This is a genomic window from Aquimarina macrocephali, from assembly GCF_051627225.1.
Classification (GTDB): Bacteria; Bacteroidota; Bacteroidia; order Flavobacteriales; family Flavobacteriaceae; genus Aquimarina; species Aquimarina macrocephali.
Genome location: NZ_CP151795.1, coordinates 3,172,370 through 3,287,712, shown reverse-complemented (window position 1 = coordinate 3,287,712; position 115,343 = coordinate 3,172,370). Strand labels below are relative to the sequence as shown.

At 34.5% G+C, this 115,343-nt stretch carries 96 protein-coding genes and 1 tRNA gene; 54 read left to right on the top strand and 43 right to left on the bottom strand.

Going from position 1 to position 115,343, the window contains the following annotated elements; translation table 11 throughout:
- Positions 1 to 100: 100 nt before the first annotated feature.
- Positions 101 to 889, bottom strand: a complete 789-nt coding sequence (locus AAFU52_RS14155; RefSeq protein ID WP_035090557.1) for a hypothetical protein — start codon at positions 887 to 889, stop codon at positions 101 to 103.
- A 102-nt stretch (positions 890 to 991) separates the two neighbouring features.
- Between AAFU52_RS14155 and pepE the strand changes: the two genes are divergently transcribed.
- Positions 992 to 1,699 carry a dipeptidase PepE gene (gene pepE, locus AAFU52_RS14150; protein WP_438422368.1) on the top strand — a complete coding sequence of 236 codons (708 nt, stop codon included), beginning with the start codon at positions 992 to 994 and terminating at the stop codon, positions 1,697 to 1,699.
- A 10-nt stretch (positions 1,700 to 1,709) separates the two neighbouring features.
- Positions 1,710 to 2,624, top strand: coding sequence for a glutaminase (locus AAFU52_RS14145; protein ID WP_024769001.1), 915 nt, complete (start codon positions 1,710 to 1,712; stop codon positions 2,622 to 2,624).
- A 119-nt stretch (positions 2,625 to 2,743) separates the two neighbouring features.
- Here the strand turns inward: AAFU52_RS14145 and AAFU52_RS14140 are convergent, their stop codons facing one another.
- From AAFU52_RS14140 to AAFU52_RS14110, 7 genes are read right to left on the bottom strand one after another with little or no spacing between them, the layout of a single operon-like run.
- Positions 2,744 to 4,969: a tetratricopeptide repeat protein gene (locus AAFU52_RS14140; RefSeq protein WP_438422367.1), complete on the bottom strand. Its 2,226-nt coding sequence runs from the start codon at positions 4,967 to 4,969 to the stop codon at positions 2,744 to 2,746.
- Entirely contained in the window at positions 4,966 to 6,105 is a 1,140-nt protein-coding gene (gene rffA / locus AAFU52_RS14135; RefSeq protein WP_438422366.1) for a dTDP-4-amino-4,6-dideoxygalactose transaminase, read from the bottom strand. Before rffA ends, AAFU52_RS14140 begins: the two co-directional genes overlap by 4 nt.
- A 21-nt stretch (positions 6,106 to 6,126) precedes the next feature.
- Complete coding sequence (locus AAFU52_RS14130) at positions 6,127 to 7,875, bottom strand: hypothetical protein (RefSeq protein WP_438422365.1); 1,749 nt, start codon at positions 7,873 to 7,875, stop codon at positions 6,127 to 6,129.
- A 28-nt stretch (positions 7,876 to 7,903) separates the two neighbouring features.
- Positions 7,904 to 8,563: an acetyltransferase gene (locus AAFU52_RS14125; RefSeq protein ID WP_438422364.1), complete on the bottom strand. Its 660-nt coding sequence runs from the start codon at positions 8,561 to 8,563 to the stop codon at positions 7,904 to 7,906.
- 7 nt (positions 8,564 to 8,570) lie between these two features.
- Positions 8,571 to 9,185, bottom strand: coding sequence for a class I SAM-dependent methyltransferase (locus AAFU52_RS14120; protein WP_438422363.1), 615 nt, complete (start codon positions 9,183 to 9,185; stop codon positions 8,571 to 8,573).
- Entirely contained in the window at positions 9,166 to 10,095 is a 930-nt protein-coding gene (locus AAFU52_RS14115) for a glycosyltransferase family 2 protein (RefSeq protein WP_438422362.1), read from the bottom strand. Before AAFU52_RS14115 ends, AAFU52_RS14120 begins: the two co-directional genes overlap by 20 nt.
- A complete protein-coding gene (locus AAFU52_RS14110; RefSeq protein ID WP_438422361.1) occupies positions 10,092 to 10,787 on the bottom strand; it encodes a WbqC family protein in 696 nt (231 codons plus the stop codon). The genes AAFU52_RS14115 and AAFU52_RS14110 overlap by 4 nt, the downstream gene beginning before the upstream one ends.
- Positions 10,788 to 11,220: 433 nt before the next feature.
- Between AAFU52_RS14110 and AAFU52_RS14105 the strand changes: the two genes are divergently transcribed.
- Together AAFU52_RS14105 and AAFU52_RS14100 are read left to right on the top strand one after the other, a co-directional pair.
- Positions 11,221 to 13,188: a hypothetical protein gene (locus AAFU52_RS14105; protein ID WP_438422360.1), complete on the top strand. Its 1,968-nt coding sequence runs from the start codon at positions 11,221 to 11,223 to the stop codon at positions 13,186 to 13,188.
- 18 nt (positions 13,189 to 13,206) lie between these two features.
- Entirely contained in the window at positions 13,207 to 14,307 is a 1,101-nt protein-coding gene (locus AAFU52_RS14100; RefSeq protein WP_438422359.1) for a glycosyltransferase family 2 protein, read from the top strand.
- A 2-nt stretch (positions 14,308 to 14,309) separates the two neighbouring features.
- Here AAFU52_RS14100 and AAFU52_RS14095 read toward each other — a convergent pair whose 3' ends face one another.
- Positions 14,310 to 15,194: a lysylphosphatidylglycerol synthase transmembrane domain-containing protein gene (locus tag AAFU52_RS14095; protein ID WP_438422358.1), complete on the bottom strand. Its 885-nt coding sequence runs from the start codon at positions 15,192 to 15,194 to the stop codon at positions 14,310 to 14,312.
- A 150-nt stretch (positions 15,195 to 15,344) separates the two neighbouring features.
- Positions 15,345 to 15,417: transfer RNA gene (locus AAFU52_RS14090), tRNA-Gly, on the bottom strand.
- Positions 15,418 to 16,100: 683 nt separating this feature from the next.
- Between AAFU52_RS14090 and AAFU52_RS14085 the strand changes: the two genes are divergently transcribed.
- The 7 genes from AAFU52_RS14085 to AAFU52_RS14055 all read left to right on the top strand — a co-directional run bounded on the left by AAFU52_RS14085 (position 16,101) and on the right by AAFU52_RS14055 (position 30,879).
- On the top strand, positions 16,101 to 16,394 hold the full coding sequence (locus AAFU52_RS14085; RefSeq protein WP_438422357.1) for a hypothetical protein: 294 nt from the start codon (positions 16,101 to 16,103) through the stop codon (positions 16,392 to 16,394).
- 3 nt (positions 16,395 to 16,397) lie between these two features.
- Positions 16,398 to 22,778 (top strand): hypothetical protein, encoded by a 6,381-nt coding sequence (locus AAFU52_RS14080; RefSeq protein ID WP_438422356.1) that lies wholly within the window; start codon positions 16,398 to 16,400, stop codon positions 22,776 to 22,778.
- 104 nt (positions 22,779 to 22,882) lie between these two features.
- Entirely contained in the window at positions 22,883 to 23,194 is a 312-nt protein-coding gene (locus AAFU52_RS14075) for a hypothetical protein (RefSeq protein ID WP_438422355.1), read from the top strand.
- 82 nt (positions 23,195 to 23,276) lie between these two features.
- Positions 23,277 to 23,930 (top strand): hypothetical protein, encoded by a 654-nt coding sequence (locus AAFU52_RS14070; RefSeq protein WP_438422354.1) that lies wholly within the window; start codon positions 23,277 to 23,279, stop codon positions 23,928 to 23,930.
- A gap of 21 nt (positions 23,931 to 23,951) precedes the next feature.
- Positions 23,952 to 27,584: a beta strand repeat-containing protein gene (locus AAFU52_RS14065; RefSeq protein WP_438422353.1), complete on the top strand. Its 3,633-nt coding sequence runs from the start codon at positions 23,952 to 23,954 to the stop codon at positions 27,582 to 27,584.
- 523 nt (positions 27,585 to 28,107) lie between these two features.
- Positions 28,108 to 29,253, top strand: coding sequence for a gliding motility-associated C-terminal domain-containing protein (locus AAFU52_RS14060; protein WP_024772777.1), 1,146 nt, complete (start codon positions 28,108 to 28,110; stop codon positions 29,251 to 29,253).
- A gap of 180 nt (positions 29,254 to 29,433) precedes the next feature.
- A complete protein-coding gene (locus AAFU52_RS14055) occupies positions 29,434 to 30,879 on the top strand; it encodes a hypothetical protein (protein ID WP_438422352.1) in 1,446 nt (481 codons plus the stop codon).
- Between the two features lie 7 nt (positions 30,880 to 30,886).
- On the opposite strand, the gene AAFU52_RS14050 is transcribed toward AAFU52_RS14055, so the two are convergent.
- Complete coding sequence (locus AAFU52_RS14050) at positions 30,887 to 31,312, bottom strand: GNAT family N-acetyltransferase (protein ID WP_438422351.1); 426 nt, start codon at positions 31,310 to 31,312, stop codon at positions 30,887 to 30,889.
- 154 nt (positions 31,313 to 31,466) lie between these two features.
- On the opposite strand from AAFU52_RS14050, the gene AAFU52_RS14045 reads away from it, so the two are divergent.
- From AAFU52_RS14045 to AAFU52_RS14030, 4 genes are all read left to right on the top strand, one after another.
- The gene (locus tag AAFU52_RS14045) at positions 31,467 to 32,015 is read left to right on the top strand and encodes a ClpP family protease (RefSeq protein WP_024772780.1); all 549 of its coding nucleotides are present in this window, start codon (positions 31,467 to 31,469) and stop codon (positions 32,013 to 32,015) included.
- Positions 31,999 to 32,781: a M15 family metallopeptidase gene (locus AAFU52_RS14040; RefSeq protein ID WP_438422350.1), complete on the top strand. Its 783-nt coding sequence runs from the start codon at positions 31,999 to 32,001 to the stop codon at positions 32,779 to 32,781. The genes AAFU52_RS14045 and AAFU52_RS14040 overlap by 17 nt, the downstream gene beginning before the upstream one ends.
- 199 nt (positions 32,782 to 32,980) lie before the next feature.
- Positions 32,981 to 33,454, top strand: coding sequence for a CAP domain-containing protein (locus tag AAFU52_RS14035; protein WP_024772782.1), 474 nt, complete (start codon positions 32,981 to 32,983; stop codon positions 33,452 to 33,454).
- A gap of 161 nt (positions 33,455 to 33,615) precedes the next feature.
- A complete protein-coding gene (locus tag AAFU52_RS14030) occupies positions 33,616 to 34,386 on the top strand; it encodes a M48 family metalloprotease (protein WP_024772783.1) in 771 nt (256 codons plus the stop codon).
- 43 nt (positions 34,387 to 34,429) lie between these two features.
- Here AAFU52_RS14030 and AAFU52_RS14025 read toward each other — a convergent pair whose 3' ends face one another.
- Positions 34,430 to 34,810, bottom strand: coding sequence for an ankyrin repeat domain-containing protein (locus AAFU52_RS14025; protein WP_024772784.1), 381 nt, complete (start codon positions 34,808 to 34,810; stop codon positions 34,430 to 34,432).
- Between the two features lie 213 nt (positions 34,811 to 35,023).
- The gene (locus AAFU52_RS14020; protein WP_024772785.1) at positions 35,024 to 35,407 is read right to left on the bottom strand and encodes an ankyrin repeat domain-containing protein; all 384 of its coding nucleotides are present in this window, start codon (positions 35,405 to 35,407) and stop codon (positions 35,024 to 35,026) included.
- 312 nt (positions 35,408 to 35,719) lie between these two features.
- On the opposite strand from AAFU52_RS14020, the gene gpmI reads away from it, so the two are divergent.
- From gpmI to AAFU52_RS14005, 3 genes are all read left to right on the top strand, one after another.
- Positions 35,720 to 37,237 (top strand): 2,3-bisphosphoglycerate-independent phosphoglycerate mutase, encoded by a 1,518-nt coding sequence (gene gpmI / locus AAFU52_RS14015; protein ID WP_438422349.1) that lies wholly within the window; start codon positions 35,720 to 35,722, stop codon positions 37,235 to 37,237.
- Positions 37,238 to 37,471: 234 nt separating this feature from the next.
- Positions 37,472 to 38,038 carry an RNA polymerase sigma factor gene (locus AAFU52_RS14010; protein ID WP_438422348.1) on the top strand — a complete coding sequence of 189 codons (567 nt, stop codon included), beginning with the start codon at positions 37,472 to 37,474 and terminating at the stop codon, positions 38,036 to 38,038.
- Between the two features lie 25 nt (positions 38,039 to 38,063).
- Positions 38,064 to 39,158 carry a FecR family protein gene (locus AAFU52_RS14005; RefSeq protein ID WP_438422347.1) on the top strand — a complete coding sequence of 365 codons (1,095 nt, stop codon included), beginning with the start codon at positions 38,064 to 38,066 and terminating at the stop codon, positions 39,156 to 39,158.
- A 366-nt stretch (positions 39,159 to 39,524) separates the two neighbouring features.
- On the opposite strand, the gene AAFU52_RS14000 is transcribed toward AAFU52_RS14005, so the two are convergent.
- A complete protein-coding gene (locus tag AAFU52_RS14000) occupies positions 39,525 to 40,376 on the bottom strand; it encodes a hypothetical protein (protein ID WP_438422346.1) in 852 nt (283 codons plus the stop codon).
- Positions 40,377 to 40,668: 292 nt separating this feature from the next.
- Here AAFU52_RS14000 and AAFU52_RS13995 point away from each other — a divergent pair, with 292 nt between their 5' ends.
- The 3 genes from AAFU52_RS13995 to AAFU52_RS13985 all read left to right on the top strand — a co-directional run bounded on the left by AAFU52_RS13995 (position 40,669) and on the right by AAFU52_RS13985 (position 42,879).
- Positions 40,669 to 41,130, top strand: coding sequence for a RidA family protein (locus tag AAFU52_RS13995; RefSeq protein WP_438422345.1), 462 nt, complete (start codon positions 40,669 to 40,671; stop codon positions 41,128 to 41,130).
- 115 nt (positions 41,131 to 41,245) lie between these two features.
- Positions 41,246 to 42,064, top strand: a complete 819-nt coding sequence (map, locus tag AAFU52_RS13990; protein ID WP_024772791.1) for a type I methionyl aminopeptidase — start codon at positions 41,246 to 41,248, stop codon at positions 42,062 to 42,064.
- 47 nt (positions 42,065 to 42,111) lie between these two features.
- Positions 42,112 to 42,879 (top strand): class I SAM-dependent methyltransferase, encoded by a 768-nt coding sequence (locus AAFU52_RS13985; protein WP_438422344.1) that lies wholly within the window; start codon positions 42,112 to 42,114, stop codon positions 42,877 to 42,879.
- A gap of 3 nt (positions 42,880 to 42,882) precedes the next feature.
- On the opposite strand, the gene AAFU52_RS13980 is transcribed toward AAFU52_RS13985, so the two are convergent.
- Together AAFU52_RS13980 and AAFU52_RS13975 are read right to left on the bottom strand one after the other, a co-directional pair.
- Positions 42,883 to 43,878: an FAD:protein FMN transferase gene (locus AAFU52_RS13980; protein WP_438422343.1), complete on the bottom strand. Its 996-nt coding sequence runs from the start codon at positions 43,876 to 43,878 to the stop codon at positions 42,883 to 42,885.
- 4 nt (positions 43,879 to 43,882) lie between these two features.
- Positions 43,883 to 44,260, bottom strand: coding sequence for a Na(+)-translocating NADH-quinone reductase subunit F (locus AAFU52_RS13975; protein WP_438422342.1), 378 nt, complete (start codon positions 44,258 to 44,260; stop codon positions 43,883 to 43,885).
- Between the two features lie 242 nt (positions 44,261 to 44,502).
- On the opposite strand from AAFU52_RS13975, the gene AAFU52_RS13970 reads away from it, so the two are divergent.
- From AAFU52_RS13970 to AAFU52_RS13960, 3 genes are read left to right on the top strand one after another with little or no spacing between them, the layout of a single operon-like run.
- Positions 44,503 to 44,997, top strand: a complete 495-nt coding sequence (locus AAFU52_RS13970) for a hypothetical protein (RefSeq protein WP_438422341.1) — start codon at positions 44,503 to 44,505, stop codon at positions 44,995 to 44,997.
- A 1-nt stretch (position 44,998) separates the two neighbouring features.
- Positions 44,999 to 46,726 (top strand): tetratricopeptide repeat-containing sensor histidine kinase, encoded by a 1,728-nt coding sequence (locus AAFU52_RS13965; RefSeq protein ID WP_438422340.1) that lies wholly within the window; start codon positions 44,999 to 45,001, stop codon positions 46,724 to 46,726.
- A gap of 2 nt (positions 46,727 to 46,728) precedes the next feature.
- Complete coding sequence (locus AAFU52_RS13960) at positions 46,729 to 47,472, top strand: LytR/AlgR family response regulator transcription factor (RefSeq protein ID WP_438422339.1); 744 nt, start codon at positions 46,729 to 46,731, stop codon at positions 47,470 to 47,472.
- A 425-nt stretch (positions 47,473 to 47,897) separates the two neighbouring features.
- On the opposite strand, the gene AAFU52_RS13955 is transcribed toward AAFU52_RS13960, so the two are convergent.
- From AAFU52_RS13955 to AAFU52_RS13920, 8 genes are all read right to left on the bottom strand, one after another.
- The gene (locus AAFU52_RS13955) at positions 47,898 to 48,776 is read right to left on the bottom strand and encodes a DUF4846 domain-containing protein (RefSeq protein ID WP_438422338.1); all 879 of its coding nucleotides are present in this window, start codon (positions 48,774 to 48,776) and stop codon (positions 47,898 to 47,900) included.
- Positions 48,777 to 48,792: 16 nt separating this feature from the next.
- The gene (locus AAFU52_RS13950) at positions 48,793 to 49,503 is read right to left on the bottom strand and encodes an NADase-type glycan-binding domain-containing protein (RefSeq protein WP_438422337.1); all 711 of its coding nucleotides are present in this window, start codon (positions 49,501 to 49,503) and stop codon (positions 48,793 to 48,795) included.
- A gap of 128 nt (positions 49,504 to 49,631) precedes the next feature.
- A complete protein-coding gene (gene nqrF, locus AAFU52_RS13945) occupies positions 49,632 to 50,939 on the bottom strand; it encodes an NADH:ubiquinone reductase (Na(+)-transporting) subunit F (RefSeq protein ID WP_438422336.1) in 1,308 nt (435 codons plus the stop codon).
- Position 50,940: 1 nt separating this feature from the next.
- Complete coding sequence (gene nqrE, locus AAFU52_RS13940; protein WP_024772804.1) at positions 50,941 to 51,654, bottom strand: NADH:ubiquinone reductase (Na(+)-transporting) subunit E; 714 nt, start codon at positions 51,652 to 51,654, stop codon at positions 50,941 to 50,943.
- A gap of 11 nt (positions 51,655 to 51,665) precedes the next feature.
- On the bottom strand, positions 51,666 to 52,358 hold the full coding sequence (locus tag AAFU52_RS13935) for an NADH:ubiquinone reductase (Na(+)-transporting) subunit D (protein ID WP_051473916.1): 693 nt from the start codon (positions 52,356 to 52,358) through the stop codon (positions 51,666 to 51,668).
- A 3-nt stretch (positions 52,359 to 52,361) separates the two neighbouring features.
- Positions 52,362 to 53,117 carry a Na(+)-translocating NADH-quinone reductase subunit C gene (locus AAFU52_RS13930; RefSeq protein ID WP_106793136.1) on the bottom strand — a complete coding sequence of 252 codons (756 nt, stop codon included), beginning with the start codon at positions 53,115 to 53,117 and terminating at the stop codon, positions 52,362 to 52,364.
- Between the two features lie 2 nt (positions 53,118 to 53,119).
- Entirely contained in the window at positions 53,120 to 54,346 is a 1,227-nt protein-coding gene (locus AAFU52_RS13925) for an NADH:ubiquinone reductase (Na(+)-transporting) subunit B (RefSeq protein WP_438422335.1), read from the bottom strand.
- Between the two features lie 4 nt (positions 54,347 to 54,350).
- Complete coding sequence (locus tag AAFU52_RS13920) at positions 54,351 to 55,706, bottom strand: Na(+)-translocating NADH-quinone reductase subunit A (RefSeq protein WP_438422334.1); 1,356 nt, start codon at positions 55,704 to 55,706, stop codon at positions 54,351 to 54,353.
- A 187-nt stretch (positions 55,707 to 55,893) separates the two neighbouring features.
- Here AAFU52_RS13920 and AAFU52_RS13915 point away from each other — a divergent pair, with 187 nt between their 5' ends.
- The 4 genes from AAFU52_RS13915 to apaG all read left to right on the top strand — a co-directional run bounded on the left by AAFU52_RS13915 (position 55,894) and on the right by apaG (position 63,138).
- Positions 55,894 to 57,165 carry a type IX secretion system plug protein domain-containing protein gene (locus AAFU52_RS13915; protein ID WP_438422333.1) on the top strand — a complete coding sequence of 424 codons (1,272 nt, stop codon included), beginning with the start codon at positions 55,894 to 55,896 and terminating at the stop codon, positions 57,163 to 57,165.
- A 353-nt stretch (positions 57,166 to 57,518) separates the two neighbouring features.
- Complete coding sequence (locus tag AAFU52_RS13910; protein WP_438422332.1) at positions 57,519 to 61,406, top strand: PQQ-dependent sugar dehydrogenase; 3,888 nt, start codon at positions 57,519 to 57,521, stop codon at positions 61,404 to 61,406.
- Between the two features lie 189 nt (positions 61,407 to 61,595).
- Positions 61,596 to 62,750, top strand: a complete 1,155-nt coding sequence (locus AAFU52_RS13905; RefSeq protein ID WP_024772811.1) for a DUF3667 domain-containing protein — start codon at positions 61,596 to 61,598, stop codon at positions 62,748 to 62,750.
- 1 nt (position 62,751) lies between these two features.
- Positions 62,752 to 63,138: a Co2+/Mg2+ efflux protein ApaG gene (apaG, locus tag AAFU52_RS13900; protein WP_024772812.1), complete on the top strand. Its 387-nt coding sequence runs from the start codon at positions 62,752 to 62,754 to the stop codon at positions 63,136 to 63,138.
- Here the strand turns inward: apaG and AAFU52_RS13895 are convergent.
- Positions 63,131 to 64,123, bottom strand: coding sequence for a DUF6695 family protein (locus tag AAFU52_RS13895; protein ID WP_024772813.1), 993 nt, complete (start codon positions 64,121 to 64,123; stop codon positions 63,131 to 63,133). The genes apaG and AAFU52_RS13895 overlap by 8 nt on opposite strands.
- Before the next feature lie 25 nt (positions 64,124 to 64,148).
- Positions 64,149 to 64,865, bottom strand: coding sequence for an NRDE family protein (locus AAFU52_RS13890; protein ID WP_438422331.1), 717 nt, complete (start codon positions 64,863 to 64,865; stop codon positions 64,149 to 64,151).
- Between the two features lie 312 nt (positions 64,866 to 65,177).
- Here AAFU52_RS13890 and pruA point away from each other — a divergent pair, with 312 nt between their 5' ends.
- The 3 genes from pruA (at position 65,178) to AAFU52_RS13875 (ending at position 68,543) form a co-directional block, all read left to right on the top strand.
- Complete coding sequence (gene pruA, locus AAFU52_RS13885; protein WP_024772815.1) at positions 65,178 to 66,806, top strand: L-glutamate gamma-semialdehyde dehydrogenase; 1,629 nt, start codon at positions 65,178 to 65,180, stop codon at positions 66,804 to 66,806.
- Between the two features lie 104 nt (positions 66,807 to 66,910).
- Positions 66,911 to 68,020 (top strand): FAD-dependent monooxygenase, encoded by a 1,110-nt coding sequence (locus tag AAFU52_RS13880; RefSeq protein ID WP_438422330.1) that lies wholly within the window; start codon positions 66,911 to 66,913, stop codon positions 68,018 to 68,020.
- A 55-nt stretch (positions 68,021 to 68,075) separates the two neighbouring features.
- Positions 68,076 to 68,543, top strand: coding sequence for a GNAT family N-acetyltransferase (locus AAFU52_RS13875; protein ID WP_438422329.1), 468 nt, complete (start codon positions 68,076 to 68,078; stop codon positions 68,541 to 68,543).
- 129 nt (positions 68,544 to 68,672) lie between these two features.
- Here the strand turns inward: AAFU52_RS13875 and AAFU52_RS13870 are convergent, their stop codons facing one another.
- The 8 genes from AAFU52_RS13870 to AAFU52_RS13835 all read right to left on the bottom strand — a co-directional run bounded on the left by AAFU52_RS13870 (position 68,673) and on the right by AAFU52_RS13835 (position 78,673).
- The gene (locus AAFU52_RS13870) at positions 68,673 to 68,819 is read right to left on the bottom strand and encodes a hypothetical protein (protein WP_161635341.1); all 147 of its coding nucleotides are present in this window, start codon (positions 68,817 to 68,819) and stop codon (positions 68,673 to 68,675) included.
- A 65-nt stretch (positions 68,820 to 68,884) separates the two neighbouring features.
- Positions 68,885 to 69,298 carry a DUF7878 domain-containing protein gene (locus tag AAFU52_RS13865; RefSeq protein WP_024772819.1) on the bottom strand — a complete coding sequence of 138 codons (414 nt, stop codon included), beginning with the start codon at positions 69,296 to 69,298 and terminating at the stop codon, positions 68,885 to 68,887.
- Between the two features lie 11 nt (positions 69,299 to 69,309).
- The gene (locus tag AAFU52_RS13860) at positions 69,310 to 69,681 is read right to left on the bottom strand and encodes a hypothetical protein (RefSeq protein ID WP_438422328.1); all 372 of its coding nucleotides are present in this window, start codon (positions 69,679 to 69,681) and stop codon (positions 69,310 to 69,312) included.
- 125 nt (positions 69,682 to 69,806) lie between these two features.
- Complete coding sequence (locus AAFU52_RS13855) at positions 69,807 to 70,076, bottom strand: CPCC family cysteine-rich protein (protein ID WP_024772821.1); 270 nt, start codon at positions 70,074 to 70,076, stop codon at positions 69,807 to 69,809.
- Entirely contained in the window at positions 70,066 to 76,374 is a 6,309-nt protein-coding gene (locus tag AAFU52_RS13850; protein ID WP_438422327.1) for an FG-GAP-like repeat-containing protein, read from the bottom strand. Before AAFU52_RS13850 ends, AAFU52_RS13855 begins: the two co-directional genes overlap by 11 nt.
- Positions 76,375 to 76,437: 63 nt before the next feature.
- A complete protein-coding gene (locus AAFU52_RS13845; protein ID WP_438422326.1) occupies positions 76,438 to 76,896 on the bottom strand; it encodes a T9SS type A sorting domain-containing protein in 459 nt (152 codons plus the stop codon).
- 894 nt (positions 76,897 to 77,790) lie between these two features.
- Positions 77,791 to 77,973, bottom strand: a complete 183-nt coding sequence (locus tag AAFU52_RS13840) for a hypothetical protein (protein ID WP_152538666.1) — start codon at positions 77,971 to 77,973, stop codon at positions 77,791 to 77,793.
- Positions 77,974 to 78,322: 349 nt separating this feature from the next.
- Complete coding sequence (locus AAFU52_RS13835; RefSeq protein WP_438422325.1) at positions 78,323 to 78,673, bottom strand: winged helix-turn-helix transcriptional regulator; 351 nt, start codon at positions 78,671 to 78,673, stop codon at positions 78,323 to 78,325.
- A gap of 137 nt (positions 78,674 to 78,810) precedes the next feature.
- Between AAFU52_RS13835 and AAFU52_RS13830 the strand changes: the two genes are divergently transcribed.
- Complete coding sequence (locus AAFU52_RS13830; RefSeq protein ID WP_438422324.1) at positions 78,811 to 79,884, top strand: alkene reductase; 1,074 nt, start codon at positions 78,811 to 78,813, stop codon at positions 79,882 to 79,884.
- A gap of 59 nt (positions 79,885 to 79,943) precedes the next feature.
- On the opposite strand, the gene rsmG is transcribed toward AAFU52_RS13830, so the two are convergent.
- Entirely contained in the window at positions 79,944 to 80,573 is a 630-nt protein-coding gene (gene rsmG / locus AAFU52_RS13825) for a 16S rRNA (guanine(527)-N(7))-methyltransferase RsmG (protein ID WP_024772572.1), read from the bottom strand.
- Positions 80,574 to 80,711: 138 nt separating this feature from the next.
- Here rsmG and AAFU52_RS13820 point away from each other — a divergent pair, with 138 nt between their 5' ends.
- From AAFU52_RS13820 to AAFU52_RS13810, 3 genes are all read left to right on the top strand, one after another.
- Positions 80,712 to 81,812: a fatty acid desaturase family protein gene (locus tag AAFU52_RS13820; protein ID WP_024772571.1), complete on the top strand. Its 1,101-nt coding sequence runs from the start codon at positions 80,712 to 80,714 to the stop codon at positions 81,810 to 81,812.
- A gap of 40 nt (positions 81,813 to 81,852) precedes the next feature.
- Positions 81,853 to 83,040: a pyridoxal phosphate-dependent aminotransferase gene (locus tag AAFU52_RS13815; protein WP_024772570.1), complete on the top strand. Its 1,188-nt coding sequence runs from the start codon at positions 81,853 to 81,855 to the stop codon at positions 83,038 to 83,040.
- A 225-nt stretch (positions 83,041 to 83,265) separates the two neighbouring features.
- A complete protein-coding gene (locus AAFU52_RS13810) occupies positions 83,266 to 83,553 on the top strand; it encodes a hypothetical protein (protein ID WP_024772569.1) in 288 nt (95 codons plus the stop codon).
- 6 nt (positions 83,554 to 83,559) lie between these two features.
- On the opposite strand, the gene AAFU52_RS13805 is transcribed toward AAFU52_RS13810, so the two are convergent.
- Together AAFU52_RS13805 and trkA are read right to left on the bottom strand one after the other, a co-directional pair.
- Positions 83,560 to 85,056 (bottom strand): TrkH family potassium uptake protein, encoded by a 1,497-nt coding sequence (locus tag AAFU52_RS13805; protein ID WP_024772568.1) that lies wholly within the window; start codon positions 85,054 to 85,056, stop codon positions 83,560 to 83,562.
- 1 nt (position 85,057) lies between these two features.
- Positions 85,058 to 86,407 carry a Trk system potassium transporter TrkA gene (trkA, locus tag AAFU52_RS13800; RefSeq protein WP_024772567.1) on the bottom strand — a complete coding sequence of 450 codons (1,350 nt, stop codon included), beginning with the start codon at positions 86,405 to 86,407 and terminating at the stop codon, positions 85,058 to 85,060.
- Between the two features lie 311 nt (positions 86,408 to 86,718).
- Between trkA and ubiE the strand changes: the two genes are divergently transcribed.
- Together ubiE and AAFU52_RS13790 are read left to right on the top strand one after the other, a co-directional pair.
- Positions 86,719 to 87,450 (top strand): bifunctional demethylmenaquinone methyltransferase/2-methoxy-6-polyprenyl-1,4-benzoquinol methylase UbiE, encoded by a 732-nt coding sequence (ubiE, locus tag AAFU52_RS13795; protein ID WP_438422323.1) that lies wholly within the window; start codon positions 86,719 to 86,721, stop codon positions 87,448 to 87,450.
- A gap of 51 nt (positions 87,451 to 87,501) precedes the next feature.
- Complete coding sequence (locus AAFU52_RS13790) at positions 87,502 to 88,209, top strand: porin family protein (RefSeq protein ID WP_438422322.1); 708 nt, start codon at positions 87,502 to 87,504, stop codon at positions 88,207 to 88,209.
- Between the two features lie 10 nt (positions 88,210 to 88,219).
- On the opposite strand, the gene AAFU52_RS13785 is transcribed toward AAFU52_RS13790, so the two are convergent.
- Positions 88,220 to 88,951: a TrmH family RNA methyltransferase gene (locus AAFU52_RS13785; RefSeq protein WP_438422321.1), complete on the bottom strand. Its 732-nt coding sequence runs from the start codon at positions 88,949 to 88,951 to the stop codon at positions 88,220 to 88,222.
- Positions 88,952 to 89,088: 137 nt separating this feature from the next.
- Between AAFU52_RS13785 and AAFU52_RS13780 the strand changes: the two genes are divergently transcribed.
- The 3 genes from AAFU52_RS13780 to accD all read left to right on the top strand — a co-directional run bounded on the left by AAFU52_RS13780 (position 89,089) and on the right by accD (position 93,748).
- A complete protein-coding gene (locus AAFU52_RS13780; protein WP_438422320.1) occupies positions 89,089 to 91,569 on the top strand; it encodes a BamA/TamA family outer membrane protein in 2,481 nt (826 codons plus the stop codon).
- A gap of 185 nt (positions 91,570 to 91,754) precedes the next feature.
- A complete protein-coding gene (fbaA, locus tag AAFU52_RS13775; protein WP_438422319.1) occupies positions 91,755 to 92,822 on the top strand; it encodes a class II fructose-bisphosphate aldolase in 1,068 nt (355 codons plus the stop codon).
- 68 nt (positions 92,823 to 92,890) lie between these two features.
- Positions 92,891 to 93,748 carry an acetyl-CoA carboxylase, carboxyltransferase subunit beta gene (gene accD / locus AAFU52_RS13770; RefSeq protein ID WP_024772561.1) on the top strand — a complete coding sequence of 286 codons (858 nt, stop codon included), beginning with the start codon at positions 92,891 to 92,893 and terminating at the stop codon, positions 93,746 to 93,748.
- A gap of 86 nt (positions 93,749 to 93,834) precedes the next feature.
- Here accD and AAFU52_RS13765 read toward each other — a convergent pair whose 3' ends face one another.
- Positions 93,835 to 94,662 carry a hypothetical protein gene (locus tag AAFU52_RS13765; protein ID WP_438422318.1) on the bottom strand — a complete coding sequence of 276 codons (828 nt, stop codon included), beginning with the start codon at positions 94,660 to 94,662 and terminating at the stop codon, positions 93,835 to 93,837.
- Positions 94,663 to 94,827: 165 nt separating this feature from the next.
- Between AAFU52_RS13765 and rpsO the strand changes: the two genes are divergently transcribed.
- The 11 genes from rpsO (at position 94,828) to AAFU52_RS13710 (ending at position 107,836) form a co-directional block, all read left to right on the top strand.
- Complete coding sequence (gene rpsO, locus AAFU52_RS13760) at positions 94,828 to 95,097, top strand: 30S ribosomal protein S15 (protein WP_024772559.1); 270 nt, start codon at positions 94,828 to 94,830, stop codon at positions 95,095 to 95,097.
- Between the two features lie 216 nt (positions 95,098 to 95,313).
- Positions 95,314 to 97,500 carry a polyribonucleotide nucleotidyltransferase gene (locus AAFU52_RS13755; protein ID WP_438422317.1) on the top strand — a complete coding sequence of 729 codons (2,187 nt, stop codon included), beginning with the start codon at positions 95,314 to 95,316 and terminating at the stop codon, positions 97,498 to 97,500.
- Between the two features lie 195 nt (positions 97,501 to 97,695).
- Complete coding sequence (locus tag AAFU52_RS13750) at positions 97,696 to 98,754, top strand: hypothetical protein (protein ID WP_024772557.1); 1,059 nt, start codon at positions 97,696 to 97,698, stop codon at positions 98,752 to 98,754.
- A gap of 224 nt (positions 98,755 to 98,978) precedes the next feature.
- Positions 98,979 to 99,533 (top strand): RNA polymerase sigma factor, encoded by a 555-nt coding sequence (locus AAFU52_RS13745; RefSeq protein WP_024772556.1) that lies wholly within the window; start codon positions 98,979 to 98,981, stop codon positions 99,531 to 99,533.
- On the top strand, positions 99,526 to 101,010 hold the full coding sequence (locus AAFU52_RS13740; RefSeq protein WP_438422316.1) for a hypothetical protein: 1,485 nt from the start codon (positions 99,526 to 99,528) through the stop codon (positions 101,008 to 101,010). The genes AAFU52_RS13745 and AAFU52_RS13740 overlap by 8 nt, the downstream gene beginning before the upstream one ends.
- A gap of 255 nt (positions 101,011 to 101,265) precedes the next feature.
- A complete protein-coding gene (locus AAFU52_RS13735) occupies positions 101,266 to 102,129 on the top strand; it encodes a sigma-70 family RNA polymerase sigma factor (protein ID WP_024772554.1) in 864 nt (287 codons plus the stop codon).
- 252 nt (positions 102,130 to 102,381) lie between these two features.
- A complete protein-coding gene (locus tag AAFU52_RS13730; protein ID WP_051473886.1) occupies positions 102,382 to 102,789 on the top strand; it encodes a BLUF domain-containing protein in 408 nt (135 codons plus the stop codon).
- A gap of 265 nt (positions 102,790 to 103,054) precedes the next feature.
- Positions 103,055 to 103,717 (top strand): ribulose-phosphate 3-epimerase, encoded by a 663-nt coding sequence (gene rpe / locus AAFU52_RS13725; protein WP_438422315.1) that lies wholly within the window; start codon positions 103,055 to 103,057, stop codon positions 103,715 to 103,717.
- A gap of 10 nt (positions 103,718 to 103,727) precedes the next feature.
- Complete coding sequence (locus tag AAFU52_RS13720; protein ID WP_438422314.1) at positions 103,728 to 104,858, top strand: helix-turn-helix domain-containing protein; 1,131 nt, start codon at positions 103,728 to 103,730, stop codon at positions 104,856 to 104,858.
- A 95-nt stretch (positions 104,859 to 104,953) separates the two neighbouring features.
- Complete coding sequence (locus AAFU52_RS13715) at positions 104,954 to 106,723, top strand: FG-GAP-like repeat-containing protein (protein WP_438422313.1); 1,770 nt, start codon at positions 104,954 to 104,956, stop codon at positions 106,721 to 106,723.
- Between the two features lie 150 nt (positions 106,724 to 106,873).
- Entirely contained in the window at positions 106,874 to 107,836 is a 963-nt protein-coding gene (locus AAFU52_RS13710) for a YpdA family putative bacillithiol disulfide reductase (protein WP_438422312.1), read from the top strand.
- Between the two features lie 51 nt (positions 107,837 to 107,887).
- Here AAFU52_RS13710 and AAFU52_RS13705 read toward each other — a convergent pair whose 3' ends face one another.
- The 3 genes from AAFU52_RS13705 to AAFU52_RS13695 form a co-directional block, all read right to left on the bottom strand.
- A complete protein-coding gene (locus AAFU52_RS13705; RefSeq protein WP_438422311.1) occupies positions 107,888 to 108,589 on the bottom strand; it encodes a Bax inhibitor-1/YccA family protein in 702 nt (233 codons plus the stop codon).
- Positions 108,590 to 108,657: 68 nt separating this feature from the next.
- Positions 108,658 to 109,524, bottom strand: coding sequence for a zinc-dependent peptidase (locus tag AAFU52_RS13700; protein WP_024772548.1), 867 nt, complete (start codon positions 109,522 to 109,524; stop codon positions 108,658 to 108,660).
- A gap of 573 nt (positions 109,525 to 110,097) precedes the next feature.
- On the bottom strand, positions 110,098 to 111,042 hold the full coding sequence (locus tag AAFU52_RS13695) for a tryptophan 2,3-dioxygenase family protein (protein WP_024772547.1): 945 nt from the start codon (positions 111,040 to 111,042) through the stop codon (positions 110,098 to 110,100).
- Between the two features lie 629 nt (positions 111,043 to 111,671).
- Here AAFU52_RS13695 and AAFU52_RS13690 point away from each other — a divergent pair.
- From AAFU52_RS13690 to AAFU52_RS13680, 3 genes are read left to right on the top strand one after another with little or no spacing between them, the layout of a single operon-like run.
- Positions 111,672 to 113,975, top strand: a complete 2,304-nt coding sequence (locus tag AAFU52_RS13690; RefSeq protein ID WP_438422310.1) for a hypothetical protein — start codon at positions 111,672 to 111,674, stop codon at positions 113,973 to 113,975.
- A gap of 3 nt (positions 113,976 to 113,978) precedes the next feature.
- Entirely contained in the window at positions 113,979 to 114,257 is a 279-nt protein-coding gene (locus AAFU52_RS13685) for a DUF1360 domain-containing protein (protein WP_024772545.1), read from the top strand.
- Between the two features lie 16 nt (positions 114,258 to 114,273).
- Entirely contained in the window at positions 114,274 to 114,531 is a 258-nt protein-coding gene (locus tag AAFU52_RS13680) for a hypothetical protein (RefSeq protein ID WP_438422309.1), read from the top strand.
- Between the two features lie 176 nt (positions 114,532 to 114,707).
- Here the strand turns inward: AAFU52_RS13680 and AAFU52_RS13675 are convergent, their stop codons facing one another.
- Entirely contained in the window at positions 114,708 to 115,331 is a 624-nt protein-coding gene (locus tag AAFU52_RS13675; RefSeq protein ID WP_438422308.1) for a class I SAM-dependent methyltransferase, read from the bottom strand.
- Between the last annotated feature and the right edge of the window lie 12 nt (positions 115,332 to 115,343).

Genomic DNA, 115,343 nt, shown 5'->3' with positions numbered 1-115,343 from the left:
TAAATATCATCAGGAATGATCTTCGTTATCCCATATAAAGATCTTCTCTACCAAAGACGATATAACTACAATAAAATTACAAAAGCCTATTTAGCCTCACCTATTTCTTATGATAAAGCTTACTTTGATATGCTAAAAATTGCAAAAGATCCAGTTCCTTTCCTGATTCAAAGTACTTTGTGTTTAAGCCATTTTCTTCAGCAAAAAAGATAAAATCATTAATTTGATCTATTTCTACTGCCAGATAATCTTTAAAAAACTCATCATTATATAAATCTCTAACCTTAACATCAATATCAGAAGAGTGTTTTTTCTTTTTAGAGGTTTTCTTAGTATTATAAACCAACTTAAAAAGGTTAACAAAATTTAACCCATTAATCATTCTATCTTCTAAGAACACTTTATTTTCTAACGGAGATAACTCATCTGGTCTAAAATCATAATCGGTATCATTAATTCTCGAAGACGTCTCTTCTGCTACATCTCCTATCCCACTTTGACTAAATCCTATTTTTTTTACATCTACAGATACATTTCCTACTAAGTCATAAGGGGTTACCACAACTTCTTCTAATTGGTTTACAGATTCGTTAAGAAAAACGTTTAATCTTTTAGTATCTACAATCCCTTTATCTACCAGTATCACAAAATTCTGATATTGCATAGCTACAACTTCTATCCGGTCATTAATTCCAGCGCCTATTTTAAATTTTCCATCTTTGGTCGTAATTGTACCTTTATTGGTACTGCGATTATAAACTACTACACCTTCTACATCATCTCCAATGGGCGCACTAATTTTTCCATTGATCATAACTCTTGAGGTAATTTGGGCAATAGAGGTACTAATTATAAAACAAACAAAAAGAACAGATAACTTTATCTTCATAACAAACGAGGTTAATTTATTTTTTAAGATACTACATTTTTTTATTTTCACAGAAGATTTCTAGATAAGAAAACGTTAAACTACTTTTATAAAAAAAATCTAATGACAAACTGTATAATTGCAAGTACATCTACACTTCACGGAAGTGAAGCTTTGGCATATTTACAAGACACCTTACTAGACTTATACTCAGGTATTGAGGAAATTCTTTTTATACCATATGCTCGTCCGGGAGGAATTTCTCATGATGAATATACTATCGGCATTAATAATATTTTTAAAAAAATAAATAAGAGAATAGTTAGCATACACATGTTCCCTAATCCTAAAGAAGCTATAAAAAATGCTAAAGGTATCTATACCGGAGGCGGAAATACATTTCTATTGGTCGATCAATTATACCGAAATGGAGTTATAGAACCATTAAAAGAAGCTGTTCTTTCTGGAGTACCTTATTTGGGAACAAGTGCAGGAAGTAATATTTGTGGTCTTAATATGAAAACTACAAATGATATGCCTATTGTTTACCCTCCAAACTTTGCTACATTGGGTATCGTACCATTTAATATTAATCCACATTATCTTGACCCTGACCTTAATTCGACACATAAAGGAGAAACCCGAGAAACTCGAATCAAAGAGTTTCATAATTTAAACCCACAACCTGTAGTGGGCATACGAGAAGGAAGTTGGCTGAAAGTCTATAACAATAAAATAACTCTGGAAGGTAGCTTAAGCGCTAGAATTTTTGAAAAAGGTAAAGAGCCCTACGAAATAGAAACAGGCAGCTCATTATCTGGATTAAACTAATAATCATACTGTGGATTACCAACAAATACTTAACGAAATAAGATCTGAGCTATCGTCTATATCTTATACAGGAAAAGTAGCTTCATACATTCCTGAATTAGCAAAAATTAAACCTGATAAATTTGGGATGCATCTGCATTGCATTAATTCTGGTCATTATAACTTTGGAGATCATAATGAACGATTTTCTATTCAAAGTATATCAAAAGTATTTGCTTTAACTATGGCCATGTCATTATTAGATGATGAATTATTTAAACGTGTGGATGTCGAGCCTTCTGGAGATCCGTTTAATTCTTTAGTGCAATTAGAATATGAAAATGGGGTTCCCAGGAACCCATTCATTAATGCAGGCGCTCTTGTGATATGTGATGTTTTAATATCGTTATTAAAGGATCCAAAAAAAGATTTTCTCAATTTTATACATAAGATCACAGGCAATGCTGATATTGATATCAATCCAAAAGTTTTTCAATCCGAAAAAAAACATAGTTACCGTAATGCAGCAGTATTAAATCTAATGAAATCTTTTGGCAATATTAAAAATGATATCGAAACCGTCCTTGATTTCTATATCTACCAGTGTTCTATAGAAATGTCTTGTAAAGAGCTATCTACTGCATTTATGATATACGCCAACGGCGGAAAACGATTATTCGACAATGAACAAATCTTATCATCCAGAAAGGTTAAACGTATTAATGCGATAATGCAGACTTGTGGTTTTTATGATGAAGCCGGTGAGTTTAGTTATAGAGTAGGTTTACCTGGAAAAAGTGGTGTTGGCGGAGGAATTGTAGCAGTACACCCCGGGCAGTATACTGTAACGGTATGGAGTCCCCCATTAAACCCCAAAGGAAACTCAGAACTGGGGATGCATACCTTAGAACGATTAACTACCCTAACCGGGTTATCTATTTTTTAATAGTATAATCTTCTAATGGTAAGGCTCACTGGTAAATTAAATTTTAAATAAATACAAAATTTCAGATAAAAAATGTAGTATAAAAAAACATTCTTTTTTTACTTCTAATCTTTAAAAAACTATGGGTTTAATTTACTTTCTGCCCATTTTAAATTATTCTTTGCTAATTGATAATCAGGATTTATTTCTAAAGCTTTGTTACAAGCTTCTTTTGCTTTTTCATAATTACCTAAGGCAATATATGATGAACATATATTATTATATGCTACTACACTATTAGGTTCTGCTTCTAACAATTCTTTACTAACTTCTATACACTTCTCGAAATACCCCAATTTGTAATAATTATAGCTAAGATTAAGGTATTCTTCTGGAGTTAGTTTTCGATTTTCTCTTCTATCAATACCTTTAAAAGATACACTAAGATTATTTTTAGTTAAAGACGTATGAGGTTTAATCATCAAAGATTTTTCACAGGATATTTTAGCTTCATCATACATTAATAAATTATTATATGCAGAACATAGATTATTATAAGCGATATTATTATTAGGATCTAAAGAAATAACCTTTTTTGAAGCTTCAATACTTTTAAAATAATCTTTCTTTTTATAGTACAGCAAGCTTAATTCTATATATCCGTTTACCGAAGGTGCTTTAGCCACTTTTTGTTCTACTTCTAATAGATGTTTACCTACTTTATACGGGTTTTTTATTATATAGCAGATTGGTGCATCATCAATTTCAATTTCATGCACTGTGTTTTCGGGAGACCAATTTGCACTTTTTACATCTTTATTATACTTGCCTTCTGCCAACATAACTATAGAATAATCCCAATCTGGAGAATCTCGTTTTACTAATGCATATTTTAAATTTGGACTTTTATCGAGATGGTAAGTTACTTTAGTTTGACTTCCATAATACATTCGTACCCGAGGAGGATTATTTTTATCTCCAACATTTTTTTCTAGCCAGTCTAATGCAGGTTTAATTGCTACACCATAATAATCTATCTCATAATTTCCATACGCTCCTCCTACGCCACCAATAATTGGACTAAAATATAATGCTTGCATTGGGTGATATTGTATCATAAACCGTAATGGTTGCAATAACAACAAGAAAAGAATTCCATAGATTGCTAGCTTTACATTTTTTATTTTTATCAATTGAATTAATCTACTCCATGATAATGCACTTAGTACAACGATGGGTAGTACTGAAAACATAAATTGCCTTGAACCATCATGACTATTGGGCTTACCAAAAATAACTAGTAACATCGGGAATACAGTAGTAAACAACACTATAGATATATATAGTATATTCTTATTGGTATTCTTATAATAAAGTAAGGGTATCAGAAAAAAACCAATAAATGCATGTAATGGCATTGTAATAATAAACAAGTTTTTAATTGCAAAATACCAAGGCACATTAAAACTGCTCTGCCAATTCCCTTCAAATATTTGTAAGTTTTCAAAACCTCTAAACTCGCTCGTTTTAAATAACATTTCAAAAGGAACTTTTATAGGGTTGGTTTGTGCATATGGCCAAAAAATACTCACGGCCAAATACGCAAGCACACATACTCCAACAGATTTACCAGCTAATAGCAAAGTATCTTTTACTATAATTTTTTTGAAATTTGATTTATAATTCTCAAGTAACCACCATAGTAAAACTGCCAATAAAACATACCCAATAACAATTAGACCAATTATTCTAATATTAATTAGAATGGAGATATTGAGGATTAATAAAAAAGATCTTTTAATAGATATTCTAGGAAGTTCTTTTAATAACTTGACAATATGAAACAGAGAAAACATATAAAATGCAGCAGCAGGAATGTCTTTTGGATTATTCATCGAATATCCAAACATTACAGGAGTTAACACTACAAATAATAATGTAAACAACCCGACTTTCCAGCCTCCTAGCTCTTTTCCTAATAAACCGCAAAACAAAAAGAGTAAAAAACCAAAAATAGAATTTAAAAAATTTTTAAATTCATATACTCCTATAAAGCTAAAAAATTGATGTAAAAAATTTGACAATAAATCAAAAAAGCCTCCAAAACCATTCATTCCATGGTACTCTCCATCAATATTTTTGTTGACATCATAATAATTTCCTTGATCATTAATTGGGCTTAAAGTTGCAATTTCATCTATTCCTTTAAAGTAATTAAGAATTCGAGTTCCATGATCTTGATGAATTTTAGTATCTTCTAAAGGCCCATAATCTTGACTCAAAAAAGCCATCGTGTAACCTATTAAAACTGCAACTACAATAAATCCATTACGATAAATGCTTTTTGGAACAAAATTCAATTTCATAGAGATTGGTTTTTTTGAAAAAAACTTTTTATCAAATTAATAATTTTGTTTTGATCTTCCATATGTAAATCATAAAACAATGGCAATCTTAATAATTGATTTGCAAAAGTATCGCAATTCTTAAGTTCTACATTTGTGTTTTTTTCGATATAGAAAGGGCTTTTATGAAGTGACACATAATGAAAAACAGAAAAAACATCATTATCCTTTAAAAACGATATTAATTGACTTCTTTCTTCTATGTTTTTACAAACTAAATAAAAGAGATGGCCATTTGAAGTAGCATAACTAGGGATTTCAGGTAATTTTAATAAACCTTCACTCTCAAGCTGTTTTAAACCATTATAATAATTATTCCATAAAACCTTTCGTCTAGATTGAATTTTTTGCAGGTTTTCTAATTGTGCAAACAAAAAAGCAGCAGTAACATCTGAAGGTAAAAAAGAAGAACCTACATCAACCCAAGAATATTTATCTACTTCTCCTCTAAAAAAAGCTGAGCGATTCGTGCCTTTTTCCCAAATAATCTCTGCTCTCTTATCGAAGCGCTCATCATTAATAACCAACATCCCTCCTTCTCCTGAAATTATATTTTTGGTTTCATGAAAAGAAAACGTAGCTAAATGACCAATACTCCCCAAAGGCTTATCTTTATAATATGAATCTATAGCCTGCGCTGCATCTTCTATTACAAATAAATTATTTTTTTTTGCAAAATCCATAATCGAATCCATATCACAAGCAACTCCTGCATAATGAACAACTACAATAGCTTTCGTTTTAGGAGTAATTAGCTTTTTCAAAGAATTAGCATCTATATTTGGATTATTAGTATAACTATCTGCAAAAACAATTTTGGCACCACGTAAAACAAAAGCATTAGCAGTAGACACAAATGTATAGGAAGGCATAATTACCTCATCACCAGGTTTAATATCAATCAAAATTGCAGCCATCTCCAAAGCATCAGTACAAGAAGAGGTTAGCAAACAATTCCTAAAACCAACCGTTTTTTTAAAAAAATTATGACATTTTTGAGTGTAATATCCATTACCTGAGATTTTACCTCGATTCACTGCATCCTTAATATAATACAATTCATCACCAGTCATGTAAGGTTTATTAAAAGGTATCATAGCATCTTGTCCTATTATTAATTATTTAGCATTAGAGTTCCAAAAAAGCTGTGGTGTTTTATTTTCCCATATTAACACACCTGCTTTCTCCCAAGGAGAGTCTATATTTTTATGCAATAAATCTCTTTCCCACTTAAAAGATACTTTAATTCTTTTTTTTACAATTTCAAACTCTTGCTTTTGCGTCAAATCAATAGCATTACGATATGACCAAAAGGAAGTATAATCTACAAAACCTTTTTTCAAAGAATATGCATTCTCTTTAATATTAGGTGCATTTACAACCCACATCCAATTTACATATGTACCTCCTTTCAAATAATCTCCTGGCATGCCTTTTTCATCTAAAATAGGTAAAAAACTATCTTTGTATTTCAAACCATATACTTGATGATATCCTCTAAAATGATTATCCATAAATACTGGATGTTTACATATTCCAAAATATTTCACTAAAGATTTATCTACAAAATGTGTAACACTACTAGAGCCAAAAAAACTATAATGCACTTGCACTTGTGAAATAATTGACAAGAAAAAAAATGATACCAGTATACCATTTCTTATTCTGTTTCTGTTGTAACTACGTGGATTATCATCTTGAATAAATTTTAATAATTCTATTTTATTGACAACAGAATTTGAATTCGTGTCAAAAGTATTTTTATATAAATTTATTTTATTAAGAAGTAATACGGGATAACACATAGGAGAAGCTTTTACGATTTTCTCAAGTAGATTTTTCCCTGTATAACTTACATTATTTACATCTACCCCATATGTTTTTCCTTTTCCTATTTCTGAAGATTCGCTTGTTGATTCCTTATCATAAACATGATTGACAAATTTTATACGATTAAGAATATCTAAGCTTTGAATTATCAATTTCAATTTATGAGAGGGTAAATTAGAATCATCATAATAAATAACAAGGCTTTCTTTTTTAGACGTTATTTTCCTCCAAATTCTATCCCACCATGAAACCGGAACCATAAGAAAATAAATAGAAATACAACCAAAAGCAAAATAAGGTATTGGATATTCTATATATATTCCTAGATGCAAACCAAGGCCAATAATCAATAATGGTATTCTAAATTTTTTATTCCAAAAAATAAAAACAAACAGAAACTCAAATACTATTGTCAAATGAGATAGAAACTTGATCAAGAATTCTTGGTTAAGTATCCATTGAGTATCTGCAATAGAAACGTGAGGAAGTGAAGACGGTAACCACATCCCTAACCCCCCAAGCCACATTGGAGATTGCATCTTATAGAAGATAACAGAATCAAGATAAACTATTCCTAGTCCCATAAAAACAGGTAGTAAATAATTGATTTTTGACACTTTAGAAGGAACGTATATTAAACCTTGATTTAAATATTTTAATTTCTTGAGTACTATATCGATCGATAAAAATCTACTTATAGGTAAAAATATAAGTAGGAAATTGATTCCTATATACACATAAAACATATGATAGGAATAATTAGTCATACTAGAAATAAATATCAGCGTAAACAAATAATTAATGATTGTTACTGTTCTTGTATATAACCCAATAATCATAAAAACAAGAACTGTCATCCATAACAACATCAACAACTTGGTATCAGGAAAATGAACATCGATATATGGCAATCTATCAAAATAAAGCTGACGATGATTAAATATTTCGATGATTTCAAACAAAAAATTAAGACAGTATGCTATTCTAAAAATAGCCAAACCTTTTGCAGAAATTTTTTTAGTAAATATAGCAGCCATACTGCACAATTTTAATTATTAAAATGGTTTATATTTGAGTTTCTATACTATCAACACGTAATAAGTCTGTTCCCTTGGTAGAATATACGCCATTTTTTATAGTATTCTTTTTAATCACTGCTCCACATCCGATAATACAATGTTCTTCAATTGTTACGTGATCCCTGATTGTAGCATTTATTCCTATAAAACAATTATTCTTAATTGTTATTTTTCCTGAAACAGCAACCGACGGTGCTAAAAAACAATGATCTCCAATTGTAGAATGGTGAGCGACTACAGTTCCAGACCACAAAACGGTATTAACACCTATTTTGGCACCAGGTTCTATTACACAACCATCAAAAATAAAACTATTTTCTCCTACCATTTTTGAATCCCAAATATTTGCTCTTGGACTAATATATGTAACAAAATTATAGCCTAGATCTTTTGCCTCAAGATACAAACGTTCTCTTACCGTATTCACTTTATTTGGCCCGATTGCAATTAATAATTCGTGTGTTTGAGCTGGAAAAAAATTGGTTATCTCTTCAAAATCAACAACTGGTAGATCACAAAATTTATTTACAGTTTTAAATTTTTTCTCTACAGAAAAGGCAATAACTTTATTATAATTATCTCTTTTTAAATATTGATATGCCATTTCGGCATAATCACCAGTTCCAACAATAACAACAGACTTCATAAAGCGATTATTTATGTATCACAAGCGTTAATTCATAAAGATCATAAGAATGGTCAATAATAAAATTTCTTGTCATTTTTTCAACTATAAAAGAGGTTAACTTACTTAAATCGGGATAATACAATCGATCATATTCATAATCTACATGAGGTGTCATTAGATTTAAAATAACTTTCTTATTACTAATCTTAAACATATTTTCGATTGATTCAAAAACATAGATTTCCCAATCGTTCGTTTTTGAATCTAGTTTTGCATTATATGTACCAGAAGCTATAACATAATCAAAATTTTCGGAAACGTTTTCAACATTTGTTAGTTGAGCTTTATCATTACCATAAATACTATTAACCTGATCAATCATATCAGGAACTATATCAATTCCTTTATATATAAAATCAAGTTCTTTTTTTTTACAATACTCCAAATATCCACCACCGCCACATCCGACATCAAGAACAGAAGGCTTATTAAAAAAATCTATATATCTATTAATTATTTCAAATCTCAAATTCTGAGTCTCCTCATTTTTCCAATCCATTCCTTTAGCTCCAAATCCATATTCTTCTACTTGCTTTTGATAGTAATCAACTATTTTCTTTTCATTTGGTATTGGTTTCATCGTAAATTTTTTTAATAATGGTTAACGGCCGTTGTTTAGTTTCTTCAAAAATTTTAGACAAATAAATTCCTAATATACCAACACTTAAAATAATTAGACCACTCAAAAACCAAATAGACAAGATGAGAGATGTCCAACCACCTAAGTAATCCTTATAAAATAAATTGGATATTAAATAATACATGGTAAACACAAAGGATGAAAAACTAATAATTAAACCCAGATAAAAGACATAAATCAACAAATTTTTAGTCGAAGAAGTAATTGCATTAACTAATAATGCAAGTTTCCTTCTGGTACTGTAAGTTGATGTTCCTTTTCCAAGTTTTTTGACTTCAACAGGCAACTGGGTATATCCAACTAGTGCAAAAACGCCTCCAAGAAATAACTCTCTCTCAGAAAAATTCTTTAAGGCTTCTATATATTGTTTATTCATTAATCTAGCCATCAAAATGTTTTCCTCAATAGGTACATCTGCAAGGTTATTGAATATTTTATAAAATATCTTTCCTGTTATTCGTTCTACAAACCCACCTTTTCTGGTTTTTTGTACTCCGAATACCACATCAACATTTTGTTCACTCATTTCTTTATAAAAAATGGTAAGTAGCTCTGGTTCTTCTTCTAAATCAGAATCTAGCAAAAACACATAATCTCCAGTAGCATACCTTAATCCTGTCATTACAGCTTTATGATGTCCAAAATTTCTGGACAACTCTATAAGTTTAACTTTTGAATCAGAATTTCTAATTTCTAAAACCTCTAGATTAGAATGATCAGGAGAACCATCATTTACAAATACAATCTCATAATCTTCTGTAAGTTTCTGTGCAACTTTTTGTACTCTTTCATAAAACTCTTTAACAAAGCGTTCAGATTTATACAGAGTGGTGACGATTGATAACTTCATGAATTAAAACTTTTCAAAAATGAATTTGCATTTTCACCTTCATTAAAAATTAAGTCCAAAACACTTACTCCATGTTCAAAAGGAGTTGACGTTTGATTATATTCTTTGTAACCAGAATAATCTATCCATTCTATCTCTATCGAGTTTTCATGAAAAAGAGCATCTTTAATATAAGTCTTTGCTGTGGGACCTGAAACATAAGTTTTTGCTTCTAATTTTATACAAGCGTCGATTAACCTTTCATTAGCATCTCCAACAAGAGAAAGTTCTGTACTACTAATTATAGGGGTCTTAATATTTAAAATATCACAAATTTCATGAATAAACTTCTTGTTGATTTCACTAAGCAATAAAGTATCTATTTCTAAATATAATTTTTCAAACCGCTCTCTGTATTTTCTAAAAAAGGGAGCTTTCCCGTATACGGCCTGTAAGGTTTTCCAATGCTTTACATTCCATTTGGGTAAAAAAACTTTGGTTTCATCAACTCTCTGATCAAGATTATTTTGTTTAACAGGAATAGTAATCCATTCTAACCCTTTATTAGTTTTTAAAATATTTCGATTCCGCCAATCATTTTTTGTGTATTGAACTTCATCATATAACACAAATACATCAACCATATTGATCATGTCAAAATACCCTTTCCAGGGAATATAATTTGATTGAGATATTGCTATTTTTTTTTTCAAATATTATAATTTAAATACTATACATATATTGTTTTTTCGAAGAATTTAATGCAGGAAAATTTGGCTTACAAGAATTTTTATCATTAGTATATTTCTTTCAAAACCAACTCTTTTTCTTAGCGCATTAAAAAGGTAAAACAAGTTATTCATTATTTAACGTCCAAATATAATACTATTAATTTTCTATCACTACATTCATAATTATAGATTACAAAAATGAAAGTATTACTTCTCTTTAACACATTAATAACAAAACATTTACATTTCTTTAATTTTTAAATTTTCGAAAAATTTATTTCTCCAATAACAAAAACAATATAAAACTATTATATTTAGTCATAATTCCTTAATTTAAATTAGTAATAATTAATTCTGAATTAAGGAATTATGACTAAAATAATTGTACCCTAATTTCATATAATCCAATAGGTATATGTTTAGAAATTTTACTTCAAAAAGCTTTGAGTTTAAATCTTTAGTCATCATACTATTTGTTACTCTACTAGTATACTTAAATCATTTTGACAATCCATTTTTTTTTGATGATTATCATACAATTACCGAAAATGAATCTATCCGAAGTTTAGACAACTGGACGAGTTTTTTCTCAAATGCCGATACTTTTAGTTCTCTTCCCGCCAATAGATCATACAGACCTGTAATTACATTGATGAATGCTATTGACTATTCATTGGCAAATGGATTAAACTCTAAATATTATCATTATCACATCTTTTTTTGGTTTTTGGTTCTAATTATTTTAATGTTTCGATTAACTAAACATATTTACGAAAAATCCATAGAAAAATATCAATGGATTGTAGTCACAGCGCTTTTTGCAACCGCTTGGTTTGCACTCCATGCTGCCAATGCAGAAACTATTAATTATATCTGTGCTCGCTCTGATTCTTTTTCCTCTTTATGTACCGTAGCCTCTTTACTTTTATACATTTATCCTTTTGGAAAAAAATGGCACTTATATTTAATTCCTATGGTTATTGGTATCTGGACAAAACAAACCGGAGTTATGGTTTTTCCAATACTATTCGTCTATATTATCCTTTTCGAAAATCATTCATTACTTACTGATTTCAAAACAGATACTAAACAGAAAATAATTGAGGTATTTAAAAAAATTGCTCCAACCGCTATTATCACTACTTCTCTTTTTGTTTTCAACCAATATTACTTAACTCCAGAGTCAACAGACTCTACTAATTATTTGGTAACAAGATTTGAATATATTAGCACCCAATGCTATGTAATCATGCATTATCTAGGTAATTTTATTCTTCCAATTAACCTTAGTGCAGATCCCGATATCACTATTATAAAACCTTGGTACAATTTCAAAATACTTTTAGGGGTATTGATCATTTTAGGAATGTTATTTTTAATGGTAAAAACTGCTTTCAAAAAAGAACTAAGACCAATTGCTTTTGGTCTTTTCTGGTTTTTTATTGCCTTATTACCAACTTCCTTAAACCCTCTATTTCAGACTGCAAATGATCACCGTATGTTCTTTCCCTTTATAGGTCTCTTTATTGCTGTTCCATGGGGAATATTAATTATTCTAAAAAAGTATAATGTATTTGAAAAAGGTAAAAAATATACTATCGGCATTGCAATTGCACTATCGATAATCCTTATCGGTCATGGATATGGTACATTTCAAAGGAGTGAAATATGGAATTCTGAAGAATCACTATGGTTAGATGTTACAAAGAAAAGTCCAAAAAATGGAAGAGGGCAAATGAATTATGGTCTAACTCAAATGGAAAAAGGTAAATTTGATGTCGCGCTAAAATATTTTAACAAAGCAGACAAATTAATCCCCAAGTATTATATTTTGTACATCAATTTAGGTATTGCATATGGAGCAAAAAAAGAGCATTCTACAGCAGAACATTATTTTAAATCTGCAATACAGTTAAATAATAGCTCTCCAGCTCCAGAATTTTATTATGCACGATATCTTTCTGAACAAAAAAAGTACAATGAAGCTGAGATATATTTAAAAAAAGCATTGGTTAAAAGTCCAAATCATATTCTATCTAAGGAATTATTAAAACAAATCTCAAATAAGGTTGTAACCTCTGAAAAAGAGATAAAACCCTTATTAGAAAAAATAAAAACAAATCCCGATATTAAATCTTATATTAATCTAAGTCTTATATATTATAGAGACGGAAAATATAAATTGGTAATTTCAACTTGCAAAGAATTATTAAAAATAGACCCTAATAATACTCTTGCCTATAACAACATATGTTCGGCTTATAATCAAATGGAGCAATGGGAACTTGGTGCTGAAGCCTGTAGAAAAGCACTGGAGATCAATCCTGATTATGAATTAGCAAAGAACAACTTAAAATGGGCAACAGACAACATTAACAATTAATTAAAAAAACAATAAATAATGCTTAATAATAAAACAATAGGTGTAGTAATCCCTTGTTACAATGAAGCTACTCAAATAACAATGGTTCTTGACAGTATGCCAGACTTTGTTGACCGTATTATTATTGTGGATGATGTATCCAAAGACCAAACAGTAGAGGTTGTTATTAAATATTTAAAAAATAATACTTCAGCTTTAAAACTAACCTCTAATCTTCAAAAAGAAATAGTTCCAACCATATATAATAGAGCTGATATCGAGGTGCATCAAAAAAACATAGAAGAATTAAAAAGATTTCCTCCTATTGAAATTTTAAATAAAAATCCGGAGGAAGAAAAAATTATTGTTATTAAGCACCTAAAAAACGGAGGAGTTGGAGCAGCTGTTGCCACAGGGTACAAGTGGTGCAAAGATCATGATATTGACTGTGCTGTAGTAATGAATGGTGATGGTCAAATGGACCCAAATGAACTTGAATCTATTTGCAATCCTGTCGTAAAAGAAGAAATTGATTATGTAAAAGGAAATCGATTAATCCACAAAAGTGCCTGGGTTATTATTCCAAGAGTTCGTTTTTTAGGAAATTCTGTACTAAGTATACTTACCAAAGTGGTTTCAGGGTATTGGGGGATATCTGATACTCAAAGCGGATATACAGCTATGTCAAATCACGCTTTAAATTCAATTCCATTATATAATATTTATAAAAGATATGGAATGCCTAATGATGTATTAGTAAAACTCAATATCGCTTTCTGCACAATTCGTGAAGTAAAAATAAAACCTGTTTATGGTGTTGGTGAACAATCAAAATTGAATGTTATTAAAGTTTCTTTTCCTATATTATTCTTATTAATTCGCTGCTTCTTTAAACGATTGCATACCAAATATTTGATTAGAAGTTTCCATCCACTATTTTTATTGTATTGGATCTCATTTATTATTGGAATAATCAATATGTATTTCCTATATCATTTATTAGTAAACTTTTTCATCCCAGATTCTAAAACTCCAACTGATTATCTTATAATTTTCATTTTCTTAACCATTTCAGGATTTCAATCTTTACTATTTGCAATGTGGATGGATATACAAGATAATGAAAGGTTATCTCAATAAACCTATTCTAAGTCTCTTAATTGACTTAATTGAATAGGTGAAAGATAAAACCAAATGGCTCCGGGAATAAAAGATACAAGCTGTAATAAAAATATAATAAGTGATAATGCGATAGCATCTTGAGAAGGAAGACCATATAACTGAAAAATTATGACTAACGAAGTTTCACGAACTCCTATTCCTAAAACAGTAATAGGAAGCAATGTTAGTAATCCTAAAATGAAGACTCCTAAAAACAAACCTATATGATTAATAGGTATACTCATACTCCAGGCTATATAATTAAAAACACCATATATCAATACCATACTAAAACAAGTAATACTTAGAGCCGATAAAACTCCTTTAACACCAAGGGTGTGAGAATTAAAAGCTTCCCACCATGGTTTAATATATTTTTTAATTTTCTTTCGAAACACAAAAAGGACAAAAAGCAACACTACTAATACTATACCCAATAGTAATGCAGACGAATAATTAGAAGAAGGTTTTAAAATCTTAAAATTAATTTGATAATAAAAAAGAGCTATTAAACTAAAAAAAACCAAGCAAATCAAATCAAAAATGCGATCCATAATAAGACTGGACCATCCAACCTTCTGATTAGGTAACTGATCCTTTATGTAAAACAACCTGCCAAAATCGCCTAATTTCCCAGGAGTAATATTCGCAAGAAAAAGACCAATAAAAAAAATCTTAAGTGCCTGGTAGCTATGTAATGGTATCCCAAAAGAATTGGAAATGATTTTCCATCTTACACTTTTCAGATAAAAAGCAATCCAAAAAATAACTATCGCTACTAACAAATGCGCAATAGAAACTTTTTTTATAGACTCTAATGTATCTTCCCATCCCACCTTATATATCAAAAGGCAAAACAGAATCACACCCAAAAATTTTATCCAAAAACTAAACTTCTTCAAAATATTATATCCATATAGCACAAAACAGTAGCGCAGAATCTTTCTAAAAATATAAAATTCTTAAAAACTATTTATTAAATAAAAAAGGTTTCATCATTACTGATGAAACCTTAGAGCGGGAGACCAGGTTCGAACTGGCGACATTCAGCTTGGAAGGCTGACGCTCTACCAACTGAGCTACTCCCGCCTTTCGCGGCGACAAATGTATTAGATTTCTTCTAAACTAAAAAACAAATAAATATTTTTTTTATGATAATTTCACGTTAAAATTTAACAAAAGCCAGTTGTAAATATTTTTTTGTGTGTATTTTAGCGATAAAAATTGTTTTTTATCGAAAAAATCATATATTTGCCTAATTGATAACATTTTAAGATATTATCAATTTATATTTATGCCAAAAAAAAACAAAAGCTGTTTTAACCATATATAGGTTATGGTTAAAACGTAATTTATTTAAGCTTTAATTGTAAATAAAACGTAAAATATGAAGATAAAATTACCCCTCATAATCTTATTTTTATCTTTAGCAACTGCTCAGGCTCAGGTCAAAGTTGGTGATAACCCCAATCAAATAGATTCTTTTTCTATTTTAGAATTGGAAAGTACTAATAAGACATTCGTTCTCTCTAGAGTTACTACAACTCAAATGAATGCAATGACTCCTTTAAATGGAGGATTAGTCTATAATACAACTGTCAATTGCGTCTTTCAATATAACAATAATAGCTGGTCAAGTCTATGTACCGGCAATGATGATCAACAACTATCCTTTAATCCCACGACAAACATTTTAAGTTTGGAAGATGGAGGATCTGTTGATTTATCTTCTCTAATATCCGCAGGTCCCGTAGGACCGACTGGAGCAACTGGTGCACAAGGAACAACAGGTGCCACTGGAGCAACCGGAGCGCAAGGAACTACAGGTGCTACTGGAGCAACCGGAGCACAAGGACCGACAGGTGCCACTGGAGCAACTGGAGCACAAGGAACAACGGGTGCCACTGGAGCAACCGGAGCACAAGGAACTACAGGTGCCACTGGAGCAACCGGAGCGCAAGGAACAACAGGTGCTACCGGAGCGCAAGGAACAACAGGTGCCACTGGAGCAACCGGAGCGCAAGGAACAACAGGTGCCACTGGAGCAACCGGAGCACAAGGAATAACAGGTGCCACTGGAGCAACTGGAGCGCAAGGAACAACGGGTGCCACTGGAGCAACCGGAGCACAAGGAACAACAGGTGCTACTGGAGCAACCGGAGCACAAGGAACTACAGGTGCCACTGGAGCAACTGGTGCACAAGGAACAACGGGTGCCACTGGAGCAACCGGAGCACAAGGACCGACAGGTGCTACTGGAGCAACTGGTGCACAAGGAACAACGGGTGCCACTGGAGCAACCGGAGCACAAGGAACTACAGGTGCTACTGGAGCAACTGGTGCGCAAGGAACAACAGGTGCCACTGGAGCAACCGGAGCACAAGGAACAACAGGTGCCACTGGAGCAACCGGAGCACAAGGAACTACAGGTGCTACTGGAGCAACTGGTGCGCAAGGACCGACAGGTGCTACTGGTGCAACCGGAGCACAAGGAACTACAGGTGCTACTGGAGCAACTGGTGCGCAAGGACCGACAGGTGCTACTGGTGCAACCGGAGCACAAGGAACAACGGGTGCCACTGGAGCAACCGGAGCACAAGGACCGACAGGTGCTACTGGAGCAACTGGTGCACAAGGAACAACGGGTGCCACTGGAGCCACTGGAGCACAAGGAACAACAGGTGCCACTGGAGCAACTGGAGCGCAAGGAACAACGGGTGCCACTGGAGCAACCGGAGCACAAGGAACTACAGGTGCTACTGGAGCAACGGGTGCCACTGGAGCAACCGGAGCACAAGGAACAACGGGTGCCACTGGAGCAACCGGAGCACAAGGAACAACAGGTGCCACTGGAGCAACCGGAGCGCAAGGAACAACAGGTGCTACTGGAGCAACTGGTGCACAAGGAACTACAGGTGCAACCGGAGCACAAGGAACAACAGGTGCTACTGGAGCAACCGGAGCACAAGGACCGACAGGTGCTACTGGAGCAACCGGAGCACAAGGAACAACAGGTGTTACTGGAGCAACTGGAGCGCAAGGAACAACAGGTGCTACTGGAGCAACTGGAGCGCAAGGACCTACTGGTAACACAGGAGCACAAGGAACAACAGGTGCTACTGGAGCAACTGGAGCACAAGGAACAACGGGTGCCACTGGAGCAACCGGAGCACAAGGAACAACAGGTGCCACTGGAGCAACTGGAGCGCAAGGAACAACGGGTGCCACTGGAGCAACCGGAGCACAAGGAACTACAGGTGCTACTGGAGCAACTGGTGCACAAGGAACAACGGGTGCCACTGGAGCAACCGGAGCACAAGGAACAACGGGTGCCACTGGAGCAACCGGAGCACAAGGAACAACAGGTGCCACTGGAGCAACCGGAGCACAAGGAACAACGGGTGCCACTGGAGCAACCGGAGCACAAGGAACAACAGGTGCCACTGGTGCAACCGGAGCGCAAGGAACAACAGGTGCTACTGGAGCAACTGGTGCACAAGGAACTACGGGTGCCACTGGAGCAACCGGAGCACAAGGAACAACGGGTGCCACTGGAGCAACCGGAGCACAAGGAACAACAGGTGCCACTGGAGCAACCGGAGCACAAGGAACAACGGGTGCCACTGGAGCAACTGGTGCACAAGGAACAACGGGTGCCACTGGAGCAACCGGAGCACAAGGAACAACGGGTGCCACTGGAGCAACTGGTGCACAAGGAACAACGGGTGCCACTGGTGCAACCGGAGCGCAAGGAACAACAGGTGCTACTGGAGCCACTGGAGCACAAGGAACTACGGGTGCCACTGGAGCAACTGGAGCAACCGGAGCACAAGGACCGACAGGTGCTACTGGAGCAACTGGTGCACAAGGAACAACGGGTGCCACTGGAGCAACCGGAGCACAAGGAACAACGGGTGCCACTGGAGCAACCGGAGCACAAGGAACAACGGGTGCTACTGGAGCAACCGGAGCACAAGGAACAACAGGTGCCACTGGAGCAACTGGAGCGCAAGGAACAACAGGTGCTACTGGTGCAACCGGAGCGCAAGGACCAACAGGTGCGACTGGAGCAACCGGAGCGCAAGGAACAACAGGTGCTACTGGAGCAACCGGAGCACAAGGACCGACAGGTGCTACTGGAGCAACTGGTGCACAAGGAACAACGGGTGCCACTGGAGCAACCGGAGCACAAGGAACTACAGGTGCTACTGGAGCAACTGGTGCGCAAGGAACAACAGGTGCCACTGGAGCAACCGGAGCGCAAGGAACAACAGGTGCTACTGGAGCAACCGGAGCACAAGGAACAACAGGTGCTACTGGAGCAACTGGAGCACAAGGAACAACAGGTGCTACTGGAGCAACCGGAGCGCAAGGAACAACAGGTGCTACTGGAGCAACCGGAGCACAAGGAACAACAGGTGCCACTGGAGCAACTGGTGCACAAGGAACTACAGGTGCCACTGGAGCAACTGGTGCACAAGGAACTACGGGTGCCACTGGAGCAACCGGAGCACAAGGACCGACAGGTGCTACTGGAGCAACTGGTGCACAAGGAACAACAGGTGCCACTGGAGCAACCGGAGCACAAGGAACAACAGGTGCCACTGGAGCAACTGGTGCACAAGGAACTACAGGTGCTACTGGAGCAACCGGAGCACAAGGAACAACGGGTGCCACTGGAGCAACCGGAGCACAAGGAACAACGGGTGCCACTGGAGCAACCGGAGCACAAGGAACAACGGGTGCCACTGGAGCAACCGGAGCACAAGGAACAACGGGTGCCACTGGAGCAACCGGAGCACAAGGAACAACAGGTGCCACTGGAGCCACTGGAGCACAAGGAACAACAGGTGCTACTGGTGCAACCGGAGCGCAAGGACCAACAGGTGCGACTGGAGCAACCGGAGCGCAAGGAACAACAGGTGCGACTGGAGCAACCGGAGCACAAGGACCGACAGGTGCTACTGGAGCAACTGGTGCACAAGGAACAACGGGTGCCACTGGAGCAACCGGAGCACAAGGAACTACAGGTGCTACTGGAGCAACTGGTGCGCAAGGAACAACAGGTGCCACTGGAGCAACCGGAGCGCAAGGAACAACAGGTGCTACTGGAGCAACCGGAGCACAAGGAACAACAGGTGCTACTGGAGCAACTGGAGCACAAGGAACAACAGGTGCTACTGGAGCAACCGGAGCGCAAGGAACAACAGGTGCTACTGGAGCAACCGGAGCACAAGGACCGACAGGTGCCACTGGAGCAACCGGAGCACAAGGAACTACAGGTGCTACTGGAGCAACTGGTGCGCAAGGACCGACAGGTGCTACTGGTGCAACCGGAGCACAAGGAACTACAGGTGCTACTGGTGCAACCGGAGCACAAGGAACTACAGGTGCTACTGGTGCAACCGGAGCACAAGGAACAACAGGTGCTACTGGTGCAACCGGAGCACAAGGAACTACGGGTGCCACTGGAGCAACCGGAGCGCAAGGACCGACAGGTGCTACTGGAGCAACTGGTGCGCAAGGACCGACAGGTGCTACTGGTGCAACCGGAGCACAAGGAACTACAGGTGCTACTGGTGCAACCGGAGCACAAGGAACTACAGGTGCTACTGGTGCAACCGGAGCACAAGGAACAACAGGTGCTACTGGTGCAACCGGAGCACAAGGAACTACGGGTGCCACTGGAGCAACCGGAGCGCAAGGACCGACAGGTGCTACTGGTGCAACCGGAGCACAAGGAACTACAGGTGCCACTGGAGCAACCGGAGCACAAGGAACAACAGGTGCCACTGGAGCCACTGGAGCACAAGGAACAACAGGTGCTACTGGTGCAACCGGAGCACAAGGAACAACAGGTGCCACTGGAGCCACTGGAGTACAAGGAACAACAGGTGCTACTGGTGCAACCGGAGCGCAAGGAACAACAGGTGCGACTGGAGCAACCGGAGCGCAAGGAACAACAGGTGCTACTGGAGCAACCGGAGCACAAGGACCGACAGGTGCTACTGGAGCAACTGGTGCACAAGGAACAACGGGTGCCACTGGAGCAACCGGAGCACAAGGAACTACAGGTGCTACTGGAGCAACTGGTGCGCAAGGAACAACAGGTGCCACTGGAGCAACCGGAGCGCAAGGAACAACAGGTGCTACTGGAGCAACCGGAGCACAAGGAACAACAGGTGCTACTGGAGCAACTGGAGCACAAGGAACAACAGGTGCTACTGGAGCAACCGGAGCGCAAGGAACAACAGGTGCTACTGGAGCAACCGGAGCACAAGGAACAACAGGTGCCACTGGAGCAACCGGAGCACAAGGAACTACAGGTGCTACTGGAGCAACTGGTGCACAAGGAACAACGGGTGCCACTGGAGCAACTGGTGCACAAGGAACTACAGGTGCTACTGGTGCAACCGGAGCACAAGGAACTACAGGTGCTACTGGTGCAACCGGAGCACAAGGAACAACAGGTGCTACTGGAGCAACCGGAGCACAAGGAACTACGGGTGCCACTGGAGCAACTGGTGCGCAAGGACCGACAGGTGCTACTGGTGCAACCGGAGCACAAGGAACTACAGGTGCCACTGGAGCAACCGGAGCACAAGGAACAACAGGTGCCACTGGAGCAACCGGAGCACAAGGAACAACAGGTGCCACTGGAGCAACTGGTGCACAAGGAACAACGGGTGCCACTGGAGCAACCGGAGCACAAGGAACAACAGGTGCCACTGGAGCACAAGGAACAACAGGTGCTACTGGTGCAACCGGAGCGCAAGGACCAACAGGTGCGACTGGAGCAACCGGAGCACAAGGAACTACAGGTGCCACTGGAGCAACCGGAGCGCAAGGAACAACGGGTGCCACTGGAGCAACTGGAGCGCAAGGAACAACGGGTGCCACTGGAGCAACCGGAGCACAAGGAACAACAGGTGCCACTGGAGCAACTGGAGCACAAGGAACAACGGGTGCCACTGGAGCACAAGGAACAACAGGTGCCACTGGAGCAACTGGAGCGCAAGGAACAACGGGTGCCACTGGAGCCACTGGAGCACAAGGAACAACAGGTGCGACTGGAGCAACCGGAGCACAAGGACCGACAGGTGCGACTGGAGCAACCGGAGCGCAAGGAACAACAGGTGCCACTGGAGCAACTGGAGCGCAAGGAACAACGGGTGCCACTGGAGCAACCGGAGCACAAGGAACAACAGGTGCCACTGGAGCAACTGGAGCGCAAGGAACAACGGGTGCCACTGGAGCCACTGGAGCACAAGGAACAACAGGTGCCACTGGAGCACAAGGAACAACAGGTGCTACTGGAGCAACTGGTGCACAAGGAACAACAGGTGCCACCGGAGCAACTGGAGCGCAAGGAACAACGGGTGCCACTGGAGCAACTGGTGCACAAGGACCGACAGGTGCTACTGGAGCAACTGGTGCACAAGGAACAACAGGTGCCACTGGAGCAACCGGAGCACAAGGAACTACAGGTGCTACTGGAGCAACTGGTGCACAAGGAACAACGGGTGCCACTGGAGCAACCGGAGCACAAGGAACAACAGGTGCCACTGGAGCAACTGGAGCGCAAGGAACAACGGGTGCCACTGGAGCCACTGGAGCACAAGGAACAACAGGTGCCACTGGAGCACAAGGAACAACAGGTGCTACTGGAGCAACTGGTGCACAAGGAACAACAGGTGCCACCGGAGCAACTGGAGCGCAAGGAACAACGGGTGCCACTGGAGCAACTGGTGCACAAGGACCGACAGGTGCTACTGGAGCAACTGGTGCACAAGGAACAACAGGTGCCACTGGAGCAACCGGAGCACAAGGAACTACAGGTGCTACTGGAGCAACTGGTGCACAAGGAACAACGGGTGCCACTGGAGCAACTGGTGCACAAGGAACAACAGGTGCCACTGGAGCCACTGGAGCACAAGGAACAACAGGTGCCACTGGAGCAACTGGAGCGCAAGGAACAACGGGAGCCACTGGAGCCACTGGAGCACAAGGAACAACAGGTGCGACTGGAGCAACCGGAGCACAAGGACCGACAGGTGCGACTGGAGCAACCGGAGCACAAGGACCGACAGGTGCGACTGGAGCAACCGGAGCGCAAGGAACAACAGGTGCCACTGGAGCAACTGGAGCGCAAGGAACAACGGGTGCCACTGGAGCAACCGGAGCACAAGGAACAACAGGTGCCACTGGAGCAACTGGAGCGCAAGGAACAACGGGTGCCACTGGAGCCACTGGAGCACAAGGAACAACAGGTGCCACCGGAGCAACTGGAGCGCAAGGAACAACGGGTGCCACTGGAGCAACTGGTGCACAAGGACCGACAGGTGCTACTGGAGCAACTGGTGCACAAGGACCTACTGGAGCACAAGGTGATCCTGCAACAGATGATCAAACACTTTCTACCGATGGAACCCCAGGTAATATCTCTATAAGCGGTGGAAATACAATTAATCTAAGTGTAGTAAGTACAGATGCTAATAATGAAATCACAGCAGGAACTGATGGTGGTGCATTCTTTATCAGCCCAGTAAAAGCGATGGGGAAAGTCGCAGGTAATGGTACCGCTGCTAAAATATTGAATGCAACTGTTTCTAGGATAAATGAAGGTGATTATCAAATAACATTTACAAGTCCAATGCCAGATGATGACTATATCATTCAATTAGCAATTGTGGATTGTGGAGGTGATTGCCCAGGTAATACCGGAGCAAACTATGATGATCCTGGTATCACATATTATAGTCAAACTACAGCTGGATTTAGAGTTAATATTGGAGACAGCGATAATGGAACTAATCAAAAAGATGATATAGATTTAGAATTCATGTTTACTGTACTTGATTTTTAACTTAATTACTTTACTCATCTTTTAAGGAACTAGATTAGATATCTAAAAAATTAAGGTAAGGAAAAGCGTAATACTATTAAAAATGAAAAAAACACTACCCCTCATATCTTTATCATTTATCCTATCTGTTGGCATGTATGCTCAGATTGGCACAGGTGACGCAAATGCATTAATGGGATTACCTGCCGCTACTGATTTAGCTGAAATAAATGCTATTATTGGTCCTACAATTGGTTCTGTAGTTTTTAATTTAGATGATCAGGAAATTTATCGATTTACTAGCACAGGGTGGCAAAGAAGTACCGATGATCAATTAGATTCTGAAGTAAACCTAGCAACTCCTATTGATGTTGATGAAAGTGGTGAAACTACTCCAACTCTTGAAACTAATGTACAACAAGTAATACAAGCTATTGCCCCCATTACATCAGGAGCTGCAAGAGTATTTTACCCACCATCAATTGAAGTTCCTGTAGCAACGAATGGTACATTTACATTAAATCTTTATACCCAATATACTGCTCAGTTTTCTTCTCCTACTGCAACTAGTCCTTCAGCACCAGATATACCTGTATATGCTGCAAACGAATTACATTACTATGTAACTTTTGCTGACCCAACAGTTTTTAACACTGGTACTATGAGTATAGATGCAAATGGAGTTTTAACTTATACTGTTATTGGTCAGCCGGCAGATTATAATTCATTGATCAATGTAGTATTTGTTGTTAAATAAATCAACATAATCAAAGCCTTAATGAAAAAACATCTACATATCAGATTACTTATCATACTTTGTATGTTAGTATTTGGTAATTTTATTTCTTACTCTCAAGCACTGATAGAAATTGAAGTTAATTGGGTAGCATGGTCATCTGAAAACAGAGTTACTTTTAGAGACCCTTCAAATACTACAATAGCTCCTACAATCTGTAATCCTGGTGATTGTTTTACAGGTTTTTCAAATACCGCTTATAACAATATTGGTACTCCGCAAGCTTATGCCAGTGTTCCATATGGAACTGGGTATACATTACTATTAGAAGATACTTTTGGTGATGGTTGGAATGGATTTGGTAGTTATGTACGAGTCTATCAAGATGGAGTTTTAATTCTAGAGTCGTTTCCAAATTTTTTCACAAATACAACGCTTACATTTAATGTCGTTCAACCACCAGCAGAACTAAGTATTACTGATATTTTTGTTAATGAAAATGCAGGAACAGCAACTTTTCAAGTTACGCAAATCGGGGCAACTACTGGTCCTTTTTCTGTAGATTATACGACAACTGATAATACTGCAATTGCAGGGTTGGATTATACCACTACTTCATCTACCCTTAATTTCTCTGGTACTACAGGAGAAATTATTAATGTGGTTGTTCCTATTATAGATAATTCTTACGCTGAAGTTAACGAAACTTTTAATTTGATACTCTCTAACCCCAGTGACCCAACTGTTATTTTAGATAATGCCATAGCAACTATCATTGACGATCCTGGTGATACTCCCATACAGGCAAATGTACCACTAACACTTTTTGATGAGTTTAATGGGTATTATGATTATGCCGTTACCGGAGATTCGTTTAGAAACAGTACTGTTAATGAATGTAGTATTATTGGTGCTACCACCGGAACAACATTAACTACTACTATACCGGTTGGTGCTACAATTGAAAAAGCATATCTTTTCTGGGCACATTCTTCGGCTTCGCCAGATGAATCGGTAACTTTTGAAGGACAAACTGTGAATGCAGATATTATTAGAAGTTCCACTTTTGGAGGTGCAAGTCTATATGGAATGACTAGTGATGTCACCACATTAATACAAGGTATACCTAATCTTTCTACAAATACATTTGATTTTTCTAATCTTACTATTGATAATGGTGAACCTTATTGTTCTAGTACAGTTGTGCTAGGAGGTTGGAGTTTAATGATATTTTATACTGCTCCTGCCCTACCCGCCGTAAGTATTAATCTATATAATGGTTTTGATGGTCAGCAAAATAATAGTAACAGTTATAATCTAACTGGTTTTTTTGCCATAGGAGCGTCGGGTTCTAAAACTACTATACTTTCCTGGGAAGGTGATCAGGGATTAGCAAATAATGAATCTCTTACTGTAACTACAGGTTCAGGAACATTTAATCTGTCTGGGGATGGAGGGCAAACAGGAGGAAACCCATTTAACTCTACAGTATATGACAACACTGTTGGCCCGGTTGTTAATAGAACTACTCTAGGTCTAGATTTAGATACCTATGATATTTCTGCTTTTATAGGTCCTGGTGAATCTACTGTAACTACAAATGTAGGTGTGGGTCAGGATTTTGTGATCTCTAATGCAGTATTACTTAAAGTCCCAAGTAATCTTATTATAGGTACTGTTTTTGAAGATGTAAATTATGGTGGTGGAAACGGTAGGAATCAGGCAACTTCATCAGGAGTGCCAATAGTGGGAGCTACTGTAGAGCTCTATGATAACACTGGAACATTTATTGAATCTACCACTACTGATACCAATGGACAATATTCTATTGGAGGTATGCAAAATGGCGCGTATAGTGTGAGAGTGGTTAACAGTACTGTTAGATCTACCAGAGGTGGTGGAGCTGCTTGTACTACATGTTATCCTATCCAAACATACAGAAGAAATTATGCAGCAACTGTCTTTACAGATGTTACTACAGAAATAGGAGGCGCCTTGCCATCACAACAGGATGTGGCTGCAGGTACTTTTACTGGTGCCCAAAGTATATCTTCAATAACCATACTAAGTGAAGGAGTTGTTGGTATGGATTTTGGTTTTAACTTTAATACAATAGTAAATACTAATGAAAGTGGTCAAGGGTCATTGGAACAGTTTATTGTAAATTCTAATAATTTGGATGAAACAGGATTAGACATTGAAGCTAATAGTATATTTAATCCAGCTTCTGGAGAAGATACTTCAGTTTTTATGATTCCTCCTACTGGTGACTCTTTAGGTAGGACTGCTGATGCAAATTTTGCTAATGGGTATTTCGATATTACCATTAGCAATGGCAGTAACCTTACAACCATTACAGATACCAATACAAATATAGACGGTAGAACGCAAACGGCATATTCTAATACCAATACCGGTACTATTGGAAGTGGAGGAAGTACCGTAGGAGTATCAGGAAATACATTACCTAATTATGATCTTCCTGAAATTCAAGTACACAGAAACAATGGAGATGTGCTTCGTGTACAAGGAAATAATACAGTTATAAGAGGTCTTTCAATTTATGCGGGAAGTAATTCTGGAATTATATTAGAATCGGGCTCTTCTATAATAGATGGAAATCTTATTGGAGTAAATGCAGACGGTCTATCGTCTGGAAACATTGATTATGGAATTGAAATAACAGGAGGAATTTCAACTATCTCCAATAACTATATTGCTTCAAATACAGATACAGGACTTTTTGTTAACGGAGGAACTTCAACCACAATACAATACAATGATATTGAAGCTAATGGTACTAATGAATGTGCTGATGGTATTGCTCTGGTAAGTGGTTCTGGAGTTACAATTCAATATAACTTGATCAATAATACCGCTGCAATTGGAATAGAAGGATGGAATTACCCTGGTGGTGTACTAATAAATGAAAATACAATCACTAACTCAGGTCAAAATGGAGGAATATGCTCGGGATCTACAGAAAACAGTGGTGTACGCTTGTATGGAAATAACTCTTCAATTACATCAAATATTATTGCAAATAATGGAGGTGCGGGTATAGTAATTACAGGAGGTAATACTTCTGGAAATTTAATTTCTCAAAACTCTATATACAATAATGGTACGTCTAGCCCTGCTTTGGGTATTGACATAGATCAAGCAACTACTGGTAACCCTGTAGGTGATGGTATAACCATAAATGACACTAATGATAGTGATACCGGACCTAATGGGAGTCTTAATTTCCCTACATTTGAATCTATCGTAATTACAGGAAATAGACTAAGAGTAAGTGGTTGGAGCAGACCAGGTGCTACATTAGAGTTTTTTGTTACTGATATTTCTCAGGGAACAGCAACTACTGGTGATAATCAATTAGGACTAACCCAAGATTATGGTGAGGGTCAAATATATTTAGGTTCTGCGATAGAAGGGAGTGGTTCGGATCAGGCTTCTGGGACTTCATCATACTCGGATCCTGATGGAAATGCAGACACTACGAATCGTTTCTCTTTTCAACTTGTATTAGCAACAACTTATCCCGCTGGAACATTAATAACAGCTACAGCAACATTATCTAATAGTACATCTGAGTTTTCTAATACCTTCCCCATAGGAGCCAAGACTGTGATAACCAATAGGAGAATTACATATAGAGTAAAACCAAATTAGTAATTTATAAAAAAATAAAATATTTAAAATTAGGTTAGGTGTATTTACCCCTGTATTTGATTTACTTTAATACTTAATCCTAATGATTGTTAAACACATATTTATCAAATCTTTATGAACCAAACACCACTTTTACTTTTTAATGATCAAATACTGATCTTTAAAGTAATACCTTAAGTACCCCAAGAAAAAAATCAAACTTATTATCAACCATTTAAGCAAAATATCAAAGAATTATAATAAATAATACATAATTCAAATTGAATCATTGATTTTTACAATAATTCAGTAAAATTTCTATATCAATCTATTTATTTTCTTATGTTTGCTTTGTCAAAATGTTTATTTTTTACGAATATGTAACTTTTCAACAAAACCATACCTTTAATCGAACTAAAAATGCATTTCACCGATAAATAATTGCATTTTATCGTGAAAAAGTGGTGTACTTTGCTAAAAAAGAATATATTTGCCATAACATATTTACTGTTAAACCGTAAAACAGTGTTACCCCAATATAACTATGGATAGAATAATTTTTATTGTCGTATGCTTTCTGGCCCAAGTTACTATAGCTCAACAAGCTTTTCATAACTATGGGAATATTCAAATTCACGATCAAGGTGAAGTTGGTTTCCACACTGATTTAATTAATGATGGTACATTCGACCAAAATTTAGGTCTTGCAGGGTTTTATAATCCTACAGGTAGCCTTAATGTAACAGGTGATAATCGTCCCGTATTTCATAATATGGAAATTGATGTTGTAGACGATTTGCTGCTGGATGTTGCTGTTGGTGTAACAAACTTTCAGGAATTTATAACCGGACGAGTACAAACTCCCAGAGATAGACGTAATGTTTCTTTAGATTATATAAATGATGCTCCTTATCTGGGTGCAAATGATGATCGATATGTAGATGGATATTCTTCTATTACCGGAGTATTAGATTTTACTTTCCCTATTGGAGATGATTTTAGATTACGCCCTATGCGTATCGACACTCAGGCAGCTGTAAATACAGCGAGAGGCGCTTATTTCTTTGAAGACCCAAATACTCCTAATTTTTTCTCTACCAGTTTTAATACTGATAATTTTAGTAATGTATTATTTGGTGTGAGCTCTTTTGAATTTTGGGACCTTGATGGAGATGTAGAAACTAGAGTAACTCTTACCTGGGATGACAATAGTAATATACCAACTCTTGTTGATGAGTTAGAAGATCTTAGAGTTGTAGGATGGGATAGAAATTTACAACAATGGGTAAGTTTAGGAAATTTTGTCGCTTCTGGGGATTTAAATAGTGGAGAAATCACTTCAGAACTAATGATTCCTGATAATTACGTTATTCTTACATTTGGTTCTTCAGATATCATATTAGACGGTGATCTGGAAATATTTACAGCAGTTTCTCCGAATGGTGATGGGGTTAATGATACTTTTATCATTCAGGGTATTGAGCAATTTTCAAACAACGAACTAACAATTTTTAATAGATGGGGAGTTGAAGTATACCGTAAAAAAGGATATGACAATTCATGGGGAGGTTACTCTGAAGGTAGAGCTACAATTGCTAAAGATGAACAATTACCAGTTGGTACATATTATTATATATTAAAAATTGAAGGTCAAAAAGATCGTTCAGGGTATCTGTATATTAATGTGTAAGATTACATTTCGCCCAAAAACTATAATTTTGACTCATTAATACAGTATTATTTCCATCAAATAAAAAAGTCATATTCCAAAAAAATATAAATTCACGATACTTATAAAATAATAAATAGTTAACTTCAGATTACGCAAAGTCATTTTTTAGGGACATTACTAATTTTAAATTAGTATTAAATGAAGAAAACATTACTTATTATCCTGCTAATTCTACCTGGAATTATTTTTTCTCAGATCGATGAGTTTTCTGTTATGGGACTTCCGACCGCTACTACAAATGTAGAAATGAATGGCGTAACTGCTGCCGCTACAGGATCAATTCTATACAATCTGGAAGAAAGTAAAATATTTGTTTTTGATGGCACAAATTGGGTAGCTACTACTAATGATAATTGGTTGATAGATGGCAATACAGGCTTGCCCGCCACATCCTTTTTAGGTCACATCGATGATGTGAAAATGGAAATTCGATCCAACAACTTACCATTATTACAATTTGGAAGAAGACAAACCTTAGGACTAACACAAGCCATTCCCGATTACACAGATAATAACCAACCCTTGGTACATATTAATGGAGATGGTACTACATCTGCGCTTCAGTTTGCGGCTGCAGGTGCGTCTTTTTATAAACCAATGTTCTTTACTACAACAAATGGAAGTTTTCGCCTAAAAGGAAGTACTGGAGGAACAGATCTGTTTGAAATCGGTTCTGCCGGGCCTGCAAATGATGGGAAATTAGAATTTATCATTGGTGATGATGGTAATGAATCTATTGTATTTAAACGATACGATTATAGACGTGGTCAGTTTCATCGAGAATTTTTTAGAGTACAAGGAAGTAACAATACTGCTGATGCCGCCACTAGATTTGGTATTAACCTAAACCCACAAGAAGTTGCTATAGACACTGGCTATGATGATCCATCCACCGGATTTAATGTTGCAAACTCTACTTTACAGCTCGAAGGATCCTTTTCAACTTCGATAACCAGTACTACCGGAAATCTAACATTAACCGAAAATCATCATACTATTCATATCACGGGAGCACATAACATAACGCTACCTAATGCCAATACTTGTGAGGGTAGGATTTACATTCTGAAAAATAGTACCAATGTAAACAGAACTATTAGCACGTATCGTGATCTTACCAATTCAAACCAGACTACTATCGGAAGTGAATCTGTATTATGGATAAAAAGTGATGGCACCAATTGGCAACAAATAAATAATTTTACAGGATCCAGTGCAGGAGTAATTGTAAGCACAGACACTAATAATGATATTACAGCAGGTACTGATAGTGGAGCTTTTTTCGATAGTCCTGTAAAGGCAATGGGTAAAGTAGCAGGAAATGGAACCGCCCTAAGAATACAAGGTGCAACAGTAGTAAGAAACGGTATTGGCAACTACACAGTAACACTTAGTAGTACAAGAAGTACTGATGACTATATTATTCAATTAACGGTAAACGATCCAAGTGTTTATCAATCTTCTATTCAGGTTACTGCTCAAACGACATCAACATTTACTGTACAAATTTATGTTAGACTTAATTTCGATACCACTCTTTATATAGACGATGCAGATTGGTATTTTACAATAAATGATTTTTAAAAAAAATCTATAATTTCTTCACAAAATGATGTGCCCATATTTCATATCCTTCATTAAGGTAGAATTTATGTGAAGGATAATTCACTACATAACTATTTAGTTCTGAGGCTTCACATCCCCTACTCTTTGCATATTCATAAATCCAATTAAATACTTTCTTCCCTATTCCTTTACTTCTGTTCTGCTCATCAATATATACATGATCGGGCTCACATGACCTTCCAACATAATGACGTGTCATAAACCATAACCCAAAAAAACCAATTAATTTTTTATCTGAATACACTCCCCAGCATTCATAATTCTGTTCAAACATCTCACTAAACCTTTGCGTTAAAACAACATCAGAAAATTGATCATTCATTAATTTCTGAAGTAATGGTAAAACGATATCAAAGTCCTCCTTTAAAATTTTGTGAAATGCTAAATCCATATGATGCTTTTCTGCAAAAATAATTATACATTTATCTCAAAGATGTAAAGAATTCTTAAAAAATAAAGAATCTGCCAATTATATTGTTTTGTTGGCTATTTATAGCTTCTTTTTAAGTATTGCAAACGAGTTTAAAAGAACAAAAAACATAAAGATGAAAGAAAAATCAGGAAAAACACAAGATCTGATCGATAAAAAATTTCTAGAGGAACGTAGTGTATTTCTTTGGGGACAGGTAGATGACAAGTCGGCTAAACATGTAATCGATAGACTTATGTATCTGGATATGGTAAGTAACAAAGAAATCAAACTATATATTAATAGTCCTGGAGGATACGTTACTTCAGGATTTGCAATGTATGATACGATTAAAAGTTTAAAAAGTCCGGTTTCTACTATTTGCACTGGATTAGCCGCTTCTATGGGGTCAATTCTTCTAAGTGTAGGCGAAAAAGGCCGAAGATTTATCCAGCCTCATGCAAAAGTGATGATTCATCAACCAAGTGGTGGTGCCAGAGGACAAGCTTCTAACATAGAAATTCAGGCAGCAGAAATTCTTAAGACCAAAGAACTAAGTGCTCAAATACTTGCTGATAACTGCGGACAAGATGTTGAGAAAGTATTGAAGGACTTTAATCGTGATTATTGGATGGATGCTGAAGAATCATTAGAATACGGAATTATAGATGGAATTCTGGAATAATACATCCAGAAATGATATAAATTGTAATCCGATTATACCTATGGTAAGAAGAGATTTTATTGGTATTAGTGCCCTGGGGATGATCGGAGTTTCATTATCATCATTTTCTATGCTTCAGTCAGAATTCTCTAAAGATGATCTTATGGGAAAAAGCAATCCATTACTTTTTGGTGATGGATATAAGCTTCGAAAAGATGCTTATGAAGCTTTTCTTAAAATGAAGACTGAAGCACTAAAAAGTGGATTCAAAATAAAAGTTGTTTCCAGTTATAGAAACTATGCGCACCAGAATCGAATCTGGGAACGTAAATACAAAAAGTTTACAACCAAAGGGTTATCCCCTATTAAAGCAATACAAAAGATTATAGAATATTCTACCATTCCTGGTACATCAAGACATCACTGGGGTACAGATTTAGATATTGTAGATGGTAATGCTCCACAACCCAAAGGATTGCTTCTTGCCGAGAATTTTGAGGGTGATGGCCCATTTTGTAAGTTTAAAGAGTGGATGGATAAACATGCTAACTCTTTTGGTTTCTATCTTGTATATACAGATAAAGAAAATAGAAAAGGTTTTAAATATGAACCTTGGCACTATTCGTATGCTCCACTTTCTATTCCCATGTTAAAAGCATATCAGAAACTAGATATTGCCACAGAGTTAAAAAAAGCAAATTTACTTGGCAGTAACTTTTTCTCAGAAGACTTCATTAAACAATATATTACAGAGAACATATCTGATATTAACCCAGAATTATTATAGTAATATAAAATTCTTATTATTTTTATAATTCTCCAGAAAAATGTTCCTTTTAACTCAAAATCACCTTTTTGCTATTTCGTCGCATCCTATGCTATGTGTAAAATTCTTCTTTTTCGGTTAAATCAAAAAAGTCAAGATCAATTCTATATACTAAAATTATACTATTTTAGTTATTTATTAAAATAAAGACCCCATACTAATGAAAACTTCTTTAATTAAATATTTTTGCGCTTTTATTCTTTTATGTACTGCCTTTTCTTGTTCTAAAGATGATGACAATACCATTACAGAAACTCCAAGTGAAATTTCGATTACAGACGAAATACTAAAATTGGTAAATGAATATCGACAAGGTAAAGGACTAGAGGCTTTGGCAAAAAATACAACTGCCGAACAACTAGCTGCGGATCATACACGATATATGATTTCTAAAGGTAATATCAACCATGATAATTTTGATGCTAAATTCAAAACTTTACGAGAAAAGGAAAATGCTACAGGAATGGCAGAAAATGTAGCTAGTTTTTATCCCGATGCCCAAAGTGTTGTAGCTGGATGGATTGATAGTGAAGGACATAGAAAAAATATTGAGGGTAACTACACCCACACTGGTATTGCTGCTATAAAAGATGAAAGTGGCAGATACTACTATACACAAATTTTTTACCGCTAAACTCTGCAAACTCAACTATGCAAGGTTAGCACTAATCTTGTTCTTTAACTAAGAACGGTACCTCTAGTGGTTGCTTACTAAAAAGTGTTTTTTGCATTTTATTAGTAAGCAACTTTTATATTTATTAACTTTAAACTTTTCGATATCAAAATTAGTTTATAATGAGACGTGGCGGCTTAAAAATTAGAATATTAATAGGTTTAGCAATTATAGCATTTGCATTTTTTAAAAAATGTAATAATAAAACACTAAATCCCTATACAGATAGAGTACAAAATATTAATATGACAAGTGATCAGGAAATAGCCATAGGATTACAAAGTGCTCCCGAAATGGCCCAACAACACGGAGGATTATACCCTGATCAAAAATTACAAAGCTATATTGATATGATCGGAAACAAATTGGTCAATTCGAGTATGGCAAAACAAACTCCGTATAAATATGAGTTTCATTTATTAGCCGATCCAAATACTATTAATGCTTTTGCATTACCAGGAGGGCAAATATTTATAACCTATGCTTTGTTATCCAAATTAGAAAATGAAGATCAGGTTGCTGGTGTGTTAGGCCATGAAATCGGCCATGTATTAGGGCGACATTCTGCAGAAAGAATAGCAGAACACGAATTCTGGAAAACTATATCTACCGGGGCATCAGTTGGTGCAGATGCCGGAGGAATTGTAAATGGTATCGGACAAAATGTTTTATTAAAAAATGGGCGTGGTGATGAATTAGAAAGTGATAAACTAGGTATTTTATTTATGATCAATTCGGGCTACAATCCTGAAGAAATGATTGGTGTGATGAAAATTCTAAAAGCTGCTGCCGGACCTAACCGTACTCCTGAGTTTCAAAGCTCCCACCCTGACCCCGAAAATCGTATAGAAAAAATCAAAGAGGCAATACGAGAATATAGTAATGTGCAATAAAAAACCATTGCCTGTTTATATCAACAAGCAATGGCTTTAAAACTTATGACAGTTTCTCTAGAAGAGCTACTGCATCCTTGGCATTAGATAACTTTGCAAATTTCATTGCTGTATAGCCTTTACTATCTTTAGTTTTGATATTTGCTCCATTTTTCACAAGCACTTTAATAATATCTGTACGGTTATATCGCGCAGCATACATAAGTGGTGTCATCCCGTCGGATTTTTGATTAACATCGCTTCCGAGTTCAATCAGTTTTTTTACGGTTTCTAAATCTCCTTTTACAATTGCCATACAAAACGGACTTGTCTTATATGCTGTAAGATCATAATTATGACTGGCAGTAGTCACATTTGTTTCTGCAGCTATACTTACAGAGGTAATACACATAACCAATAAGGTTGCTAAAACTGTTTTTTTCATGATGAAATTGATTTTAAGTTATTTGATTGACTTATATACAGTACGACCTTAGAATCGGTATCATGTTACACCTACTTTTGCCAAATAACAGGATTTTAACTTTCTCATAACAAAATATTCTGATAAAGCTGATACATTTTTATGCAATAAACCCGCCTACCATTATAAAATGATAGACGGGTTTATACAGGTTTTAAAACTAATTCTGAGTAATTACTTTTTCTTAAGCTCTGAGATCAAAGTCATAGCTTCTTTGGCTCCTGAAATTTCTGCATATTTCATTGCAGTATAGCCTTTCGTATTTTTAAGATTGATTTTTGCACCGTTAGCAACCAAAAGTTTAATGATTTCTAATCTATTATAACGAGCTGCATACATAAGAGGTGTCATACCCTCTGAAAATTTATTTACTTCACTTCCTAGTTCAACCATTTTTTTCACCATTTCATAGTCGCCTTTAGCGATTGAAATACAAAAAGGAGAAACATTAATAATTTCTGTTTTTACAACCTTGTATGATTTAAGGTTTTTCACGGGATCGTTTGCTAAAACTAGACCAACCGTCATACACATTACTAAAATTGATAGCTTTTTCATTTTTTATTTTTATAGGTTCATTATTGATTTGTGCTATGTCAAAAATTTGACGCCGCAAATGAATTACATTATTCTTATAAAAAATAGTGTAATTTTAAGAATAACTTACTTTTAACCTTCCCTACACAAATTCGTTAATAATTTCACAAAAACGACACGTCAGATAATATTACAAAAAGGTATAAATCACATAGGAATAACATAAGCTTTTTGTATGCTTGTAAGTGAAGTTGTAACTTTGTTTCTTATTTCATTTTTTTGAGATTTAAGTTCAAAAAATAACCAACCAAAAACCTTAATTAAGAATACATTATGAACAAAAAAGTAATCCTGATGATCCTGGATGGATGGGGAACATCACCTGACCCTAAAGTATCCGCCATCGATCATGCAAACACTTCGTATATCGATAGTTTATACACTCACTACCCTAATGCTTCTTTACGTACAGATGGACTTCATGTAGGTTTACCAGATGGACAAATGGGAAATAGTGAGGTTGGTCATATGAACCTTGGGGCTGGCAGAATTGTATATCAGGATTTGGCCAAAATCAATATGGCAGTCAAAAACAACACTTTAAAAGACGAATCTGTTCTTCTAGATGCTTTTCGTTATGCCAAAGAAAAAAACAAAAATGTTCATTTACTTGGTCTGGTAAGCGACGGTGGGGTTCACTCTCATATCAATCATATTAAAGGATTACTTGATGCAGCTCATTCTTACGAATTAAAAAATGTTTTCCTTCATGCATTTACCGATGGTCGTGATGTAGATCCTAAATCTGGCAAAACTCACATTAAAAACATCCAGGATTACATGTCCAAAACCACAGGCAAATTAGCTTCTATCATAGGGAGGTACTATGCCATGGATAGAGACAAAAGATGGGAACGTGTTAAATTAGCATATGACCTATTGGTTAATGGAGTTGGAGAAACCAGCACTGATGCCTTAAATAGCATTCAAAATAGTTATGATAATGACATTACAGATGAATTTATCAAACCAATTATACTTCAAGAAAATGGAGCTTCGGTAGCCACAATAAATAATGACGATGTTGTGATTTTCTTTAATTTCAGAACAGACCGAGGCAGAGAGTTAACCGAAATGCTTTCTCAAAAAGATATGCACGAGTATAATACACATAAGCTTTCTTTACATTATGTTACAATGACAAATTATGATGAAAACTTTAAAGGCATTAATGTTATTTATAATAAAGATAATATTACCGAAACTCTTGGCGAAATCATTTCTAAAGCTGGTAAAACTCAAATTCGAATTGCAGAAACAGAAAAATATCCACACGTCACCTTCTTTTTTTCTGGAGGACAAGAACAACCTTTTGATGGAGAATCCAGAATATTAAGAAATTCTCCAAAGGTAGCAACTTATGATCTTAAACCCGAAATGAGTGCTTATGAGTTAAGAGATGCCCTTGTACCAGAACTACAAAAAGGGGATGTTGATTTTGTATGTTTAAACTTTGCAAATGGTGATATGGTAGGACATACAGGAGTGATGGAAGCTGCTATTAAAGCTTGTGAAGCCGTGGACCAATGTGTAAAAGATGTAGTAATCGCCGGACTAGAAAACCAATATTCTATTATTATGATTGCAGATCATGGTAATTGCGAAACTATGATCAATCCAGATGGCACACCACATACAGCTCATACGACTAATCCTGTTCCTTTTATTTTAATAGGTAATGATCAGATAAAAGTAAAAGATGGAGTTTTGGGAGATATTGCTCCTACAATTCTTGAGCTTATGGGGATAGAAAAACCTAAAGCTATGACACAAGATTCATTACTAAAATAACTATAATTAAGATACTTTCTATATTATCTTAAAGCTATTCTTAATAAGAATATAGTAAACAAAAAACACTCTTTATCATAGTTGTATAAAGAGTGTTTTTATTTTTCAAAATTCTTTTGTTACCTTAACCTAGATTATACTCCTTTATGTAAGTAAAAAAAAGTATAATTAATACGCAGCGAAACCCGATATTCTTGGTTATACATTATATGAGTTAAGCACTAACCCTTATTCATGAATATAAAAGAACAAGACAGACTAGTAAAAGCCTGCAAAAAGGGTAATCGGGATGCCATGGAAAAAATATACAACATTTTTGCACCGCGAATGATAGCGGTGGGTCTTCGCTATTGTACAAATCAATCTGACGCAGAAGACATTGTACAAGATGCTTTTATTAAAGTATTTAAAGCCATTCAAAAATATCGTCATAAAGGAACATTGGGGAGTTGGATTGAAAGAATCGTTGTGAATTGTGCCATTGATCATTGGCATAAAATGAAAAAAACGATTCATGTCGATCATGAAGATTTCATTAATAAAAATGAGGTACATGAACTAGAAGAACCCGAAAAAGAGTATCTATCTAAAGAAATATCAATAGAGAAACTAAGAATCTTGATTAGTGATTTACCAGAACAGTATCGCTATGTTCTGAATCTTTATGCCATAGAAGGATATTCTCATAAAGAAATAGGAGAAATGCTTAACATTAAAGAGAGCACATCAAGATCTAACTATACCCGAGCAAGAAAGAAGCTATTAGAGAGTATGAGAAATAATGGAGTTGTAAAGTTTTAACGTTTAAAACCTAAATGAGTAACAAATGAAAGATGACAAAGACCTTTTAAAACCGCTTTTACGAGCAAAGTTTAAAAGTGATTCGGTTATACCATCGAAGGACAGGTTTGATGACATATACAATGCAGTACAGAAGCAAAAGGTTAAACGCAATTATATACCTTGGCATGAAATTACTGTAATTGCGATATTGCTTTGCGCTGTATTCATCTTGTATTATGTAATGAATGATACGACTTCAGAAAAAACAGACATCACTCCGTCACATAAAGAAAATATTGACTCTATCGAACCAAAAAATGAGCAAACTACAATCCAAACAGAAGAGCAACCAAAAATTATTGAAGTCAAGCCAGTAGAATCCAATACAGATTCTAAATCTGTAAAAACAGCCAAAACAGAAACTTTTTCTATCGACTCTACCATCTTAGAACCAGACGAAGAAAGTAAAGAAAAAGGATTTATTGGAGTATCCTATATCGCTTCAGAAAAATATGCTTCAACAAAAAACACTAAGTATATTAAACTTCCTGATTCAAGTATGATGGTAATGAGGAAAAATAGTAAAGTTAACTTTAATACTTCGATACAAAGTTATCGAAGAGTTGATCTTGTTGGTACTATATTCTTTTCAATACAGAAAAATGAATCAAAACCATTCGTTATACACGGAAAATATTGTAATGTTCAAGTTAGTGGTAATTCTTTTGCAATATCTACAGAAAAAGATGCTGATTATATCACACTTATTAAAGGTTTTGCAGAAATAATTCATCGTAAAACTGGTAAAAAACAAAAAGTAGTTTCGGGACAAAGTTTTAGTATCAATAACCAGGGGATTATTCTCCTTAAAAGAGCTCCTAATCAATTTGCCTGGAAAACTGGTGTTCTACATTATAAAAATGTTAGTGTGAGTCAAATTATCCATGATTTAGGAGAAAACTTTGATGCCAAAATTAGGCTAAAACGCAGTCCTTTACTCGATTGCAAATACACTGGATCTTTTAGCAATGCAACTACCGAAAAAGTTCTTGGTGAATTGGCTAAAAAGTTGAATATAAAAATAGAAAAGGAAGGCGAGATTTTTATAATTATAGGAGAAGGTAATTGCGCAGATTAAAATTTTGCATATCGTAAATATCTTCTTTGTAAACTCTAAAAAGATGTTTTAACATATTTGATTCTTTTAGTACTTCTTACTATAAATACAACTCGTTGGGCATTCGAAATTAATAGCATAAAAAAGCGTCAATTCGAGTGGTTTTTCGAAATAGAATGAAGAAAAATTGTATCGAGAATAGCTTTTTTAATTCAAAATTCTATTCTCGATACACTTCTTCCTTTGGTCGAAGCACTCGAATTGACAAATTTCGAATTAAAAAATCTTAAATGCACAACGGGTTTATAAATGCATTATTTATATATTAAAAAACCGGCCTATAAAGTGTTTTATAGACCGGTTTTTTAAATTTGAATATTATTAGTTCTATAAATCAAAAGTTATCGTTCCCTCTATTGAAGTAAGTACAACTTTGCGATCACAGGCTCCATCTCCAAAATCAATATTAAAGTTAACTCCAAAATTACTAGAATAATCTTGCGCTCCTTGCACAGGGTATTTAAGAAAGCTTAACCCTTCAAAACATGCTGCCTTATATACTATTGGTGATCCATCAACAGATTTTGATTTTACAAAGAAAGGTTCTTTTAAATTTTCTAATGAAGAAGATTCTTTCAAGGTAATAATCTCCTGCTCTGTAAAACGGTTTTCAAAAGAAAAATTTCTATTCGTAGTATAATGATATGTTTTTCCATCGGGAGCTGTAATAACTCCATCTATTTCTACATCAAATACAGGAATATCATTGGTGCTTTGTTCTTCATTTTTTTGAGCTACTCTATATCCATCAAAAATATACCCTTGTTCATATTGTACATTTTTAAACACTGCAGAATCCTTAAATTTAGATGGCAAATCTTCGGCTACATAGTATTCTAGGCTACCTGTCCAATCATCAAATTGACATTGATCTCCTGCATCATTCAAAATCATTTTACTGTAATGATCATATCCAGAAAAACCTGGGATAGGTTTTTCCTGATAAGGAATTAATAATTCAATAGAGAAACAAGTCCCTTTGCTGTTTTTGGATGATTTTTTAAGATCTAAGGAAGCTTGTTCTGAGATTTTTCCAAAATCATCCATAGCGAAGTTTACTGTTTTACTCAATTCAAATGTTTCTTTATTATTTTGTTCAGAAACACTATCATCAACATCATTTTTAGTACAACTCACTACTAGGCCAAAAATCAGGGCACAAATCAATAGTTTTTTCATGGTTTTCTTTTTTTAAGTGAATATTATCTTTGTTTTCTATTTATTAAACCTTAAAAAAATAAAAACGCTGCGTCGATACTTCATTATTTGTTAAACTAGCGTCAAATCATTGGATCAGGCATTAGATTTTGTATATATTGGCAGAGGAAACAATTTTGGATCAAAATGAGAAAAACATTTTTTTAACTATTCCCAGTTTTCTTTTTTCATGCGGAAAGTTCACAAGAGAAACTCTCGAAAAAAATATGTTAGCCATTGTTTCTGAGCAACCCTACAAAGATTGAATAATTCGATGACACCAAAAGAAAAATTAAACGCACTCGGACTCCAATTACCAGAAATATCAACTCCAGGAGGATCTTACGTATCTGTAAACACAAGGGGAAATATAGCCTATATAGCTATTCAATTTCCTATTCGCAATGGAGAGTATTTATATCAAGGTAGATTGGGAGATACCATAACTACAGATCAAGGATATGAAGCTATGAAATTATGTGCTCTTAATGTTCTTGCCCAAATAGACGAGAAAATTGGCTTTGATGCTATTGAAGGCCTTAATCATATTGACGCTTATTTCCAGTCAAGTATTAGCTGGGATGATTCTCCTATTGTGGTAAATGGTGCTTCAGACTTATTTATTGAAGTACTAGAACAAAAAGGCACGCACACCAGGGCAATTTTTGGAGTGGATAAACTTCCTCGAAATTTTAGCGTGGGTCTAACTACATCATTTACACTAAAAACCACTTAAAAATACGCTAATCATTATCGTAAAAAAGTGAAATCTTAAAATAGAGGGAACTGTTAGGTAGAACAAGCATTATTCTTTGTAAATTTGCCTTCTTTTACCAAGGAATTGTTTACATATGATTATTACCAAAACACGTGAAGAAATAGAATTAATGCGCGAAAGTGCACTAATCGTATCAAAGACATTAGGGATGTTAGCCCCCGAAGTTAAACCTGGGGTAACTACGCTACATTTGGATAAACTTGCAGAAGAGTTTATTAGAGATCACGGTGCAATTCCCGGTTTTTTGGGATTGTATGATTTCCCAAACACCTTATGTATGAGTCCTAATGCTCAAGTAGTTCATGGGATTCCGAATAATACTCCGTTAGAAGAAGGTGATATTATATCTATTGATTGTGGTGCTATTAAAAATGATTTCTATGGAGATCATGCGTATACATTTCCTGTAGGCGAAGTATCAGAGGAAGTAGAACGTTTACTTCGCGTTACTAAAGAATCTTTATACGTTGGAATTGCAGAGCTTAAAGTTGGAAAACGAGTAGGTGATGTTGGGTATGCTATCCAAAAATTCACTGAAGAAGCTGGTTATGGTGTAGTTAGAGAATTAGTAGGTCATGGTTTGGGTCGAAAAATGCATGAAGATCCCGAAATGCCTAATTATGGTCGCCGTGGTAAAGGGAAAAAATTTATCGAAGGTATGGTGGTTGCCATTGAACCTATGACAAACATGGGAACACATCGTATCAAACAATTACAAGATGGGTGGACTATTCTTACTGCAGACGGAAAACCAAGTGCTCATTTTGAGCATGATGTAGCTATAATTGATGGAAAACCAGAAATCCTATCAACTTTTAAATATATCTATCAGGCATTAGGTATTGAATCTAATGAAGAAGATGCCTTTAGGCAAGAAGTACTGACTGTATAATATATATTCTTTAGTGCTCAAAAGCCTTCTTTATGTAGCTTTTCAAAATGAAAAAACTATTTAAATTTATACTTAATACTATCCCCAGGCCGCTATTGATTCGATTGAGTTATATAGCACGCCCAATATTATCATTATTTTTACGAGGAAACACATATACGGATCCAATTGATGGTAAAAGTTTTTCTCGTTTTCTGCCTTATGGATATGGTAAACAAAGAGACAATGTACTTTCTCCTTCGACTTTATCATTAGAACGACATCGGTTACTCTGGTTATTTCTAACTAATGAAACCGAATTTTTTACTACTCCCGCCAAAGTATTACATTTTGCTCCTGAACAAGCATTTTATAAAAGGTTTAGAAATTTAAAGCACCTTGATTATACTACTACTGATCTTAATTCTCCATTAGCAGATGTAAAAGCAGATATCTGCAATTTACCTTTTGTCGATAGCGAATATGACATTATTTTTTGTAATCATGTTTTAGAACATATCCCAGATGATACTACTGCTATGCAAGAAATTTTCAGGGTGTTAAAACCAGGAGGAATGGCCATTCTGCAAATTCCTCAGGATCTAAATAGAGATGTAACCTTTGAAGATAACAGCATCACAGATCCACAAGAACGAGCCAGAATATTTGGTCAATACGATCATGTAAGGGTCTATGGCCGGGATTATTTCGAAAAATTAAGGTCTATTGGTTTTAAGGTCGATGAGATAGATTACACCAATATTTTATCAAAAGAATGTGTAACAAAATACTGTCTTGCCCCTGGTGAGATCCTTCCTGTTTGTTATAAGCATTAATACTTACTTTTCAGGAAAACCATTTACAGATAGTGTTTTTAATTCCTTATTCTGATCTTCATAAATAAAGTATGCTTTGAGTTCTTGATGTGTTTCTAAGAATTTTTTTGAGTCTTCTAATCCCATCGACATTAATGCAGTTGCATATGCATCTGCTTCCATACAGGTATTGGTAATGATAGAAACCGCCAGAAGGTTTGATTTTAGTGGATATCCTGTCTTAGTATTCAAAATATGAATATATCGCTCTCCGTTTTCATCAATTTTATACTTTCTATATCCACCAGAAGTGGCCATAGCTTCATCATGTAATGAAATCACCTTACTATAGGATTGCGTATCATCAAAATTAGGATCTTCTACTCCTATTTTCCATGGTTTCTGTTTAATTACATTACTTCCTTTACCTCTAATCTCTCCTCCTATCTCAACCAGGTAATTTTTAAATCCTTTACTTTCAAAAAAATCAAAAAAAACATCTACCCCATATCCTTTTGCCAATGCATTAAAATCGATATATGTTTTAGGGTCGTCTTTTACAATTGCATCTCCTTTCAGTGTAACTTTATCTAACCCAACCGATAGCAACAAGCTATCTATTTTAAGGCTATCTAAAGAGATAATTTTTCCTTCTGGTCCAAAGTCCCATGCATTTACCAAAATCCCAATAGTAGGATCAAAAGCACCATTGGTTTCTTTATATATTTTCTTAGAAGTAGTAAATACTTTTTCAAAATGGTCATCTATCGTTACTGTAGTATCACCAGAATTAATTCTGGATATATCAGAATCCTTGATATAAGTAGACATTGATCTATTAATAACGCCAATCAAACTGTCATATGATGTTGAAAAATCATACTCTTTATCATCTATAAACTGAACAGAAAAAGTGGTTCCAAAAGCTTTTCCATTAGTGTAGTTAAGGTGTAATTTAGCCTCCTTTTTACATGAGACAAACAATCCTATTACTATAACTATACCTATTTTTCGAATCATAATTTTAGTTCAAATGAGTTTCTATTGTTTGTAATCCTGCATATTCTAAAACATATTCTTCGTTTAAAAACACCGGTTTATTTGGGTTTTCAGAATTTTGTAAACCAACACCGGCATAGAATACTTTTGCTTCTTGTTCTATCGCATGCTTTTTAAACGACTCCATCCAGATGACATCATAATTATGAGGGTTATCTGGATACGAAACTACTTTAACAAGCACGAAATATCTTTGATTAGATTTATCAACACATACAAACTGCGGATGTTTTCCCAGAGTGCTATTAATTGCAATAAATTCGAAACCTTTTTTTTCTAATTCTTCACCTACAATATTCATTGCAAGGTTATGTAATTCTTGTCTGGTAAGTATTCTGGTCATAGGGAGGCAAAGATATTATTTTGAAAGCATAATTCAGAATTATACCGAACTCATCTTTATTTTTTGTCTTACATCAAAAAGTCCAACCATTTCTATGCATTCTTCACAAATAATAGTATAAAATATAGCCATTATTTTACGCATTCAGAGAAATTATTGTATGTTTAGTGTGATAATTTAATAAGCTTTTTCATGACTGTTAAACTATCTTTTTTAATGTGATAACCTTATAAACATACCCTATGGAAAATAAAATTACTTTGGCCGGATTAGATTTCGTAATTAATTTTTGTAACAAAATAAATACTCAACCTATTCCTTTGGCAGAAATCCCACAACAATCTTTAGCGAATATATATGCCAATCCCAAAGGAGAAAGACACTATATCGTTAATATTATTTCGTTTTTACCTCTTAAACTAGATCCTGTAAAAAACGCCAGTAGTGGTTTGTTTTTAAATGAAGAAAAAACCATATTCTTTAATTATAATGGAGTTACTGACATAAAGACCAGTATACATACCGAAAGTGGTTTGGTCGTTTCTCGAGATTTTAATATTGTATATGATTCTACCGATCCTATCCCCTCAGAATTTAATATGTATCATATTCAGATAGATTATAAAATTGCATCCCTAAGAACACAGAGTGTAGAAGCTATTGTAGTACATGATAAAAATCTAGATCCTGAGACCGATAGAGGTACAGTGACTACTCCTGTAACGAGTGGACAATAAAATGCATAAAACGATTATCATATGGTGTGTACTTCTTGGCTATACGTTTATGCATGGTCAATCTCAAAAAAACAGTCAGCTCAACTCATTTTACAACCATTTGGATGGTTATTGTAAAGAGAAGGTTTTGGTTATTGATTTTTGTAAAGCCGTAGAGTTTTATCGTAATCACAAGTTGGATTCTTGTTACATTTATGCTGGTAAAGCATTAGAAATCACTAAACATCAAGAACAGCGGGATATCTTATATTATATCCAGGGCGTAAGTGCAATTGGCAAAAATTTGTACACCAAATCCCTCCAAAACATGGACAGTATTTCTGAAGATTTTAAATTTTCAGGGCTTAAAAATCATAAACTTGGAAGAATCTATTTGGGTTTGGAGAACTATGATCAATCTATACAGTATTATAAAAAATGGTTAAATCAAGATGAAGAGACCAAAGATGAACTTTTACTAAAAACTGCTTACCATAATCTGGGTGTTTCTTACCTGCATAAAAAAGATTATACTAAGACAAAGCATTATTTTTCTAAAGAATTAGCCTTAATCAAAGAAAAGGATACTTTTTTTGTGATTGTCACCAAAATGGAGCTTGCAAACGCCTATTATAGTCAATATAAAGATGAGGAAGCTATCGCTTTGTTTAAAGAGTGCTATCAATTGGCTAAATCATTTCATGACATCGAGCTAAAACAAAATACAGCCAAAAATATGGCGGTAGTAGAAAAAAACAGAAAACAATACCAAGAAAGTGTTGCCTATTACGTAGAATACGGAAAATGGAAAGATTCTATCTGGAACAGAGATAGAATTTGGGAGCTTACAGAAAAAGACAAACAACTTGCTATTGCACAAAAGGAGCAGGAAATACTGTTACAAGATGAAAAAATAAAACGGCAAAAAACGCAACGTAACGGTCTAATTATAGGCAGTTCACTCCTACTATTGTTTATTGGTATTCTGGGATATTTTTATAAATTGTTAATTGGTAAAAAGAAATTGATTACAGAACAGAAAGAACAACTGGATATCGCAAACACAACCAAAGATTATCTGTTTTCTGTAGTCTCACATGATTTACGATCTCCTGTTAATGCATTGAAACGACAGCATGAAAAATTGCTGGATCACATAGCTGAAAAAGATTTCTCAGGAATCAAAAAAACTACAGATACTGCAATTACCTTAACAGAATCTACCAGTCATCTATTAAACAATGTACTGCACTGGTCGTTAGAGCAAAGTGAGCAATTATTTTTTGAACAGGAAACATACCCTTTAAAACCCATTCTTGAACATGTTATAAATGATTATGAATATTTGGCAACAACCAAAGAAATTGTACTCAAAACCTTATTAGATGCATCTATTTTGGTTACAGTTGATAAAGAATCCTTAAAAATTGTTCTTCGTAATATCCTTGATAATGCTATTAAATACACCAAAAATGAAGGGAAGATTACTATATCATCTGGTAATTACGCTGCGAACGAATGTTTTATTGAGATTAAAGATACAGGTGCAGGTATTCCACCCGAAATTTTAGCAAAAATTAACTCATTACATGACATTACCACAGATAAAATTGATCGGTCTAAAGGAGTAGGTCTTGGGTTATTATTATGTCATACACTCGTTAAAAAAAATAATGGACAATTAATTTTTGATAGCGAGCCTGGTAAAGGAACAAAGATCAAAATTGTATTACCAAAAGGAATTCACTAGCAATGAAAACAATACAGCTATTATTATTAGAAGACGAAGATGAAGAAGCTAAGGAGATTTCAGAATTTTTAGGCGATAATAATTTTGAAGTTACAAGAGCCTCAACCATACAGGATGCCGAAAGAAAAATACAGGATCATTTTTTTGACATGATCATTTTGGACATTATGATAGACGGGAAACCAGATGGTATTATTTTGGCACAGCAGATTAATGAACAACAGCTTAATATTCCTTTTTTATTTTTGACCAGTACACAGAGTAAACATTTTTTTGATCTGGCTAAACTCACACAACCTGCTACTTATTTACTTAAACCTTATAATACGTTAGAGCTTTTATTTTCTATAGAGCTAGCTATCGAAAAGCACTATAAGCAATCTAATACTCTAAGTTTTAACTCAGAAAATGCGGTATTGAGTCCTACTTATATTTTTGTAAAAAAGAATAAAAGTGTGATGAAATTAGCCATAGAATGTATTCATTATATTGAGGTAAAAGAAAAATATTGTAATCTGATAAGTGAAGAAGGTAATTTTTTGATTAAGCTATCCTTAATAAAAGTAAAAGAGTTATTATCGAATCCAAACTTTACCCAAGTGCATCGTAATTTTTTGGTCAATATTAAAAAAATTAAAGAAATCTACTTTGAAGACAATCTTATCATATTGATGGATGATGCCAAAATTCCATTTAGCGAACGTTATAAGGCCTTATTTATAAAGGATAACGATATATTAAACTAACCGAATTGTAATATAGGGAGATGTAATAGTAAGGCGCATCAATAGCTTAAAAAGAAATAACTTGTGTTTTTCTTAAATATGGCTGCTCCTGCCATAACGGAAAACCCCCATTTCACCATCAGCAGAAGCAGCATATTTTCTATAAAAACTAAATGTATGAACGTTTTAATTTTATTTAACTAAATACAAATGCTATTAATTGCAAAAAACCAATCTTCATAATTCATTTTCAAACCACTATCTCCTTCTTTGTGCTCTTTTAATTGGCTCTCTAACCTCGTTTCATTATCATTTCCACTATAAAATTAATTAGAAATACGCTATCTCATGAAAGCAATGCCATAAGCGTTAAAAACTAAAGCATAAGTGTATCTAAATTGGGTATAACTCATGAGAAATGATCTAATAAAAATGGAAATAACTATTTACTTAAATCTAATAAACTGTGCTTTATCAAAATAATAACTCGGTGTATATACAGGTTGGTTTTCGTCAAACCTATACCATGGTGAGATCGAAGTATCTTCAAAATTTTTAAGTAAGCACACATTCTGCGCTGGTGTATTTCCTTGAGCCAGAAGATACATCTTATTTCCTTTTTCGTTTACAATTTCATCTACAACAATCTCGATATGCCCTGGGGAACCAGGTTTTACAAGCATATCACCAATTCGTATATCTTTAACAGATATCTTTTTTAGCTCATTATGCATCGATAATGTCCCTGCATATGTGTAGATTAGGTTTAAGTATGTATAGAAGTTTGTTTTGGTTTTATTAGAACTTGCTGTTTTATGAAATGTTACTTTGTTGCCATTTATTTTTGGTCGATACCCTTGTGCATATTTACTCCATGAGCAATAATGACCCGAGGTAAAATTAAACCCAATTTCGTCTTTTCTGTTTCGCTCCCACAAATACTCTGATCGAATTCTCATCAAGGCATCTGCGCATTGTTGTAATCCATTTGATGGAACCGGGACTTCTAGAATTGCTTCGTGCCAATTCTGAGCAAAATATTCGCTGTCATCATAATTTATAATCTTGCTCCCATAAGGTTTTAGCGGATAATGACGTAAGTATCTCTGAAATGAACCTTGCGCATATTCAACCCTCTTATAGCCTTCTGGAATCATAACTCGAGTTGAGATAGAATCTCCTTCCCTATTAACGTGATCAGGTGTTTTAATTACACTTGTTACAGCACCTTTTATGTGATTAGTTACCATTTTACCTTTTGAAGTATTTCTCAATATCAAAAACAAAATGATTACTATAATTAGGGATACTATATATTTCTTCATAACATCAGGATTAGTACTAATTCTTTATTTTTTCATATTCATCAGAGGAATAGGCTTTGATTAGTTTATCAATTTCATAAAAACTTATTTCTGAAATACACGTGTCATTATATATTGCTCCAACATCATCAACTTCCATAATTTCAAATTCAATGGCCACAAAATCGTTATACCCCATATGCTGAATATAGTTTTGACTAATATCAATATATTGTGGGGAAATCGATACTTTAGACAAAGAATCTTTTCTGAAACTTACATCTTTCCATTCATCAATTATATATTCTGAATCTATTCCTACTCCTATGGTTCTGATAGTAATATTGGCGACTCTATTATTGTTATACCAAGTTTCTTCAGATTTCGAATATCCCGGAACTATTCTAATTACATAAGGCAAAGCACTCTTATTTTTAAAAGTAATCCTAATTTTTTCTCCTATACCAGAACCTGAAAGACCTTCGACCCATGCTGTATGATCATTGTCATCTATAAGGTTATTTTCAGAATAATCCTGATTTTTACTTCGTAAAACACTAGAGGCCTTACAAGTATCAACCATCAATCGTTTTAATGTATATTTATTATGAAACGCTCCATCAAATTCAACGATAGTAATCAAAGAATCTCTGGATATTTTTATGTTTTGAGAAAACAAAGACTGACCAACCATACCGATCAAAAAAGAAACCAATACCGATAAAAATGAGTGTTTTAATTTATCCATAATCAATACTGTATTAAAAACCTTAGTATCCAAAAATAAAAAAAACCGGTATAAGTAATTATACCGGTTTACAGTGAATTATCTAAATATTTTCCTGATTATCGGAAAATAGTAGTAAATGCTAAATTTTATCCTCCAAAATCATCGAATCTAATGTGTTCGTCTGGGATACCAAAATCTTCTCCCATTTTTTGAACAGCTTTATTCATTAATGGTGGTCCACAGAAGTATAGTTCTATATCTTCTGGAGACTCATGATGATTTAGATAGTTATCGATTACACAATTATGTATAAATCCAACAAATCCATCTCCTTCGGCATCAATATCGCTTTTAACTTTCCAGTTATCTTCTTCTAATGGTTCTGATAATGCAAGGTAAAATTTAAAGTTAGGGAAATTCTTTTCTAAGTCATAGAAGTGATCTAAGTAGAACAATTCACGTTTAGAACGACCTCCGTACCAATACGTTACTTTACGACCAGTTTGTAAGGTTCTGAATAGATGATACAAGTGAGAACGCATTGGTGCCATACCTGCTCCTCCTCCAACGTAAAGCATCTCTGCATCAGATTCATTAATAAAGAATTCTCCATAAGGACCAGAAATAACTACTTTATCTCCTGGCTTCTGAGCAAAGATATAAGATGAAGCAACTCCTGGGTTTACATCCATCCATCCATTTTTAGATCGATCCCATGGCGGTGTAGCAATACGTACATTAAGCATAATCTCTCTTCCTTCTGCAGGATAAGAAGCCATAGAATAAGCACGCTCTACAGTTTCATTATTTTTCATCACTAGTGGCCATAAACCAAATTTATCCCATTCTGCCTGAAACTTATCAGGAGTTTCATGTTCTTCTGGGTGAGCAGTGATATCAATATCTGAATATTTAATTTCACATTGTGGAATCTCAATTTGGATATATCCTCCCGCTTTATACCCCATATCTTCAGGAATACGAACTACAAATTCTTTGATAAAGGACGCTACGTTATAATTACGTACAACCTCAGCTTCCCATTTCTTAATTCCGAATACTTCTTCTGGAACTTCGATATTCATATCTTGCTTTACCTTAACCTGGCAGGCTAAACGTGCTCCATGTTGTAACTCTTTTCGCGAAAAATGGGGCGTCTCTGTTGGTAATGCTTCTCCACCACCTTCTAATACGTGACATTCGCACTGGATACAAGTCCCACCACCACCACAAGCAGATGGTAAAAATATTTTCTGAGCTCCTAAAGTTGATAATAATGTCCCTCCTGAAGCTACTTCAATTTCTTTTTCGCCATTAATGGTGATCTTTACAGGTCCAGATGGTAGTAACTTATCTTTTGCAAATAATAAGATTCCTACTAAAACAAGAATCAGCACCAAAAACGAAATAATGGTTATTGCTATTGTTCCAGCGGTAGATGCTAAAAATATCATATTATTTAAGTATTGTAACGTTAGTATTTTCGGCTACTTCTTTTGTAGTCTCTTTTTTTTCAACCTGAACAGCTTTAGGCTCTTTTTCTTCTTCTTCGCCTCCTGTTAACATTCCTCCAAAGCTCATAAAGCCAATCGCCATTAATCCTGTAAGAATAAATGTAATTCCTAATCCTCTTAAAGGGGCTGGCACATTAGAGTATCTGATTTTTTCACGGATCGCTGCGATAGCAAGAATAGCTAAAAACCATCCTATTCCTGATCCTATACCATACACTGCCGCATGAGAAATAGTTGCAAATTCTTTTTGTTGCATAAACAAAGATCCTCCAAGAATTGCGCAGTTTACCGCAATTAATGGTAAAAATATACCCAGAGAGTTATATAAGGATGGTGAAAATTTCTCAACTACTATCTCTACCAATTGTACCATAGTAGCAATAGTTGCAATAAACAATATAAAGGTTAAGAAACTTAAGTCATAATCTGCATATTCTGGTCCTAACCATACCAAAGCGCCTTCTCTAAGAATATATTTATCTAACAAAAAGTTTAGTGGTACTGTAATTGCCAATACAAATATCACTGCAGCTCCCAGTCCTACCGCAGTAGATACTTTTTTGGATACAGCAAGGTATGAACACATTCCTAAGAAGAATGCGAATACCATATTGTCTATAAAGATCGATTTTAAAAATAATTCTAAATATTCCATGTCTCTTTATTTTAATGATCTTCTATTAATGCTTTATTTCTACTTCTCTGGATCCAGATAATAATTCCAACAGTAATTAACGCCATAGGTGCTAATACCATAAAACCATTATTTTCATAACCTATAGCATACAATCCGGTCTTTTCGATTGGATCACCCAATACTTTAGCACCAAATAATGTTCCTGATCCTAACAACTCTCTAAAGAAAGCTACTATAACCAATAACACTCCATAACCAGCAGCATTACCTACACCGTCTAAGAATGATTTCCATGGACCATTACCTAAAGCGAATGCTTCAAAACGTCCCATGATAATACAGTTGGTAATTATCAATCCTATAAATACAGAAAGCTCTTTACTTAATGTATAAGCAAAAGCTTTTAATACTTGATCTACTACTATTACTAAGGCTGCTACCACCACCAATTGAACAATAATTCTAATTTTTGAAGGGATAATATTTCTCATCAAAGAGATGACTACATTACCAATTCCTAAAACAAAAATTACTGAGATTGCCATTACAATCGAAGGTTTCAATTGTGCAGTAATTGCCAAAGCTGAACATATTCCTAATACTTGAATAGTAATTGGGTTATTATCGGCAAGAGGGTCTGTTAATAATTTCTTGTTTTTCTTCGAAAACAAAGGCTCTTTAGGCTCTTTTACTTTAACTTTTTCTTCTGTTACTTCAGCCATCTGTTATTTTTTTAAAGTTTCGAAATAAGGTTGATACATCTTTATTCCTTTCTTTACCATTGCTGTAACACCATCACCTGTAATTGTTGCTCCGGCCATGGCATCTACTTCATTATCACTTTTATCTACATTTTTAGGATCTGCATTTCCTTTTTTAACAGTAATTCCTTTATAGTTTCCTGAAGCATCCAATATACTTTCTCCTATAAAATCATCTCTAAAATAAGCTTCCTTAATGTTAGCACCTAATCCAGGAGTTTCTCCTTTATGATCAAAAAATGCTCCTTTTACAGTTTTAAACTCTTTATCTAAAGAAACATAACCCCAAATTGCGTCCCAAAGACCGTTACCTCTCATAGGAACCACATAAAACTCTTCTCCGTCTTTCTTACCTATAAACAAAGGAAGTTTTCTTTGATAATTAGCATCTTGCTTAATTTTATCATTTTCCTTTTTCACTTCTATACTAAAAGCGTCACTTGTTTTCTCTGCAGAACTACCAGTAATAATATATTGCTCATCACCAACATATTTATCGAACAACTCCTGTGCTTTTTCTGCAGGCACAAATTCATTAGGATCTTCTGTATCTGCAATACCCATTGCAAACAAAATATTCTGCTGTTTTTCTGTACGCTTATTAGCATCTATTCTACCTTTCAATGAAGATGCAGTAAATGCTAATAATGAACCAACCACAACTACCATTGCAATGGCAAATATGATCGTGTATGAATTTTTATCTGTATTCATCGCCATGATTAAGCCGTTTTTAGTTTTAAACGTTTCATTCTTTTCTTGATATTACCCTGAACCACGTAGTGATCAATAGTTGGAGCAAATACGTTCATTAATAGAATTGCTAGCATTACTCCTTCTGGATATGCAGGATTGAATACTCGGATTAATATAGAGATAAATCCAATCAAGAATCCATATATCCATTTTCCTTTATTCGTTTGTGATGCAGTTACCGGATCGGTAGCCATAAATACAACTCCAAAAGCAAAACCACCGATAATTAGATGATGCCAGAATTCTGTACTCATTAAACTATAGAATTTACTTCCTTCACTAATCCATTCTGCGTTTACAACTCCATTAAAAATTAATCCCATAGCTAAGGCTCCAAGAACGGCACTTGCCATAATTCTCCAACTTCCAATCTTGGTAAAGATTAAGAATAACCCTCCTAATAAAATCAATACCGCAGAAGTTTCACCTACAGAACCAGGAATAAATCCTAAAAACATATCAGCAACTGAGTATGAAATTTCTTTTCCTTGTGCTAAACTTCCCAGAACAGTTTCTCCAGATATTGCATCTAACTGCGCTCCACCAGCTATTTCGCCAGCTCTTTCTACAGCTCCATGCACCCATACTTTATCTCCAGACATCCATGTTGGATAAGCGAAGAATAAAAATGCTCTTATCGTAAGTGCTGGATTCAGGATATTCATACCTGTTCCTCCAAATACTTCTTTACCAATTACTACTCCAAAGATCACTGCAACTGCAAGCATCCATAATGGAGTATCTATTGGAACAATTAATGGCACTAGCATTCCTGTAACCAAATATCCTTCTTCTACTTCATGTCCTTTTATTACTGCAAATAGAAATTCTACTCCAAGTCCAACTCCGTAAGAAATAACAACTAGTGGTAATACTTTCCATAGTCCAACAACAAGATTATCAATTGACCAGAATCCTGCACTAAAAAAACCATTAGCTACAGCTTCTATTTCTCCTGCTGCAAGATGATGTTGATATCCTGCATTAAACATTCCAAATATTAAACATGGTAATAATGCCATGATCACCGTATTCATGGTACGTTTTAAATCATCTGCTCCACGAACATGAGATCCAGAATGTGTAGTTTCATTAGGTAAATACAAAAATGTATGGATTGCATTAAATGCAGGGGCCATTTTTTTGCCTTTATACTTAAGTTTTAGTTTATGTAATTTATCTTTTAATCCCATAGCACTATCCTATTTCTTTTAACATTAAATCTAACCCTTCTCTTATGATTTGCTGATGTGGTTGTTTAGAAACACATACAAATTCGGTTAGGGCAAAATCTTCTGGAGCAACCTCGTACATACCTAACTGCTCCATTGCATCTAGATCATTTACTGCGCAAGCCTTAAGCAACTGCAATGGGTAAATATCTAAAGGAAATACATTTTCATAATTTCCTGTAACTACAAAAGCTCTATGCTCACCATTTGTATTGGTGGTAAGTTCATACTTTTTATTAGGAAATAACCAGGAAAAAGTAAGTGCTCTAGAAGGTGAAATTTTATTGAAAATAGGTTTATTCCATCCAAAAAGTTCATAATCGTCTCCTTCAGGAATAACTGTTATGGTATTATGATAATATCCAAGGTAACCATCTGGTTTTACATTTTCTCCTGTAAGTACATCTCCACTAATCACTCTAATATTTCCTTCATCATGTACTCCAGAAGTGTATACTACTGATGACACCTCTGCTCCAATCTTAGTTTTAAAATACTTAGGAGTTTTAACAGAAGAACCTACCAAAGCTATTGTTCTTTCTGCATTATATTTTCCAGTTAATAATAATTCCCCAATAACTACTAGGTCTTGTGGATTTACTACCCAAACTGTTTCTCCTTTATTGATAGGATCTATTTTGGCCATTTGCACACTCACATTCCCTGCAGGATGAGGTCCCGAAACGTTATGAATTATGCTATTCTCTAGGCCAGATAGTGGTGAGTTTCCTTTTTTACCAACAGAAATATGTACTTTACCTTCAGTTAATTTGCTTAAAGCAGTAACTGCAGCTTGAAGTTCTTTTTCTTTTCCTTCTAGTATGTAATCACTATCTGCTGCCAATGGAGCAGTCGTATATCCTGAAATAAAAATAGCTTTTGGAGCTACATCAGGGTTAGCAATTACATCATACGGACGTTGTTTAATAAATGGCCAGCAACCTGATGCTAAAAGGTGGGTTTTAATATCATCCCCACTCATAGAATTCACATCCTTTACACCGAAGTCTGCATATTTCTGTTCCTTGTCTCCAAGAATCTTAAAAGCTAAAATCTTTCTTTTGGCACCACGTACAATCTCTATTACTTCTCCACTGACAGGAGAAGGAAAAAGCATTTTTTCATTAGATTTTGAATAAAAAAGTGGTTCGCCGGCTTTAACTTCTGTACCTTGTTTAGCAACAACCTTTGGCACTATACCGTGAAAATCATCAGGCCTAATTGCGTACACATTACTTCTGATGGCGTCTACAGTAACTTTTTCTGCTTCGCCAACGAGTTTAATGTCTAAGCCTTTTCTGATACGAATGTCTTTTGACATATTTGTAGTCTATGTTAATTAACTAAAAAAATCGTGCAAATTTACTAATTAAAACACGTAAGTGAAAGCTGGTTCTGTTATAAGATAATTATTTATAATGCTTCTAAATAATGATTCGCAACTAAAAAAAACACTCTTCATTCTTTAGGCACACATTTTGCTTATATTTATACCCGTAATTCTCTATATGATGTCACAAAGACCTAAACCATCACTACTGCTTCTATTACTGCTTATTATTGTTCCCAACCTTTTTTTTGGCCAATCACCTATAAGCGAAATCAATACTGCCAATCACATTAAAACAATCCAACTACTTACAGGTGCAGAATTTTCTGGAATACCTATCCTTAAACTTGGAGCTCCTTTTAGAATTACTTTTGATGATATTAATGGCGATGAATCTGATTATTATTACAGAATAAGTCATTATAACTTTGATTGGACACCTTCTTCTTTATACAAGAATGAATATCTGGATGGTTTTGACGAAATCAGAATTGTAACCTACGAAAATTCTTTCAACACCTTACAGATGTATAGTCATTATAGCTTAAGTATCCCAAATGAAGATACCAGAAGGCTTAAAGTAAGCGGAAACTATCTCATAGAAATATATGATGATGATGATGAAGTGGTGTTCTCTAGAAAGTTTATTGTTTACGAGCCTTTAACATCAGTAAAAGTATACACAAAGAGATCCAGAGACCTCAAACACATAGATACCAAACAATCAGTTCAATTTGAAATAAACTCACCAAATGAAATTTTAAGAAACCCTAGACAAACAGTAAAAACCTTAGTGATGCAAAATAACGATCTCAAAAATGCGATTACTAATCTGATCCCTCAATTCACCATTGCTAATAGTCTAGTGTACAAATATGATCAGGAATCTAGTTTTTGGGGCGGAAATGAATACTTATTTTTTGACAGCAAGGACATTAGGGCCTCTACAGTAAGTACACGAAGCATAGAACTAAGAGATATCTACCACAATTATCTATATTCTAATCGGGTTAGAGCTAATCGAAGATATACGTATAACCCCGATATCAATGGTAATTTTGTTATTAGAAACCTAGATGCCGAAAATAATAATGTTGAAGCAGATTACGTATGGATGCACTTTTCACTAGAGTGCTACGAACCTCTGGAAGGGGGAGAAATTCATCTTTATGGTAATTTCAACAACTATACTCTTGATGAATCAACACTTCTTCAATACGATAAAGAAAGTGGTGGATACTTCAACAAAAGCATTTTTAAACAAGGATTTTATAATTACAAATATGTCCTCTTAAGACCAGACGGAACTATAGATCCAGGTTTTATTAGCGGTAATTTTGATGAAACTGAAAATGAATATACAGTACTACCTTATTACAGAGCTCCCGGAGCGCGCTATGACAGGGTTATTGGAAAAGGAATTGGGAACTCTGCTACTATTACAAATTAGGATAATTGCATTCATTTTTTAAGTTTGTTTAGTTTCTTTTTATTCTACAACACCAATTTTAAGGGGGTTGCTCAGATTCTGAATCATTATATCCATAACACACCACCTTTTCTTCAAAAGTAAAATTTAACCTTGCATTTCTACAAGAGTTGTTTGCGCTATATCTACACTTTCTACAAAACAGCTATTAAGAACAACATATTTCAAAACAACATCTCCAGTATACTTCACTATACAAATATTTAGTTGAACATTAATTTCACGTAGTTCATTAAACACAACCTAATTAACCATACAATAAAATCAGTTTTTTTATTGTTTACATCATTACAACTCTCTTAAAACCACTCATAATGAAAACTTTATTCAAAATTCACCTATTTATTATAATCGCGATATTTACTAGCGATTATACTTATTCACAAATTACTTACAAATCTATTTTTCCTAATATCAGTTTTGAATTTCCCGTAGAAATTCAATGTATAAACAATGGATTAGACAGAATGTTTATTGTAGAACAAAAAGGAAAAATTAAGGTATTCCCAAAAAATGAAAATGTAACCTCATCGCAAGTAAACACCTTTCTTGACATTACAGATCGTGTTCAATTCTCTAACGGTCAAGAATTAGGACTTTTAGGTTTTGCTTTTCATCCTAATTATAGTAGTAACGGCTATTTTTATGTGTACTATACTAAAAACAGTCCTGTTTCTGGCATTTCTACACGAATGGTGTTATCTCGTTTTACCGTTAAAACAGACAACCCTAACCTTGCAGATCCCAATAGCGAACTCATACTCTTTCAATTTGACAAAAATCAAGATAACAGCAATCATAATGGAGGAAAAATAGGGTTTGGCCCAGATTCTTATCTTTATATCTCTTTTGGAGATGGTGGTGGAGCAAATGACCCTAAACGCAATGGACAAAACAAAAATACTGTATTCGGAAGCATTTGCCGTATCGATGTTGATCTTGACGGAAGCAACCCTGTAGAAAGCAATCCGATTTTACCAAATGGTAATTATGAAATCCCAAGTGACAACCCATTTGTAGGAACTGATGGTTTAGATGAAATTTATGCTTATGGAATTAGAAATACCTGGAAATTTTCTTTTGATAAACCTACAGGAAGAATGTGGGGAGCAGATGTAGGACAAAATGCATTTGAAGAAATTAATCTTATCAAAAATGGTAAAAATTATGGATGGAGTAGGTTTGAAGGCACCTCTGTAGCCAACAGTAATGTAATTATCTCAGGCCCGGTAGAATCCCCAATATTTAACTATAACCATAACCAAGGTGATGTTTCAATTACTGGAGGCTACGTATATAGAGGTTCCAAAATTACTAGCCTAAATCCCGATATCAATTCAAAATATATTTTTAGCGACTATGTAAGTGGTAGAGTTTGGGCATTAAATTATAACCCCTCTACAGGAAATACATCCAGCGAATTATTATTTAAAACCAATGGATTATACATCTCTTCTTTTGGCGCCGACACAGAAGGAGAATTATATTTTAGCAGCTATGGAAGCAATGCCAAAATATATAAACTTACTGATGGGAATACATCTCCTCCCGGTACTGCAGTAAATGGAATCGGATCTTGGACCGCCCTAAACCAAGGAGTTAACGGAGTTGTGCAAGCAATAGCATCAGACTCTAATGGAAACATATACCACGGAGGCAATTTTAGTAAAGCAGGAAATATAAGTGCAAATAATATTGCTGTGTGGAATAAAAACACTGGTTGGTCTACTTTGGGTAGTGGAGCAAACGGCAGTATCAACACATTAAAAATTGCCTCAAACGGAAATCTATATGCAGGTGGGGTTTTTACCAAAATTGGCGGAATTAATGCTAATAATATTGCTGTATGGAATGGATCACAATGGTCTGCTTTAGGCCCTGGAATTGATGGAACAATTGCCACAATAGAAACAGATAGTAATAATAATGTTTTTGTTGGTGGAGTATTTAAAACCATTAATGGGACTACAGCAAGAAATATTGCTAAATGGAATGGTAGTCAATGGTCAGCTTTAGAAGATGCAACAAATAAAAAATCAGGAACTAATAACGAAATTCGATCCTTAGCAATAGGGAGTGATGGAACTTTATATGTAGGAGGTAATTTTGATGAAGCAGGAGGTAATATAGCTAAAAGAATTGCAACATGGAACGGATCTAATTGGGGAACATTGGGAGATGGGACCAGTGGGTTTGTTGAAGCTATAACAACTACCCCTACTACTATCTATATTGGTGGAAATTTTGCTCTTGCAGGAAATACAACTGTAAATAGAATTGCAAAATGGAACATCGCAACCAATAGTTGGTCGAAACTGGGTAATGGAGTTAACAACAATGTTCGTTCATTACTTCATGACGGAACTCATTTATACGCTGCCGGAGCTTTCACCACTGCCTCTGATAACAATAGCAACAAGATTGTCAACAATATAGCTCAATGGAGTGAAAATACTGGATGGAAAGCTTTAGGAACTAACACTAGCGTTGGGGTAGATATCATTGTCAACACCATGGCATTCTCTTCTGACACTAAAGAAATATTTGTAGGCGGTAATTTTTCTAAAGCAGGAGCTATAAATGCTAAAAACACTGCTTCATGGAGCAACTCACCAAACACCTCATGCACAGCAACAGTACCCACAGGAGTATCTTCTTCTGCCGTGGGATCTAACACAGCTACTATTGGTTGGACTGCAGTAGCTGGTGCAACTTATGATCTACGCTACAGACAAACAGGAACAACAACATGGACAACTTCTGCAGAAAATGCAACGTCTAAAGTCATTTCTGGATTAACCCCTTCTACTGCTTATGAAGTACAAGTAAGAAGTAAGTGCGCCGATGGAACTAATTCTAATTATAGTAGCTCTACTAATTTTACAACTACGGGTGTACAACTCAACTACTGCGCCTCTAATGGGCAAAGTATAAGAGATGAATATATCAGTAATGTGAAATTAGGAACCATCAATAAAACATCGGCCGGAGGAAGTGGTGGATATAACGATTTTACTGCTGAATCTACGAACCTATCTAAAGGTAGTGCCAATACCATTACCATTACTCCTACTTGGACTGGAACTAAATATAATGAAGGATACAGTGTATGGATTGATTATAATCAAGATGGGGATTTTGCAGATACAGGAGAACAAGTATGGACTAATGCTGCTTCACAAACAACTCCGGTAAGTGGAAGCTTTACTGTACCTGCAACTGCAAAAGATGGAAACACCAGGATGAGGGTATCTATGAAATACAATGAAATACCAACTCCGTGTGAGTCTTTCTCTTATGGAGAAGTAGAAGATTACACCGTTGCGATAGGTGGATCTGGTGGCGCAGATAGCCAAGCTCCTTCTGCTCCTGCTGGATTAACAGCTTCTAATGTTGCTCAAACTACACTTACGCTATCTTGGAATGCTGCTACTGATAATGTAGGAGTTACAGGATATGATGTATATCAAGGAGCTACTAATCTTGGATCGGTAACAGCAACTACAAGAAACATTACTGGATTAACCGCTAACACAGTATACCAGTTTACTGTAAAAGCCAAAGATGCAGCAGGAAATGAATCTGCAGCAAGTAGTACACTAAATGTAACTACTGCTGGAACGTCTTCTACTTATGATGTAAAACTGCGTATTACTTTTGACAGGTATCCACAAGATACCAGTTGGGAGATTAAGGATACTAGCGATAAAGTACTACATTCTGGAGGATCATACGAATCACAAGCAGGTAATTCTACTATAAACATTACTAAAACTTTAGATAAAGGCTGTTATACCTTTGTAATTAAGGATGCATATAGTGACGGGCTTTGCTGTACATACGGAAACGGATCTTATGAATTAACAAGTGTTACAAGTAATACCGTTTTAGCTTCAGGCGCTTCTTTTACCTCAGAAGAAATTAAAAATTTCTGTGTTGGTAATAACAATACTGATGTAAAAATAAATTTAGATAATTCTAGTTTCAAAATTTATCCAAACCCGGCAGAAAGCTTTATAATTATAAAAACCAATGATTCCAACAATTCAAGTTTCAAAATTGTCAACAAAATTGGTCAAATTGTAAAAACAGGAATAATATCCAGAAATAAAATAGAATTAAATGATTTATCTTCTGGATTATATTTTATTTCAGTTACATCAAATACAAAAACTCAAATTAAAAAATTCATTATAAAGTAAACAAAACACATTGATCTAATTAAAGTTGTTTAAAAATAAATAACCCCTGAATTATCAGGGGTTATTTATTTTTAAACAACTTTCTTCATCTAACTTCGTGCATAAAAAGATCATAATAATCCAGAACTTTTATGTTACAACAAAATATTATTACTTTTAGCCTCACAAGGAAACTACTATCAACTAAAAATGAAGGAAACGGGAAGATTCTTAAAAGAGTATCGCGGCAGCGAATGTCTTAATTGCAATGTACCATTAGACGTTATCGATCGATATTGTCATAATTGCGGACAAATTAACACCAATAAAAGATTATCTCTTAAGGATTTTTTTAATGAGTTTTTTGCCAGTATCTTTTCTTATGATTCTCGTTTAAGGCATACTATTGTTGCATTACTTTTTAAGCCTGGAAAAATCTCTAAAGAATACACTCAAGGTAAAAGAGTAAAATACGCTAACCCATTTCGGTTTTACCTTAGTGTCTCTATCATCTTTTTTATCATTAACGGTTTATTCATTGATTTTGATGGTTTTAGATCAGAAATTGAAGGCAAAGTCAATGTCGGAAAAGATGCTATTACCGAGATCAAAGAAAGCATCAAAATGGATGATTCGTTAACACAGAAAATTAGTGATCAAATATTAGCGACTAACGGTATTTCTAAATCAGATAAAGAAAAAATTAGTGAAGAAATCCTAAAAGTAGAGGGGCTTCCTTTATTAAATGACAACCAAACCGAACCAAAAGAAACCACCTATTATTCACAAAAACAGATTGATAGTATTGGTTTTTTCAAAAGAGGTTTTAAACTATGGCCCATGTATGAAGATTATTATGATAAAACAAAAGAAAAATCCACCTATAAAGCACTATCAGAACTAAAACATGAAAGAAATCAATTTAACAAATACATCTACCATAGAGTACTAAAAACCAAATCAATAGAAGAAAACTATGGGCAAGAATTCTTTGAATTTATATTTAATAAATTACCCTTCATTATATTCTTCTTTCTTCCCTTTTTTGCTTTAAGCATTTGGCTCATATATATTAGAAGACCTTTTAACTATATGGAGCATCTGGTATTCATATTTCACACTCAAACCATGTTTTTTATAATCATAGGTTTTTCAATTTTGATTGCAAAGATCACCAACATTAATGCTCTTTTTGGGATTGCAATGCTTGTTTTTCTATTTTACCTATATAAAGCTATGCGGAAATTTTATAACCAAGGAAGAGTCAAAACAATTGTTAAATTTCTGCTTGTGAACGTATTATTTTTTATCTTAGCAGGCATAGGTTCTATATTAACTATAATAGGATCGGTGTTTATATTTTGATATGGTACAGCAAATTACCAGAGGAATAAAAATTTCGGTGGATACGACTTTTGAAGGTACGTTCTATAAGAACTATAAGATTCACTTTGCCTTTGGTTATCGAATTACTATAGAAAATCAAAGTAAAGACTCTGTACAACTTACTTCTCGTTTTTGGGAAATCAAAGATGCTTTAAATAATACTGAAATTGTAGAAGGTGAAGGTGTAATTGGCAAGAAGCCGGTTTTAAAACCTGGCGAATCTCACACTTATAATAGCGGCTGTTTACTTAGTTCTCCTTTTGGTGCTATGAAAGGGCACTACAATATGGTTAATTTTACATCTACCAGAAAGTTTCAAGTCATGATTCCGGGTTTTAAGCTAAGTGCCCCTTTTGCACTTAACTAACAATCCTCTTCACTAATTCAAATCTGATTTTATTTCCGTTTTGCTCTACATGACAGTACTTACAATTAGAATCATATACAAAACTATATTTTTTTAAGATATCAAAACCATCCTCTACCAAAGTAAAAAGTCCTTTAAAATCTTCTTTACCATATTCTGTATACCTTCTAATTTCGAATATATCACTCTCTAAAGATTTGTCTAATGTAAAATATGCGCTACTACCGGTACCTGAAAGGAAATGAGCATTTTTCAAAAACCCTTTTGAATTTACAATATGATTATGCTTAGTCTCGGGGATGTTTTTGTCAAAATAATTAGTCAGGTTTTCTTTAAAAACAGATCCTGGATACACATTCAACTTTCCTTGCTCTACTTGATAAATTGGATTCCCAGCAGCTCCTTTTTCTACATTCCCCAAAGGACTTGGTGTAAACATTTTATTACGTAACAGCGGCTTTCTGATTTTAGCATTATCTGTACTTGCCAAAATCGTATCGGTAACGATTCGGGAGCAATTACTTCCTTCTTTTCCAAAAGCTTTATATGGCAAACTTCCTTTTTCCTGAACAGACAACACATAGCTACTTGCCTCTTTATAATGAATATAGTCACACACAGAAGCTACTAACCGTCCGTCACCATGTGTTTTGTCTGGATTTGCTTCTAACCAAAGCAAAAACTCTTCTACATTACTCAACTTCGAATCAGGCGTTATAGTAGCTTTGAATGGTATTTCTAGCTCTACATCGGTAACCGCACTTCTTACCCTACCATACCCTGGCGGAGTAATATATCTACCAAAATCATAATACTCTGCTCTACCTGTTTCATTTTCAATAAGAACAAAAGCTGCATGACCTGCTTTGATATAACTATGTTTCCCCATACCCAAAGCTAAAAGCACTTTAGTCGAAGGCTCATCAGAGTGTTTTACAAACGTATCAGGATAAGCAAGTGAAATTATTTTACCTGTATAATTCAATTTTACATAAATTTAGATAGTTTTCTTAAGCTGTTATAGCTTCAAAAACAACAGTACTTACTTCTTTATTTTGCAGGTTTTCGTATCGCATAGAAAGCTCTTCTTCATTCTTTACAATTTGAGTAATGCTTCTGGTTTTCAAGAACCCTCTATCTATTTGCAGATCAATATCCTTATCGCCTACTCCGGCGTTTTTATGAAAATCCAAAAGTGACATTGGGGTTAATACATTCTGGTTTTCATAAGCAGCAAACCACTTTTTACGTGTTGCTTTCATATCTTTAGTATACAAAGTAGAAGACGACCATATATGGGTTTCTTTTTCTAATCTCCTAAGATGTTTTTGTTGCCCATCCCAAACCATTTCAAAAAGTAAAAGATCAGATTGCCAATTTGCAGCTACAATCGTAAAAGGTTCTACCCCTTTACAATTATATGCCAGAATTGCTTTTTCTAAATCATCGGCTTCTAATAGATCTTTTACGACCACTCCTCTACTCTGTCTATACGACGCCGACCTTTCATGAATTTCGAACCCACCATTAAGCAAGCATATCATAGTATTTTTATCACTAACACCAATCCAGGTACCTCCAGCCACAGCATCCTTAGGAAACAGCATTCTGGTTTTATTTACCTGATAAAATTCAGGAAGTAGTGTTTTTCGATTTACAGCCTCATCACGATTAGAGGTTAGTATAAAATTATTTTCTTGAGTTGGGATTAACGTAACTGTACACATAAATTTTGGGTCGGCTAAATATCCCACAACTTACAAAAAAAATTACATACTCTATATCTTTACAATATCAAATGGAGAAGCAGTTTTTTGTTTAACACCACATAATTATTATAAAACAACCTGTAGTCAAAAAAGATAAGTATAACTACAAAAACATGAGTGAGAAAATATGATTTCAAACATTTTACAGATTTTTTTGGTATAAAAGGTTAAAATAGATTTTAGCCTATATAATTTTCTATCTTTGCTACCTTATAATGACAAATTCATTAGACAAATACATCTTACTAATTTAAATTAACACATTACATCATGGGAAAAGGTTTTTTTCAAGTTCCTACTGCATTAAATGAGCCAATAAAGTCCTACGCTCCCGGAACACCGGAAAGAGAAGAAGTTCTGGCAACTTATGCAGCAATGTACAACACTACTGTAGACGTACCTTTATATATTAATGGTGAAGAGATAAGAACAGGAGATACTTCTACAATGGCGCCTCCACACGATCATCAACATATCTTAGGAACGTATCACAAGGCAGAAAAACAACACATTCAAAAAGCAATTGATACTGCACTTGAAGCTCGCAAAAAATGGGCTGATTTAGCATGGGAACAACGTGCTGCCGTATTTTTAAGAGCTGCAGAACTTATTGCCGGACCATACCGTGCAAAAATCAACGCAGCTACTATGCTTGCGCAGTCTAAAAATATATTTCAGGCAGAAATTGATGCAGCATGTGAGTTTATCGATTTTTTACGTTTTAACGTAGAATATATGACTCAAATCTATGAGGATCAACCAGATTCTACTTCTGGAGCCTGGAACAGATTAGAGTATCGCCCATTAGAAGGTTTTGTATATGCAATTACTCCTTTTAATTTTACAGCAATTGCAGGAAACCTACCCGCTAGTGCTGCACTGATGGGAAATACTGTAGTATGGAAACCAAGTGACAGTCAGATCTATTCTGCAAAAGTTATCGTAGATATATTTAAAGAAGCAGGTGTACCTGATGGTGTAATCAATGTAGTATATGGAGATCCTGTTATGATTACAGATACTGTTTTAGCAAGTCCTGATTTTGCAGGAATACATTTTACAGGAAGTACACATGTATTTAAAGATATTTGGGCAAAAATCGGTACCAATATTCATAACTACAAAACATATCCAAGAATTGTAGGAGAAACTGGTGGTAAAGATTTTATCATGGCACACCCTAGTGCAAATGCGAAACAAGTTGCTACTGGTATTTCTCGTGGAGCGTTTGAGTTTCAGGGACAAAAATGTAGCGCAGCATCCAGAGCTTATATACCAAAGAGTCTATGGGCAGATGTAGAAAAATACCTGAAAGAAGATGTCAAGTCTTTCAAAATGGGATCGCCAGAAGATATGAGTAACTTCATTACTGCAGTGATACATGAAGGGTCTTTCGACAAATTAACTAAATATATTGATCAGGTAAAAAATGATGCAGATGCAGAAATTATAGCTGGTGGTGGGTACGATAAATCCAAAGGATATTTTATTGAGCCAACTGTAATAGTAGCTAAAGATCCAAAATACACTACAATGTGTACAGAATTATTTGGTCCTGTTATTACAATATATGTTTATGAAGACAATAAATGGGGTGAAACATTAGAACTGGTTGATGGAACCAGTGAATACGCATTAACTGGAGCTATATTCTCTACAGATCGTTATGCTGCCGCAGAAGCAACTAAAGCATTAGAAAACTGTGCGGGTAATTTCTACATTAATGATAAATGTACTGGAGCTGTTGTAGGGCAACAGCCATTTGGTGGAGCCAGAGCTTCTGGTACTAATGATAAAGCAGGTTCATACCTTAACTTATTACGTTGGGTATCACCACGCATGATCAAGGAAACATTTGTTTCTCCAGCAGATTACAGATATCCTTTTTTGGGAGAATAATCTCAACAAATTACATATAAAAAAAGTGCCAAATGGCACTTTTTTTTGTTTGGGCATACCACTTAAAACATTTAAATTTACTCCAAATCACACACCAACTTAATATGAAGAAAATATTAATCACCGGAGGAGGTATTGCTGGTCTTGCAACCGCAAGGATGCTTCAAAACCAAGGGTATCAGATCAAGTTAATTGAAAAACAATCCGAATGGCAAATATCTGGAACTGGATTATATTTACCTTCTAATGGAGTTGTTGCGTTGGATAAAATAGGATTGGGAACTATTGCAAGAGAGAAAGGGTTTATTATAGATTATCGCAATATAAAGAGTGCCAAAGCAGAAACGATACTTGATTTAGATCTTGAAAAAATATGGGGAAGAGAAAAACCATGCCTGGGTATAAAAAGAAAAGTACTTCATGACATTCTTATTAATGGAATAAATAATATTGACATTGTTTTTAACACCACTATTAAGAATCTAAAAACAAATCCACAATCTATTGGAATAGAACTATCAGATGGCTCTAAAGAAGAATATGACTTGGTTATAGGAGCAGATGGATTGTATTCTAGGGCCAGAAATTTAGTTTTGGGAGATATCCCTCTAAGAAAAGTAACTGCACAGGTGTGTCGGTTTATGATTAAAAAACCAAAAGACATTAATTCATGGACCTTATTTATAAGCTCAGCAGGGCAATTTCTAATCATCCCTACCGATAAAGATTCTGCATATTGTTATGTAAATAGAAAAGCAAAAGGTTTTAAAACATATGACAAAAAACAATATATGGAGCCTTTTAAAAAATTTACTTCTCCGGTTCCCGAAATTCTTAACACATGGGATCCCAATGAAGCTTATTGGAATGATTTAGAAGAGCTTCCGCAATTACCGGTTATGGGCAGTGGTAGAGTCGTTCTTATAGGAGATGCAGCCCACGGAATGCCTCCATTTATGGCACAAGGTGGTGCTCTTGCTCTAGAAGATGCTGTTGTATTATCTGGTTTACTTAAAAACGAAGATTGGAATACCATGGCTTCTACATTTTCAAAAAACAGGATTAATCGTATAGATTGGACCAGAGCTCGTAATCAAAAACGCGAAAAACTCTCTAAATTACCCTATTGGATTGCCAAAGTAGGATTAAAAAAAGTAGGAGAAAAAAACTGGACCGAAGATTACAGGCCTCTTACCAAAACCCCTAATTGGTAGATTTAAATAATACATGTATCTTTTTCCTCTAAACAAAAAAACATCATAATCTGGTATGACCATAAGACCCGCTACAATAAAAGATCTATCTATCCTTCTAGACTTTGAACAAAAAATTATTGAAGCAGAACGCCCAATGGATCCTACATTGATACAGGATAAAAAAATAAGCTATTATAGTGTTAAGGATTATGTCTTATCTGATCACACAGAGGTTGTTGTTGCTGAGATTGAAGGAGAAATTGTTGGAAGCGGCTACGGACAAATACGTGACCGAAAAAACTTCTTCAAACAAAAACAATTGGGCTATATCGGTTTTATGTATGTAAAAGATCAACATCGAGGAAAAGGTGTTAGCCAGAAAATCATAAAATACATATGTGATTGGTTTGCAAGTAAAAATCTAGAAGAAATACGCCTTACAGTTTATGATCAAAATCCAAGAGCTATACGAGCTTATGAAAAAGTTGGTTTCAAAAAGCACCTTATTGAGATGAGAGTAAACCTAAATGATTTAGATTAAAATATCTCTCTGCAAGCTCTAATTCTGTTTTCTAAAGGATTTATGATGAAGTAAGATTTATAAAAAACAAACAGCTACAATAAACATGTTACTGTAGCTGCTTTATTTTAGTAAAATAAGAGAGATGTTTTATCCACCCATCTTTTTGTTATAGTATTGTTCTATACTAAAGTTGCCCAATTCTAGATCATTGAAAAAAGCTTCCTTATTATCGAAAAGTTTTTCTACTTCATATGGGTCATGTATCATTCCAAAAACAGCGCCCTTTTCGTTCATTGAAAGATAATTGCCATCTTCCAAATCTTTGATAAGCATAATTACTCCCCAGCGGCTATTCCAATTTACTCCATAAGTTCTTTTAATTTCACATTACCCTTTTGATTTAACTCAATATCTAACCTATTTAAGAAATCCTCAACTGCTTCTAGTAATTCATCCTTGTCCATAGCTTTCTCTTCATCAAATTCTTGCCATACAGATTCAATTAAAAAACCTTCTTTTCCATTATATTTGAATAAAAGTATTGGAGATTCATCACTATCCATCGTTTCATAATGAAAATCAGTAAACTGATCAATTCTTATTCTCTCAACCCATCTTCTTAATAATACGCCAAGTTCAGCAATTAATAAATCAGTGGAATCAAAAAAAAGCTTTCCTTTCAGGAAGATTCTTAAAGTTCCTTCTAAATAAGCAACAAAATACTGCTTTTTATTTTCTTCAGGTATTGAAGTAATTTCAAATTCTATTTTCATTATGATATAAATTATTTGATTGGGAAAGCATTTATTACTTTGCTGTCAAATCCAACTATTACCCTAACAGAAGTTTGTCCTTTAGTACCGATTACTCTTCCTAAATTAGTATGTACCCTAAATGTGTTTAACAAATTAGGGTTGGATAAAAACTGTGCGTTGGGTGAGCGTAAAGCTTCTTGAACAATTTGTCTTGCTATTCCAATATCAGTTGTATTGAATTTTACAAATTTGCCTGAACCAATATTCAGGTGTTCATTTTTAACAAATATTGAACCTAAATCATCAGCTGCTGTAAACGATGCCTTCGATGCTCTTGCCAAAGCATTACTCGTCCTAGCAACATTTCCAGCTCTACCAGCCACTCCTGCAACTGGTATCAAAGATAAAGATTCCTATTTGTAAATTTGCAGACTCTCCTCCTAAAGCATAGAAAACATTGTTAACATCCCCGGTTGATGCAGCTTGCTAAAAAAAAGCCCTCACATCTCTGCAAGGGCTTTTGATATTAGTCTTTCAATTCTTCTTCTAATGGTTGTCTAACCTGTTCCTCAAATTGTAAATCTATCACTCCAAGCTCTTTGAAGTTTCTTCGAGCTTGATTAAGGCTCATCTCATTTGCTCCACCTTCATAATCCGGATCATGTAATTGGATTCCATCATCTTCCCAGAAACACACTGGACAGGTTTGAAATGTGTTATCTGGCTTTTCATTTAGGGTATAATATTTACAGCAAGGGCATTGATAATTACCATGTCTATTTTGTTTAGTTTCCATATTTCTGTACTTGTTTTAGATAGTAATTCAAACCTTGTTTTGGGCGAAAAAATGTTTGAATGGTACCATTAGGGTGAGTGGCTAAAAATTCTCCTGTTCGAGTATTAAATCTAAAACCATATCCTTGTTTAGATGTAAAACCTCTTATATGAGCACCAATTGGACTATCCGCAAGTTTAATTGCTCTGTTGCGAAATGCTTCTTTGGAAATAGAGCCCCACTGAGACCATTCTCCTGAATGTTGGCCAAACTTCTTAGCTGCATTAGGAAATCTACCTTGTGTTAGAAGCTTTGTACTCCCCTTAACAACACTTCCTGTTCTACCAGCCACTCCTGCACCTGGTATCAAAGATAAAGATTCCATTTGTAAATTTGCATATTCCCCTCCTAAAGCATAGAAAACATTATTTATATCTCCTGTGCTAGCAGCTTGTTGTAATCTGCTATTAGTACGTGCTGCCCTAAAATGCGGGTATGCCATTTCTATCCCCTGGGATACCGCACTAAGATAGGTATCTACAGTAAGAAGAGAAGAAGGATTGGTAAATAAGGTTTTGATCCCCCTGGTAATACTGGCCACAGTATTTAATTGACCTGCCTGAAAAGCAATAAAAGAACTGTGCATTAGTTCTAAACTACCCCCACCGTTACTCGTATATGTAGCCGCAATACCAGGATTAGGATTCATAAGCGGGTCACTCATCACCTGCGTCTGGTTGTATTCTATAGTGGTGGGTTTAGAGCTTCTACTGCTACCCCCAAATAAGCCATCAAAGAAATCATTTATATCGTTTTTTGCACTTTCCAAATTGGTACCTATCCAACTCCCGATTCTTGCGCCTTGTAAGCTTTGATAAGCACTAGCTACTCCTACAGCGGCTAAATATAACCAACCATTACCACCTCCTTCACCTTCTTCTTGCATGGTTTCACCACTGGGGTCGGTATACATCAGGGGATTGTTAAGTACATACCCATATCGATTATAGTTCTGGGTATTGTAGGGATTTTGGATATGATTATCTGGTGATAAGAACCTGCCTAATTGGGGATCATACATACGGCCGTTCATATGAATCAGGCTTACCTCCCCAAAATGCTCATGCCCGGTATATCCACGATCCAACAGGCTATCATACCCCATTGTTGTACTCCCGCTTCGTGACCAGAATGCATCTACGGTTCCCCAGGCACCAAATTGCCTGCTTTCTTGCAATACTCCAGAGGTTACACCACCAGTTTCGACTTGTTTGGTGATATTTAAAATACTCCCCAGATAATCCCGCTGTAGATGATAAATCGATCCGCCATCACTAGTATCATTGGTAAATTTTTCTATTTTCGCAATAGGCGCACTATAAGCATCACCCCCATTAAAAAAGACAAACTTATAACTGTTTTCCTGGGTATCGTGTACGACCTCTGCAGGGATGATCGATGCATATTGTTTATGATACCTTCGTTGGGTTTTATCGGTTTCTAATCCCCCATACCATGCTCCTGTACGATTATTGAGAGGGCCATACTCAAAACTTACTCTTCCTTTACCAGCTTCATAAATATCGACAGGTTTTTTAAACGCGTTATAAGTAATTTGTTGTAGTGCGTGGTTTTGGTAAAATTGTGCCCCTGCAGCATTTAATGTCATTTCTTTAAGCTGATACTGCTTGCTGCCTCCCTGGTAGGCAAGATCTCCTATGACAGAAGTATTGGTGATACGCCCATACCCATCATAAGCATTGGTTCTGGCAAAAGGCCCGCTTATTTCTGTAAGTCTATCCTGCGAATCATAGGTAAATGTTTCACTATAACTTGCAGTATGCCCCGTTATATCAATCTTATGTGTTCTATTGGATAGGGTGCCACGAACCGGGTTAAATTCATAGGTGTTTTCTATATCATTTTTATTTTGGTTTGGATCGGCAACGATATTGCTTTTTACAAAACCATAGGTATCAAATTGGGCATATTGCATTTGCCCTGTACCCAGCTGGATATCGGTGATTTGGTCACGTGCATTTCGGTTTTTTATGTTCCAATTATCGATCCCGGTAAAGGCTCCATAGGTATCAAAATTATTGGTAAAGCTACTGGTGCTGGTTTTTCCTGCGGTCGTTGCTTTATAATATTCTTGATTAAGCCTTGAAAATTGATCATAATAATATCGTTTTTCAAACCTTGCATTTCCGGTATCTTCAGTAAGGATAGATAATCGTTTGTAGCTATCATATGCATAGGTGTACGCGTATGACTTACCATTTATTATATCAGAACCGGTTATACCACTTAGTAGCTTAGTTGTATTGTCATAACTATAATTGGTAGTCGTATTAGTATGATCTCCTGTTACCCTAATATTCTGGATTTTGCCTGTATAGGTATAGGTATACTCTGTTGTTCCTTTGGGACTCACCTCTTTGGCAATCTCATTAAAACCGTTGTATTCATAGGTATATACCCCCGCCGATGGATCTGTTAATTTGGTTCTACGCCCCCATTTGTCTTGCTCTATGGTTTGGGTAACCCCACCATAACTGGATGTTTTTATGGCTCCGTTGCCAAAATGGGTATAGGTAATCGTTCCTCCCGGATCGTTTACTTTAACCACATTTCCCATAGCATCCCTTGTAGTGGTTACTGTTTTGGTGCCATCATTTACTGTTGTGGTTAGTTTGTTGTAGGCATAATCGATGTTTTTTCCTGTATATAAGGATTGTCTTTTTATCCTGCTGTAGCGATCATATTCGGTTGTGTTCCACTGGGTAGGTGCACTTCCAAAATGCGGTTCACTTTGCCGGGATAAACGACCCAAGGCATCATACTCATAGGTTACCTGTATCCACTGTCCTCCCTGGCTTCTTTTGCGATCATTAACCTTACGCTGTAACGGGTCATACTGAGATGATATCATACTACCATCTGCGGCTGTATTGGTTACCGTATAAGAGTATTGTTTACTTTCTACATAGTTAGTTGTAGCGCTATTTCCTAAATAATCTGTGGCTTTGATAAGTCGGTTCCACTTATCGTATTGATAATTTGTAGACAGGTTATAAGGATCGGTTTCCTTAATCATCACACCTGTACTGGGATTATATTCATATGTAGTTTGTAGTCCGTCCAGATCTGTTGATTTTTTAAGAAACCTTCCAGAAGCTTCATACTCATATTTGGTTGTTCTTTGGACTCCGCTAAAAGGACGTACAGTAATCTGAGTGATATTCCCAAAGGCATCATGTCTATACATTTCTGTAAGAGATTTTGTGCCATTACCTCTGGTATCTTTTCTGGTCATCAACGCCCCAGAATAGGTATAGCGTTCTTCACTATAAAAGCTATCGCTGCCTATAGTAGATGTTATTTTTTTTGTAGTCGGCCTACCGATATAATAACTAGAACTAGAGGTGCTACTAATATAGGCTATAGATGTTGTGGTGGTACCAGTCCCTACATAATTGACGGTTTCTCTGATAGGAATATTATGAGAGCCATATAGAAAACTTTTCCTGATGTTTGTTCCCTGTAGTTGGTTTAGGTGTATCGAAGATTTTAGATACATCTTAAACATCTTATTTGAAGCCACGCTATGTCTATATGTATTATCAACCCTATAGATATAGTCTGATGGAATAGTCCCAAATCGATGGGTAGAGGGTGTCTGATACTCCTGAAGTACAGCACCTCTAAGCCGAGGATTATAAACGTAATTGTTAAATATACGATCTGACCCGTCTGTATGCCAATTACTACTGGCCCTATACTGAAATCCGGAAAAACCAAGGCCTTCGAGATTAGACACCGCCCCTTTATAATAAAACTCTTTCTTTACCCTTGGGCCACCTGCAAATAAAGAACGTTCTATTGTACTTACCAGTTGGACCCCCGAAGCTGCTGCAATATCTACATAAGGGTAGAATTGATCATAGCCACGAGTATAGACAGGAGGACCAGCCTGCTCCTCGGTATTTAGATTGCTGTAATTAATATGATAGCCAACCCCATTATTAGTGATTGTATTTAAAGTGACATCTTTTTTATGATCTTGAGTAAACGAAAATGATGATATCCACTTGTTACTTATTGAGGCAAACTCTAATGCATAATTAGGTTGATTAGAGGATAAGAAAATAGGAATAGGAAAATGTTTTAAATTGGTATTTACAGAAATGCTTCCTCCCTCTGTAAATTTAGGAGCGGCTGTAAATGAGCTAGGGGATTTGTTATAAAAAACCTTTACATTTTGTGTTCCTGTAGTACTATTATTGGTAGTAGTAGTTGAATAATCAATAATATCGGTTTTCCCATCTCCATTAATATCTACCGGAATCAAATTATAGCCCGATAACACCCCATTACTACCATTAAAATTGGTAGCATTAAACCTAAACCCATTACTATGCGATGTAACTAAAAAGCCATTACCTTGTGATGCAAACAGGTTAAAAGCAGTAGTATTATTTTTATGAGGCATTAAAAAATCGGCTTTTCCATCCCCATTATAATCTCCTAACAATACGGGGAGATTTGATTTGATACTAGGGCTAGTGTTTTGCCATAGCAATTGTAAAGAATTACTATCGGTTATCGTATACACATATACTTGACCGGATTTGATCTGTAATATATCTGTTTTTCCATCCCCATTTACATCTGCTGGAAACAAGCGATCTGATGCAGATAATGCACTTTGCAAAGCCCCTGTATGTATCGCAAAATTAGAGGTCAGCCTTTTATCGAGATTAATCAAGGTTACTTTGGCGGTATTAGTCGTTCTACACCTTCCGCTTACTGCTATAATATCGGTAAGCCCATCCCCATTAAAATCACCCGATATGTAGTTTTGAGGTATTCTTACACAATCTGTTGGTGCTGGTGCTGTCCATGTTTTGGTATATTGTAAATAGATGGGATGTACCGTACCATTTGAATATACTTTAAAATCAACCTTATTATTGCTTTTGTTTTGTATTACGGTAAGCCCTTGCCCAGCCAAAAGCTTGTTTTGCTGGTTAAGTAATGTAACAGGAAATATTTTCTCAAACTCACCCCCGGTATTGATAGTAGATGGAATATTGAATTTATCCCCTTTAAATATCCAGAATTTATCTTTAGTGTTTTTGGGATATACGATAAAATCCATTTTACCATTACCCGTGAGGTCTAATGATACCGTTTCTGCATTTCGTTGCTCTATGTTTACGACCCCCAGATTGGATGTGGTGGGAGTATGCGTTACGGTAGAAGCGGTTGTTGGATATGTAAAACGAATTGGGGTATGTTTTTCTGTATTATCTCCTGTTTTTTCCTGTACCCCGATCACACGATCATACCCCAATGTGGTTGTATCATGATTAAGGACATAATTTCTATAGGGAGTACCATTACCAAATACCTTAATTTCTTTAAGTAAGGTTTTTCGTATAAACAGAATTCCGTTAATATAGGAATGTTCGTTACGGGTACGGCTTCCATATTCAAAACGAATTTCATTAATAGGTGCAGCTGCACCTTTAGAACCATAGGTAATTTTTTCAATACTGATAATGTTCTTATCACTAACAGTTCGATACGTGTAGTTGATACGAATTCCTAGTGGATTCTCCCAATAGGTAAGAGCATATTCTAATCTGGATCTTGAGTTGGTGTTATTTCCATAATGCCCAACCGACCCATCGGGATAGTGTACTACAAAATAGGCAGGTCCATAGGATGCACCATATGGAGAGGTACCGAATGAGGTGATTTTCAGGTTAGAATAACTTTCGGTTTCGTATACTGCACCATTAGCACCATACGTCCCACTCTTTAATAAGAGTCGTTGACCATCAAGAGCAAATCGATCCTTAGCATCAAAATCCACAGGATCAATACCACCATCATGGTATTGGGTAGCAGGGATTCTTTTGATAACCGATAAGCCAGAGACATTCCAGCCCCATCCCGCAATACCATTTCCTGCCTGGCTATCATAAGAAATTGCTATTTCGGGTGCTACTCCTCCGATTCCTAGTGGTACAGCAATAGGTACCATATAATTAGCACCTCCTGCGGGAGATACAGATAGAGATCCTGGTGTTTCACCAATACCAGAGCTGCTGCTTCTGGAAGCAAGTGCTGTTTGGGTCACTACTGGCTCTCCTCCTGATAAGAATAAAGTTTCTGGTTCTTCTACCGATGCAGTATGTGTTTGATACGTAAATTCGTCTTTTGGATTAAGGTTTGTGCTATCTTGAGCATGTGATAGTACACCCGTGAGGAGTAACATCCAGACACAGGTAATGTATAGATTAGTTTTCATCTATTATAGGTTTTAAATTTGTAATACGAGTTAGACGGCTGATAAACCGCCACATAGATTGTTTTAGAGTTTAATAATTTTCTTCTGTATAGTTGATACAGTGTCATTATTTAAGTGAAAGATCACCAGATATAATCCTGCTGCCTTTTCTGAGAGGTCAATACTCACTGAATTATTTCTCCTAAAAGAAATAGCAGATCTTTGACTAGTGACAAGACTAACCAGTTCGATCGAGGTGATTTGTTCAGACAGTTCTGGTTTCCATTGCAAAGTGACTTCGCCATTGGTTGGGTTAGGAGCAACTATAAAGGCATTTTCAATGCTCTCTTTCTCTATGTTGATCAGATCATTCTGTACAGTTTCAAATACTTCATCGCTAGTCTTGACAGGAGCAGGCACATCTCTTAACGTCTGATTCCCTGCTGTGTCATGTGTAAATTCCAGCTTGTCTCCAGAGGCTATTTGTGCACTCGTCTGAGCACCCCATACAAGTATTATTAAAGGGATTAATTGTTTTTTCATGATTTTGTGAATAAAAAATGGTTAATACGGATATATATTACCAAAAGTGGGGTTAGTAATAGAAGGGTCGATAAGAGGAAAAACCTCTTATTTTCAAATATGTGATCAAGAAGTCAGAAACATGGTTCTAGTCTCTAGAATGAGAACCATTCATGGCTTCTATGAGTTTGGATATTATTGTCGGTAAGGATTGTGTTGTATTGTTCTCATAAGTTGGATTTTATTAGGTTGTTAAAAATGATATTCTTGATGCAATATTAAAGGTTGCCAGTTTCATTTTTCGGAACTCAGAATGCTTATTCTGTTAATTTTATGTAAAAAAAGCTAAAGAAATCATAAACTAAATTTCTGTGTTTTGGGGTGGCTAAGAAGTGTACTAATAGGTTTAACAATACATTAGGAATCGAGGTGCTTTGCTCTTATATGTGAGGCTAAAGAAGCAAAGTACCTGACCTCCTTACTGAAATCTGTATTCTAACCTTATTTTAAATAAATGGTTTATTTTTCTTGATTGAAGTGAAAATTGGATTACGTATCAAGCGTAAATAACGTGGCAGGTATTGCTGACATATAGCAACTAAAGCAACTAAAGCAATCGCATCAAAGGCGTGTAGGGGTTCTGAAGAGGTAAAAACTCCCAAAAAAACCATTCTATTTTAGTCAATTTTCGACGTAAAAAGAGTGTGAATCAGCCTGTTTTTTTGAGGATATTTTAAGGTATTTTTGCTTCAAAAACGGTGTTTTTGAGTGACTTTTTTGGTCGTCTAGAGCAAAAAAAACGGCATCTAAGGTCAAAAAAAATCGCTTCTTAGGTGAGTTTTGGCGTTTTTTGGGCAAAAAAATACTCTCTAACACTATAAGTACCAGAGAGTATTTTTGATTTGTAGTCTTAAACTACATGCTTAATTCTATACTTGAGCGATAACCAATTTTTATTCGTTCGATGAATACGGGAGTTACTTCTTTTGAGGGAGTAACCTGTTTTACATTCTTATGTACCACCAAAGCATTATGCTTTGGGGTAGCTGTAGTATCCCCCAGATTTTTTCTGGCTATCGGTTTAAAACTTACCAACATATTCATCCTATTTAACAATAAAACATCAAGTTTCATTCCAAATACAAAGAATTATACGACAAATGCATCAAAAAACATGGATCACTGATTATCAATAACATAACACATATATCAAAATAACAGTCAAGCAATATATTATTTTAACAAAATACCAATAAATTAAAAATTTTATAAAAAAATAAAGTCCTAGTTAAAACCACATGATATAGGAAATATCATTTAGTTAGGCCTGTAATTGTCAGTCTGAACCTATTGATAGCCTCAGGGGAAACTTGTCAAAGACATTTGAACAAAGTGAATCTATACGATTTTAATTTACAAAAGACATTTATAAATCAAACCCTCTTTTTTACTTCAATATTTTTTCATCTTCTCTACTAGTACTAATACCAGACCCCCAAGTACACAATTGACTTAATATAGGTAATAATTCCTTCCCCCTTTCGGTTAGAGAATATTCAACTCTAGGAGGGATCTCTGCAAATGATTCGCGCTTTACAACCTCCTTTTGTTCTAGTTCTTTAAGTTGTTCTGTTAAAACTTTTCTACTAATTCCTTCCACAAAAACCACCAATTGACCAAATCTTAACTTACGTTCTCCTAAAACATAAATAATAATAGGTGTCCATTTATTTCCTATAATATTCGTTGCATGAATCATTGGGCAATGATTCGGATTATGAACTAATTTTCTACTCATAATTCTTAACTTTTTGTTAAATAACCTCATTAGTTACATCGAGGTTACCATTTTTTTAGGATACAAAAATACAAATGTTTCTTTTAGAAACTATTAATAATTACTTTTATAAACTTTTAATACAAAAAATATACAAAATGAAAATTTTTCAACCATATTCCTTAGGTTCAATTACTTTAAAAAATCATATTGTAATGGCCCCTATGACCCGTAATAGAGCAATCAAAAACATTCCAAATGATATTATGGCATTGTATTATGAACAACGTTCTGATGCTGGATTGATCATAACCGAAGGAACTTCGCCATCCCCTAATGGATTAGGATACGCTAGAATTCCCGGAGCTTTTACTGATACTCAAATTAAAGGATGGAAAAATATTGCCTCAAGAGTACATCGCAAAGACAGTAAAATTTTTGTGCAATTAATGCATTGCGGAAGAGCTTCTGCAACCCCAAATTTACCAGAAGGCGCAAAAACTATAGCCCCATCAAGCGTACAACTAAGTGGAGAAATTCATACTGACATATCAGGAAGTAGTCCTTATGCCATTCCTGAAGCCATGTCTATAGATCAAATACAAAAAACTCAAAACGAATATATACAAGCAGCAACTAATTTAGTATCAGCAGGAATCGACGGAGTAGAGCTTCATAGTGCGAATGGTTACCTACTTGATCAATTTTTGAATCCTGCATCTAATATTCGTAACGACGAGTACGGAGGTTCTTATAAAAACAGAGCTCGTTTCTTACTAGAATTAACACAAAAAACCATTGATGCTATTGGCGCAAATAAAGTAGGTGTACGAATCTCTCCTTATGGTATTTTTAATGATATGCAAGGTACATATGATGATTTAGTAGAAATGTACAGCTACTTAGCTGCAGAGTTATCAAAACTTAATATAGCATATATTCACATCGTAGATCATCGTGGTATGGGAGCTCCAGATTTTCCGACAGATATTGTTACAACACTTCAAAATATTTTTAAAGGAACAATTATCACAGGAGGAAATATAAATACAGCAAAAGAAGCTCAAACAGTATTGGACAAAGGAAGTGATCTTGTTTATATAGGAAGACCATACATATCAAATCCAAATCTTATTGAAAAATTAAAAAGCAACATTGCATTAACTCAGCCTATCATGGATACTTTCTATACTCCTGGTGAAGAAGGCTATACAGATTATATTAGTATATAAATTAGTTAAAGCATATTACCAAAAAAGGAGTTTTAAATGAATCTAAAACTCCTTTTTCTTTATACTTTATATTTTAAAGGAAGATAAACCACTTTTTTAGTCTCATAAAACTCTTCTTCAAAAACATCTGATAATTTGTGTTCTACAGCTTTTGGGAATAAAGCTAACTCTTCTGTAAGGTCACCTCCTTTAAGGTATAAAATCCCGTTTTGTAATTCGTGATTGTTCTTTTTTGCAATATTTTTTCTAATCCATTTCACAAAATCAGGCATATTGGTTACTGCACGACTTACGATAAAATCAAAACGATCATCAAATGTACCAGCTCTTCGCTGTTCTGCTTTAATATTACTTAGATCTAATGCATTTGCCACTTCATTGACAACTCTAATTTTTTTGGCAATAACATCAACCAAATAAAATTGAGTTTCTGGAAATAAAATCGCTAAAGGAATCCCAGGAAAACCACCACCAGTTCCCACATCCAGTACTTGTGCTCCCGGTTTAAACTCCAAAATTTTTGCTATTCCCAAAGAATGCAAAATATGTCGTTCGTATAACAATTCGATGTCTTTACGAGAGATAACATTAATTTTAGCATTCCATTCTGTATATAAATCTTCAAGTTTTGAAAACTGTAATCTTTGTTCTTCAGTTAGGTTCTGAAAGTATTTAAGTATAATATCCATCAAATAGTAATTAAAGCACAAAAATACACCTTAAGATGAGATATTTTACTTCTTTTTAGGAACTTAAAAAAATTTAAATACCTAACTTTACCCAATATAATTATGATCATAATCGTTTGATCATAAACCTCAATGCTTATGACTGCACCTAACATACGTTTTAGCAGAGAAGATTCTGCTAAATTCTTTAAAACATTAAATAAACGTGTAAATCAATATTTTAAAGAAAACAACATTAAACGAACAGGAAACTGGCGATTACACACTAAAACCATCGTTATGTTTTCTCTTTTTCTAACCCCTTATTTTCTAATTCTTACCCTTAACATTTCGCAATGGTGGATGCTACTACTCACTATAGTAATGGGAGTAGGAATGGCTGGCGTGGGCATGAATGTGATGCATGATGGAAATCACGATTCGTATTCTTCAAAAAAATGGATTAATAAGCTAATGGGAGGCAGTATGTATATCCTGGCGGGCAATGTTTATAACTGGCAGGTACAACATAATGTTTTACACCATACCTATACAAATATTCATGGTCATGATGAAGATATGGATGCTGGCCGGGTGATTCGTTTCACAAAACATTCAAAATGGAGACGTTTTCATAAATTTCAACATTATTATTCTATATTTCTTTATGGTTTACTAACTTTTAACTGGGCGTTGACTACAGATTTTAAGCAAACCAAAAACTATCTTGCTCGTAAGCTTTCTTACGGAAAACTACCTAGCCCATTAAAACAATGGAGTACTATTGTTATCACCAAAACCATCTATTTATCTATATGGATTTTAATCCCTATGATCTTTATGTCAATAGCCTGGTGGAAAATTTTAATAGGATTTTTTATAATGCACTATGTTGCAGGATTGATATTAAGTGTAGTATTTCAGTTAGCCCATATGGTAGAAGAAGCACAAATGCCAATCCCGGATAAAACTGGAACCATGAAAAACACCTGGGCAATACACCAATTATTTACTACAGTAAATTTTTCTACAAAAAACAGATTGGTAAATTGGTTTACCGGTGGCTTAAATCACCAGGTAGAACACCATATTTTCCCTCATATAAGTCATATTCATTATACTAAAATTTCTAAAATTGTAAAACAAACTGCTATAGAATGTAATCTCCCTTATAACGAGTACAAAACCACGCGGAAAGCTATTATTGCCCATTTTAAACATCTTAAAGAAATGGGAATGAAGCCTGCAATACAATCATAATTTTTATTTACCAGATAAAATGAGCACACAAGTATCAGAAATGAGCATACAATTATCAGACAAAATCAATGCGCTTAAAGCATCAGCTACATTAGCGATGGCTGCAAAGGCACGTGAACTAAGAGCCGAAGGGAAAGATATTATTGGCCTTAGTCTTGGAGAACCAGATTTTAACACTCCAGATTTTATTAAAGAAGCTGCTATACAAGCTGTAAACGACAACTACAATTCGTATACGCCGGTTGATGGATACGTAGAATTAAAAGATGCAATTATCACTAAATTTAAGCGTGATAATGGTCTTACCTATGATCGCTCACAAATTGTTGTATCTACCGGGGCAAAACAATCTCTTTATAATGTTGCTCAAGTATATATTAACCCAGGAGATGAAATAATTCTACCATGTCCTTACTGGGTGAGTTATAGTGATATTGTAAAACTTTCTGGTGGAGTTCCAGTAGAAGTAAAAACTTCTATTGATACCGATTTTAAAATGACAGCTGAACAGCTCGAAAAAGCGATTACACCAAAAACCAAAATGCTATGGTATAGCTCTCCTTGTAACCCAAGTGGATCTATTTATAGCAAAGAAGAATTAAGAGCATTGGCAGACGTACTACAGAAATATCCTAATATCATTGTAGTAAGTGATGAAATATATGAGCATATTAATTATGTTGGCGGTCATGCTTCTATGGCTCAATTTGAAGACATGTATAACAGAACAGTAACTGTTAATGGAGTCGCTAAAGCTTTTGCTATGACCGGATGGCGAATAGGATACATTGGAGCACCAACTTCAATTGCTCGAGCATGTAATAAAATGCAAGGCCAGGTAACCAGTGGAGCTAATTGTATTGCTCAACGCGCAGTAATTACAGCCCTTGAAGCCCCTGTTAGCAAAATTCAATATATGGTTGATGAGTTTAAAGAGAGAAGAAAACTAATACTAGGTTTGTTATCCGAGATTCCAGGATTCGAATGTAATGAACCAGAAGGAGCGTTTTACGTTTTTCCTGACATCTCACATTACTTTGGTAAAACATTACAAGGACACACTATTGAAAATGCTACAGATTTTTCAATGTTCTTATTAGAAAAGGCTAATGTTGCCACAGTAACAGGTATTGCTTTTGGAAATAGTAATTGTATTAGAATATCATATGCTGCCAGTACAGAAGAAATTAAAGAAGCTATCAAAAGAATTAAAGAAATTGTGAGCTAATAATTAACGATTTTAACTTTTTATAAATATGCCAATGCCTATAAAATAGGGTATTGGCATATTTTTTTAGCAAACGTTAAGTAAATTTTAACCTTATTTTACAATTTTTAAAATTGCCTTCTATACTAAATAAACGAAATTAGAGTTATACTTTAGCTATATCCCGAATATTATGTTTTTCTAAGAAACAAATATTCAAAAAGAACCAACTTAAAACCAATTGTTATGGATACTCTAGAAAAGGAACGTATCGTCAAAAAAAATGTCCTTGAAATTTTTAAAGAAAACTTTGACGTAACCCACACAGATGATGAAATCTTAAACATCAAACCAGAAAAAGAGTTTAGTGCTAATTATATCAGATACTACGAATCAATATTAGATATTTTTCTAATTGAAGATAGAGAGTTAAAAAGTATAAAGGGAACTGTAAAAGATACCATCAAAAAAGTTGCTGAATTATGGGCTATAGTGCCAAATTCTTCTGCAACCTGGGAATGGCAAATGCAATAAACTAAATCACCTATTTCTCCAGAAAAACGGGGTAAGAAGTATCAGCACTGTAAAGAGCTCTAATCTTCCTATTAACATAAGGAAGCAGCACCACCATTTCCCAAAGGCAGGTAATACATCAAAGTTATTTACAGGACTAAGTTTACCAAAAGCAGGTCCAACATTACCTAGAGAAGAAGCAGCTCCTCCAATTGCAGTTTCAAAATCTAATCCTAATGCGCCTAAGACCACAGAACCAATAATAAAGGCAAGCATATATAATATAAAAAATGCCAATATATTAAATACAATTTCCTTAGAGACTGATCTTCTATTATACCTTACCGGAAGGATTGCTCTGGGATGTAATGTTCTTTTAAATTCTAAAATCCCATTTCGAATAGTTATTAAATGCCGCATTACTTTTATACCTCCAGAGGTAGATCCCGCAGAACCACCCAGGAACATAATTCCAAAGAAAAGAACTGTTAAAAAAGGAGTCCACATTGTAAAATCCGCACTCACAAAACCTGTAGTAGTAATTACCGCAAGTACTTGAAATAATGCATGACGAAAAGCACTCTCTGCTTCTCCCCACACCATCGGATGATCAATAGATGACATAGATACATCTGCTTTACTATAAATTACAAGGGTAGCTATTACTGTAAATATAATAACAGAAAGCGCATAAAATTTAAATTCTTCATCTTTTATAATTTTCTGAATCTTACCCTTAAATCCAAAATAACTAAGAACAAAATTCATACCAGCCAAAAACATAAACAGTATGATAATATATTGTATTAGCGGTTGATCGTTCCAATAAGCAACACTTGCATTTTTTGTAGAAAACCCTCCTGTAGATAATGTACTTAATGCATGGTTTATAGCATCAAAGAAATTCATCCCTGCTAGTTTCAAAAGAATCGTTTCTGCAACAGTATACCCAAAGTAAATCAACCATAATCGCTTTGCAGTATCTGTAATTCTAGGATGTAATTTATCTGCACTTGGTCCAGGTGCCTCTGCAGCAAACAACTGCATACCTCCTATCCCTAATAATGGCAAAATAGCAATGGCCAATACAATAATCCCCATGCCTCCAATCCAATGTGTTAAACTACGCCAAAACAAAACTCCTTTAGGGATAATCTCTATTTCATTCAGAATAGATGCGCCAGTAGTAGTATACCCAGACATCGTTTCAAAAAAAGCATTGGTAAAAGATGGTATTGCTCCGGAGAATAAGTAAGGTAATGTTCCACTAAGAGACATGAATATCCATCCAAAAGTTACAACAATATAACCATCTCGTTTATTAATCTCTTTCTGATGCTCTCTTGTTAAAAACATTAAGATGATCCCGATGAACATCGTAGCTAAAGACGCCATCATGATTTCTATAGTAACTCCATCTTTATAGATAAAACTGATACATGTGGCGATTAGCATAAAGCCGCCATTACAGAGCAATAAAAGCCCCATAATATGTGAGATAATCTTATAGTTTAATCTATACATCTTAAAGGAAAAGCTTTTCTATTTTCTTAATAGATTTTGGCAAACAACATACCACTACTCTGTCTCCTGCCTGAATATAAAAATCTCCCAGTGGGATCATTCCTTCTTCATCCCTAATAACACCAGCAATTATAGCAGAACGAGGAAAATCTAAATCTTTGATTAAATTATCGCTTACTTCTGATGAAGGCTTAACAATAAACTCCAACAGCTCGGCATTCATATTATTAAGTTTGGTCATTGCTACAACCTCCCCTTTTCTAATAAATCTAAAAATATTATTTGCAGCCAGAAGTTTCTTATTAATCAAGGTATCTATACCAATAGAATGAGATAACTGGAAATAATCCATGTTTTCTACTAATGCAATAGTTTTTCTCACTCCCTTAGACTTAGCCACCAGACAAGACATTATATTGGTTTCAGAATTACCAGTTACAGCTATAAAAGCATCCATCCCATCTATACCTTCTTCTTGTAATAGTTCTACATTTCGCCCATCACCATTAATGATCAAAGCATTAGGAAGTTCATCGGCAAGATCAAAGGATTTCTCTCTATCTTTCTCGATAAGCTTTACTCTAAATTTATGATCACAAAGATCCCGAGAAGTCTTATAACCAATCTTACTTCCTCCTAGAATCATGACATTTTTGATTTGCTCTTTAACTTTTCCTGTTAACTTATACAGCTCTTCTACTCCACCTTTTGAAGTTACAAAATACACTTGATCTCCTTCTTTAAAGGTAGTATCCCCTCTTGGTATTAATGTATATTGAGTTCCTGAACGTTGAATTGCGATAGGCATAAAATGTAATTCTGGAAAAACGTCTGCTGCTTCTCTTACCGTTTTACCGACAAATAATGCTTCTTTAGACAAAGTAGTCCCCACCATCGTTAGCGCACCATTCTCAAATTCATAACTACCATGAAATGCAGATTGACTAAGCAATAACTCTATTTCGCTAGCTGCTAAGGCCTCTGGAGAAATTAGCTCATCAATACCAAATTTAATGAATCCAACTTCTTCTTTGTTTTCTATAAACTCTGTATTAGAAATCCTAGCAATAGTTCGTTTAGCTCCAAGCTGTTTCGCCAATACACATATCGTAATATTGGTTGTTTCGCTAGAGGTAACACTAATTACCATATCTACATTATCTACTCTTGCTTCTTTTAAAATAGCAATTGAAGTAGAATCTCCTTTAATAACTCTAATATCCAGGTGAGTATCCGCATAATTAAGGCATTCCTTATCTGTATCTATAAGTGTAATGTCCTGGGATTCAAACGAGAGTAATTTCGCCAAATGAAATCCTACCTCACCAGCTCCGGCGATTATGATTTTCATTGGTTTTGTTTATTGTTTTCCATCTAAAGATAAAATCAAACTAAGACTAAATACTACACTTCAAAATAACTAGAAGTAAGGTCTTAGAATATAAAAGCGTACAAAGATAATGTAAATTGACTAACTGGTAAAATTTTGATGATCCCCAACTTCAATTCTAATAATTATGATTTCATTTTTCATCATTTTGTAACCAAAAAATATGTCTTACAAAAACTCGTATTATAGAACAAAATCACATTTTTTTGCTTAAACAACAAAACTCAGGATTAGTTCAATATCAAAAATGTATATTTGCCTAAATTTTTTTAATGTCAGAAAAAATAACTCCATATAAAGACAAAACCAGATCTAAAAAAGAGCAGGTTGCCGAGATGTTTGATACTATCTCAGAGAACTATGACGGGTTAAATCGTGTTATTTCTTTTGGTATTGATGTAAAATGGCGTAAAAAAGTAGTTAGACTGGTTAGCAAAACAAATCCTGAAAGAATTTTGGATGTTGCTACAGGAACTGGTGATCTAGCCATAAATCTATCAAAAACAGGAGCTTCAGAAATCATTGGTCTTGATATTTCTACAGGAATGCTGGAGGTCGGAAGACAGAAGATTGCAATAAAAAAATTAGACACCATTATTAATATGATCCAGGGAGATAGTGAAAATCTACCTTATGATGAAAATTATTTTGATGCGATAACTGTAGCTTTTGGGGTACGAAATTTTGAAAATTTAGAAAAAGGGCTTTCAGAGATTTTCAGAGTCCTTAAACCTGGAGGTATTTTTGTAGTTTTAGAAACCTCGATACCCACAAAAACCCCATATAAACAAGGATACAAGTTTTATTCATCAACAATATTACCTCTTGTTGGTAAGCTATTTTCAAAGGATAAATCTGCTTATTCTTACCTAAGTGAAAGTGCCGCAGCTTTTCCTTATGGAGAAGCCTTCAACAATATTTTGAAAAAAATCGGGTTTATAGAAGTCAAAGATAATCCCCAAACTTTTGGTGTTGCTACAATTTATACAGCCACAAAACAATAGTGTCAAAACAAATAAGGGTTTTAAACCATTAAAAGGTTAATTTTAATTTAGATGAAAAGAATATTTATCTTAATAGTTGTTTTAATATGTACTCAAAACATGAGTGCACAGTTATTTTCTAAAGAAAAGGTGCAAAACCTTCAAAATTTTGATAAGCCAAGGTTTAGTTATGGCTATATTCTTGGATTTAACCTTTATGATTTTAACTTTGATTATACAACAGATGCACCAGATACCGATATTATACATGATGAATCCGTAGGTTTTAGTGTTGGTCTTTTAGGGAACCTGAGGTTAAATGATTATTTTGATCTTAGATTAGAACCTATGGTTACTTTTAATACAAGAAATTTAAGGTTTTCTAATTCTCAATTCACTTCAGATTTTGAATCTGTAAGAGAAGTGAAATCAACATATGTACATGTACCGTTATTACTAAAAATATCGACCAAAAGAATCAATAATATTAAACCTTTTATTGTTGGAGGTGTTTCTACCTCTATAAACTTGTCTAGTAACGAAGATAATCCCGATGATAATAGTGTAGGGCAATTTAGAATGAAAACCAATACTAATTATTACGAAATTGGTTTTGGTGTAGATTTTTATTTATACTATTTCAAATTTACTCCATCTATAAGAGGAGTATTTGCTATGTCTGATGAGTTGGTAAAAGACAATGACCCTAATAGTCCATATACTTCGACTATTGATAAAATGTCAACGAGAGGGATTTTTATAAATTTCACGTTTCAATAACATCACTTAGTTAAGATCTTCTAAATTCACTAAGCACAATAGCTGTTGCAGTAGCAACATTAAGGCTTTCTGTTTTTTGATCTGATCCAAATTGTGGAATTGTTACCCTTTCTTTAATAAGATTCTCGATATCTTCAGAGATTCCATTTGCTTCATTACCCATTATAACAATAGCATCTTTGGGTAATTTCTCGGTATAAATAGAATTCCCATTCATAAAAGTGCCAAAAATCCTGGAATTTGGTGTTTCTAAAGTTAAATAGTTCTTCAAACTCACATAACTAATGTTTACCCTTGTAATAGATCCCATCGTAGCTTGTATAACTTTTGGGTTATAACAATCTACAGTTTGTAAAGAACATACCAAATCCTCTATGCCAAACCAATCACAAAGACGAATTATAGTTCCCAAATTACCGGGGTCTCTAACATCATCCAATGCCAAAATCAAACCTTTTGAGTTTGTTTTTTTTACTTCTGGAATACAAAATACTGCTAATGCAACTTGCGGAGTAGTTAAAAAACTAATCTGTTTTAACTCCTCCTCGGTAACACGACACTCTAATGCCGCAGAAACATCAAAGATTCCTGCCTCTAAAGTAAAGAGGGAATGAAGCTTCAGATCAGCAGCAAGTAGCTCCCTAATCACCTTTTTACCCTCTGCAACAAACAATCCATGTTGTTTTCGGTACTTTTTTTGATATAAACTCTTTATTAATTTCTTTTGGTTTTTGCTAACCATACAAATAGTGTATTTTTGAATCAATGAATGAATACAGGTTGAAACACTTTCTGACAAAAATATTATTAATTACCTTAACTAGCATCTTTTTATTTTCGTGTAATGCGGTAAAAAGAGTTCCTGAGCACGAATATCTTTTGAAAAAAAATCAAATTTACGTCGATAGTGCTAAAACTAAGGACCCAAAATTGTACAATCAATTATATCAAAAACCAAATACTAAACTATTAGGAATCCCTATTAGACTTCATATTTATAATCTGGCAAGAATAAATCAAGATTCTTTATATCAAGATTGGCTAACGAGGAAACCTAAGCGAAAAAAAAGAATCACTAAGTTCCTTTCAAAAAAACAAGTAGATAGATTGGGTGTAGGACTATCAGGCATTAATGAGTGGGTGAAAAGCACAGGAGAATCTCCTTCAATTATTGATGAGTCTAAAGTAAAACGCTCTATAAAAAGACTACAAGCTTATTATTGGAATAACGGTTGGTTTAATATTGAAGCAGATTATAAGATCAATACAAAGAATGACAAAACTGCAACTGTAGATTATTATGTAAAACCACACGAACCTTATTTCATTGATTCATTAAAAACTAAAATAGAATCCAAGGTTGCTGATTCTATTTACAAATTAAATGCTCAAAAATCTATAATTATTTCGGGAAAACAATATAAGACATTAGATATTGAGACCGAACGAGAACGGCTTACTTCATTATATCGAAATTCTGGATTATTTCACTTCGAAAAAGAATTTATAAAATTTGATGCCGATACTGTTAACACCGATCATAAAGTAAATCTAAATCTACTTATAAAGAATCGCTCTATAACATATGGAGATTCTACCGCTAGAATCCCTTTTAAAGTTCATAAAATAAGTAAAGTAAACATTTACACAGATTATTCTTATCAAAATCGAAATCAAAAACCTAAAGATAGTACTTCGTATAAAGGGTATAATATTTACGGTTTCGAGAAAATAAAATATACTCGTAAAGCGATTACAAATTCTGTTCTCATTACTCCAGGTGAAATTTTCAGAGATAAAGACAGAACATTTACTTATAATCAAATCAATAATTTAAGGACATTTAAATATCCAAACATACGATTTGATATTGACCCTAATGATCCAGCTGGAGAAAACCTTGTTGCCAATATCTTATTAACCCCAAGAAAAAAATACAGTACAAATATAGATTTTGATGTATCGACATCAAATATTCAAGCCTTCGGAATAGGTTTTGGGGGATCTCTTTTGATACGAAATGTTTTTGGAGGTGCCGAAATTTTAGAAATCTCGGCTCGGGGAAGTATTGGATCTTCTAGTGACGCAGTAGATGGCGGTCAAAAATTCTTTAATATATCTGAAGTAGGAGCAGATGTAAAACTATCTTTTCCTAAAATAGTTTTTCCTTTTATAAATCATAAGATTATTCCAAAACATATGTCACCGACTACTAATCTTATTTTTGGAATGAATGTACAGCAAAATATTGGCCTTGATAAACAAAATGCCACAGGAGTATTTAATTATCGATGGAAACCTAGCAATATCCTAACCAATCAATTTGATCTCGTTAACATACAGTATGTAAGAAACCTAAATACTAGCAACTATTTTAACATATACAACACTTCATTTAACAGGTTAAATAATATTGCTACAAAAGTTTTAGAAGCAGATTCACCATTCTTTTCTCAACCAGATACCGGTACTCCAAATATAGACAATGCCGTATTACATATACCTAGTGGAGCAAATGGATTTATAGCAGAATCTTTAAGCTCTGCAGCAGATTCTGATCTAACATCAGATCAATTACAAGAGATTCGAAATATCAACGAAAGAAAGGTAAGGTTAACCGAAGACAATTTAATCTTTGCTTCGAGTTATACCTACACAAAAAACAATAGAGAAAATCTTTATGATGAAAGCTACTCAAGATTTAGAGCAAAAATCGAGTTAGCAGGCAATGTACTAAGTGCAATTTCAAATATATCCGGATTAAAAGAAAATTCTAACAAACGCTTTGAGATATTTGGTGTAGAATTTTCTCAATATGCAAAAACAGAATTGGATTACATAAAACATTGGGATTTAGGACGAAAAAATGTGGTTGCTTTTAGAGCTTTTGGAGGAATTGCGCTTCCCTATGGTAATTCTAATAGTATACCTTTTGCACGAAGTTTCTTTGGTGGTGGTCCTAATGATAACAGAGCGTGGTTAGTATATGATCTTGGACCAGGAAGTACAGGCGGAAGAGATGAGTTTAATGAAGCTAATATGAAAATTGCACTAAATGCAGAGTACCGATACAAGATTCTAGGGTCATTACATGGAGCATTATTTGTTGATGCCGGAAACATTTGGAATGTTTTGGACAATGTAGAAGAAGAAGATGCTATCTTTTCAGAATTAGATGATGTACGGGAAATTGCTCTAGGAAGTGGTTTCGGGTTTCGATATGATTTTAATTTCTTCGTTTTAAGACTTGACATAGGATTTAAAACTTTTAATCCAGCCAACGATCAAAATAAAAGGTGGTTTAAAGGGTATAACTTCTCTGAAGCAGTTTATAATTTTGGAATTAATTATCCTTTTTAGCCATTCATCATATCAGATAGTTTAATTCGAACATCAAAACATTTATATATCTTATTTTTGAGAAAAATCAATAATCCATAATAATTAAAACAACCACAACTCTGCTTGTTTCAATGATTATTTTAATCCTATCGGTTTCCGTATAATTTTACTATTTTTGTAGCCTTATAAACCAAAACTAAATTATGAGTCACAACATCAAACCAGGAGTTGCCGTAGGAGACGAAGTCCAGGCAATTTTTAAATATGCAAAAGAGAAAGCTTTTGCATTACCTGCAGTTAATGTAATCGGTTCTAATTCGATTAATGCCGTTTTAGAAACTGCTGCAGAGTTAAATTCTCCTGTAATTATTCAATTCTCTAACGGAGGAGCACAGTTTAATGCTGGAAAAGGCCTCTCTAATGGAGACCAAAAGGCAGCAATTGCAGGAGCAGTTGCAGGTGCCAAACATGTACATTTAATGGCTGAAGCCTATGGAGTACCAGTAATTTTGCATACTGACCACTGTGCAAAAAAACTACTTCCTTGGATTGATGGCCTATTAGATGCCGGAGAAGAATTTTACAAAGAAACCGGAAAACCATTGTATAGTTCTCATATGATTGATTTATCTGAAGAACCAATCGAAGAAAACATCGAGATCTGTGCAGCATATTTGGCTCGTATGAGCAAAATGGGTATGACCTTAGAAATCGAACTAGGAATCACTGGTGGCGAAGAAGATGGTGTAGATAATAGCGATGTAGATGATTCTAAGCTATATACTCAACCAGAAGAAGTTGCCTACGCCTACGAAGAATTAAGTAAAGTAAGTGATAAATTTACTGTAGCAGCAGCCTTTGGTAATGTTCATGGTGTATACAAGCCAGGTAATGTAAAATTAACACCTAAAATACTTAAAAATTCTCAGGAGTTTATCTCAAAGAAATATGAAGTCGAACATAACCACATCGATTTTGTTTTTCACGGAGGAAGTGGCTCTACTGTTGAAGAAATAAGAGAAGCAATTGGATATGGAGTCATTAAAATGAATATTGACACAGATCTGCAATTTGCATTTAATGAAGGTATTCGAGATTACATGACCAATAATATTGAATATCTAAAGACGCAAATAGGTAATCCTGGTGGATCAGAAGAACCTAATAAAAAGTATTACGATCCCAGAAAATGGTTACGAGAAGGAGAAATTACCTTTAAGAACCGTCTTAAAAAGGCATTCGAGGATTTAAATAATGTAAATACATTATAGAAGACTGAAAAACTTAAGCTGAAACTCCTTAAATGAGTTTCAGCTTTTTTTAATTATAATAAAATTATATGGCTTGGTTTAAGAGAACACAAAAAGGTATACAAACTGCTACCGAAGACAAAAAGGATGTCCCTAAAGGGCTTTGGTATAAATCTCCAACGGGAAAAATTGTAGATGCAGAGCAACTTGAAAAAAACTTCTATGTAAGTCCAGAAGATGGATATCATGTAAGAATAGGTAGTAAAGAATATTTTGAAATCCTATTTGATGACAATAAATTTAAAGAACTTGATAAAGGTGTTACCTCAAAAGACCCTCTTAAATTCGAAGACAAAAAGAAATATGTTGATCGTCTTAAAGACGCGCAAGAAAAAACAAATTTAAAAGATGCCGTAAGAACAGCAGTAGGAAAATCCTTTGGTAATGATTTAGTTATCGCATGTATGGATTTTGCATTTATTGGAGGTTCTATGGGTAGTGTTGTAGGTGAAAAAATCGCAAGAGCTGCTGATTATTCATTAAAGCATAAAATTCCATTTATGATTATCTCTAAATCAGGAGGTGCTCGTATGATGGAAGCAGCATTATCGCTAATGCAATTGGCAAAAACATCTGCTAAGTTAGCTCAATTAGCCGATGCAGGAATACCATATATATCCTTATGTACAGATCCAACAACAGGAGGTACAACAGCTTCTTTTGCCATGTTGGGTGATATTAATATTGCAGAACCAGGAGCATTAATTGGATTTGCTGGCCCGCGTATTGTTAGAGATACCACAGGAAAAGAATTACCTGAAGGTTTTCAAACCGCCGAATTCTTAAAAGAACACGGGTTTCTGGACTTTATAACTCCAAGACACGAACTAAAACAAAAAATAAACCTATATCTAAGTTTAATTCTAAATCGTCCTTTAGCAAATTAAAATATAATATATCAGTTATATAAAAAGGCTCGACTTTAAGTCGGGCCTTTTTATATAATCACATCAAAGACTTGTAGATCAACAGGCTATAATCGAATCTCACGCTCTTCTCCATTATCATTAGTAAATACTGCTAAATTATCGCACTCTTCATTACCATAATCTAACGAACCACTATAATTTGTTCTTACTAACTCAACAACACCACTCACCAAAAATCTACAGCTCGCCTCTCGTCGTAATGGTGTTATAATTGTGGTACTATGTGTGCTTCCATTTTTGAAATTAGTTTCCCAGGCACCTGTAATTAAGAAAACATTATCTCCCCAATTACCATTAAAAGAACCTTCGATCCATTCACGAACCTTCGACCCTGTTCTGGATGCCTGCGTACCATCAGCAAAAGTAACCGTTAAACCAAGACTCATTGTATATTGAGGATTACCATTATCATTAGCTTTTTGTCTGGTTACTATTTTAGATCCAACAAATTGAACATCATCAACAAAAAAGTCTTCGAGAGTATAGTTAATAATCCTTGTCATTGCTTCGGTATCTACCACGTATGACATATTCACCTTTCCTTTTACAATATGCCCTCCTCTAACTTCACATCCTTCAGTGCCAAAATCTACAGTTACTTCTTTAGAAGTATCTGTAACCTCAACGGTTATAGTTGCACAGTCTGGCAAAAAAGGATGTATGGGGCTTTTTACAGCGCTTTCCTCATACTCATACACTTGTAAAAATGTATCACTTATTACCTCGGTCGTATTATCTACCTTGGCATTAAGTTCTGTTTCTTCGGTAGTGAAAGATGTTACCAATTGATCTTCAGTATCATCTTTATTACATCCTACTAAAATCAAAAAAAATAATGCGATTAAACTAAATTTAAATAAGTTACTTTTCATAATATTTAATTTTAACGTTACGATACTAAGACCGTATATTATGCAAAACGTTTAATTGCATTATGTTTTTTCATATAAAATGCATTTCTAATCCAAAAAATATTATATTTGCACGCTAATAGCAAAGAGCTATTTATACATAAAAATCATTTAAATAATATTGGAATGTATTTAACGAAAGAAGTTAAAGAAGAAATCTTCGCAAAGCACGGTAAAGGAAAGAATGACAGTGGTTCTGCAGAAGGTCAAATTGCATTGTTTACGCACAGAATTACTCATCTTACTGAGCACTTAAAAAAGAATCGTAAAGATTTTAATACAGAGCGTTCTTTGGTAAAGCTAGTAGGGAAACGTAGAGATCTGTTAGACTACCTTATTAAAAAGGATATCATGAGATACCGTGCAATTGTAAAAGAATTAGGATTAAGAAAGTAATAAAAAAGAGGCTGCATGCCTCTTTTTTTATATTAAATAATTAAAAAACATTTGTACTTCACTAGAGTATGGATGCATGCCTTAGTTTTTCATTGGTCGCGCAATTACTACAACAACACAACCTTGTCCGTCCGAGTAAGACGGAAACCAATGTTTAATTAAACATATCAGGATTTATCTGTATGATAAAACTGATACGTTAGAATCAAAAAAATTATGATTCCAAAAGTTTATAAAGAGGTCATTGACCTTGGTGACGGTAGAGAAATTTCTATCGAAACCGGAAAATTAGCAAAACAGGCTCATGGTTCTGTTGTTGTACAATCTGGCAAGTGTATGTTATTATGTACAGTTGTTTCAAATTACAAACAAAGTGATGTCGATTTTCTACCATTAACAGTAGATTATAGAGAGAAATTCGCAGCATCTGGTCGTTACCCTGGCGGTTTTTTCAAAAGAGAAGCAAGACCAAGTGATGGTGAAGTACTAACAATGAGGTTGGTAGATCGTGTATTACGACCACTATTCCCAAAAGATTATCACGCAGAAACTCAGGTGATGATCCAGTTAATGTCTCATGATGATGATGTTATGCCTGATGCAATGGCTGGACTAGCAGCATCTGCAGCGATACAATTATCTGATTTCCCTTTTGAATGTGCCATTTCAGAAGCACGCGTAGGACGTGTAAATGGCGAATTTATCATTAACCCAACAAGAGCGCAGTTAGAAGAATCAGATATCGATATGATGATTGGTGCTTCTGCAGATTCTGTAATGATGGTTGAGGGAGAGATGAAAGAGATTAGCGAAGAAGAAATGGTAGAAGCTATCAAATTCGCTCATGATCATATAAAAATACAATGTGCTGCTCAGCTTAAATTAGCCGAAGCCTTCGGAAGAAAAGAAGTTAGAGAGTACGATCCGGAAAGAGAAGATGAAGACTTAGCTAAGAAAATTCATGAAATGGCATATGATAAAGTATATGCTGTTGCAAAAGCGGGATCTTCTAAAAAAGAACGTGGTTTAGCTTTTTCTGAAATAAAAGAAGAAATAAAAGCTACATTTTCTGAAGAAGAACTTGAAGACTTTGGAGATTTAGTATCTAAATATTATTCTAAAGCAGAAAAAGCTGCTATTCGTGATCTTACTTTAAACGAAGGATTACGTCTAGACGGTCGTAAAACTGATGAGATCAGACCAATCTGGTGTGAAGTTGATTATTTACCATCAACTCATGGATCTTCTATATTTACACGAGGAGAAACTCAAGCACTAGCAACAGTGACTTTGGGAACTTCTAGAGAGGCAAATCAAATTGATATGCCATCTTATGAAGGAGAAGAAACATTCTACCTTCACTACAACTTCCCTCCTTTCTGTACTGGTGAAGCAAGACCTATACGAGGAACTTCTCGTAGAGAAGTTGGTCACGGTAACTTGGCACAACGCGCCTTAAAAGGAATGATTCCTGCTGATTGCCCATATACTGTGCGTATAGTATCAGAAGTACTAGAATCTAATGGTTCTTCTTCTATGGCAACTGTATGTTCTGGAACTATGGCATTGATGGACGCCGGGGTACAAATGGTAAAACCAGTTTCTGGTATTGCTATGGGATTAATTTCTGATGGTGAAACAGGAAAATATGCAGTTTTATCTGATATTTTAGGTGATGAAGATCACTTAGGAGATATGGACTTTAAAGTAACTGGTACTGCTGATGGTATTACGGCTTGCCAAATGGATATTAAAGTAAAAGGTCTTTCTTATGAAATTTTGGTAAACGCATTAAAGCAAGCTGCTGATGGTCGTATACATATTCTAGGAAAATTAACAGATACTATTGCATCGCCAAATGCGGATGTAAAATCACATGCACCAAAAATGGTAACTAAAACAATTCCTGGAGACTTTATTGGCGCTTTAATTGGCCCAGGAGGTAAAGTAATTCAAGAATTACAAAAAACTACAGGTACAACTATAGTAATTAATGAAGATCCTGTTACAGAAGAAGGAAATGTAGAAATTCTTGGTACAAGCCAGGAAGGAATTGATGCAGTATTAGCAAAAATCGATTCTATTACTTTTAAACCTGTTGTTGGTAGTGTATATGAAGTGAAAGTAATCAAAATGTTAGATTTTGGTGCTGTAGTAGAATATATGGAAGCTCCTGGTAATGAAGTTTTACTTCACGTTTCAGAATTAGCATGGGAACGCACAGAAAATGTTAGCGATGTTGTAAACATGGGTGATATTTTTGATGTAAAATATTTCGGAATTGATTCTAGAACTCGTAAAGAAAAAGTGTCTAGAAAAGCATTATTACCTAGACCTCCAAGACCAGAAGGTGACAAGCCAAGAGGAGATCGAAAACCTCATAGAGATAAAAAAGAAAATTAATTTTTCTATACTATTTAACAAAACGCCTTCAAGATTCTTGGAGGCGTTTTTTATTTTACTACACACAATCTAAATTCCAAATATCCCTTCCGTATAAATTTTACCAATTATTATTGATTTGGATAAATAAGTTAATGTTACGCAACCATTTAAAGGCTATCAGTCTATAAGACAAAGACTTTAAATAATGCAACTATGACAACGTTTAAAACCCTACTGCTTAGCGCCCTACTAATTTCAATGGTTTCCTGCCATAATGAATCCTTCGATCTATTTCCTGATAATATTCAAAAAATAGAAACAGATTCAGAATTATTTAATTCGTTAAAAAGTATTTCAGAAAGCAAAAATGAAGATAATAAGCCCGTCTGTATCACTTTTGTTTATCCTTTTAATGTATATCTTTTTGATGAAAATTCTGAAATTGTAGATAGCAGAATAGTCTATGATAATATAGATTTTGTGGGACTTCTGGAAGACTCAGAAGGAACTAATAGCGCAATAGGCCTAAGTTATCCTATAACTACCATTCTAGAAGATGGCAGTTCGTTTAGCATCCAGGACAATGCCGAATTAAAAAAAACCATAGAAGCTTGTATCGAATCAGAGATTATTATCTATTGTAATAGAATATTAGAAGAAAATTGCATTTGGAAAATTACCTCTTCAACTAATAATCAAAACTATAATGATGCACTACTAGATTTTTATGACGATGGAACCGGTATTTTTTATGATAATGGTAATGCATACAGAACCTCGTGGATATCCTTTTTCCTTGAAGGTAAATTACATATTAATATTCATCTTGAAGGAAATTCTAAAACAGCCAAAGATTGGAATTTTGATTGGAAAGCCATGATAATAGATGATGAAACTGTAGAAGTATCAAATGAAACCGATAAATATATCATCAAAAGACAATGTAATATTAAAAATTCATGCGATTATGTAGAATTTAAGGAATGTGAATTGAAAAATTTTGAAGATACCGCCAATTTTGTTTTTGATGATTACAAAGACTGTATTCTTTCTTTTCAGGAAAATATAGATCCTTCTTTATTAACATTATCATTTTACCAAACCTATGAGCATGCAGAACAAGAAACAAATATATTAGACTCATCTGTTTATCAAAACACAACTAATCCTCAGTTAGTTTTCGTTAACATCAAAAATACAGATACCAACGAATCTAAAATAATTAGAATAGTTTTATTTGCTGAAGCCTGCGATAATAATAACGAGAGCTAATTGTTATTTTCGGCAATCTTTCCTGAAAACAAGGAAAGATTGCTTTTTTTTAAATCTTTTACGCAACCATTTAAAACAATTCAGTCTAAAAAGTAAACTAGTGATAATTTATGTGGTATTTTAAGTACCACATAGTGAAAATTAAAGGTGAAAATTGAGTTCTTTTTTGTTTATTAAAAATATTTCAGATTTCGATACATAGTCTTTGCTAAGCTTAAAACCAATTGGACACAAGAAAGCTAATTAAGAAGTGCCAAAAAAACAACAGGAAAGCACAAAGTGAATTGTTTCACCTTTATAGGGATATACTATTTGCTTTGAGTCTTAAGTATTGCAAAAATTATGATGAAGCAGAAGATAATTTACAAGACTCCTTTATTACAATTTTTAAAAAGATAAATCAATATAATTTTAAAGGTTCTTTTGAAGGTTGGATGAAAAGGATAACGATTAATAAAGCTATCGATAAATATAAAAAAACATCTTTTACTGATATAAATATCAATGAAGAGAATATCGCAGATACCAAAATTGATCCTGAAACATTAAACCTTTCATTAGATGAATTACTAAAACACATACAGGAATTACCCGACAGATATAGATTGGTTTTTAACTTATATGAACTAGATGAGTATTCTCATAAAGAAATAGCCAAAATGTTACATATTTCTGAAGGGACCTCAAAATCAAACCTACATAGAGCAAAAGTTATACTGAAAACCAAAATAACATCTAGTAACAATTATTTAAAAAAAATTGCAATAAGTAATGGCTGACCCAAAAGACATAGGAAAAGCTTTTAAAGAAAAACTTAAAGGCTTTAATCAATCACCTAGTAATTTATCCTGGGAAGATATCGAACCTAAATTACCCAAAAAAGAAGATAACACGCTTTTTTATTGGGCAAAAGTAGTAGGTGTACTTATATTTCTTTTGTTATTAATACTTTTTGCTGCTAATACATATAACTATAATAGTATCACAGAAAACCCAATTAATACTAAAACAAAAAGACCAGTAGCTCCAGAAAATTGCGAAGAAATAGATCTAGAAAACAACAAACTACAAATATCAGGCAATGAAGATATAACAACAGTATCTATGTCACCCAAATCAAAACCTGATATCAATGATCTATATACAAATAAGGTAGAAAACAATTGGTCTTTACTATATAGTGAAACTAATAATGGTATTGGTTTATCATCAAATAAAAATGTTTCGAATTCTAGTCTTTTAATAACAACAAATAAAATGCCGCTTCCTACTCACAAAACTAATCAACAGGCATCCAGCGCAAAAAAAGGAACCAATAGAGGTATCGAAGAAATAAAAAATAAACCAAACACTTCTATTTCTAGTACAAAAACGAACCCTATAAATGAAGGAACCTCAATATCTTCAACCGTAACTACAAGCCAAACAAAAAATAAAGCAGATCAAGTTTTAAATCACAATCGCAACAGAGCATCTAAAAATGAAAAGCATAAAGAACGTAAAGATGATTCTCTAAAAACTTTAATAACATCCAAAAAGAATACCACTATCACTAACCGTAAGAATAAGGATACATTAGTATATATGAATCCTATAAAGAAAAAACCATTTCAAAAATTTAGCATAGGAGCGCAGGTCATCCCAACATATACTATCGCCCCTAATGGGTCTTTGATAAGCAACCATCTGGCAAAAAACACAAATCGTGGTAGAATAAGTTTGAGCTATGGTGTTCTCTTTAAATCATATTATACAGACAAAATAGCACTAAGGGTTGGATATAACCGACTAAAGTTAAGCAACAAAATAAAAAACATCCAAACTGATCAACTACCTATTATACTTAATGATTTGGGAATAATCTCACCCATTAATGATATTATAGGAAATTCTGAAAAAGTAGATGTAATACAAAAGACAATTTACAACGAAATTTCATTTGGGTTACAATATCAAATCTTAGATAATCAGATTAGCACTTCACTAATAGGAGAATTAAGTTTTCTGTTTCTAGATGAAAATAATATTGCCATAAATACTGCATCTAACAATTTTAAGTTAGGAAGCAATACTAATATTTTGAAAACAAATTTCAGTATTAACATTGGAACAAATCTTCGATATAAGCTATCAAAAAAAGTGTTTTTGAATGTTGAGCCCTTACTTAAGTATCAATTAAAAAATGCTAGTCAAAATTCTGAAAGTTATCGACCTTTGTACTTTACAATTCAAACAGGAGTTTCTTATGAGTTCTAAATAATGTTTCTACAGCATTGTTTTCTACATTCTTTATAAAATTCATTATTTTTTAAATCTTTTTTCAAAAAAAAATATTTTTATAAAAAATAACCAAACTCCCTTATATCCGCAATTGGTAAGGTACAACAAGCTATTCAAAAGATTGTTTTCTATAAAAAAAACAATCTTTTTGTAACATTTCTATAGCATATTACGTATAATAAGTAAAAGGCCCTAAATATTCACAAAATTAAATTTCAAGGAGAACTATAGATGAGACAACTTAAAATTACGAAGCAGGTAACGAATCGTGAGACTGCATCGCTAGATAAGTATTTGCAAGAAATAGGAAAAGTAGACCTTATTACTGCAGATGAAGAGGTGGAATTAGCTCAGCGTATAAAAGCTGGTGATGAGAGAGCTCTTGAAAAACTAACAAAGGCTAACCTTAGATTCGTAGTATCGGTTGCAAAACAATATCAAAATCAAGGTCTTACTCTTCCGGATTTAATTAACGAAGGTAACCTTGGACTAATTAAAGCTGCAAAACGTTTCGATGAAACTCGTGGATTTAAATTTATATCCTATGCCGTATGGTGGATTCGTCAATCTATTCTACAAGCTTTAGCAGAACAATCTCGTATTGTTCGTCTACCATTAAATAAAATTGGTTCGATCAATAAGATCAATAAAACATATGCATTCTTAGAGCAATCACATGAGCGCCCACCAAGTGCCGAAGAAATTGCAAAAGAATTAGACATGACCATCAATGATGTTAAAGAATCAATGAAGAACTCTGGGCGCCATGTAAGTATGGATGCTCCACTTGTTGAAGGAGAAGATTCTAACCTTTATGATGTATTAAACTCTGGAGAGTCACCAAACCCTGATAGAACACTATTGCATGAGTCTCTTCGTACAGAAATAGAACGTGCTCTAGAAACGCTTACTCCTAGAGAAGCAGATGTAATACGATTATATTTTGGTCTTGGAGATCAACATCCAATGACTCTTGAAGAAATTGGAGAAACTTTTGATCTTACACGTGAACGTGTGCGTCAAATCAAAGAAAAAGCAATTCGAAGATTAAAACATACATCTAGAAGTAAAATATTAAAGACTTATTTAGGATAAATTCCTAAATTGCGGTTACAAACAGTTTTATAACATAACTGTTCGTTTTTTGATTGATGAATGACCTCCGGCTGATTACCGGAGGTTTTTTCTTACGGTAATCCGTAAAAATCTTACGGTAACCCGTAAAAAATTCATTTTTAGATCTAAAAATGAAGAATTTCCCTTACAGAACCCCCAATATTTTGGCAAAAGTATCTCAAAATTCGTATCTTTAAGTAGCTACCCCCCCTTCTTAATATATTGTTCATTATGAGATATATAATAAGCTATGTTAGCACGGTAAATCCAAACATATCAAATTCTGATATGACAGAGCTTATGGATTATATTAGACTTAACAATAATACAATTGGCCTTATGGGAATATTAATATATTCTGAAGGAAATTTTTTTCAAATTCTCGAAGGTGAAGAACAAGTCGTTAAAATGATGTTCGAAAAAATAAGAAAAGATTATCGACACCATAATATTATTAAGATGCTGGATAAAGAAATAATGGGTTCTTCTTTTTCAGAATCTCGTTCTTCTTTCACTGTAATATCCGATCATTACAATCAAAGTGAATTACATCAATTCTTAAAAAAAGAACAAGAAAATAACCCTGAACATTATAAAAGTATTTCCTACCTAGCTCAAAAATTCATGAAATTTAATTAAGAGCATCATAGATTTTAAAAACAAAACACTCTCCAATATAAAACTTATACTATTTATCTTTTTAAATTTACTAGAACAGAAAAATCAGTTTTTTTTACTCTAATAAATAGAAAAAACTCGCCTTCGGTTCGACTGGCTATCAAGCATAGCGGGCTTACCATTTTTTCTTATTCTGAAACAAGGCCGAAAAAAGAGCATTTTATTATAGCAAATTCAAAGGATAAATAGTATTAAATAGTACTTTTGCGGGAAACAACACAGATTTATGGCTTCAAAACGTATAGCCCCTTCAGTATTAGCTGCAGATTTTGCTAATTTGCAACGCGATGTAGAAATGATTAACAAAAGTGAAGCAGACTGGTTTCATATAGATATTATGGACGGTGTTTTTGTTCCTAATATTTCTTTTGGAATGCCAGTTTTACGAGATATCGTAAAACATGCAACTAAAACAATTGATGTACACCTTATGATTGTTGATCCAGATCGATATATTAAAACTTTTGCTGATCTGGGAAGTAATATTCTTACTGTACATTATGAAGCTTGTACACATCTTCACAGAACATTGCAAGCTATTAAAGCCGAAGGAATGAAAGCTGGCGTTGCTATAAACCCACATACCAATGTAAGCTTATTAGAAGATGTTATTAATGATATAGACCTGGTATGTATAATGAGTGTAAACCCTGGATTTGGCGGTCAATCATTTATAGAAAACACTTATAAAAAGGTGAAACAACTTCGTGAGATTATTGTGAAAAATAATGCAAGCACGTTAATTGAAATTGATGGAGGTGTAACCAATAAAAATGCTAAACAACTTATAGATGCCGGAGCAGATGTATTGGTTGCCGGAAGTTTCGTTTTTAAAAGTACTAACCCAAACCAAACCATTAAAGAATTGAAGGAGATTATAAACACTTAGTCAATAAAAAATGGAGCAGAACCCTATTCCGTCTTTTGATACCTGGACATCAATTTTCCTAATCGTAAGTTCACTAGGGTTCTTTTTAAGTATTATTCTAAGTATTCGTAAAACAGGAAGAATGAACAATCTTCCTGTTGTTTTACTTATTTTAGGATTTTCTTTTATTCTACTTCAATACGTGTTTTTCTGGACTAACTACGGGTCTCTATATCCTTATTTTTATTTTTTTGACTCTAGTTGGTATCTCGCGTTTGGACCTCTGCTGTATATTTATATTACAAGATTTTACAGTAAAAATTTCAAAATAAGATGGTATCACTTTGCCCCAGCGATACTATCATTTATTATTAATGGATATTTTCTTATTGTATCAGAAGGTTTTCAAAACCTCAAAGAATATAAAGATGATTTTCTATTTTATCTTTTTTGGTCACTTCGCTCTCCCTGGTTGGTAGCGTTATCGCTAATAATTTATGTAATCATAATAAAAGATTTCATCTCTTTTCATAAAAATGATAAAAAGTCTCAATATGAGATTATCAGAAAAAAATGGTCAACTTTCCTCATCAATTTATTCTTAGCCTTTATTATAGCCTATATAAGTTATTATGTATTGGTTAAATTCTCATTTTTCAACATTCATTGGGATTATGCAATTTCTTTTTCAATGTCTATAGCTATTTATGGTATTGGTTATATGGTATATAAAGAACCTTCTATCTTTAACGGAGAATTATTATCTAATCTATTTTTAAAAGGAGAAACTCATCAAGAGCTAACCGAATCCACTAAAGATGAGTTCTATGATACGCTATTATCATATATTAAAACAAATAAACCCTATTTAAACAATGATTTACGTTTGGTTCAATTAGCAGATAATATTGGTTTTTCTAGCCATATACTCTCAAAGCTTATAAACGAAAAATCTAAAAAGAATTTTAATCAGTTTATAAATGAATATAGATTGGAAGAAGCAAAAAAACTACTTCTAGAAAATTCTAAAGCTAGTATTAAAACGATTTATTTTGATGTTGGGTTTAATAACAAAGCTACTTTTAACACTGCCTTTAAAAATAAGTTCAATTGTACCCCATCTGAGTACAAAAGAAAAAAAATGGAAGTTCAGAATAATTAGATTCGAATTAAAAAGGTTAAAAATTATAATTCTAAACCTATCCTCTTCTTGTTTTAGTGAACTTTAATCTTATAACTCTTAAAAATCTTGAGCTTATGAGAACTTTATTTTTATTCATTTTTTACAGTTTTACTAGTATCACTTTTGCACAAAAATTTACACTTATCAAAGACAGTATTAATCCTATAGTATCTGATTCAACTATTCGAGGGACCTATTTTGGTACAGGATGGACAGATATTGATAATGATAGTAATTTGGATTTATTCTATGCCGGGACTATATACAAAAATCTTGGAAACGGAAATTTTAAAATTGCAGAAGGTAGTACAACAATACCTGTTGCTACATCACTAAACAGCTGCAGCTGGGCAGACTATGAAAATGACGGAGATCTGGATTTAATTTATTCGCGATTTACTGCACCGTCTACCTTGCAAACCAGGATTTATGCTAATGACGGCACTGGCCAATTTACCGAAACGAATACAATTCTAAACACAATCAATTCGGCAACCTGGAGTGTACAATGGTGTGATTATAACAATGATAGCTATGTTGATTTTATTCTTACATTCGCCGACTTATTTCTTGGATCAAATCGATTTCCTAATCGTTTGTACCGGGGAAATAGTGATGGCACATTTACCGAAGTAACAGAACCCTACGACTTTCTTACAGAAAAAGCAGCCTACACTGTATCTAATTGGACTGATTACGACGAAGATGGAGATACCGATTTATTTATTGCCAGTGGTCCTGCTGCCGGTCCAACAGGAATCAAACACGATTTTTTATTTAAAAATCTACAAGTCGAAACCGGAAGCGAAGGATTTATAAAATTAACCAATACCGACCTTTCATTTGCAGAAGATCCACAAGATGGACAATGTTATAATGCAATTGATTATGATAATGATGGTGATCTTGATATTTGCCTTACCAATTATTCTGGAATCAAAAACAAGTTTTATATTAATAATTCTGGTGCTTACCAAAGTACCAATACCCCATTTACCGCCAGTAACAATCAAAACTTATCCAATGCTTGGGGAGATTTTGATAATGATGGTGATTTAGACGTCATCATTACAGCTTCTAGTGCAATTGGTAGTGGGTATTTTGTCAATAATGGAGATGGGACTTTTACAGAAAACAGTTCTAATCTTATTAATACAGCCACCTCTGGAAACTCTACCGGGGCAACTATCGGAGATTACGATAACGATGGTGATTTGGATTTCTTTGTTGTTGGTCAAGGTGTAAAGGGTCTTTTTAGAAATGATTTAGCAGTAAAAAATCATTTTGTAAATATAAAACTCATTGGCAACCCATCAAATAAAGCCGCACTAGGCGCCAGATTAGAATTGATCACCAAAATAAAAGGGAAATTGGTTACTCAAAAAAGAGAAATCTCTGCCTCAAATGCATTTATGGGACAAAACAGTTTGCGAGCTCATTTTGGACTTGGTAAAGCTCCAAAAATTGAGAAACTCATTGTGTATTGGCCTTCTGGAAATATAGATACTTTTTTAAAACTAAGAGTCAATAAATTTTACACTATAGAAGAAGGTAAAAAAAAACCAATTGACCCGCCTATTAAAAAGAGAAACGACGATACTTCTAAAGTAATCGTGTATCCAAATCCTTCTAAAAACATAGTAAAAGTCAAAATTGATAATTTAGAAACAAGCATTCCGATTACGGTTAAAATAGTAGATGCCTCAGGGTTAAAAATTTCGGAAACCAATTTTAGTATCAATCAGGATATTATACTAAACACTGCTTCTTTATCGCCGGGAAATTATTTTTTAAATATTGTAATGGGACAAAAAACAGTTGTGAAAAAATTAGTTATTAAATAGTACTTACCCGCTCCTTAAAAAAGGTGAGTCTCATAACAGAAGCTCACCTTTTTTTGCATTAGAAATTACAAAAATCATTAGTTTTACAAGAGTAAGAATAAGGTATTACTCTAAAAGCTAGAATTAGAGCCTTGTCAATATGATTTTTTAATGAAACATATAGATTTGATAATTGTTGGCGGTGGACCTATTGGTATAGCTTGTGGTCTCGAAGCAAAGAAAAAAGGACTTGATTATTGTATTATTGAAAAAGGAACCATCACCAATTCCTTATATAATTACCCTCTTAATATGCAGTTTTTCTCGTCTTCAGAAAAACTTGAAATTGATAATATCCCATTTATCAGTAATGAAGCTAAACCAAAGCGTAATGAAGCTCTTGAATATTACCGTAGGATTGTAACTTCTAACGATTTAAATATTAATCTGTTTGAAAAAGTTAATACAGTTCTCAAAAAACAAGATACTTTTTATATCAAAACCGATAAAGAGCAATATACTTCTTCTTATGTAATCATTGCTACCGGGTTTTATGATCTTCCAAATACTATGGATGTTGCTGGAGAAGATTTACCTAAAGTTTCCCATTACTATAAAGATCCACATTTTTTTGCTAAACAAAAATTAGCTGTTATTGGTGCAAGTAATTCTGCAGTAGACGCAGCTTTAGAATGTTATAGAAAAGGTGCAGAAGTAACAATGTTGGTTCGCGGACCAGAAATTGGAAAACGTGTAAAATATTGGGTAAGACCAGATATTATAAATCGTATTGAAGAAGGTAGCATTAAAGTTTTCTACAATGTTACTATAAAAGAAATATTACCAAAAAAAATCGATATCCAAACACCACAAGGAGAATTTAGTATTCAAAATGATTTCGTATTGGCCCTAACTGGTTATAAACCAAATTTTGAATTTCTGCAAAAGATAGGAATCCAACTTTCTAACGATGCAAAATTATATCCTCAATATAACGAAGAAACAATGGAAACTAATATCAAAAATCTTTATTTGGCCGGAGTAATATGTGGTGGTATGGATACTCATATTTGGTTTATCGAGAACTCAAGAATTCATGCCAAAACAATATTAAAATCAATTACAGAAAAATAGCTACAAAAAAAGCCAGACTAAGTCTGGCTTTAATTTTATAGTAATTGTCGTTTAATCTCTAGAGAGAATACTTAATATGTACCAAAACAATAACATCAAAGAAGCAAATAACCCCAATGATGCTCCTACGTATTGGTCTTCAGAATATTTATGTACCATGTTAGAGGTTTGATATAGAATTGACCCAGAAGCCAGAATTACCATCCCTACACTAAACCAAAGGCCAAGATTAAATCCGAATAGTAAACCTGCTGCAATAAGTCCTATCGCAATAAAAAATCCAATTGCCAGTATAGATTTCAAAAACGAAAAATCTTTTTTGGTAATTAAAACAACAGCCGAAAGCCCTGTAAATAATGATAGAGTCAAAATTGCTGCCTGATTAAGAATATTAGCGCCTCCGCTTTCTGCAATCATCATAGCAATCCTAATAAGTGGAATAAAGATAAAAGCTTCTGCTACTACAAATAATAACAATCCTAAATATTGTTGATTGATATTATGATTCTTTAATGCCATTTTCTCTGCATAATTTGTCACCAGCATAAAACCGCCCAGCATAATAAGCCATCTCCATCCTTGTGTCATAGAAAATGCAAAATTTACAATAGGTTCTATTTGAAAAAATATCCATTCTACGATTACAAAAAGTAGAACAGCCATAGCAAGATGGGTATAGGTCTTTTTATAAAACGCAACCCTTTTTTCATCGGTAAGCGAACTAACAGGTAGTATTTGCTGAAATTCTTCCATATATGATATAATAAATTAAAATTATTGATGGCTATAAATATAATCGTTTCTTGAGAATGGTATCATAATTAATCCTCAAAATATCTAAAATTGAACATCTGTACTACATAATAATATATCTCAGGAAATTGTTTTTTTAACTCCTTTGGTGACTCCATAAAAACTTCAACCAGAACTGCAATAAATTCAAATTTATCGGTATATGCATAATCCCTCAATATCTTAGAATCTACTATCTTTTTCCTTATTTCTTCAGCACCAAGATGCTTTTCTAATAATAAAAAAGTGTCATAAAAAATTTCACAGCTAATATTGTTGTTTTTTATAGAGTTATGATGAATCGCATGTGTTATTTCATGAACACCCAAACTTTTTCCTTTATCCATGTGCAAATTTCCTTTCTGAAAATCTTTCCAGGATAAAGCCAATGCTCTAGATATAGGATTAAACTCTCCTATGTTTTCTGTTTTATTTAAAATTGAATAGAATGATGTTGGATATAAAACTATGGTTTCTAAATATTCTAAAAGATAGTGACGCATCCCAAAGGTAAGCTGTGTAACCATGATGGTTACTTGCATACGCATAAAATCATCAATAGCTAATCCTTCTCTTCCTACAAAACGAGTATCTTCAAGAAACCTGACTGTTCTATGTGCAAAATATCGCTTTCTTCTTTTATCAAGAGTAGTATAAAAATCATTCTCATCCAGAAATGCCTGTAAATGAGATGGTAATTTCTTCGGAGTAAGGTAAAAATGAATAAAATAAGGTCTTTTCTTATACTTTACATAAATTGATTCTAAATATCGCAAAACATAGTATATACATATCGAAACAATTCCAACAGTAACAAATACTCCAAGTATGTTTTGGAGTAATGTATTAGAAGTTTCTTCTTCAAACAATACTAAAGATGCTATATAAAGATTCAAAAAAAGATAATGTAGGTTAAGGTTACTAAAAATAACGTTTTAGAAGCAGAAATGGTATTAAAATAACAATTTAACATTAATCAATGCTATTTTACACACTACCACCATCTTATATTTCAACCTTATCATATAAGCTAGTACATTAAACACAGCAAACATCTATAAATTTATTCTTATCAGAAATTTAACTATTCTGTATAGATTTGGGAATGAAATTTGATACTCATTGGCAGTTGGTGTTTATTTTTAAAGCCACCATACCTAACACTACTAAAATTACAGCCAATAATGTTTTCATTTAAGAGGAATCCCCCAGACTCATTAAGGAACTTAGATCAACTATATAAAAATGTTATCTCAAAACTCCCTATTTCTAATCGAATTAAATATTGTGAATCTCTAATGTATCGTACTAAAGAAGATATATCAAATTCTAATTGTAGATTCACAAAAAGAAAATTAAAAAAGCTCTTAAAAGTTACCGAAATGGAACTACAGGAACTTAATACCAATTAAGTTCCTGTTATAAGTTACCAGACATTATATCAATAACTATACATAGCTAAAATGAAGTTATGAAATCTTCTCATATCCTTCTAGATTGGTGATTCCCCAATTCTCAAGCTCTTCTTTGTTCCATAATTCTGGAAAAAATATGCGCTTTTGATATTTTGGATGCATGTATTTATGCCAATCACTACCTCCGGTTGCTTCCACATTTACTTTTCCGTGATCCAAATATTTTGCTGCTGCATCATAATGATGCATTACCCAATTAATGTTTACTGTGTGATCATAGTGACGCATAGCATTAATTAACTCAGTATTTTTCTGATATTCTTCGGGAAGTTCTTTAAACTTTGTCCATAAATTAACTGTATTATATTCTTTCATCCATTCGATCAATTCCTTTTTATACTTTGTTTCAAAATTGATCATCAATTTACTCTTCTCACCTGTTTTATGATCTGTACCGGCCGCTTGCCAATACATATTATCAAAGGCATACTCATATGGAGTGTTTCTATCAATTGTTTTTCTATATCTAAAATCGATTAAATTAATTAATTCTGTAGAAGCAATCTCTATTTTACGATATTGTCCAGATTGAAATCCACTTGCAGGGGTTAAAGTATCTCTAAACTTCATATACTGATCAATCTCCATTCCCTCCCCCATGATATCAAATGAGTTTGAAAGCATATCAAAATATCTACTCACACGCATAAGGTGCATTTCAAATTTTTTAGGCTCTATATTTTCAGTATGAGAAATTTGACTCATTTCCCAAAGAATCATTTTAAACAATAATTCATTAATTTGATGATACATAATAAACACCATCTCATCAGGCAATTGTGTTCGTTGGGTCTGTAGCCCTAATAAGGCATCTACCTGAATAAAATCCCAATATTTCATGGGTTCGGCATGCAATAAACCAGACAGATGTACATCTGGATCTTGCCCCATTGCATTATATTTTTTATCTATAGCTTCTAATAATTCTTTTCTAGTCATAATGTTTATCTGTATAATACGGATTTAAATATACTCTCGATATAATTCTGCTTTTACTATACTTTACAAAATCATTCGAAGAAGGATAATCATACCAAATGAGTATTGTTATGAAAAAATTCAAACTCAAATAGCAGGTAATAAATTAGTAATCAAATTGAAATTATTATGAAAAAGGAGATTTTATATTAATGTAATTTGCAACACTAAGTAATAGATGGGTAGACCGATTGGAAATAGAATTTTTAGCCTTGTTCATTTTATAGATTTTTTTATGAATCCATCATTTTCTTTCTAAAACAGGAATCAGGAAACTATACTTACCGTATTGATAACAATAATTATTTCCCAAGAAACAATCAAAGGTAATAAAGTGATCAATAAATCTATATAAAGTTGCTAATAAATATTAATGATATTTTTTATGAGATACTGTACTTTTAATATATCGACAAAAACCTGAATATATAATTCTCACCGTTTTACCACTCAATAAATTCGGGGTATACACACTTAAAAAACACAGTCTAAACACCTTTAAATAAGGGTTTTACACACCTTGACAACCATTTCTTTGTATTCTATTTTTATAATCTTCATTAATTCATATTAATTTAAAAAAGTATATTATGATTATTTCAATGCAAGGGGATTGGAATGTAAAGGTAAAAGCAAAATCTGCTTCTTATCCCCAAAGATTTGTCGTCATCGGAGCGGATACCGGAAACGGAGTTCACTCAGGAACCGTAGGGACTACTGTTAATGTTACAGGTGATCAATGGGCAATTGCCATACAAAACGACCCGGGAGGAGGGTATCAACAATCTGATACCAAAATTAAATTTCCAAAAACTATCGGAGGCAATCACTCTTTCGAAATTCTATCTAATGATGCCGGAGGTGATTCTGATTTTAACGACCTGGTACTCGAATGTTCTACACCAGTAAACATTAATGATTTTCTTATTTATGGTCATGTTTCTATGTATAGTGGAAGATGTCTATTTAACCCATGTTGGAGAGGGCCTTTTGTAATTGACACCTATGTTGGTTTACTCGAAGCACTAAAGAATAATAAAATCAAAAAGTATATAGAAAAAATATACCCAGAGAGAATCCCAGAAGATATAGGTCCATTTCCACCAGACCCTGCTCCTTTTAAACCCATAGTAATCGACTTAAAAGGAGAGGCTACTGCCCCAAAAACCGAATTACTGTATCAAAAGTTAGAGAATCCTGATTTGCTGTCTAAGAAAAAAGCTGAAGAAAAAGCTTCAGAATTTGCTGCTACAAACTACAAGCTTATCAACACTAGAAAACGAGAAGTTTCCTTGGTTGATAGATCAAGAGTACAGGATCTAAAATTGGTAAAAGCCATTGAGGGATTATATTTTAGATGTAATACAGAACCCGCAAATAATATCACATTAACTTTTGAGGAATATGATCGTACAGCTGCGGAGCTTGCAGGAGATGCGTATACAGGAGAAGGGAACAGAAGATTGTTGGGAGACACTATTACCGATATGAATGGAAACTATATTTTCAGGTTCTCATTCGATATGAGTTTCCCTGGGATCGAAGATTCTAGTGATCAGGCTCCAGGTGAAAACATTAATGTAGTTGCGTATCCAGATGTAATAGTAAAAGTTACCAGCCTTGCTCCTAATAATGTTTTATATGAAAGTGCTCCTTATTATAATATTCCAAACAAAAAAAGAATAAACCTTTGTTTGCCAAAATCACAAATACAACCTTCGTCTGCATGTTTTAACGGAAACTTGATTGGCAGCTTAGGAAATGTTTTCATTGGAGGGAATCAAAACACAACAGCTTCTTTTTTTCCCTCTCAATTACACCGTAATGGTTTTAATAATGATTTAGAACCAAGTGGTAAAATTTCGGTAAACAGTAGTCTGGCAGGTTTCAAAATAGATTGTGCTGCCTGGGGAGGTACTATAGATATGACTGGTTGCATGTATGATGTGAGTAAGACAGCCACACAAAATAAAATTAAATGGTATACCATTCGTATAAAACGTTCAGGAACCATTCCTTGGGTATTTGTTAGTCAAAATTACAAGCACCCTCGTTATTCTAAACGTAATTTACCTAATTATAACGGTGATGATGTGGGTCCATTTTATAATCAACTCCTAAAAGTTGATGGTGGTCCTGCCGTGAGTGTACCCGCCTACAAGAATATTCAGAGAGAAATGAATGTTGATCATATTGACTGGGTGCCAGATAAAATTGGTCGCTACATGCAGCTTAGAACCAGTATTTATGATAAGGTACAAGGTGAAACCAAACCAGGAACATTCTATGTACGTGTAGATGGTTATGACAGTAATGGTAATCCAGTAGCCAATGCCACAGATATGGTTGCCTTGTATATTCATAACAAACCATTGAATTTTAATTTATCTGCTCTAACCTTTGCTGATTCCTCAATTGTAAATGCAGGTTGCGGATTATATCGTTTAGAAGATTATGAACTTAATACCGAGATCAATTTCAATTTTAGAGCAAATGATCCATATGGATTTGTTGATTCTTATGCCTTAACGATGAGCAGATGTCCTGGTCCGATGATTGGGTTAAGAGTTAATGAGCCTAACCCTCCATTATCTGATACGGTTTCTGGGGATACTATATTTTCTTCTGGAAATGCTTCTGGAAACGAGCCTCATGCCTGTGCTGGATATAGCGGAACTCTTCAGGAATTTTCAGATGCAGGACTAATAAATGTGGGTATACAACCAGCACTGACAGAAGGAGGATGGATAAAGGCTGATGAATATTTTACTCGTCTTTCTTTTCACCTTACCGCTCGTAAGCGAGTTACTAATGGGTATAATAGTGGGTTAAGCAGTTTATACCAAGCTCACAGAGGTATTTTGATGGAGCGTATAAATCTACCAACTCCATAGCCAATGGATTGGTTCATATTTATTCTAAAGGGGCTTTGTATCTGGAGAATTACACATTTGTGTAGTGCCGAAGATGGCCCCTTTGATATGATAATTACGATCAGAAAATGGTTAGGGCAAGGATTCTTCGGATCCTTATTAGATTGTTTTTATTGCCTTAGTATTTGGGTAAGCTTACCCTTTGCAATTTGGAAAGGAGAAAGCTGGAGTCAAATACTCTTGCTTTGGTTTGCATTATCTGGACTTGCTTGCTTGTTAGAACAAGCTACGTCAAAACAATAATTAAAAAAAGAAATCTATGTCATGTTGTTCACAAAAACGTTTGGAACTAACCAGAGAACTCAGTTCCAAAAAAGAGTCAAAAGAAAAATCTTCCTCACCTATTTTGAAGAACGTAAATACAAAGTTTAAATACACAGGAAATACTGCATGGTTTTATAGAGGCGTATCAACTCATATTCGATATCATTTTAAATATCATGGGCATATTATCATTATTGATCCCAGAGATACATCTGCAGCCATGGCAGAGCCTTTTTTAGAAAACATTGTTTAGAGATTTAGCTTATATCACCATCGATACCTAAATTAATTATTTTTATAAAATTCTTTTAAAATTTATCTTTCTTTTCTGAAAATGAATTTTCTGGTAACCGTAGCCATCTTATTGATAAAAACTGTTACTATCCAGAAACAATTAAAGCTTTAACAATATATAGTTAATCATAAGTATTAATGGTTTTTACTCAATTTTCTTGCTACAAATCTAATTACGGCACCCTTTCCTATGTGAAATTTACCTTCATCCAAAAGAACTTCTTCTTCCTCTAATAGTACTATTTCATAATTTTTAAAGTCAGCTATTATTTCTTCTTTAGAGTACAGCATATCAATATCCTTAGGACCTCCAACTTTAGGATTATGATTTCTAAAATGTATATGGTTTTTGCTAAAAGCTTCTAAAATAATGATGCCACCTTCTTTGAGATAGTCATTTAATTTCTTGTGAAATACTGATTTCTTTTCGGCAGAAAAATGAGCATACACCAGTCCGACAGCATCAAATGTTTCTCTTTTAAACTTGAGTTGTTCTAAATCTCCAACAATATACTCAAGAATAACACTGTTCTCTTTTGCAAGTTGTACTGCTTTTGACTGCCCTTCTATACTTAGGTCAAACGAAGTCACTTCCCACCCTAGTTGCGCCGCAAATACTCCATTACGTCCTTCTCCGTCTGCTGGCATCAATATAGATCCCGGTTCAAATTTTGAAAGCCATTCTTTAAAAAACATATTTGGCTCTTTGCCATAAGCAAATTCTTGACCTTTATACCTTTTATCCCATTTCTGATTCATATCGATTCGGTT

Coding starts and splice junctions, on each gene's coding strand:
- AAFU52_RS14115 (WP_438422362.1), bottom strand. CDS start 10,095: ATGAAGTTATCAATCGTCACCACTCTGTATAAATCTGAACGCTTTGTT.
- gpmI (WP_438422349.1), top strand. CDS start 35,720: ATGAACAAAAAAGTAATCCTGATGATCCTGGATGGATGGGGAACATCA.
- nqrE (WP_024772804.1), bottom strand. CDS start 51,654: ATGGAATATTTAGAATTATTTTTAAAATCGATCTTTATAGACAATATG.
- AAFU52_RS13965 (WP_438422340.1), top strand. CDS start 44,999: ATGCATAAAACGATTATCATATGGTGTGTACTTCTTGGCTATACGTTT.
- apaG (WP_024772812.1), top strand. CDS start 62,752: ATGGTACAGCAAATTACCAGAGGAATAAAAATTTCGGTGGATACGACT.
- AAFU52_RS14060 (WP_024772777.1), top strand. CDS start 28,108: ATGGATAGAATAATTTTTATTGTCGTATGCTTTCTGGCCCAAGTTACT.
- AAFU52_RS14075 (WP_438422355.1), top strand. CDS start 22,883: ATGGGGAAAGTCGCAGGTAATGGTACCGCTGCTAAAATATTGAATGCA.
- AAFU52_RS14050 (WP_438422351.1), bottom strand. CDS start 31,312: ATGGATTTAGCATTTCACAAAATTTTAAAGGAGGACTTTGATATCGTT.
- AAFU52_RS13765 (WP_438422318.1), bottom strand. CDS start 94,662: ATGAAAAGTAACTTATTTAAATTTAGTTTAATCGCATTATTTTTTTTG.
- AAFU52_RS14040 (WP_438422350.1), top strand. CDS start 31,999: ATGGAATTCTGGAATAATACATCCAGAAATGATATAAATTGTAATCCG.
- AAFU52_RS13730 (WP_051473886.1), top strand. CDS start 102,382: ATGAGATATATAATAAGCTATGTTAGCACGGTAAATCCAAACATATCA.
- AAFU52_RS13805 (WP_024772568.1), bottom strand. CDS start 85,056: ATGTATAGATTAAACTATAAGATTATCTCACATATTATGGGGCTTTTA.
- AAFU52_RS14025 (WP_024772784.1), bottom strand. CDS start 34,810: ATGAAAAAAACAGTTTTAGCAACCTTATTGGTTATGTGTATTACCTCT.
- rpsO (WP_024772559.1), top strand. CDS start 94,828: ATGTATTTAACGAAAGAAGTTAAAGAAGAAATCTTCGCAAAGCACGGT.
- rsmG (WP_024772572.1), bottom strand. CDS start 80,573: ATGGATATTATACTTAAATACTTTCAGAACCTAACTGAAGAACAAAGA.
- AAFU52_RS13955 (WP_438422338.1), bottom strand. CDS start 48,776: ATGAAGAAATATATAGTATCCCTAATTATAGTAATCATTTTGTTTTTG.
- AAFU52_RS14120 (WP_438422363.1), bottom strand. CDS start 9,185: ATGAAACCAATACCAAATGAAAAGAAAATAGTTGATTACTATCAAAAG.
- AAFU52_RS13985 (WP_438422344.1), top strand. CDS start 42,112: ATGAAAAAACTATTTAAATTTATACTTAATACTATCCCCAGGCCGCTA.
- rffA (WP_438422366.1), bottom strand. CDS start 6,105: ATGATACCTTTTAATAAACCTTACATGACTGGTGATGAATTGTATTAT.
- AAFU52_RS13870 (WP_161635341.1), bottom strand. CDS start 68,819: ATGAACGAAAAGGGCGCTGTTTTTGGAATGATACATGACCCATATGAA.
- AAFU52_RS14100 (WP_438422359.1), top strand. CDS start 13,207: ATGCTTAATAATAAAACAATAGGTGTAGTAATCCCTTGTTACAATGAA.
- AAFU52_RS13790 (WP_438422322.1), top strand. CDS start 87,502: ATGAAAAGAATATTTATCTTAATAGTTGTTTTAATATGTACTCAAAAC.
- AAFU52_RS13680 (WP_438422309.1), top strand. CDS start 114,274: ATGTCATGTTGTTCACAAAAACGTTTGGAACTAACCAGAGAACTCAGT.
- AAFU52_RS13910 (WP_438422332.1), top strand. CDS start 57,519: ATGAAAACTTTATTCAAAATTCACCTATTTATTATAATCGCGATATTT.
- AAFU52_RS13750 (WP_024772557.1), top strand. CDS start 97,696: ATGACAACGTTTAAAACCCTACTGCTTAGCGCCCTACTAATTTCAATG.
- AAFU52_RS14000 (WP_438422346.1), bottom strand. CDS start 40,376: ATGAAAAAACTATTGATTTGTGCCCTGATTTTTGGCCTAGTAGTGAGT.
- AAFU52_RS13920 (WP_438422334.1), bottom strand. CDS start 55,706: ATGTCAAAAGACATTCGTATCAGAAAAGGCTTAGACATTAAACTCGTT.
- AAFU52_RS13880 (WP_438422330.1), top strand. CDS start 66,911: ATGAAGAAAATATTAATCACCGGAGGAGGTATTGCTGGTCTTGCAACC.
- AAFU52_RS13735 (WP_024772554.1), top strand. CDS start 101,266: ATGAGACAACTTAAAATTACGAAGCAGGTAACGAATCGTGAGACTGCA.
- AAFU52_RS13705 (WP_438422311.1), bottom strand. CDS start 108,589: ATGGAAGAATTTCAGCAAATACTACCTGTTAGTTCGCTTACCGATGAA.
- AAFU52_RS14020 (WP_024772785.1), bottom strand. CDS start 35,407: ATGAAAAAGCTATCAATTTTAGTAATGTGTATGACGGTTGGTCTAGTT.
- AAFU52_RS14140 (WP_438422367.1), bottom strand. CDS start 4,969: ATGAAATTGAATTTTGTTCCAAAAAGCATTTATCGTAATGGATTTATT.
- AAFU52_RS13925 (WP_438422335.1), bottom strand. CDS start 54,346: ATGGGATTAAAAGATAAATTACATAAACTAAAACTTAAGTATAAAGGC.
- AAFU52_RS13810 (WP_024772569.1), top strand. CDS start 83,266: ATGGATACTCTAGAAAAGGAACGTATCGTCAAAAAAAATGTCCTTGAA.
- AAFU52_RS14055 (WP_438422352.1), top strand. CDS start 29,434: ATGAAGAAAACATTACTTATTATCCTGCTAATTCTACCTGGAATTATT.
- AAFU52_RS14125 (WP_438422364.1), bottom strand. CDS start 8,563: ATGAAGTCTGTTGTTATTGTTGGAACTGGTGATTATGCCGAAATGGCA.
- pepE (WP_438422368.1), top strand. CDS start 992: ATGACAAACTGTATAATTGCAAGTACATCTACACTTCACGGAAGTGAA.
- AAFU52_RS13840 (WP_152538666.1), bottom strand. CDS start 77,973: ATGTTGGTAAGTTTTAAACCGATAGCCAGAAAAAATCTGGGGGATACT.
- AAFU52_RS13960 (WP_438422339.1), top strand. CDS start 46,729: ATGAAAACAATACAGCTATTATTATTAGAAGACGAAGATGAAGAAGCT.
- AAFU52_RS13915 (WP_438422333.1), top strand. CDS start 55,894: ATGATGTCACAAAGACCTAAACCATCACTACTGCTTCTATTACTGCTT.
- trkA (WP_024772567.1), bottom strand. CDS start 86,407: ATGAAAATCATAATCGCCGGAGCTGGTGAGGTAGGATTTCATTTGGCG.
- AAFU52_RS13865 (WP_024772819.1), bottom strand. CDS start 69,298: ATGAAAATAGAATTTGAAATTACTTCAATACCTGAAGAAAATAAAAAG.
- ubiE (WP_438422323.1), top strand. CDS start 86,719: ATGTCAGAAAAAATAACTCCATATAAAGACAAAACCAGATCTAAAAAA.
- AAFU52_RS14070 (WP_438422354.1), top strand. CDS start 23,277: ATGAAAAAAACACTACCCCTCATATCTTTATCATTTATCCTATCTGTT.
- fbaA (WP_438422319.1), top strand. CDS start 91,755: ATGAGTCACAACATCAAACCAGGAGTTGCCGTAGGAGACGAAGTCCAG.
- pruA (WP_024772815.1), top strand. CDS start 65,178: ATGGGAAAAGGTTTTTTTCAAGTTCCTACTGCATTAAATGAGCCAATA.
- AAFU52_RS13755 (WP_438422317.1), top strand. CDS start 95,314: ATGATTCCAAAAGTTTATAAAGAGGTCATTGACCTTGGTGACGGTAGA.
- AAFU52_RS13675 (WP_438422308.1), bottom strand. CDS start 115,331: ATGAATCAGAAATGGGATAAAAGGTATAAAGGTCAAGAATTTGCTTAT.
- AAFU52_RS14005 (WP_438422347.1), top strand. CDS start 38,064: ATGAAAGATGACAAAGACCTTTTAAAACCGCTTTTACGAGCAAAGTTT.
- AAFU52_RS14155 (WP_035090557.1), bottom strand. CDS start 889: ATGAAGATAAAGTTATCTGTTCTTTTTGTTTGTTTTATAATTAGTACC.
- AAFU52_RS13935 (WP_051473916.1), bottom strand. CDS start 52,358: ATGGCTGAAGTAACAGAAGAAAAAGTTAAAGTAAAAGAGCCTAAAGAG.
- AAFU52_RS14010 (WP_438422348.1), top strand. CDS start 37,472: ATGAATATAAAAGAACAAGACAGACTAGTAAAAGCCTGCAAAAAGGGT.
- AAFU52_RS14105 (WP_438422360.1), top strand. CDS start 11,221: ATGTTTAGAAATTTTACTTCAAAAAGCTTTGAGTTTAAATCTTTAGTC.
- nqrF (WP_438422336.1), bottom strand. CDS start 50,939: ATGATATTTTTAGCATCTACCGCTGGAACAATAGCAATAACCATTATT.
- AAFU52_RS13740 (WP_438422316.1), top strand. CDS start 99,526: ATGGCTGACCCAAAAGACATAGGAAAAGCTTTTAAAGAAAAACTTAAA.
- AAFU52_RS13970 (WP_438422341.1), top strand. CDS start 44,503: ATGGAAAATAAAATTACTTTGGCCGGATTAGATTTCGTAATTAATTTT.
- AAFU52_RS14030 (WP_024772783.1), top strand. CDS start 33,616: ATGAGACGTGGCGGCTTAAAAATTAGAATATTAATAGGTTTAGCAATT.
- AAFU52_RS13710 (WP_438422312.1), top strand. CDS start 106,874: ATGAAACATATAGATTTGATAATTGTTGGCGGTGGACCTATTGGTATA.
- map (WP_024772791.1), top strand. CDS start 41,246: ATGATTATTACCAAAACACGTGAAGAAATAGAATTAATGCGCGAAAGT.
- AAFU52_RS13695 (WP_024772547.1), bottom strand. CDS start 111,042: ATGACTAGAAAAGAATTATTAGAAGCTATAGATAAAAAATATAATGCA.
- AAFU52_RS13980 (WP_438422343.1), bottom strand. CDS start 43,878: ATGATTCGAAAAATAGGTATAGTTATAGTAATAGGATTGTTTGTCTCA.
- AAFU52_RS13690 (WP_438422310.1), top strand. CDS start 111,672: ATGATTATTTCAATGCAAGGGGATTGGAATGTAAAGGTAAAAGCAAAA.
- AAFU52_RS14130 (WP_438422365.1), bottom strand. CDS start 7,875: ATGGCTGCTATATTTACTAAAAAAATTTCTGCAAAAGGTTTGGCTATT.
- AAFU52_RS13850 (WP_438422327.1), bottom strand. CDS start 76,374: ATGAAAACTAATCTATACATTACCTGTGTCTGGATGTTACTCCTCACG.
- AAFU52_RS13905 (WP_024772811.1), top strand. CDS start 61,596: ATGAAGGAAACGGGAAGATTCTTAAAAGAGTATCGCGGCAGCGAATGT.
- accD (WP_024772561.1), top strand. CDS start 92,891: ATGGCTTGGTTTAAGAGAACACAAAAAGGTATACAAACTGCTACCGAA.
- AAFU52_RS13685 (WP_024772545.1), top strand. CDS start 113,979: ATGGATTGGTTCATATTTATTCTAAAGGGGCTTTGTATCTGGAGAATT.
- AAFU52_RS14045 (WP_024772780.1), top strand. CDS start 31,467: ATGAAAGAAAAATCAGGAAAAACACAAGATCTGATCGATAAAAAATTT.
- AAFU52_RS14065 (WP_438422353.1), top strand. CDS start 23,952: ATGAAAAAACATCTACATATCAGATTACTTATCATACTTTGTATGTTA.
- AAFU52_RS13835 (WP_438422325.1), bottom strand. CDS start 78,673: ATGAGTAGAAAATTAGTTCATAATCCGAATCATTGCCCAATGATTCAT.
- AAFU52_RS13950 (WP_438422337.1), bottom strand. CDS start 49,503: ATGGATAAATTAAAACACTCATTTTTATCGGTATTGGTTTCTTTTTTG.
- AAFU52_RS13930 (WP_106793136.1), bottom strand. CDS start 53,117: ATGGCGATGAATACAGATAAAAATTCATACACGATCATATTTGCCATT.
- AAFU52_RS13855 (WP_024772821.1), bottom strand. CDS start 70,076: ATGGAAACTAAACAAAATAGACATGGTAATTATCAATGCCCTTGCTGT.
- AAFU52_RS14035 (WP_024772782.1), top strand. CDS start 32,981: ATGAAAACTTCTTTAATTAAATATTTTTGCGCTTTTATTCTTTTATGT.
- AAFU52_RS13785 (WP_438422321.1), bottom strand. CDS start 88,951: ATGGTTAGCAAAAACCAAAAGAAATTAATAAAGAGTTTATATCAAAAA.
- AAFU52_RS13890 (WP_438422331.1), bottom strand. CDS start 64,865: ATGTGTACAGTTACGTTAATCCCAACTCAAGAAAATAATTTTATACTA.
- AAFU52_RS13875 (WP_438422329.1), top strand. CDS start 68,076: ATGACCATAAGACCCGCTACAATAAAAGATCTATCTATCCTTCTAGAC.
- AAFU52_RS13815 (WP_024772570.1), top strand. CDS start 81,853: ATGAGCATACAATTATCAGACAAAATCAATGCGCTTAAAGCATCAGCT.
- AAFU52_RS13715 (WP_438422313.1), top strand. CDS start 104,954: ATGAGAACTTTATTTTTATTCATTTTTTACAGTTTTACTAGTATCACT.
- rpe (WP_438422315.1), top strand. CDS start 103,055: ATGGCTTCAAAACGTATAGCCCCTTCAGTATTAGCTGCAGATTTTGCT.
- AAFU52_RS13975 (WP_438422342.1), bottom strand. CDS start 44,260: ATGACCAGAATACTTACCAGACAAGAATTACATAACCTTGCAATGAAT.
- AAFU52_RS13820 (WP_024772571.1), top strand. CDS start 80,712: ATGACTGCACCTAACATACGTTTTAGCAGAGAAGATTCTGCTAAATTC.
- AAFU52_RS13845 (WP_438422326.1), bottom strand. CDS start 76,896: ATGAAAAAACAATTAATCCCTTTAATAATACTTGTATGGGGTGCTCAG.
- AAFU52_RS13720 (WP_438422314.1), top strand. CDS start 103,728: ATGGAGCAGAACCCTATTCCGTCTTTTGATACCTGGACATCAATTTTC.
- AAFU52_RS13995 (WP_438422345.1), top strand. CDS start 40,669: ATGACACCAAAAGAAAAATTAAACGCACTCGGACTCCAATTACCAGAA.
- AAFU52_RS13830 (WP_438422324.1), top strand. CDS start 78,811: ATGAAAATTTTTCAACCATATTCCTTAGGTTCAATTACTTTAAAAAAT.